Here is a 115,343-nt window from a genome sequence, read left to right on the forward strand (position 1 = left end):
AGGTCGTTCCCGAACCGCTCACCACGTTGATCTTCAGCACGTTGTACCGGCTGGTGTCCGTGAGCCACGCGGAGGCCGGGACGCTGTACGTGAACGTGTGGTTGTTGCCCCGGTAGGACCCGTTGGTCAGGGACCGGGTGCTCGGCTGGGTAGGCGGGGAGGGTATCGCCGAGGTCCAGGTGTCGTTCACGACGACCTGCGGCCGGCCGTTGGCGTAGGCCGTCGTCACACCGATGCGCAGGGTGTGCGCGGCGGCGGCCTGGGCCGCGGTGAGCCTGAAGTACACGAGCAGACCGCTGTTGACGTCCTTCCAGATGTAGCAGGGGAACGCCGAGGTCTCGCTGCCGCTGCCGATCACCACGTTCCCGGTCCAGGCGGCGGCCCGCACGTCCGACGGGTGCGCGTACGTCATCAGCTCGGCGTTCTTGAAGCCGCTCGGCGTGCCGGTCCAGTCGTTGATCCGCCAGATCGCGCTCGCGTTGCCCGAGTCGTTCGAGGACGGGATCGCGATCGAGTTGAGGGTGGTCGTCCCGCCCGCGGAGACGGTCACCTGGGTGCTGTACACGGCCAGTTCGCTCTTGTGGACGGTGAGGGTGTACGTCCCCGGGAGGACCCCCGTGACCGAGAAGTAGCCGTCGGACGACCGTGCCGAACCCCAGTACTGCGCGGCCGCGTTGGCCAGTGCGACCGTGTACGGGTACGCCGAGTCGCGTCCCGTGATGCCGACCCCGGCGACCCGGCCCCGGCCGCTCGCCGCGACGTAACCGGAGATGCCGAGCGAGTCGGCCCAGGACGTGGTCAGGGTGCCCGGGAACAGGGACGAGGAGGGCGCGCCGCCGTCGGTGAACGCGATGACATAGGGGCCCTGGAGACCGAAGCGCTGCTCCTCGGTCTGGTTCTGGCCGTAGTAGAGGATCTCGTACAGGCCGCCGCCGTCGGCGCTCTGGTGGCGCAGAAGGGAGCGGTAGAAGGGGCCGCCCGACGCCTTCTCGTGATTGCTGCGCACCATCCAGAGGCCGACGCCGCCGGTCGTCCAGCCGATGCAGTCGTAGTCGATGACGCGCAGCTTGGAGTAGTGCTTGGAGCGGGTCTGGCCGTCGGACTTCGCGAAGACGTCGGAGGCCTCGACGGTGCTGGTCGTGTACGTGTAGGAGTCGGGCTCGTCGTTGAGGAACAGGCCCGCCTTGACGCGCACGATGTACCGCGTGGCCGAAACGGACGTGTCGGCCTTGTTGGTCCACAGGTAGACGTTGCTCGCCGCTGCGGGCCGCGTAGTAGTGCTTGAGCGTGCCGTGCGTGACCGAGATCAGGATCGTCGAGCCGGACTGAGCGATCGTCACGGTGGAGCTGCCGAGGCCGGACTCGATGTGCGAGTTCATGCCGCCGTAGCCCTGGTACTCGGTTCCCCGGTAGACCAGCGAGGTCAGGTCGCCGGTGGATTTGCTGACCTTGAAGACCAGGTCGGCGCCGGTGGCGACGACGTAGGCGGAGCCGTCGTCGGTGTAGCCGAAGGCGGCCGCGGCGGACGGTGCGGCGAGTGGTCCGGCCAGCGCGGCCGAGCCTGCCGTGGCCGCGGTGCCGAGGACGAAGGTGCGGCGTCGGATCGGCCGGTGGTTCTCGGATCCGGACATGGGGGTGCCTCCTTCGGGAGGTGTGGGGGTGCGGGTGCCTGAGAGAGTGACAGTTGAATCGATTTCGCGAAAGGGCTTTCACGCGGTGGAGGTCGGCAATCTCGCGAAATTGGCCTCAGGTCTAGAAAGCGCTTGCCGGAGACGGTACGGTCCAGCCGCCAACCCCTGTTGCCGCGACGGAGGAGCCGTAAGTGAGACGTTTCAACATCGCCGTGCTGGCGGCGCTGACCCTGGCCGCCGGCCTGACGGCGGTACCCGCCGCTCAGGCGCACGGCGGCCGGGCACCCCTCGGCATCGACAACTGCACCGCGACCGCCTGTCACTTCGACGTCCCGCCCGGTACCTACGACGTCGAGGTCGTCCTCGGCGGCGACGCGGAGTCGCGCACCGGCATCAGCGCGGAGACCCGGCGCGCCCTGCTTCCCGAGACCGCCGTCGCCGCCGGCGAACAGGTCGTCCGCAGCTTCACGGTGGACGTCCGTACTCCTGAGGGCGAGCCGACGGGGGCGGCCGGGACCGCGGGCCTTGACCTGGTGGTGGACGGCTCGGCGCCTGCCCTGGCCGACATCAGGGTCTCCCGGGCCCGGCACGCACGGCAGATCTTCCTCGTCGGCGACTCCACGGTCTGCGACCAGGCGGCGGACCCGTACACCGGGTGGGGCCAGCAGTTGCCGCAGTACCTGCGCAAGGGCGTCTCGGTCGCCAACTACGCCGATTCCGGGGAGAGTACGGTCACCTATCTCGGGAACCCGCTGCTGTGGGCGACGGTCCGGCCGCTGATCCGCCCCGGTGACCTCGTCCTCGTCCAGCTCGCCCACAACGACAAGACGACCGACGAGGCGACCTACCGGGCGAATCTCGAGACGCTGGTGGCGGGAGTGAGGGAGAAGGGCGGCCGGCCGGTCCTGGTGACCCCCGTCGTGCGCCGCTGGTTCAACGCCGACGGCACGCTGAACAACGGAACGGCCCTGCTGGTCAACGGACTCGGGGTCGACCACCCGGCGGTGATCCGCTCGGTCGCCGCCGCCGAGGAGGTCGCGCTGATCGATCTCACCGCCAGGACGAAGGCGCTGGTGGAGTCCCTGGGCGTCGAGGGCTCGAAGGAGCTGTACCTCTACAACGAGAAGCGCGACAACACGCACACCTCCGTGTACGGAGCAACGGTCTACGCGGGCCTGGTCCGCGACGAACTCGTCGCCCGCCGTCTGGTGCCGAGGGGCTCCGTGCGGGTGGGATGAACGCCTGGGGGCGCCCCGACCGGAACCGGGACGCCCCCAGGTCCTGGCCCCCACCAGGCTCCGCACCGGCAGCGAAGGAAAGAAGCAGCAGATGCTTTTGCCCCAGCCCGATCTCGTCCGCAGCCCCCGCACCGGCTACACCCGCGCCCACTGGGAGACCGCCGCCGACGCGCTGCTCACCGCGGTGGAGCCGTACGCCACCGAGGACCGCGCCCTCTACCACTTCCCCGGCGCCCGGCAGAGCTGGTCGGGCCGCCTCTCCGACGGCCTGGAGGGGTACGCCCGTACGCTGCTGCTGGCGGCCTTCCGTCGTGACGAGACGGCGCTGGAGCGGTACGCGAGCGGTCTCGCGGCCGGTGCCGGCGGAGTCTGGCCCCGTATCGAGGACCGCGGTCAACCCCTCGTCGAGGCCGCGTCGATCGCGCTCGCGCTGCGCCTGACCCGCCCCCTGCTCTGGGACCGTCTCGACGACGGGGTCCGACAGCGCGCCGCGGCCTGGCTCTCGGACGCGCTGACCGCCGAAGCCTGGCCCTGCAACTGGGAGTTGTTCCCGGTGACGGTGGGCGGCTTCCTGGAGTCCGTCGGCCATCGGCCGGAGGCCTCGCGCAAGGCGATCGACCGCGGGCTGGAACGCATCGAGCAGTGGTACGCCGCCGACGGCTGGTACAGCGACGGCGCCGGCCGGGCCTTCGACTACTACAACGGCTGGGCGATGCACCTCTACCCCGTCCTGCACGCCTGGCTGGCCGACGACCCCGACCTGCTCGCCCGCTACGGCGGCCGCCTCAGGTCCCATCTCGACGACTACGCCCGCCTGTTCGGCGGCGACGGCGCACCCCTGCACCAGGGCCGTTCCCTCACCTACCGCTTCGCCACCACCGCCCCCCTGTGGCTGGGCGCCCTCACCGGCCACACCCCGCTCCCCGCCGGCGAGACCCGGCGCCTGGCCTCGGGCGCGCTGAAGTACTTCCTGGAACGCGGTGCGGTCGACGAACGGGGTCTGCTGACCCTCGGCTGGCACGGCCCCGACGAGTCGGTCCTCCAGGGCTACTCGGGACCCGCCTCCCCGTACTGGGCGAGCAAGGGTTTCCTCGGCCTGCTCATCCCGCCCGAGCACGAGGTGTGGACGGCGACGGAGGAGGCGGGCCCGGTGGAACGGGAGAACGCGGTCACCCCCATCGCCGCACCCAACTGGCTGCTTCAGTCGACGAGTTCGGACGGAGTGGTCCGCCTGCACAACCACGGCAGTGAGGACGCCCGTTACGACCCGCACTACACGAGGTTCGCCTACTCCACGGTCACACGGCCGCTCGAAGCCCCGGCGGACAATGTCGTCACGGTCGGCGGGGACCCGCGACGCGAGGGCATCGTCCCGCTCGGCGTGGGAGAGAACTGGGCGGCCTCCCGGCACGTCCTGAGCTCAGGGGCCCGAGTCACCAGTCTGGTGGTGGCGCAGGACGCGGTGGAGGTGCGGGCCCACCTGGTGGCCGGCGCCGAGCCGGGCACGGAGGTGCGCCTCACGGGGTGGGCCCCGGTGGCGGGCGGGGACGAGCGGGCGGAGCTGGTGCCCGTGCACGGGCTGGCGGGCACGTCCACCCTGTCGGGCGTGCAGGGAGAAGGCCCGGCGACGCTCTTCGTCGCGCTGGCGCGTCTCACCGCCGACCCGGACCCCCTGCCCCTGCCGGAACTGGTGTCCGTGGAGGTGCGGAGGGTGGAGGCCGACACCGCGCACGGCGCCTACGACCTGAGCGTCCGGCTGCCGTCGGGTGCGGAACGCCATTTCCGCTTCACCGCTTCGGACGGGCCGTCCGCGAGGTCGTCGTGGTCGGTGGAGCCCCGTGCCGGTGCGGGTGATTCTCCGTTGCCCTGAGGGAAGCGAGTACAGAAGAATCCGCGCATGACTTCTGCCATCCGTCACGTCACGATCGACAGCTCCGATGCCTACGCCCTCGGCACCTTCTGGTCCGAGGTGCTCGGCCAGCCGCTCCACGAGGACGACAAGCCGGGCGACGAGGAAGCGCTGATCGAGGGCGCGGGCATGCTCTTCGTCACCGTCCCGGAGGCCAAGACCCGGAAGAACCGCATACATTTCGACCTCCAGCCGCAGGACCGCACCCGCGACGAGGAGGTCGAGCGTCTGCTCGCGCTCGGCGCCACCCTCTTCGACGACCGCCGCAGGCCCGACGGCACGGGGTGGGTGGTCCTCGCCGATCCGGAGGGCAACGAGTTCTGCGTGGAGCGCAGCGCGGGGGAGCGGGCCGCGGGCTGAGGCGGCGGGGCGACTCGCCGGGAGCAGTGCGGCGGGAGCAGTGCGGCGGGAACAGTTCGGCGGAGGCCGAAAGGACGCGCCCCTAGCGTGGACGATATGCACGCACGCAGGGCGACCTCGCATCCCTTCGCCGTTCTCCACCACGCCGATACCCCTCTGCTCCTGCCGAACGCCTGGGACCGTGCCAGCGCGACGGCCATGGCGCGGATGGGTTTCCGGGCGATCGGCACGACGAGCCTCGCGGTGGCGGCAGGGGTGGGGCTGCCGGACGGCGCGTCGGTCACCCGGGACGAGACCCTGCGGCTCGCGCTGCTGCTGGGCTCGCGACCGTTCCTGCTGTCCGTCGACGCGGAGGACGGCTTCAGCGAAGATCCCGACGAGGTGGGGGAGTTCGCCCGTCAGCTCGCGGCGGTGGGCGCGGTCGGCATCAACCTGGAGGACGGGCTCGGACCGGTCGACCGGCATGCCGCGAAGATCGCCGCGGTCAAGGCCGCCGCGCCCGGCCTCTTCGTCAACGCCCGCACGGACACCTACTGGCTCGGCGGGCAGGGCGCACGCGGTGAACGTGCCACACGCGGTCGAGGCGAGACGCTTTCCCGTCTCGACGCGTACCGACAGGCGGGCGCGGACGGGGTCTTCGTCCCGGGGCTGACCGATGCCCGCGAGATCGCCGCGCTCGTCGCCCGCCTGGACGTGCCCCTCAACGTCCTCCACTCGCCGACCGGCCCCACGGTGGCCCAGCTCGGCGAGCTGGGGGTGAGCCGTGTCAGCCTCGGCTCGTTCCTCTACCGGCGAGCGATGGGCGCCGCGCTCGAAGCGCTGGGCGACATCCGTGCGGGACGGGAACCGGGTGGTCCCACGCCGACGTACGAGGAGCTGCAAGAGGCGGGCGACGGCGCAGCACGCCGTGTCTGACAGCGTCAGGCGTCGACGTCGTCGGCGACGGTCTCGCGCGGCCAGTGGGTCAGGGCCGTGTGCAGCGCGTCGATCGCCTTGTCCCACGATCGCTGCACGTCCCGGGGCGCGCCGAAGCCGCCGCCGGCCTCCAGCGTGCAGTACCCGTGAAAGGTGCTGCGCAGCAGGCGGACGGCGTCGGTGAGATCGGGTTCGTCGAGGCCGTAGGCGCGGAGCATCCCGTAGGTGATCTCGGCGGTCCGGCGCGGAACGGGGGACGCGGCGGCCAGTTCCCGGTCGAGCTCCTCGTCGATCCGGATCTGGGTGGCGGCGTACCGGCCGGGGTGCCGGAGCGCGTACTCCCGGTAGGCCCCGGCGAAGGCGACCAGCGCCTCCTTCCCGGCGAGCCCCACGACGGCCACCGCGATCCGGTCGATCATCTCGCCGCCGACCAGCAGGGCGAGCCTCGTCCGCAGTTCCCGGAGGTTTCTGACGTGCGAGTACAAGCTCGCGTCCTTGACTCCGAACCGTCGCGCCAGCGCCGAGATGCTGACCTTGTCGAAGCCGACCTCGTCGGCCAGTTCCGCCGCGGCTTCGACCAGGCGGTCGGTGGTCAGGCCGACTCGTGGCATGGGGACCGCCTTGTGTGCGCTCGGACCTGGGGGTGTCAGGCAGGATCCTAAGGGTTCCGCAGGTCGGGCAGTGGCCAGCGGGCGCGGGCCGTCGGGGCGGCGGACGGCGGCAGGTGGAGACTCCACCCCGGGGCCGAGCCAGAGGCGGTGAACGACGGGCACCGAACGGCCTGCGCCGAGATCACGAGCGGCACATCGCCTCTCCCCGAGCGAGCGTCGACGACCTCGAAGCCGCCGTGCCGCGCCCCGCGGCCCCGGGAGCGGCCGGTCAGCCGATCGGTGCGTACAGCACGCCCAGCTTGTCCACCTCGTCGCCCGCGCGGCCGGTGAACCCTACGATCTGCCAGCCGGACGGGGCCGTGAAGGTGGTGGCGTCGGTCGTCGCCGTGCCGGAGGACAGCGCGCGGCCCTTGTCCGTCGTGAACGCCGCCGAGAAGATCCTGGTGCGGCCGTCCCTCTGTCCCTGGGTCAGCTTCAGCGAGGTGAGGTGTTCGCCCGTCGCGAGCGTCAGTGAGGCCGCCGTGCCGCCCGTGCCGCCGTGGGTGAGCGTCGTACCGCCGTCGAGGGTCAGCGCCAGCGCGTCGAGGCGGGCGCCGCCCCGCAGGATCAGCGTGCGCGGGGACGGGGTGGCCGGAAGGTCGGCCGCGTCGTTGAACGCGGTACCGTGCGGGCCGCCGAAGAAGTCACTGGCCCGCAGCCTCGGGTTGAGGGTGTAGGAGAAGTCGACCGTGTGCGGGAAGTGGTCCGACAGGTTGCCGCCGGCGGAGTCCAGGAACGACGCCCACTCGTTGTGGTAGCGGGTCGCGTCGAGGCTGAGTAGCTTGCTGCCCCGGTAGAAGACCTTGTCCACGACCTCACAGTCGTTCGTCGGCGCGGTGGTCGGGCACAGCAGGGCGTCGGCGCCCTGGGCCGGCCGCGTGCCGCCCTTCACCCGCTGCACCCACGCGTCCGTCAGGCCGTTCTCGTCGGCGAGAGTGCGGATGTTGTCTCCGGCACGGGTGTAGCGCGTGTTGGTGTCGCCCATCACGAGCACCGCGTTGCCGGACGAGTTCGCCTGGATGAAGTCCGACAGCTGCTCGATGTTGGCGCGGCGGGCGGCCAGCGCGTCGTCCGAGTCGTCCGCGTTGGTGTGCACGTTGTAGAGGTCCACGAAGACACCGTCGGCCAACCGGACCCGGGACAGCGTGAACCCCTTGGGTGTCAGGCAGTTGGTCCCGGTGCAGTCGTTCCAGCGCACCCGCTCGAAGTCCTCGAACGCATGGTCCGAGAGGGTGTTGAGGCCGTCGCCGATGCCCGCGCCGCCGCTGGTCGCGGTGCGGTACGGGTGGTTGTCGCCCGCGTAGAGCGCCGCGTGGTAGTTGAAGTCCTCCTGGACGTTGACGATGTCGTACGCCGCCAACCGCGGTGAGATCAGCGGGGTGTTGGTGGCCGGGTGGCCGGAGCTGAGGCCCTCGGGAAGTCCCGCGACGTTGTACGTGAGGACGTTGAAGGTGCCGGACGCCGCGGGGGCCGCCTGAGCGGGGGACGCGGCGGTCGCGGTCAGGCCGGTGAGGGCCAGGACGCCGGCCGCCAGGGTGCCGATGAGTCGTCTCATGTGGGGGTGTCTCCGGTGGGGGAAGAACGGCGAAGAGCTGAACAAAGCTCAGATTGGGGCCGCCCGGAGGGACGCACAAGGGCTGTTGAGGAAACAGTGAGTACGGAGGAGAAAACGCTTACCCCTCCGGGTGCGGCTTGCCCGCGTTGCCCCCATCGCCTCCGTTGCCCCCGTTGCTCCCAACGTTCCGGTTGTTCTGGTTGTTCGGGTTGTTCTCGCCCTTCCGCCGGCGCAGCTTGCGGCGCTCCGCCCGCGAGCGGTACGGCTCCGCCAGTCCTCCGACCGGTGCCTGCACGTGTCCCGGCCCGCCCTCGTCGCCTCCGCCCGCGCACCGCCACACGGCCTGCCCGTCCTCCACCCCCGCGTGCATCCCCAGCCGGTGCTCGGGGCAGACGGGCCACACCTGCCACAGGCACCCCAGCACCGTCTCCTGCGCGGCCTCGGCGACGTCGGCGAGCGCGAAGGCGGGCACGGCTCGGCCCTCGGGGGGCAGGTCGTTGCCGTGCCAGCGGCCGTCGGGCAGGGCTACGTACACGTGCTCGGTCACCTGCTCGTCGTCGGCTCCCTCCTCGGGCCAGGCGGGCATCGCCACCAGACGCAGCGGGCCCCGGTCCGGGAGATGGGCGACGAGATCGTGGTCGACGAGGGCCAGCGCCTCGCCCCACACCGGGTACTCGCCCGGCTCGACCGTGCGGGCGTGAGGCGTGTCGAAGGAGTCGTGCATGAGGGACATCGTCCATCAGACGCCGCCTCGACGGCACCTCGATTGCGCGAGCGGCGCCGCTCGGCGGATCGAAGACCTTCAGGTGGTCGACGGTCGGGTGGTCGACGGTCGGGTGGTCATCGGTCGGGTGGTCATCGGGCTCCCGGGTCAGCCCTTGATGCCGGTCTGCGCGATCCCCTGGACCAGCCAGCGCTGGAGGAAGAGGAAGACGAACACCAGGGGCAGGATGGAAAAGGCGGTGGCCATGAAGATCAGATGGAAGACGACGGTCTGGTTGGTCATGTAGTTGGAGAGCGCGACCTGGACGGTCCACGACCCCGGGTCCTGGCCGATCACCAGCGGCCACAGGAAGGAGTTCCAGCCGTTGATGAAGGTGATGGTCGCCATCGCCGCGAAGAAGTTCAGCGAGTTGGGCACCACGATGCGCCAGTACGCGCCCCAGTAGCCCAGTCCGTCCACCCGCGCCGCCTCCTCCAGTTCCTTGGGGAACCCCAGGAAGTACTGCCGGAACAGGAAACAGGTGAACCCGCTGAACAGCCCCGGAATGATGAGACCCCGGTAGGTGTCCACCCAGCCGAGCGAGGACACCAGCACGAAGCTCGGGACGAAGGTGACCGCCGTCGGGACCATCAGGGTGCCCAGGACGGCGTAGAAGACCTTGGTGGCGTGCCGGTAGGGGATGCGGGCGAGGCCGTACCCGGCGAGCGAGCACACCAGCAGCACGCCGGCGGTGTGCAGGGTGGCCACGACCGCGGAGTTCCACAGGGACCGGCCGAACGGCACCGTCCCGTCGGTGAACAGCTCGCTGATGTTGCCCCACTGGATGTCGGTGGGGAAGAACTTCCAGTTCTCTCCGGTGATCTCGGCGTCGGTGGACAGGGCGTTGCGGAGCAGCAGGTAGAACGGGACCAGGAAGAGGAAGCCCGCCACACCGGTGGCGACGTAGAGGCCGGTGGAGCTCATTACGCCGCCGCCGCGGCCGCCGCGGCGAGGCCTGTCCGGCGCGGGCGCGGGTTCCCGTGCTTCGGGCGTCGTGGTGGTCACTTGGACTCCTCACCCCTTCCGAAACCCAGGAACCTGCCCTGGAGCAGGGTCACGGCGCAGATCAGCACGGTCAGGATGACCGCGCCCGCGCTGCCGGCGCCGTAGTCCTGGCTCTCGCCCAGGGCCTTGTAGTACAGCTCGACGAGGGGCGGGCGACCCCAGGTGGTCTTCGACAGGAGGTTGTAGAACTCGTCGAAGGCCTGATACGCGGCGATGAGCAGCAGGAGGATCACCGCGGTGGACGTGGCGCGCAGTTGGGGCAGGGTGATGTACCGGAAGGTCTGCCAGCCAGGCTCGGCGCCGTCGATGGCGGCGGCCTCGTACAGCTCGCCCGGGATGTTCTGGAGCGCCGCGATGAACAGGATCATGTAGAAGCCGGCCTGGAGCCACAGCCGTGCGCTGACGATGACCAGCCAGTACCAGGGCGGATCGGGGTCGACCAGCCAGGCGATGTTCTCGATCCCGAACCAGCCGAGGACCGTGTTCATCAGGCCGAACCGGACCCCGCTGAAGATGGACATCTTCCAGATCAGCGAGGCGGCCACGTAACTGCACGCCGTCGGCAGGAAGAAGACCGACCGGAAGAAGGCCCGCATGAAGCGCAGCCGGTTCACCAGCAGGGCGAGGCTCAGGGAGAGCGCCCAGGTGGTGGGCACGATGAACGCGGCGAAGGCGGTGAAGGTGCCGAGCGAGCCGACGAAGTCGTCGTTCGTCAGCATGTACGTGTAGTTGTCGAAGCCGACGAACGTGTCGGGCGTGACGGTGAAGCGGGCCTCGAAGAAGCTGAGCCACAGGCTCCAGAGGATCGGCGCGTAGACGAAGATCGCCAGACCGGTCAGGAACGGTCCGGTGAAGAGCCAGAAGTTGAAGGTGGGACTGCCCCGCAGCCCCCGCCGCGGCCCGGCCGGTGCGGCCTTCACCGGGGCGGGGCGCGCGAGACCGCGCGTGCTGGTCGTCGACATGTCGTGATCCGTCCCGCGGCCTATCCGAACAGCTTCTTGAGCTCGCGGTCGACGGCCGTGTCGGCCTTGTCGAGCGCGGCCTCCGGGTCCATGTCCTTGCGGACGCTGTTGGCGAAGACGTCCTCGAGGGAGGTGCGCATGGCCTGGGTCCAGGCGATGTTGTCGAAGTGCCCGAACTCGTTGAAGAGCCGGACGCCCTCAGCGGCGTTGCCCGACTTGAGCTTGGTGGCGGTCCGGGCGATCGAGGTGCGCGGCGGAATGTGGAAGCCGAAGGACGTGGCCCACTCCTCCTGGTACTTCTTCTCGTCGATCCACAGCCACTTGACGTACTCCTTGGCAGCCTCGACGTTCTTGCCCTTGGCGTTGACGAACATCGACCAACCGCCGTTGTAGACCGACTGCTTGCCGGAGTCGATGGTCTTCGGGAAGGGGAAGACGCCCCAGTCGTCGCCGAGCGCGGTCTGGATCGCCGGCATCGCCCACATGCCGCAGAACTGGATGGCGCACAGGCCCTGGTTGAGGGACGAGGGGTCCCAGGACGCGGTCGGCGCGCCGAGGAGTAGGTGGCCGCTGGTGAAGAGCTCGCGCATCTTCTTGATGCCCTCGATGACGCCGGGGGTGTGATAGGCGATCTCGTTCTTCTCGGTGAGGTGGTCCGCGCCCGCCGACCAGATCATCGTGTCGATGACGCTGTGCAGGTCGTCGCCCATGTACAGGCCCTTGACCTTGCCGGTGGTCAGCCTGGCGGCGGCCTCCGCCAGTTCGTCGAGGGTGGTCGGCACGTCGACCTTCGCCTTCTCCAGCAACGACCTGCGGTAGAAGAAGAACTGCGGGTCGTCGATCATGCGGACGCCGTAGATCTTGCCGTCCACCGTGTGCGAGGTGATGTCGGCCGGGTTGAAGTCGTCCTTGACCGGCGCGATGACGTCGGTCAGGTCCGCCACCTGACCGCTCTTGATCAGCTGGATCTGCGGGTGGAACTCGAACAGGTCGGGCGCGTTGTCGGTGAGCAGGGTCGCGAAGAGCTTGCTCTCGAAGTCGGCGCTGGTGATCCACTGCGTGGTCACGGCGGCCTTGTCGTAGGCCTTCGCGTACTTCTTGACGGCCTGCTCGGTGCCCTGTTCGCCGTACGCGTGGAAGTACTGCGTGAGGGCGACACCCGAACCGGAGCCGCCACCGCGGCCGTTGTTGCCGCCGCAGGCGGCGAGCGAGCCGGCGGCCGCCATGCCGGCGGCGGCTCGGAAGAGGGACCTGCGGGACCAGTTGCTGTTGCTCATTGCCGACATGGCGACGTCCTTGTCTCGAAATGCGGCTACGGCTCCGCGACGCGGCGCAGGTGGCTCAACTCCTGTCGCGGAGCGGGACGTTAACCTTCGGCTAAGCCTTCGGCAAGGGGTCGGACGAAGCCTGTTCGAAGCGTTGTGATCGGTTCGGGATCGCGAACATGAGGGGCCGGGGCGAGGGGCGCGGAGGGGTGTGGGTCAGCGGCGCCTGGGTAACGTGGGCGCGCGGAGGGGAGTTGAGGGCCCGCCGGGGTCAGGGGCGGGCGCCCCTCGGTCGGTGAGGTGGTCCCGTGGCGGTCACGGCGGCGCCGCGTTTCGGTGCTCGCGCGGGACCACCGACACCGACGCGGGTGCGGGTGCTGGTGCTGGTGCCGACGGTCGCGTCAGAGGGCAGCGGGTCGCGGGTCGCGGGTCGCGGGGATGGTTCCGTCGTCGCGAAGGTGATGCGGTTCCGCATGGATCACGCGGAGGGTGCGGTGCGGCTCCTCGCCTGGGCGAAAGCGGCGCGCTTGGCGCTTCGCTGACCGACCGACCGCAGCGCCCCTTCGAGCGCGAACGTCGCCGCGCCCAGACAGGCGGGGTCGGTGGGGATTGTCGACAGGACGATCCGGCTGGCGGCCAGCGGCCGCTTCAGCGCGTGCCGGGCGACGGCCTCCCGCACCTCGTCGAGGAGCGGTTCGCCGAGCCGGGCGGCGACCCAGCTGCTCAGCACGACCACCTCGGGGTTGAGCACGTTGACCAGGTTGGCGATGCTCGCGCCGAGGTAGCGGGCGGTGTCGCGGACGACCTTGACGGCGACCGGGTCGCCCGCGGCGACCCCGGCGGCCAGCGCGTCGATGGTCGCGGTCTGGTCGTCGGGATGCAACAGCGGGCTCCGCGGGCTGAGTTCACGCAGGTTCTGCATGATGCCCGGCGCGCCGACGTACGTCTCCACACAGCCGTGGTTGCCGCAGCGGCACAGCCGCCCGTCGAGCACGAGGGTGGTGTGCCCCCATTCGCCGGCGCTGTTGCTGACGCCCCGGTGCAGCCCGCCGCCGAGGACCAGGCCGGCCCCGACTCCCGTACCCAGGTTGACCACCACGGCGTCCCCGTGTCCGCGCGCCGCCCCGAACCACAGCTCGGCGACCGCGCCCGCGCGCAGCGGGTTGTCCAAGTAGAGCGGATACGCGATGTGTTCGGAGAGGAGGTCGAGCAACGGCACGTCGTGCCAGTCCCAGTTGGGCGCGTACTCGGAGATGCCGGTGGCGCGGTCCACCTGCCCCGGCACGCTCACCCCGACGCCGAGCACCCGGGCGGCCTCGACCCCGGCCTGCGTGACCACCGAACCGGCCGCCGCGGCCACATGGGCGACCACCTGCTCCGGACGGCTCTCGCCGGGCCGCATGTTCTCCTCCGCGCGGGCCAGCACGTTCAGCGCGAGGTCGAAGAGCTCGACATGGACGTAGGTCTCCGCGATGTCCACACCGATCAACGCGCCCCCCGACGCGTTGACGGCCACGAGGCCCCGTGGGCGGCCGCCCGCCGAGTCCTCGAACCCGACCTCGGTGATCATGCGGAGGTCCAGCAGTTCGCCGACCAGCGTGGCGACGGTGGCGAGCGAGAGACCGGTGGCGGCCGCGAGCTGCTGCCGGGAGGTGGGCGAGGCGGCGATGATCTGGCGCAGCACCTCGTAGCGGTTCGCGGTGCGGATGTCCCGTGATGTGCCGCGCTTCATGGAGCGTGCCCCCTCATCCCTTCCGTGCCCTGCCGCGCCGGGCGGGCCCGCACTGCGGCGGCGCCGGCGCCGCGCCAGGCTATGGGGCCCCCGTACGGTTCGACAAGGGGTTAGGAAAGGGGCTTTATAAAGTCGCCGGGCCCCGCGCGCTCAGCCCGCCAACACGTCCCGTACGAAGGCGTTGGTGAACTTCCCGGCCGGATCGAGCACCCGCGCCAGGGCCGTGAAGTCGTCGATGCGGGGGTACCGCCCGCGCACCACGCCGGCCGGCACCTCGAACACCTTGCCCCAGTGCGGCCGCGGCGCGAAGGGCTCCAGCGCGGCCTCCACCGCCCGCACCGCGGGGAGCACCGCGGCCGTGTCCTCGACCCAGGTGAAGTGCAGCGCCACGGTGTCGCGCCCGTAGGAGGGGCTCATCCACTGATCGTCGGCGGCGACCGTGCGCACCTCGCAGACCTGGAGCACGGGGGCGACCGTCCCCCGGACGGCGTCGACCGCGTGCAGTGCCTCGGTGGCATGCCGGCGGTCCAGCAGGTACTCGCTCTGGAGCTCGTTCCCGCTGCTCGGGGTGAACTCCGCCCGGAAGTGCGGCAGCCGCTCGTGCCATGGCCCCGGCACCCCGAACTGCTCGGTGCAGTTGACGGCCGGCATCCCCGGTACCGGATGCAGTGCCTCCACGGCCGGCGTGGCCCACGGGAAGTCGGCGAGGGGCTCGTCCGTGCGCCGCTTCAGCCACACCTGCCGGAAGCCGGGCCGCCCCCAGTCGGTGAACAGGCTCACGCTGTAGGCGGCCGCCGCGACCGTCTCGAAGTCCAGCCCGTCCAGGGGCAGTTCGGTGAACAGGTGCTGCTCGACCTCGTAGCCGGGCCGGAGGTCGAGGACGAGTGCGGTGACCACGCCGAGAGCGCCCAGCGAGGTGACGGCTCCGCCGAACCGCCGGTCTCCGCGCCCGATGACGACGGTCGAGCCGTCGGCGGTGACGATCTCCACCTCCCGCACGGCCGAGGCGAGCGAGCCGTTGCCGACCCCCGACCCGTGGGTACCGGTCGCCACCGAACCGGCGACCGAGATGTGCGGCAGGGAGGCCATGTTCGGCAGCGCGAGTCCGTGCTCGTGCACCCGGCGTGCCAGCTCGGCGTAGCGCACCCCGCCGCCGACCCGTACCGTCGCGGCCGCCGTGTCGACGTCGACCTCACCCGCCAGCGCGCCCAGCGACAGCAGTACGCCGTCGCCGCCGGGCTCGGCGATCTCGTTGAACGAGTGTCCACTGCCCAGCACCCGCACCCGCCCGCTCCCCGCCACGAGCGAGCGGAGCGCGTCGAGGGAGCGCGGACGGTGCAGCTCGGCGGCGAAGGTGATGTTGCCGGCCCAGTTGGTCACGGTTTCGGTCATGCGGCTGCGCGCCCCTTCCGAGGAGATCGAGAACGCGGAATTCCCAGGTGGAACCTACCTTGCTCGCAACACGAGGGCCCCGCCCCCACCTCCGCGCCGCCGGGGGCATACCGTGAGGAGTCGTACGCGTGAACCGGGAGGAGAGAGGGATGGGCAGCCGTACCGCGCTGGTCGAGGATCTGATGGAGCGGTTTCCGCATGTTCCGCGGGAGGCCGTCTTCAAGGAGGACCTGCTGCGCGGGGGTGTGGCCTTCGATCCCTCCGCGCTGAGCGACAACGAATCGGGCGAGGTCAAACCGAAGTCCTACTTCATCTTCTCCTTCGACCACGGCACCCTGCCCGAGCTGGGCGAGGCCGCGCTGAGGCGCCCGCCGGAGGAGATCATCCTCACGGGAGGCCCGTACGACCTGCGGCGCACGGTGGTGTCGGTCCGGGTGAATCCGTCCTCCCCGTACCGTGTCGCGGCGGACGACGAAGGCCTGCTCGGGCTCTATCTCGACGGGAAGCGCATCGCCGACGTCGGCGTGCCGCCGATGCCGGAGTACTACCGGCACAAGCTCTCCAACGGGAAGTCCGTCATGGAGGTCGCCCCGACCATCCAGTGGGGCTACCTGATCTATCTGACCGTCTTCCGGGTGTGCCAGTACTTCGGCGCCAAGGAGGAGTGCCAGTACTGCGACATCAACCACAACTGGCGCCAGCACAAGGCGGCCGGCCGCCCGTACACGGGAGTCAAGGACGTCGAGGAGGTCCTCGAGGCCCTGGAGATCATCGACCGGTACGACACCGCGAAGACCTCCACCGCCTACACCCTCACCGGCGGCGCGATCACCAAGACGGTCGCCGGCCGTGACGAGGCCGACTTCTACGGTCACTACGCCAAGGCCATCGAGGAGCGCTTCCCGGGCCGCTGGATCGGCAAGGTCGTCGCCCAGGCGCTGCCGAAGGACGACGTGCAGCGCTTCAAGGACTACGGCGTGCAGATCTACCACCCCAACTACGAGGTGTGGGACGAGTATCTGTTCAAGCTGCACTGCCCGGGCAAGGAGCGGTACGTCGGCCGCGACGAGTGGCACAAGCGCATCCTCGACTCCGCGGAGATCTTCGGCGCGCGCAACGTGATCCCGAACTTCGTCGCGGGTGTGGAGATGGCCGAGCCGTTCGGTTTCACCACCGTCGACGAGGCCATCGCCTCCACCACGGAGGGCCTGCGCTTCTTCATGTCGCAGGGCATCACGCCCCGCTTCACCACCTGGTGCCCGGAGCCCACCACCCCGCTGGGCAAGGCCAACCCGCAGGGCGCGCCGCTGGAGTACCACATCCGGCTGCTGGAGGCCTACCGCGCCACCATGGACGAGTTCGGCCTCTCCTCGCCCCCCGGCTACGGACTGCCCGGACCCGGCCGCGCGGTGTTCTCGGTGAGTTCCTTCATGGACAGTCTTCCGGCGGAGGACCCGACGACCGTATAGTCCGCGCGGAAACGCGGTGACGCGGAAACGCGGCGCCGATGGTGAGCACAGGGCGGCTCGCGTCCGTACTGAAGAACGGGTACCGGGCGCGGCCGCCTTCCCGCCGCTCGGTCGGCTGTCTGTCCTGCTGTCCTGACATGACATCTGAACACGGCGCTTGTCAGTTGTGTTGGAAACGTGAAAAGCTCTGCCCCTGCCGCGAGGTTCCCCCCAACTCCATTGCCGTCATGGTGAGTTGACCTCGCTTGTGGATGCAGGAGACTCATGCCCGACCTGCCGACCCCGAAGGACGCCGCCGAGGCCGCGCTGTTCTCCGAGTGCTGGGACGCCGTCCTGTCGTACGCCGACCTGTGCACGTCCGGCTCGACCGCGGCGAACCAACTGGCCCGCGAGGCGTTCGCGCTCGGCATACGCGAGGCCCGCGCCGCCGAGGACGGCCTCGCGCGAGGCGCCGGCCGCCGCGCCTCCCGGCTGCCCCGGATCCCGCTGCTGCTGACCGCCGTACGCACCACGGCCGCCGCCTGGGAGGCCCGCGGACAGGGCCACAAACTCGACCCCGATCTGCGCCTGTGGCTGAACTCCGACAAGGCGGCACGGTACGTCGGTCCGCCCCTGAGCCGTCCGATCGCGCTGCGCGGACTGCGCGACATGCAGGAACCGGACGCCGCTCTGCTGTGGCTGGCGGAGGTGGAGGCACTCCCGCTGCACGCCGTGGTCCGCAGACAGGGCCTCGACCCGACCGCGGCGGTGGAGGAGCTGAACCAGGTCCGCGGACTCTTCCGGGACCGCTGCCACCGCAACCACCTCGACACGCCGATGGACGCGGAGTGCCGCAGCTACGTCCGGCTCCTGGACGCCGTCACCCGCTCGCCCGCCGCCGACACGCCCCCCGACCTCTCCCGCCACCTCGCCACCTGCGTGGAGTGCGCGGAAGCCGCCGCCTGTCTGCGGCTGCACGGGGGCGGGCTGCCCGCCGCCCTCGCCCAGGGCGTCATCGGCTGGGGCGGACTCGCCTACCTGGAGCGCCGCCGCCGGGCCGCCGAGGTGCGCCTCGGCCCCGGACGCCCGGACGACGACGAGGGCACGGCGGCACGCGCCGCCGGGAACAGGGCGCGTGTGCTGCGCGGCGGAATGCTCGCCGGCGCCGTCCTGGTCTCCGTTGTGGCCCTCGCCGTGTCGATGATGCCCGGCGACACCGGCGGTGGCGGCGGTGAGAACGTCGCCCAGGGCAACCCCGCCGACAGCACCCCGGTGGCCGGCCCCGGCTCCGTCCTGCCGTCCGCGCCACCCGCCACCTCCGCCGCTCCGTCCTCGTCCGCGCCGTCCGCCTCCCCGAGCGGCACGCCCTCGGCCACCGGCGGCGCCGCCGCCGGGAAGCCCGACCCCGAACCCCAGGGCACCTCCTCGGCCACCGCCGGCGCCGGCGGGAGCGAGGACACGGCGGCCTGCGAGGTCACCTACGACCTCGTCAACCAGTGGCCCGACGGCTTCCAGGCCACCGTCACCGTCACCACCGCCGTGACGCTCGACACCTGGCGCGTGGCCTGGTCCTTCCGCGACGGCCAGAAGGTCGACCAGATGTGGGACGCGAGCGTCGCCCAGAACGGCTCGCGCGTCACCGCGACCGCCGCCGACTACAACCGGTCCGTCTCCGCGAACGGCACGCTCACCTTCGGTTTCCTCGCCTCCTGGCAGAACAAGAACAGCGCGCCGTACGCGTTCACCCTCAACGGGCAGACGTGCACCGGCTCTTGACGTACGGCGGCGGAACCGGGGCGCCGGCACGATGTGCTCCTGGGCGCGGCGGCGGGGCAGTTGGCAATCGAGTGGCAACCGCCCGCCCGGGCCCCTATCCTGAGTGAGCTTCGAGCGGGGCCGACGGCCGCGCCGGGGCCGTGTGAGAAGCCTTCGCGCGAGGAACGTGCACGCGAGAAGCAGCCGTGCGGGAAACATGGGAAACGGGAGGTGTGACCGATGACTGTCGCCGAGATGGGTGCTGTTCGCAGCGACCAGACGTTCGTCCACTCCACCCCCGCGGTCTCCGGCTGACCACTTCCTCCGCCTCGCCCACGCGAGCGCTGCCGGGGCCGCCCCCCGAAGGGTCTCCCTTGCATTCCTCCTCCGGCTCCTCCACCCCCTCCACCTCCACCTCCACCCCGTTCACCCCCGTCTCCACTTCCGGCTCTTCGGCTTCGCCGTCGCCTCTCGCCGCGTACGGCTGGGACGCGGAGCGGGAAGCCGAGTTCGTCCCCCACGCCGAGCGCGGGCTGCTGCCCGGCCGGGTCGTGCGGGTCGACCGCGGGCTGTGCGACGTCGTCACCGCGGCGGGCGTCGTGCGCGCCGACACCGAGTTCGTCGTTCCCCGTGACCCGCTGAAGGTCGTGTGCACGGGCGACTGGGTCGCCGTCGACCCCGAGGACGCGGACCCGCGGTACGTACGCACCCTTCTGACGCGCCGTACGGCCTTCGTGCGTTCCACCTCCTCCAAGCGGTCCGAGGGGCAGATCCTCGCCGCCAACGTCGACCACGCCGTCGTCGCGATGTCGCTGGCCGTCGAACTCGACCTCGGCCGCGTCGAGCGGTTCCTGGCGCTGGCCTGGGAGTCCGGCGCCCAGCCCGTCGTCGTGCTCACCAAGGCCGACCTGGTGCCCGACCCGGTCGCCCTGTCGTACCTCGTCGAGGACGTCGGTGCGAGCGCGCCCGGCGTACCCGTGCTCACCGTCAGCGCGCGCGAGGGCGACGGCGTCGGGGAGCTGGCCGCACTGCTCGGCCGGGGCACCTCCGTGCTGCTCGGGGCGTCCGGCGCGGGCAAGTCGACGCTCGCGAACGCGCTCGCCGGCGAGGACGTGATGGCCGTCCAGGCCACCCGCGACATGGACGGCAAGGGGCGGCACACCACCACCACCCGCAACCTGCTGCCGCTGCCCGGCGGGGGCGTCCTCATCGACACACCCGGACTGCGCGGCGTCGGCCTCTGGGACGCCGGTACCGGGGTCGGACAGGTCTTCTCGGAGATCGAGGAATTCGCCCGGAACTGCCGCTTCCAGGACTGCGCGCACGAGGCCGAACCGGGCTGCGCGGTCCGGGCGGCCGTCGAGGACGGGGAACTGCCGCCGCGCCGCCTGGAGAGCTACCACAAGCTCGTCCGGGAGAACCAGTGGATCGTCGCCAAGTCCGATGCCCGTATGCGCGCCGACATCCGCCAGGACTGGAAGCGCAAGCAGGCCGCGGGCCGGGCCGCGGGGCAGGCGAAGCGGGGGCGCGGGCCGTGGCGCCCCGCTCCTCCGAGGTGACCCGTACCCTCGCCTGATCCGATTCCGGGCTCAGCGTGACGTCCGATTTCCGCCAGCGCGGTTGCCTCCGGGCGCGAAGACTGGAGTGCATGACGGACCAGGACACGCGGTACGAGGCGGTCCGCAGCAGGGACGCCCGGTTCGACGGTGAGTTCTTCTTCGCCGTCGAGACCACCGGCATCTACTGCCGGCCCAGCTGCCCCGCCGTGACACCGAAACGCCGCAACGTGCGCTTCTTCGCGACGGCCGCCGCCGCGCAGGGCTCGGGTTTCCGGGCCTGCCGGCGGTGCCGCCCGGACGCCGTGCCCGGATCGGCCGACTGGAACGCGCGTGCCGACGTCGTCGGCCGGGCCATGCGCCTGATCGGCGACGGCGTGGTCGACCGGGAGGGCGTCGCCGGGCTCGCCGTACGGCTCGGCTACAGCGCCCGCCAGGTGCAGCGGCAGCTCACCGCCGAGCTCGGCGCGGGGCCGGTCGCCCTCGCCCGGGCGCAGCGCGCGCACACCGCGCGGGTCCTGCTCCAGACGACGGGCCTGCCGGTCACGGAGATCGCCTTCGCGTCCGGGTTCGCCAGCGTGCGCCAGTTCAACGACACCGTCCGGACCGTGTACGCGACGACCCCGACCGAACTGCGGGCCGCGGTCCGCGCGGCCCGCCGCACGGCCACCCCGGCCGCCGGGATCCCGCTGCGGCTCGCCCACCGGGGCCCGTACCACGCGGGCGCCGTGTTCGACCTGCTGCGACGGGAGGCCGTGGCCGGGGTGGAGGAGGTGAACGGGCCGCCCGGGGGCCGCACCTACCGGCGGACGCTGCGGCTGCCGTACGGCACCGGGATCGTCGCCGTGGACGAGCGGGCGGGTGATCCCGGCCGGGCCTCGGCCGTCCACCCCGGCGGCTGGCTCGACGCCCGCCTGCATCTCACCGACCCGCGAGACCTCACCACCGCCGTCCAGCGGCTGCGCAGGCTGTTCGACCTCGACTCCGACCCGTACGCCGTCGACGAGCGGCTCGGCGCCGATCCGCGGCTCGCCCCGCTGGTCGCCGCCCGGCCCGGACTGCGCGCGCCGGGGGCCGCCGATCCGGAGGAGTACGCGGTGCGGGCGGTCGTGGGGCGGGCGGCGGCCGAACGGCTCGTCCGCGCCCACGGCAAGGCCCTCGACGCCCCCTGCGGGACCCTCACCCATCTCTTCCCCGAGCCGGCCGTCCTGGCGCAGGCGGAGTCCGGGGCCGGGACCGAGGGGCCGCTGGGCGTCCTCGCGGCCGCCCTCGCCGACGGCACCGTACGGCTGGACCCGGGCGTCGACCGGGACGACGCGGCCCGGGCGCTGCGCGCACTGCCCGGGCTGGACGCCCGTACCATCGCGGAGATCCGGGCCCGTGCCCTCGGCGATCCCGACGTCGTGCCGCCCGGCCCGGACGTCCCCGACACCTGGCGCCCCTGGCGCACCTACGCCCTGCACCACCTGCGCGCCGCGGAGGAACGATGACCGACCCCACGTACTGGACCAGCGTGCCGAGCCCGCTCGGCCCGCTGCTGCTCACCGCCGACGCCGACGCCGCGCTGACCTCGCTCTCCGTGCCCGGACAGAAGGGCGGGCGGACCGTCCAGGAGGGCTGGCGGCACGACCCCGGGCCCTTCCGCTCGGCGGCCGAGCAGCTCGATGCCTACTTCGCCGCCGAGCTGAAGGAGTTCCGGCTGCCGCTGCGCAGCGACGGCACCGAGTTCCGCGAGCGCGTGTGGGCCGCCCTCGGCTCCGTGCCCTACGGCGCGACCACGACCTACGGCGAGATCGCCGCCCGCGTCGGCGCCTCACGGATGGCCGTGCGGGCCGTGGGAGGGGCGGTCGGGGCCAATCCGCTGCTGATCGTGCGCCCCTGCCACCGGGTGATCGGCGCCGACGGCTCGCTGACGGGATACGCGGGCGGCCTGGAGCGCAAGGTGCGGCTGCTCACGCTGGAGGGCTCGCTCCAGGAGCCGTCCGGGACCGTCGTCCGATCGAGCGGCCGCCGCCGGCCGCGTCGCGTCATCCCCACAGAACCGCCCCCAGCCACGCACCCATGATCAACAGGCAGGTGAACAGCTCCACCAGGACGCTGGAGCCGCCCGAGCGCATCGCCGTCCGCAGGGCCGCCCGGGCCTCGCCGTGGCGGCCCAGACGGAGACGTTCGGAGAGGTAGACGCCGCCCATGAAGCCGGGGATCGCCCCGATCACGGGCAGCAGGAAGAAGCCGAGGAACGAGCCGAGCCCCGCGTACACCGCCATCCGGGGGGTCGCGCCGCTCTCCTGGAGCCGACGGGGCGGCAGCGTCCAGCGCACCACCTGGGACAGGAACAGCGTCACCGTGGCACCGACCAGCACGAGCCAGGCGACCGGCTGCGGATCCTCCAGCGCCCACCACAGGACGGCGGCCCAGACCAGCCACGACCCGGGCACGCCGGGCACCAGCACTCCGCACAGGCCGAGCAGAATGACCAGTCCGACCAGCAGGAGTTGACCCACTCCCATCTGCCCAGGGTGCCCGAGCCACGGAGAACGCGCAGGTCAAGGCGCACGACGTCGGGTCTCGTGGCGATGCCCGCGCGAGGTCAGTGCTCGCGGGCCACCCAGCCCCGCTCGTACGCGTGCCAGCCCAGCTGTAGCCGGGTCGTCACCCCCGTCAGCTCCATGAGCCCCTTCACCCGGCGCTGCACGGTCCGCAGCCCGAGGTCGAGCTGCTTGGCCGCGCTCGCGTCGGTCATCCCGGCCAGCAGCAGGGAAAGGATCTCCAGGTCGGTGGCGTCGGGGCCGTCCCGGGTCTGCTCGACCACACCGGCCGCGCCGAGGCGCAGCGGCAGCGCCTCCCGCCACACCGACTCGAACAGGCCCGACAGCAGCTCCAGCAGCCCGCTGGCGTGCACCACCAGCGCGGCGGGCTCCGCCGAGCGGCCGGTAAGCGGCACCAGGGCGAGCGAGCGGTCGGCGACGACCAGCTTCGTCGGCACCCGGTCCACCACCCGCACCTGTTCGTCCCGGTTCAGCGCGGCGCTCAGCTCCGCCATGCCGTCCGGCTGGTCGAGCACGGCCCGCTCCAGTACGACGCGGTAGCGCACCCCTCGGGCGGTCGCCCGCTCCTCGGCGTCGTTCTCACCGCCGGTCACGGCCACCGGGGTGCCGGTGACCAGCGCGCACACCTCCTCGCTCGCCCCGAGCTGTATCTGGAGGAAGCGCTGGGCGACGGCGGCGGCGCCCGTCACCACCTCGACCAGGTCGTGCACCGCCGGTTCGGCGGCGGCCGCCCGGTACTCCTCGGCGAGCAGGGCCGCCGCCAGCTCCGCCTTCTCCAGCTCGTGCCGCTGCTGGGTGAGCAGCGCGCCCAGGGCGACCCCGGGAGGCGCGGCGACCCAGCGACCGGGACGGCCCGAGGACTGAGCGGCGAGACCGTGCCGTTCCAGCCGGCGCAACGCCCGTTCGGTGTCGCGCTCGCCGAGGGCCAGCCGACGCGCCAGGTCGGGCACGTCGGCGGCGCCCACGGACACCAGCGCCCGGTACGCCGACTCGTGTGTCCCGTCCAGGCCTATCGCTCCGAGCATCGAGGGTCTTCCTCCTTCTGACATCCCGTGAGTGGCGGGAAACAGCCACGGCGTAAACCCGCCGCCGCACATCATCGCCGTACCGCCGGTCACTCTGCCAAGGTGTGGCCACGGCGCAAACACGTGATCATCCACTGGCCGTCCACAGCGGAGATCCACGAGGGCCGCACGGACTCGGGCCGGTCGGCCACGCCGCGGCCCGGAAGTCTTTCGAAACGTGATTCGAGCTCATGACGCGCAGGGGCGCATAGGGGATGTGAGCCCGGGTCACCGCATGCCGCCGGGCGGTTCTCCCGTGGGGGGTGGAACCGCCCGGCGGCCCTGGCCGCACCATGCCGCGCACTGCCGTTCAGGACATCACTCGACTCTCTGTTCGACACACGTGCGGTGGCGCATTTTCCGGATGCCCCGTTTTCATCGGGCCCGTGCGGTGGACAATCGGGAGCATGAGCCAGCAGGGGGGTAGGCCCACCGGTCACGAGGACGACTGGTGGGGGCAGTTGTACGACGACGCCACCGAGGACACGGGGCCCGCGCGCACCGCGGACTCCCTGGACGACCGATTCGCCTCGGCCTCCGGGGCGTTGCACTCCGCCGGTACGGCGGACGACAGGGATGCGCCGGACGGTGTCGGCGGCCCCGGAGACACGGCGGCCCCACGGCACCCGGACGCCCCGGACGACGCGGGCCGCCACGCGGGCGACACGGGCGCCGCCGGCACGGTGCCGCCACCCCGCGCCGAGCGGCCCGGTTCCGCCGGGCGGCCGCAACCCGACTGGTGGAACGCGTCGGCCGACCCGGCGGCGGGGGCGCCACCGCCCTCGCGCCCATCGTCCTCGCCCCCGCCGCGCCCGGAGGCCGCGGTGCCGCCGCCCCGGAGCCGATCCGCCGCCGTACCGCCCCCGCGACGCGACACCGAGTGGGACACCCCCTGGGCCACCGGACCGGGTCCCGAACAGCCTGGTGCTGGTGCTGGTGCTGGTGCTGGTGCTGGTCGCGGTGCCGGACGTGACGACGGCGAGCGCGATCCTCGGAGCGACGTCCGGCACGGCACCGGACCGGACTCCGCGCTCGGCACCGGACCGGACCCCCGTCGCGCTGCCGGGCGGGAGGTCCTGCGGCCCGGTGCGGAAGGCGATGCCGACGAGCTGGGCCCCGGCGTCGGCACGGATGCCGTGGAGACGGAGCGGGACACCCGCACGCCGGGGCGGCACCGCGCTCCCTGGGAGCCGCCGTCGGCCACGCCCACCGATCCCACGAGCTTCCCGGCCGGCCCCCTGCCACCGGGATTCGCCGAGCGCGCGCCCCACGACCCGGCCTCCTCCGCGGACGTCCCAGGGCCGACGGAGGCACCCCGCGAGGCCCCAACGCCTCCGGCGACGCCCGCCTCGCCTCCGGCGACGCCCGCCTCGCCCCCCGCGACGCCCGCCTCGCCCCCGGCGACGCCCGCCTCGCCCCCGGCGACGCCCGCCTCGCCCCCCGCGACGCCCGTCCCGCCGTCCGCCCCGCCGACGACCTCACCCGCCGGATCGGCCACCGGGATCCGACCGGGTGAGGGCGCCAGGTCCGGCCCACCCGCCGAGCCGCCCCCACCCCCCGTGACGGCACCGCCCGCGATGCCCCCCGTCCCGGCCCACGCGCCGCCGCCCCCACAGGCCCCCACCACCTCCGTCGACGGCTCGGCGGCACCCCTCCCCGCGGTGGACCCGGCGCCCGCCCCCGAAGGCGAGCCGGGTCCGGGCCGCACAGGCCGTCCCGCCACCGTCCCCAGCCTTCCCCACCCGCCCGTCCTGGCGCCCCTGTCGGGCGTCAAGGACTCCGTCGACTACGTCGGTTCGGGGCCGCCCACCTACGACGCCGAACCCACCGCCCTGCCGCCCGCCGACCCGGACGACCTGGACGACCTGGTCGCCGACACCGTCCTGGACGGCGCGCGGTACGGAGCCTGGGCGCTGCGGGCCGCCTCGGTCCGGGGGGACTCCGCGCGGTACCGGGGGGAGCCGCGTCGCGACTCCCTCCTCACCGCCCGCTTCGGCACGGGGGACCAGGCGCTGATCCTCGTCGCCATGGCGACCGGTGCCCGGGCGACCCCGGGAGCGCACCGGGCGGCCGCCGAGGTGTGCCAGTGGATCGGGCGGGCCGTGGGGCGCAGTCACGTCCGGCTCGCGGACGACATCAGGGCGGCCCGGCGCGGAGACCTGAAGTCGGGTCTGCACCGGCTCACCGACCGCAGCCTCGGCCGGCTCCGTGCCAGCGCCGCCGAACAGGGCCTCGGTCCGGAGGAGTACGCGGCCACCCTGCGGTGTCTGCTGCTGCCCGCCGACCCGGCCTGCCGCACCCGCGTCTTCTTCGGCGTCGGCGCCGGCGGACTGTTCCGGCTGCGCGGCGGTGTGTGGCGGGACATCGAACCGCAGGTGGGGGAGGTGGCGGGCGAACCGGTCGTCGGGTTCGGCTCGCTGCCGGCCGAGACGCCCGAGGGCGACCGGCTCACCATGGACCTGGGCATCACCACACCCCCGAACCCCTACGACCCGGACCCGGAACCGCCCCGCGAGCCCTTCCGTTTCCGGGCCTCCGTAGCCCGCCCGGGTGACACGCTCCTGATGTGCACCGACGGCCTGGCCGAACCCCTGCGCGGCGAGCCGGACCTGTCCGCGCACCTGACGGGACGCTGGTCGGGCCCCACCCCGCCCGGTCTCGCCGCCTTCCTCGCCGACACCCAGGTGAGAGTGAAGGGCTACGCCGACGACCGGACGGCGGCGGCCGTCTGGGAGGCGTAACCGGGTCGCCGCGGCCACTGTGGAGGGAGGGACCCGAGGAGACCGAAGGGGTGCGTCGATCCATGGCCAAGCAGAACGTCGCGGAACAGTTCGTGGACATCCTCGCCCGCGCGGGAGTGCGCCGCCTCTACGGTGTCGTGGGGGACAGCCTCAACCCCGTCGTGGACGCGGTGCGGCGCAACCCCGGCATCGACTGGATCCACGTCCGGCACGAGGAGACGGCCGCCTTCGCCGCCGGTGCGGAGGCGCAGATCACCGGGAAGCTCGCGGCCTGCGCGGGATCCTGCGGGCCCGGCAACCTCCACCTCATCAACGGCCTCTACGACGCCCATCGCTCCATGGCCCCCGTCCTCGCCCTCGCCTCGCACATCCCGTCCAGCGAGATCGGTCTCGGCTTCTTCCAGGAAACCCGTCCCGACCAGTTGTTCCGTGAGTGCAGCCACTACTGCGAGCTGATCTCCAGCCCGAAACAGATGCCCCGGCTGCTGCACACCGCCATCCAGAACGCCGTCGGACGCGGTGGCGTCAGCGTCGTCTCGATGCCCGGTGACATCGCCGACCTGACCGCCCCCGAGAAGGCCGTCGAAACCGCTCTGGTCACCGCCCGGCCCACCGTCCGCCCCGGCGACGCCGAGATCGACGCGCTCGTCGCGATGATCGACGCCGCCGACAAGGTCACCCTGTTCTGCGGCAGCGGCACGGCCGGTGCGCACGCCGAGGTCATGGAGTTCGCCGGGAAGATCAAGTCCCCGGTGGGCCACGCGCTGCGCGGCAAGGAACACATCCAGTACGACAACCCGTACGACGTCGGGATGAGCGGTCTCCTCGGCTACGGCGCCGCGTACGAGGCCACCCACGAGTGCGACCTGCTGATTCTGCTCGGAACCGATTTCCCGTACAGCGCCTTCCTCCCCGACGACGTGAAGATCGTCCAGGTCGACGTACGGCCCGAACGCCTCGGGCGTCGCTCGAAGCTGGACCTCGCCGTGTGGGGCGACGTACGGGAGACCCTGCGCTGTCTCATCCCGCGGGTCCGGGCCAAGGAGAACCGGCGCTTCCTCGACCGGATGCTGAAGAAGCACGCCGCCGCGCTGGAGGGGGTGGTCAAGGCGTACACGCGGAAGGTGGACAAGCACGTCCCCGTCCATCCCGAGTATGTCGCCGCCGTCCTCGACGAACTCGCCGACGACGACGCCGTGTTCACCGTCGACACCGGTATGTGCAATGTCTGGGCCGCCCGCTATCTCACGCCCAACGGCCGTCGCCGTGTCATCGGTTCCTTCTCCCACGGCTCCATGGCGAACGCGCTGCCCATGGCGATCGGCGCGCAGTTCACCGACCCTCGCCGTCAGGTCGTGTCGATGTCCGGCGACGGCGGTTTCGCCATGCTGATGGGCGACTTCCTGACGCTGGTGCAGTACGACCTGCCGGTGAAGGTCGTCCTCTTCAACAACTCGTCACTGGGCATGGTGGAGTTGGAGATGCTGGTCGCCGGTCTGCCCTCGTACGGCACGACCAACAAGAACCCCGACTTCGCCGCCGTGGCCCGCGCCTGCGGTGCCTGGGGCGTGCGCGTCGAGAAGCCCAAGCAGCTGGCCGGTGCCCTGAAGGACGCCTTCCGGCACAAGGGTCCGGCCCTCGTCGACATCGTCACCGACCCCAACGCGCTGTCCATCCCGCCGAAGATCAGCGCCGAGATGGTGACCGGCTTCGCGCTCTCCGCCTCGAAGATCGTGCTCGACGGCGGGGTCGGCCGGATGCTTCAGATGGCCCGTTCCAACCTGCGCAACATGCCCCGTCCGTAGACCGCCGACGACCTGCGACGTCCGTCGACGACCGGCGCCGACCGGCGACGACCACCGACGGCCCGCGACAACCGGTGGCGGCCGGTGGCGGCCCGCGAGGGCCGGTCAGCGGGTCAGTCGCCGGTCGGGACCCACTGGCGTCGGCCGTTCTCCGTGCCGTACCAGTAGCGAGGCAGTCCCTTGACGCCGCTCGTGCGGAACGGGCGGCCGCGGTCGTCGATCCGGACCGTTCCGGCACGGCCCTGGGACGACCAGTCCAGTTCGAGGTACCAGTCGCAGGCACAGGTCTCGGTCCGCGCCGTGACCAGCAGCACCTCGGGGTCGGTGCTGGACACGCGGTAGGGCAGGCTCACCGCCGGGATCGGCGTCCCCGCGTCGTTGCCGGCGACCGAGTGCGCCACCGGACGGTCCTTGTCCAGGTCGACCGCGAAGTAGCGCCTGCTCAGGGAACCGCCGCAGCCCTGGTCCATGGCGTAGGCGGTGCCCGGCACCGCAGCGGTGCGACCGACGACCCGCACGCGCAGCCCCGTCAGCACGACGGCGGTGGAGCTGCGGCCCTGCACCGAGATCTCCACATTGGTCTCCCGCCCGTGCACCGCGCCCTGCGCGGTCGCCCAAGGGCCGGCGTCCTGTTCCGCCGGGGGCGGCGGAACCTGCGTCGGCGGCTTGTCGATGACGTAGTCGTGACTGCAACCGAGCGCCCAGACCTGCGAGTCGACGGTCCAGGCCAGCGGCACACCCGACGCGGGTACCGAGGACGCGCCGCCGGCCGGGGAGGGCTCGGGGGAGGGGGATGCCTTCGGCGGGAGGGCGGAGGCGGAGGCGGTACCGGGTGCCGGGGAGGTGGTCGAGCCCGCGCCGAGCGACCGGGAGGGGGACGCGGCCGTCGTCCGGGGCGTGGCCGTGGCGGAAGCTGTTCTGGGCGCCACCTCGTCGGAGGCCGAGGGACGGCCGCCGCCGGGCAGCGCGGACAGTGTTCCCAGGGTGGCGAGCAGCGCGCAGACGACACCGACGGCGACCGTGGTGCGCCGATGCCGGTACCAACGGACAGGCGGAACCCGTTCCCCGTCCGGTCTCGGGGCTTGCGGGCCCGCGATGAGCGGGCTTTCCGTGTCCGCCGGTGTTCCGGAGAGCTTCCCGGTCTCCGAGGTCTCCGACGTCTTCGATGCCTTCGAGGACTCTGAGGACCCCGATGTCTCCGAGGTGGTCGCGATGACCGGCGCCACCGGCACTCCGGGTGTCTCCGGCGTCTCCGGCGTCTCCGGTGGTTCAGGAGTCGTCGTGGTCCGGGCCCGCTGGCGGGCCGCGACCGCCCGCAGCCACCGCCGGTGCAGTTCGAGGCGTTCCTCCGGTGACGCCCCGCAGAACTCGGCGAGCCGTTCGACGGGGGCGAAGTCCTGCGGAACCGCTTCCCCCGCGCAGTACCGGTGCAGCGTCGAGGTGTTCATGCCCAGCCGACGGGCGAGGGAGCCGTAGCTGCGCCCGGTGCGCCCCTTCAGCTCCGTCAGCAGCGCCGCGAACTCCGTCACTTCGGCCACACCGTCGTCGGTCGACACCGTTCTCCCTGTGTTCGTCCGGCCCGGCGGTCATCCCAGGCACTCATATACCTGCACGTCAGATGGGATGGGATGGTTCCACCTCGGCCGATCGGGCGCTGAGCGTTGCACTCGGCCGCCCGGACCGCCGATGCTCTTGGTGTCGCACCGACCAGGGCCGGACCGACCGACCCGGTCCCAGGGTGACGACCTCCACCACGCAGTCACTCACGGGGGACACCCATGTCCAAGCGCACTCGAGCGGGCACGCTCACCGGGCTCACCGCCCTCACCGCGGCAGGCCTCGCCCTCGGCACCGTACTCGCCGTACCGGCGGATGCCGCCACCCCGCGACCGCCCGGTTTCCTCTCGGCCGCGGACCTTCCGCCGCACCCCGGCTCGTCCTGGACGGCCGGCAGGGTCACCGCCGGCGCGTCACCGGAGGTGGAGCTGGACCTTTGTCTCAGCATGGCGCTGGGCGGCGGCCGGAACTCCTGGTACCGGGACTTCCGGACCGACCTCGACCCGAGCGCCCGTCAGGTGAGTGTCGAGCTGTCGAGCGTCAGCGCGGCCAAGGGCCGGATGTCACGGGTCGAGAAGGACATCAAGTCCTGTCCCGCGCGGATCGAGCGGGCCGACCCGGAGGTCGAGGCCACGCTCAGGGACTACGGGAAGCTGAACGTGGAGGAGGGCGCCCACGTCTACGGCCTGCACACGGAGACCTCCTGGGGCGCGACCGACATCCGCCTGCTCTCCGTCGGCCGCGACGGCAGGACGGTGACGGTCGTCGACTGGGGCCGGCTCGGCGACTTCGGCGACGCCCCGGTGAAGGCCTTCAAGAAGACGACCGTCACGGCCGTCAACAAGCTCCACTGACCCACGACCACCGAGGAAGAGCCGGGGCCGCCGCCCTCCCGCCACGGGGGTCGGGAGGGCGGAGGCCCCGCACGACCGCACAACCACAGTCGGGCCGGACCGGCCGCAGACATGAGACATACGGGGAACACGCACATGACCGGCGACAACAGCACGACCGGCGACAACAGCACGACCGGCGACAACGGCAGGACCGGTGACGGCACGACCCGTTTCCGTACCGCGCGCCGCCGGACGGCCCTGGCCGCGGGCCTCGCCCTGGCCCTCGGTCTCGGCGTGACGGCACAGGCGTCCGCCGGCAGCCCGCGCAGCGTGAGCGGCAAGCCGTCCGACAACATCACGCGCATCGCCGACTTCTACGGCGCCTACATCGACGCGATGACCGACGAGGGCGGCGGCGAGCTCGCGGAGGAACTCCGCGAGCACTACCTCACCCCCGCCTTCCAGAAGGAGCTGGCGGCCTGGGAGGACAAGAACCACGCCGACGGCGTCCTCCAGGCCCAGAACGTCCCGCTCGCGTGGAAGGTCACCGACAACGGCACGGCGAACCACACGGAGGCCGTCGTCACCCTCACCTGGGGCAGCGGTACCACGAAGCTCGTCGTCGACATGACCCGTACCACCCACAAGATCTTCCACATCGGCACGAAGTAGGTCGAGGCGGGCCGAGGCCCCACCGCCCACCGCCCACCGGGCGGCGAGGCGCAGCGATCGTCCGGAGGCGGGCACCCGTACGCACACGCGTCTCCGGGGGCTCGCCTTCTCGGGTGCGGCCACGGCCGACGGGAAGCCGACAGCTCGATCACCGGCGGCCCACTCCTTTTCCCCGCGAAGGCCGTTCGCGCACCGGCGGATTCCGGCCAACCTCATCGGCCGCACGAGGAAGCGCTCGGCGCGGCGGGACCGTCGAGGGCGACGGCCGGGGAGGTGAGGGCGGTACCCGCCGCCCCACCTCCCTTTCGCGTACGGCCAGTTCGGCAGGGGCGACTCGGCTGACGGGCCGATCCCCGGCGGTCGGCGGGCCACCTGGGCGCGTAGGAGCGGAGACGGGCGGGACGGCCGGAGCGGCGGCCGTATCGCACCGCGGACGCGCCGGCTCACTCACCCTCGTGAGGGTGGTGAAGGTCAAGTGCCATTGCGCGGGTGCACGCCCCCCGAACGGACGTCGGCGCCGTCGTACGGCCGGCCCGTCGCCCTCCTCGCGGGGCGGATCGCCGTCTCCGCCCGCTGGTCCGACCCTTGCTCCGGTGTCCCGAGCCCACCGGAGCCGGCCCGCCCACCAGGGCTTTCCCCGGCGGTCGCCGGCCGTCGCGGCAGCTCGGGCGGTGGGCCGGGCCCGGCCCACCGGCGCCGGCTCACCCGGCCGGTGCCGTGCCGACCTCACCGGCGGCCCAGGAGCCCCGTGCCACGCGGGACGCACGAACCGTCGCAGCGCTCGCTCCGGACGCGTACGAGCGCGGGGCGGACGCGCCGTGCGCGGCCTCCTCCCCGGCGGCCCGAACAGCACTGTCGGGCGGTGTCCCCCCTTCCGGGAGCGCCCTGGCGGCCCGCCCGGGCACGGCCCCCGAACATGGCCGAACACCCGGGCGTCGATGATTCGACATGACTGGCGCGGTGCCGTCCGGGCAAGGATCCCCGTGAACGTGTTCGAGCAGGAGGGGAACCCACATCGACACGCGGGCGGGGGTCATGGAGAGGCAGGTACGGGGAAGCGGTCCGACGGCGATCGCGGACACCTCGGCGACGGGACAGGCGGGGGAGGACAGGGCCGAGGGCGTGACGGACCAGGACCGGGCGTGGCAGCTCAGGCGCCGACTCGGGCGGGCGGACCTGCGGGCGGTGCCCGAGACGCGCCGGGCGCTGAGGGAGCTGTTGCGGGACTGGGGGAGGCCGGGGCGTTCGGAGACGGCGGAACTGCTCACCAGTGAGCTCGTCACCAACGCGCTGGTGCACACCGACGACGACGCGGTCCTGACGGCCACCCTCTCACCGTCCGGCCTGCGGGTGGAGGTGCGGGATTCGGCGGCCCACCGTCCGCGGCCGAGGGTGCCGAGTGCCGACGAGGCCACGCACGGCCGGGGTCTGGTCCTGGTCGAGTCCCTCGCGGACACATGGGGGGTTAGGGCGCAGGGCGGCGGCAAGGTCGTCTGGTTCGAGCTGGGTGCCGGAGCCGCTTGAACGCCGGCCGACGGGCCGACGGATCGTCCGGCCACGACGGCCGCACGGGTCGCGGGAGTGCTCGCCGGGCGACGGGCGACGGGCGACGGGTGACGGGTCACGGGCAACGGGAAGGGGGCGCGACCTGTGCGGTCGCGCCCCCTTCCCGTGACGTCCGATCGTCTGTCAGCCGAACTGCTGCTCCAGGTCCTTGAGCTTGCGCTCCAGGGAGTCGAGGCGCGGCAGGGCCATGGTGTCGTCCTCCGCGGTGAGGTCGACGGTGATCGAGGAGTCGGCTCCGTGGCGTACGGGCTGGAGCGAGTGCCGTGAGCGCACGGGCAGCTGCTCCGCCGAGTTCGCTATGGCAGGCTCCGCGGAGACCCGCTCGGCCGTGGCCGGCTCCAGGGCGGCCGGGGCCTCCACCGGACGGCCACCGCCGCCACCGCGACCGGGGAAGCGGGGGCCGTGGCCCCGGCTGATCGCCTTCAGCTGAGCCCGCTCGACGCGGTGCTGCTCACGGCGGCGCAGCTTCGTCTCTTCCTTGCGGGCCTTGTCCTCACGCACCTCGTCCACGGCCTCGTCCAGGCTGCGCACGTTCTCGAGGAGCATGAGCGACCAGGCCTTGTACGTCTCGCGGGGGGCACGGGCCCAGCGCACGACGCGGATCTGCGGCAGCGGACGGGGCACGAGACCCTGCTCGCGCAGCGCGGCCCGGCGGGTCTGCTTCAGGGCCCGGTCGAAGAGCACGGCCGCCGAGAGGGACATGCCGGAGAAGAACTGCGGCGCGCCGTCGTGACCGAGGCCCCTGGGCGCGTGCACCCAGTTGAACCAGGCCGCCGCGCCCGCGAAGGTCCACACGAGTATCCGGGAGCCGAGAGCGGCGTCACCGTGACTGGCCTCGCGCACCGCGAGCACGGAGCAGAACATGGCCGCGCCGTCGAGGCCGAAGGGGACGAGGTACTCCCAGCCGTTGGTGAGGCCGAGGTTCTGCTGGCCGAAGCCGACCAGGCCGTGGAAGGAGAGCGCGGCGGCGACGGCCGCGCAGCAGAACAGAAGGACATAGGAGGCGGTGCCGTATATGGCCTCCTTGCGCCTGCGGCGCTCCTCGGTACGCTCCCACGAATCGTCCGCGCTCGCGTTTGCCCCGGAGGAGCGCTTGCCGCGCGCGAGCACCGCCACCGCCGCCAGCATGCCCAGGAGCAGTACGGCGCCGGGAAGCAGCCAGTTCAGCGATATGTCGGTCAATCTCATCAGGGGTCCCTTGCATTGGGATAGGGCGTAACGCCCGCCATAGTGGCGCAATCCCGCCGTCCCTCAGGGGGTTTCGGGGCAAGAGGCCGCCAAGGAAGTGCAAGGGGATGCCCAGGGCGACGTTCTGCTCGAACTGCCGCTTGAGGGGCGGGAGTTGAGTTCGAATAAGACTACCCGTACGGGTGGTTCCGCGGAAAGTTCCCGGGGCAAGTGAGGAAATTGTGAATTGCCTGTAACCCCGGGAGGAGTCACGTCCGGGTGATCTTACGGGACGTCCGGCGGCGTCAGGCCCCGGGGGTGCGCCTGAGGCCCCCTCAACTGGCGGCCACCGCAGTGAGCTTGCCGACGCGGTCCGCGTCGCAGGTGCGCGGGCAGGTGGCGCAGGTGTCGTCGGGGTCCAGCGTGTAGAACATGCAGCAGCTCGCCCGGTCCCGGGTGGGCAGGGTCTCGCCCTGCGGCCCGGTCAGCTCGCGGAAGGACGCCGAGCCGACGTAGGGCCGGGTGGCGCCGGGCAGGAGCAGCTCCAGTTCCCGTCGCGCCCGGTCCTTCTCGCCCTCGCCGAGCAGTCCGGCGACGTACCAGAGGCCTTCGACGATCTCGTCGGTCACCATGCCCCACAGGGCCCGGCCGCGGCGTCGCGCGGCCGGTCCGAACCCGGCGAGCACCGGCTCGTGGTGCTCGGCCACCGCGGCCCGTACTTCCGCCCGCAGCGCCTCCTCGTCCGGGACCACCCGGGCGCCGGGCAGCAGCGCCGCCGGATCGCCCGGCAGGCAGGCGAAGGAGGTGGGCGGCCGGACGGCCATCCGCATGCCGTCGCCGGTGCGGTCGTACGAGACGTGCGTCACGGGGAGGCGGGGCACCCGGCGGTGCAGGAACCATGGCACGGTGATCAGCAGACAGGCGGGCCAGGAGTAACGGTGCAGTCCGAAGCTCGCCACGACGTCCGGACGCGCTGCCCGGCCGTAGTCGCGCAGGACCTGGGCGTCGTCCCAGGCGAGGAAGGACTCCAGGGCGGCTCCGCCGGCCGCGAGGTCGGCGGCCGTGACCCAGCCGCCGCCCTGCGGAAACGGTTCATCGGGTCCCAGCTCCGTGACGGTCAGGTCCGGGAACACCTCGGCGAGGCGGGCGTAGGCCTGCGCTGTGGCCGAGGCCGTGGCCGACGGGGCTGTGAGCATGCCGGGACCGCCGTTTCGGGAGAGTTTAAAGGTAAGCCTAACCTTACTCAGTATCGTCGGGATTTGAACTGGCGGCCAGTACGCCTAAGGTGCTTGACGGACGAGTAACAACCCGCCGTAATGACCCCAAGTACCGACAAGGCCGGAGGAGGCCCCGTGGAGCAGCGTGCGCAGGGCTCCACCGGTACCGGGACCCCGGCCGTGCCGGGCGCCGAGGGCCGGACAAGGGTGCCGCCGCAGTCACGCGGGTCCGCCGGGTACGGCGAAAGCGCGGACCGGGAGAGATGCGGTCCGGCGGGTGCGGCGCGCGGTGAACACACGCACAGCGAGGCCCCTGTCCCACGCCCCCGGCCGGTGGTGCAGCGCGCCTCGGTGCGCGGCCAGATCCTCGACGCCCTGCGCACCGCGCTCGTCGCCGGGGAACTGCTGCCGGGCGAGGTGTACTCGGCGCCGGTCCTCGCGGAACGCTTCGGGGTGTCCGCGACGCCGGTCCGCGAGGCGATGCAGCAGCTCGCGCTGGAAGGCGCCGTGGAGGTCGTCCCCAACCGGGGCTTCCGGGTGATCGTGCGGGGTGCGCGCGAGCTGGCCGAGCTGGCCGAGGTGCGCGCGCTGATCGAGGTTCCCGTCATGCTGCGGCTCGCCCGCACGGTGCCCGCCGAGCGCTGGGCCGAGCTGCGGCCGGTCGGCGAGGCGAGCGTGCGCGCGGCGGCCTCCGGCTGCCCGGCCACGTACGCGGAGGCCGACCGCCTCTTCCACCGGGCGGTGCTCATCCTGTCCGGCAACGAGCAGCTGGTCGCCGTCGCCGAGGATCTGCACCGGCGCGCGCAGTGGCCGCCGGCCGGCGGGTCGGTGCGGCGCGGGCGCGCGGACCTCATGGCCGACGCGGCGGAGCACATCGCGCTGCTGGAGGCCCTGACGGCGGGCGAGCCGGAGCGGGCGCAATCGCTGGTACGCGGACACTTCGCCGGCACACGCGGCTAGGCCTGTCCGGCCGATCGGGCCGGAGAAGGCGCCGACGCAGTTGTCGGCGCGCGTGGGCGTGCCGGGCCCGCGTCTGCGGGATGACCCGCCGGAGCGGCCCGCTACTGCGGGAACCGCGCCACTGTCGGGTCCGCGGTGCTGCCACATCCGCGCCACTGTCGGGTCCGCGGTGCTGCCACATCCGCGCCACTGTCGGGTCCGCGGTGCTGTCAGCTCCCGCGCCCGGCCGACATCGACGGGGCCGCGCCTCACGCCGTCCGGCACGGGCGATCGCGCACGATGCGCGCGGGCCGGCGGTCGTCGGCGCGGGACCCGAAGAGGCCCTGTCCGCCCAGGCCTTGTGGACGCGCTCGCGTGGCCGGGCCGCCTCGTTCTCAGACTCCGGACGGGCTCGGTGTCGGCGGTGGCGCCAACTGCCGTGCCAGCCAGGTCGGTACGCCGCCCAGCAGCCGGAACAGCCGTCGGGCCTCCTCCCGCAGCCGGGAGGCCTCCGGGTCGACCTCCGCGTCGGCCAGCGAGGCGAGCGCCGGGGCGGTGCCCACCAGGTAGCCCAACTCCTCCCGGATCCGCAGGGATTCGGCGAAGCCGTGCCGGGCCTCCGCCACCTCGCCGTCGCGCAGGGCGAGTCCGGCGAGGTGGCGCCAGGTGAAGGACAGCAGCAGCGCGTCGGAGTGGGCCGCGGCCGCCGTGTGGGCGCGCCGGTACGCGGCCCTCGCGGCCTGCGGGGAACGCGAGATGTTCTCCGCGAGCAGGCCCCGGCGGAAGTCCAGCAGGGCCCGTCCCGGCGCGTCCGGCGGGATCAGCGCCGCCGCCCGGCCGAGCGCCGCCCGCGCCTCGTCCACCCGGTCGCGCACCCCGTGCAGCGTGGCCGCGTAGGCGAGTTGGCCCCGTTCACAGGCGGCGGCGCCGCGTTCCTCGTCGTCGTGGGCCAGCGCCTCCGCCGTGCGCAGCGCGTCCTCGGCGTCCTGCCAGCCCTGTTCGGTGTACAGGCACCGTTCCACGAGGAGCGCCGCCCGCTGGATCGCGCCCGCCGCGCTGTCCGGCGGGAGCAGGGCCGCCGCGTCCGCCCAGCAGGCGCGCGAGCGCAGCCGCCATACCGCGGTCTGGAGGGGATCGTCACCTGAGGTCGTTCCGGTACCAGACATGGCGGTGTACGCCACGTTGCCCTCCCCGAGCGCGCCGTCGAGCTTTGAGTGGTGGCCGCATCTCAGCACGGATCACGCGGCCGGGCCAAGGGGGCGGGTGAAGGATTTCACAAAGTCGTGGGACTCCGCGCCCGAAAGGCCTCGACGGCTCGTGACCCGGGGGTGGAACCGGTGTCGTGCGCCGTCAGCTCATCCGCAGCGCGAGGAAGAAATCCAGCTTGTCCTCGAGGCGCGAGAGGTCACGGCTCGTCAACTGCTCGATCCGCCCGACCCGGTAGCGCAGTGTGTTGACGTGCAGGTGCAGCCGGGCCGCGCACCGCGTCCACGAACCGTCACAGTCCAAGAACGCCTCCAGCGTCGGGATCAGCTCCGCGCGGTGCCGTCGGTCGTAGTCGCGCAGCGGGTCCAGGAGACGGGCCGTGAACGCCTTCCGCACGTCGTCCGGGACGAACGGGAGCAGCAGCACGTGCGAGGCCAGTTCCTGGTGGCCCGCGGCGCAGACCCGGCCGGGGCGCGCGGCGGCCACCCGCCGGGCGTGCCGTGCCTCCTCCAGGGCCCCGCGCAGCCCCTCCGCCGAGTGCACGGCCGCGCTGACGCCCAGCGTGAGCCGTCCGTCGCCGTCGAGACCGGACGACAGCGGTTCCCGGACGGCGGCCAGCAGCGCGTCGGCGAGGACGTCGGTCTCGGAGCCGTCGTGTTCGCTCGACACCGACGGCAGTGGGACCAGGGCGATGGCCTCGTCGCCGGTGTGGGCCACGGCGATACGGTCGGAGGGCTCGGGTCCGGTGGCGAGCGGGTCGACCAGGATCTCCTCCAGCAGCGACTGGGCGACCGGGCCCGCCGCGGGCCCGCCGTCGTCCCACTCGACCCGGGCCACCACTACCTGCCAGTGCGGGGCCGCGCCCAGCCCCGGCAGCAGCACCGGCGCGGCCACCCGCAGCCGGGCCGCGATCTCGGCCGGTGCGGCGCCCGTCTGGACCAGCTCCAGCACCTCCTGCGCGAGCCGCCTGCGCACCGTGCGCGCGGCGTCCCGGCGGTCCCGTTCGACGGCGATCAGCTGGGTGACGCCCTGGAGCAGGTCGAGACGCTCGTCCGCCCAGTCCCCGGCGTCCGCCTCGACGGCCAGCAGCCAGTCCGACAGGACGCTCTCGCGCACGTCCCGCGTGGCCTGGGCGGCCTGCGGGGTACGCGGGACCTGCGGGGCGCGGCCGGCGCTGCGGATCGGGAACAGGGAGTAGGTCGTCTGGCCCATGATCACCCGGTGCGGGCCGCGCCGACCGGTGCGGACGGCCGCCAGGTGCTCCGCCGCCAGCTTCGCGCACGCGTCGGGCGCCAGCCCCGGCCCCGCCGGCTTCGGGCCGGCGATGAGCCGTCCGGTGGGGGACAGGACCCAGGCCCGCAGGTCCAGGTCGGAGCCGAGCAGGTCCAGGACCACGTCCGGGCCGCCGCCCGCCGGGCCCGAGGTCATCATCCGGCGGTGCCGGTCCACGACGGCCGCGAGATCTCCGGCGCGCTCGCCGGACACCTGCCGTACGACGTGCTCGGTGATCGTCGCGAAGGCCACCGACTCGTGCACCGCGAACAGCGGGAGCCGGTGCCGGGCGCAGGCCACGGCCAGGTCCTCCGGAACGTCGCCCAGCTCCGCCTCACCCGCCGCGAGCGCGGCCACCCCGGCCTGCACCAGGATCCGCACGAACGGCTCGGAGTCCGCCGCGTCCCGGCGCCAGGCCAGGCCCGTCAGCACCAGCTCGCCCCCGGAGAGGTAGCGGCTGGGGTCCCGCAGGTCGGTGGTCATGACACCCCGTACCGTGCGGTTCAGCTCGTCCTCGCCGCCGAGGAGCCTGAGGCCCAGCGCATCGGTGTCCAGCAGTGCGCGCAGCCGCATCTCGTCGCCGCCGTTCTTTGTCTCGAAAACTACGATGAATCCTGAAGGACGTGGTGCGAGAGCACCCGTCGGCCGTCCCGCGCCCCGGGGGGCCGACCGGTGCGGCGGACCGCCACGAACCGCATTCTTCGGTGGCCAGGTCGTTTCCTACGTTTCCACAGGAAAACCAGGAGGTTACCGAGGACCTCCGTTCATACGAATCTACAAGATGCCCGGGCCGACCAGCCAACTCCTTCATGGTTTCCGTGACTGACCCGGTCGGAGCAAGGCGCTGTGTACTGGCCTCACTCCGCGTGAACATCACATGAACGAGCCGGGCCCGCCGCACCCGATTCTGGCTCGATACGACTCACGAGACTCAAGAGACGAAGAAGAGAGCCGGTCATGGACTTCCTTCGCCCCGCCAGCTGGGAGGAGGCGCTCGCCGCCAAGGCCGAGCACCCCACCGCTGTGCCGATTGCGGGTGGCACCGACGTGATGGTCGAGATCAACTTCGACCACCGCAGGCCCGAGTACCTGCTCGACCTCAACCGCGTGGGTGACCTCTACGAATGGGAGGTCGGCGAGGAGAGCGTGCGGCTCGGCGCCTCCGTCCCCTACACCCGGATCATGGAGAACCTGCGCGCCGAGCTGCCGGGCCTGGCCCTCGCCTCGCACACCGTGGCCTCCCCGCAGATCCGCAACCGGGGCGGTGTGGGCGGCAACCTCGGTACCGCCTCCCCGGCCGGCGACGCCCACCCCGCCCTGCTGGCGGCCGGCGCCGAGGTCGAGGCGGAGTCGGTTCGCGGCACCCGCCGGATCCCGATCGACGACTTCTACACCGGCGTGAAGCGCAACGCGCTCGCCCCCGACGAGCTGATCCGCGCCGTCCACATCAAGAAGGCCGACGGCCCGCAGCAGTACTCCAAGGTGGGCACCCGCAACGCCATGGTGATCGCCGTCTGCGCCTTCGGTCTCGCGCTGCACCCGCGGACCCGGACCGTGCGCACCGGCATCGGCTCGGCCGCGCCCACCCCCGTCCGGGCGAAGACCGCCGAGGAGTTCCTCAACGCCGCGCTCGAGGAAGGCGGGTTCTGGGACAACGGGAAGATCATCGCCCCGTCGGTCGCCAAGCAGTTCGCGGACCTGTGCGCCGCCGCCAGCAGTCCCATCGACGACGTCCGGGGGACGGCGAGTTACCGACGGCACGCGGTGGGCGTCATGGCCCGCCGCACGCTGACCTGGACGTGGGAGTCGTACCGCGGCGCCCGCCGCACCGCGAAGGGAGCCGCGTGATGCGCGTCAACTTCACCGTCAACGGACGCCCGCAGGAAGCCGACGACGTCTGGGAGGGCGAGAGCCTGCTCTACGTGCTGCGCGAGCGGCTCGGGCTGCCGGGTTCGAAGAACGCCTGCGAGCAGGGCGAGTGCGGCTCGTGCACGGTCCGGCTGGACGGCGTCCCGGTGTGCTCCTGCCTGGTGGCCGCCGGACAGGCCGAGGGCCGAGACGTCGTGACCGTCGAGGGCCTCGCGGAGTACGCCAGGCAGCGCGCCGAGCACGGCGGCTGCTCAACCGGCTCCTGCGGCACACCGGGCCTTCCGGGCCTGGAGGGCACACCGGCAGCGGGGACGGCGGGCGCGTCGCCCTCCCTCGGCGGGGCCGACGGCCGGCCGACCGGGGGCGCCGACTCCCACACCGGCGAGGGGACCGAACTCGCCCCGATCCAGCAGGCGTTCATCGACGCCGGCGCCGTCCAGTGCGGTTTCTGCACCCCCGGCCTGCTGGTCGCGGCCGACGAGATGCTGGAACGCAACCCGAACCCGACCGACGCGGACATCCGCGAGGCGCTCTCCGGCAACCTCTGCCGCTGCACCGGCTACGAGAAGATCATGGACGCGGTCCGCCTGGCGGCCGCACGGCAGGGAGAGGCGGTCTGATCCCCATGCCCAGCAACGGCATTCCCCTCGGTACCCCCACCAAGGTCACCCAGGGCTCCCGCACCAAGGGCGGCATCGGCGAGTCCACGCTCCGTCCCGACGGCACCCTCAAGGTCACCGGTGAGTTCGCGTACTCGTCCGACATGTGGCACGAGGACATGCTCTGGGGCCAGATCCTGCGCTCCACGGTCGCCCACGCCGAGATCGTGTCCATCGACACGTCCGAGGCACTCGCCCTGCCCGGCGTCTACGCCGTCATGACGTACGACGACCTGCCCACCGACGTGAAGAACTACGGGCTGGAGATCCAGGACACCCCGGTCCTGGCCCACGGCAAGGTCCGCCACCACGGCGAGCCCGTCGCGATCGTCGCCGCCGACCACCCGGAGACCGCCCGCCGCGCCGCGGCGAAGATCAAGGTCGAGTACCGCGAACTGCCCGTCATCACCGACGAGGCCTCGGCGACCGCCCCGGACGCGATCCTGATCCACGAGGGCCGCGACGACCACCACATCGGTCACGTCCCGCACCCCAACATCGTCCACCGCCAGCCGATCGTCCGCGGCGACGCGGCAGCGGCCGCCGCCCGGGCCGACGTCGTCGTCCGGGGCGAGTACACCTTCGGCATGCAGGACCAGGCCTTCCTCGGCCCCGAGTCCGGTCTGGCCGTACCCGAGGAGGACGGCGGCGTCCACCTCTACATCGCCACCCAGTGGCTCCACTCCGACCTGCGCCAGATCGCGCCCGTCCTCGGCCTGCCCGAGAGCAAGGTGCGCATGACACTGGCCGGCGTCGGCGGCGCGTTCGGCGGCCGCGAGGACCTGTCGATGCAGATCCACGCCTGTCTGCTGGCCCTGCGCACCGGAAAACCCGTCAAAATCGTCTACAACCGTTTCGAGTCCTTCTTCGGTCATGTCCACCGCCACCCGGCGAAGCTCACCTACGAGCACGGCGCGACCCGCGACGGCAAGCTCACCCACGTCAAGTGCCGGATCGTCCTCGACGGCGGCGCCTACGCCTCGGCCAGCCCGGCCGTCGTCGGAAACGCCTCCTCGCTCGGCGTCGGCCCCTACGTCGTCGACGACGTCGACATCGAGGCCATCGCCCTTTACACCAACAACCCGCCCTGCGGCGCGATGCGCGGCTTCGGCGCGGTCCAGGCGTGCTTCGCCTACGAGGCGCAGATGGACAAGGTCGCGGCCGAACTCGGCCTGGACCCCGTAGAGTTCCGCCGGCTCAACGCGATGGAGCAGGGGACCCTCCTGCCGACCGGGCAGCCCGTCGACTCCCCGGCGCCGGTCGCCGAGATCCTGCGCCGCGTCAAGGCGATGCCGCTGCCCCCGGAGCGCCAGTGGGAGAGCAGCGAGGGCGCCGACGTACGCCAGCTGCCCGGCGGTCTGTCCAACACCACGCACGGCGAGGGCGTCGTGCGGGGGATCGGTTACGCGGTCGGCATCAAGAACGTCGGCTTCTCCGAGGGCTTCGACGACTACTCGACCGCCCGGGTCCGCATGGAGGTCATCGCCGGCGAGCCCGTCGCGACCGTCCACACGGCGATGGCGGAGGTCGGCCAGGGCGGCGTCACCGTCCACGCGCAGATCGCCCGCACCGAGCTGGGCGTCTCGCAGGTGACCATCCACCCCGCGAACACACAGGTGGGCAGCGCCGGTTCGACCTCGGCCTCCCGGCAGACCTACGTCACCGGCGGCGCCGTCAAGAACTCCTGCGAGCTCGTCCGGGAGAAGGTCCTGGAGATCGGCCGCCGCAGGTTCGGCTCCTACCACCCGGCCTGGGCCACCGCCGAACTGCTCCTGGAGGGCGGCAAGGTCGTCACCGACGGCGGTGAGGTCCTCGCCGACCTGGTCGACGTGCTCGAGGACGAGAGCGTCGAGGTCGAGGCGGAGTGGCGGCACCGGCCCACCGAGCCGTTCGACCTGCGCACCGGACAGGGCTTCGGACACGTCCAGTACTCGTTCGCGGCGCACCGCGCCGTCGTCGAGGTCGACACCGAGCTCGGCCTGGTGAAGGTCATCGAGCTGGCCTGCGCGCAGGACGTCGGCAAGGCGCTGAATCCGCTTTCCGTGATCGGTCAGATCCAGGGCGGCACGACCCAGGGTCTGGGCGTGGCGGTCATGGAGGAGATCATCGTCGACCCCAGCACGGCCAAGGTCAGGAATCCGTCGTTCACGGACTACCTGATCCCCACGATCCTCGACACGCCGACCATCCCGGTCGACGTGCTCGAACTCGCCGACGAGCACGCCCCCTACGGGCTCCGTGGCATCGGCGAGGCACCCACCCTGTCGTCCACCCCGGCGGTCCTCGCGGCCATCCGGAACGCGACCGGGCTGGAGCTCAACCGCACACCGGTACGTCCGGAGCACCTCACCGGAACGTGACCCCCCGGGGTCGGATCAGGTGTCGTCCGGGGGTGCCGCACCCCCGGACCCGCCCGACGACCACCCCGACCCCCCCTTGTTCGTCTCGGGCCGTCCCCCGGGTCGTCCATTCCCAAATCCCGCGACCAGCCGAAGGCACCACGCGGGTGTCCCTTTGAACCTTGGGAGATGGCCCATGACCCAGCAGTCACTGGAGCCCAGGACCACAGCCGACGACGCGGGCGAAGGCACCCGCGTCCCGGCCGGCCGGTCCTGGCTCGATCGGTACTTCCACATATCCAAGCGGGGATCCACGGTCGCCCGCGAAGTGCGCGGCGGCGTCACCACCTTCATGGCGATGGCGTACATCCTGCTGCTCAACCCCCTGATCCTGTCCGGCAAGGACGCGGCCGGGGGCACCCTCGGCCAGCAGGCCCTGATCACCGCGACGGCTTTCGCAGCGGCTTTCACCACGCTGCTGATGGGCTTCTTCGGCAAGGTGCCGCTCGCGCTCGCCGCCGGGCTCTCCGTCTCCGGCGTCCTGTCCTCCCAGGTCGCTCCGGAGATGACCTGGCCGCAGGCGATGGGCATGTGCGTGCTGTACGGCGTCGTGATCATGCTGCTGGTCGTCACCGGCCTGCGCGAGATGATCATGAACGCGATCCCGCTCGCGCTCAAGCACGGCATCACCATGGGCATCGGGCTGTTCATCGCCCTCATCGGCTTCTACAAGTCCGGCTTCGTGCACCAGGGCGAGGCGACCCCGGTCACCCTCGGCCCGGCGGGCGAACTCGCCGGCTGGCCCGTCCTGCTGTTCGCCGGCACGCTGCTGCTGATCTTCATGCTCCAGGCCCGGAACATCCCCGGCGCCATCCTCATCGGCATCGTCGTCGGCACGGTCGTCGCCGCGATCCTCAACGCCACCGGGGTCGTCGACCCGAAGCAGTGGGCGGGCGGAGCTCCCGAACTGCACGGCAGCGCGGTGTCGATGCCCGACTTCTCGCTCTTCGGGGACGTGGAGTTCGGCGGCTGGGGCGAGGTCGGCGCGATGACCGTCGGCATGATCGTCTTCACACTCGTCCTCGCCGGGTTCTTCGACGCGATGGCCACCATCATCGGCGTCGGCACCGAGGCCGGGCTCGCCGACGACAAGGGCCGGATGCCGGGCCTGTCCAAGGCGCTGTTCATCGACGGCGCCGGCGGAGCGATCGGCGGCGTGGCGGGCGGCTCCGGGCAGACCGTGTTCATCGAGTCGGCGACCGGCGTGGGCGAGGGAGCCCGTACGGGTCTCGCCTCGGTCGTCACCGGCGCCTTCTTCGCGGCCTGTCTGTTCTTCACCCCGCTCACCGCGATCGTCCCGCAGGAGGTCGCCTCCGCCGCCCTGGTCGTCATCGGCGCGATGATGCTGATGAACGCCCGGCACGTCGACTGGGCCGACCGGGCGACCGCTGTCCCGGTGTTCCTGACCGTCGTCCTGATGCCGTTCACGTACACCATCACCACCGGTGTCGCCGCGGGCGTCATCTCCTACGTCGCGATCAAGGCGGCACAGGGCAGGGCACGGGAGATCGGGGCCTTCATGTGGGTCCTGACGGCGGTCTTCGTCGTGTACTTCGCCCTCAACCCGATCGAGAGCTGGCTGGGCGTGCACTAGGGCCCGCCCTCCGGGCACCCGCCCTCCGCACGACGCCCCCTGTACCGACGCCCTTCGCGCAATCGCCTTCGAGGAGACCGAGAGATGCTGGACATCGCCGAGGAGCTCAACCGGTGGGTCGAGCAGGGCCGTGACTTCGCCGTGGCCACCGTGGTGGCCGTCGGCGGCAGCGCGCCCCGCATGCCCGGCGCCGCCCTGGCGGTGGACGCCGACGGCACGGCGATCGGCTCGGTCTCCGGTGGTTGCGTGGAGGGCGCGGTGTACGAGCTGTGCCGGCAGGCGCTGGAGGACGGGGAATCCGTCCTGGAACGCTTCGGGTACAGCGACGACGACGCCTTCGCCGTGGGGCTCACCTGCGGCGGGGTCATCGACATCCTCGTCACGCCGGTGCGGGTCGGCGACCGGGTCCGCCCGGTGATCGCGGCCGCTCTGGCGGCGGCCGCCGCAGGCGGGACCACGGCACTGGCGCGGATCGTGACCGGCCCGGCCGAACTCGTCGGCCGGGCACTGGTCGTCCGCCGCCGGGGGAGCGACGCGAACGGCTCCGGTACGAGCACGCCTCACGACAGCGGTTCCCGCGGCGGCGGCTCTCGCGACACCGGCTCGCGCGGGAACAGCTCTCGCGACACCGGTTCGCGCGGCGGCCCCGCTCACGGCGGCGACCACCACGATGGGGGCTTCGGCGCTCACCCCGAGCTGGACCGCACGGTCGCGGCCGAGGCCGGCGCCTTTCTCGACGCCGGTCGCACCGGCACCCTGGAGATCGGTGAGCGGGGCTCGCGCTGCGGGGCGCCGCTCACGGTCCTGGTCGAGTCGTCCGTCCCGCCGCCCCGGATGATCGTGTTCGGCGCGATCGACTTCGCGTCGGCGCTGGTGCGGGTCGGCAAGTTCCTGAACTACCGCGTGACGGTGTGCGACGCGCGTCCCGTCTTCGCGACCGCGGCCCGCTTCCCGGAGGCCGACGAGATCGTCGTCGAGTGGCCGCACCGGTACCTGGAGCGTACGGAGGTCGACGCGCGGACCGTGCTGTGCGTGCTCACCCACGACGCCAAGTTCGACGTCCCCCTGCTCCAGCGGGCGTTGCGGCTCCCGGTCGCCTACGTCGGGGCGATGGGCTCCCGCCGCACCCACCTCGACCGCAACGCCCGGCTGCGGGAAGTGGGCGTGACCGAGCTGGAGTTGGCGCGCCTGCGGTCTCCCATCGGCCTGGATCTGGGCGCCCGTACGCCGGAGGAGACGGCGCTGTCGATCGCCGCCGAGATCGTGGCCGAGCGGCGCGGCGGCAGCGGGGTCTCACTCACCGGCGCGCACACGCCCATCCATCACGACCGGCACGACCCCCACGACACGGCCTCGACGCCCGCGCGCCGGATCGGCTCCGTGGCCTGACTCGCCGCGTCCGCACGGCCGATCGGTCCGGCCGGGTGAGCCCGCCCGCCGTCACGTCCACGGCTGACCCGGCCGACCCGATCCCCGGCCTGCGGACGCGGCTCTCGTCCGGTCCTCGCCCGCGTCTCGCCCGGTCATCGGCCGCGGAGGAGCCGGTTGGCCGCGCGACCGAACACCGAGCGGGCCGAGGCGGCGAGGAGCGGGTCGAACGCGGAGGGGAGGAGACGCACCCGCAGCTCCTCCCGCCAGAGCACCCGGGCCCGGCCGCCCGGTCCCGGCCGTACCTCGATCTCGGCCCAGCCCAGGACGACCCGGCCGCGTTTCTCCAGTCGGCACCGGCCCGGCCCCTCGTCGGACGGCGGCTGCCATACGGTCACCTCCATCCGGTCGCCGAAGGCGAACGGGCCGAGACCCGAACGCGCCACGAAGACCGTGCCCTCCCGGTTCGGCCCGGGAGTGAGCACGTCGACGCGGGTGAGCGGTACCACGTCGCCGTGCCGGGACCACTCCGTCAGGCGGCGCCAGGCTTCGTCGAGGGAGAGCGGCACCGTGCGTTCGAGCTGGAAGAAGGCCACGCGTCGATCGTAAGGAGTCGGGGCCGTCCGACGGCGGACGACCCTCCGTCTCACAGGTCCGGACGCGCCTTCGCGAGGCGGTGGCCCGGTCAGCGGTAGACGTGCCCGGGCTGCGCGGTGCCCGGCGCGAGCAGTTGGGGGACCTTCACGAACACGTAGCCGCGCTCCTTCAGCGCGTCGATGATCCCCGGTACGGCCGGCACGGTCCCGTCGTAGATGTCGTGCAGCAGGATGATGCCGTCCCGTTCGGCCTGGGCGAGGACGCGGCGTCGGATGAGTGCGGGGTCGGTCGTCGTGTAGTCCTTGGCGGTCACCGTCCACAGCACCTCGGCCAGGCCCAGTTCGCGGCAGATCTCGTGCACCGTCTCGTCGGTGCGGCCCTGCGGCGGCCGCATCAGGGTGGGGCGCCGGCCGGTAAGGCGCTCTATCTCGTCGTTGGGGCGCCGGAGTTCCTCGCGTATCTCCTCCGGGGTGATCCGGGTGAGGATCTTGTGGTCCCAGGTGTGACTGGCCACCTCGTGTCCCTCGGCGGCCATGCGTCGGACGAGGTCCGGGTACTTCTCGATGTGCCGCTCGCCCAGCAGGAAGAAGGTCGCCGGGACCTGTCTCTCCTCGAGGATGTCGAGCAGACGGGCCGAGTTCTCGCTCGGGCCTGCGTCGAAGGTGAGGGCGATGCACTTCGCCTCGCGGCAGTCGACGGGGCCGAAGCGGGCGGCCTGGGTGGTGGCGGCGGGCCGGCCGCGGGCGGTGCTCGGGTGGGTGATGTCGGAGCCGCCGCAGCCGGTCAGGGTGACCGCCAGGCAGGCGGCCGCCGCCGAGAGGGCGACGGCCCGCAACCTGGCCCCCGTTTTCTTCGTCTTCCTGGTCGGAGAAGGCATGCCGCGACTATACATAGAGCGTATACACGCTATGTATAGTCTAGGCCGTCATGTGCTCCTCGGACCTGACCGGGTCTCAACGGCCCGGAGCGGGCCTCATCGGGCGTAGAACGTCGCGTCTCCCTTGTCCGTGGCCGTGCTCAACGTCTGCACGTACAGCACGTAGTTGTAGTGGCGGACATAACGTCCGGCGTAGTTGTACGACTCGTACGAGACGCCCGCGGAGTCGGCGAGACCGGCCCGCTGGTGGAAACTCGCGTCGGAGGCGAACGCCGCCGAGCCGTCGCTCTTCTCCAGCCACACCTCGAAGTTCTTGTGCCGCAGGTAGTAGCCCGGGAAGTCGGCCGACTCCAGCGAGACCGTGCCGTTGCCCGCGAGACCGGTGACCACCCGGAACTGCGAGTCGGCGAGCGGGCTCACCCCGGCATCGACGCGGGCGCGGTACTCCCAGTGCCGGATGAACCGGTCCGCGTAGTTGTAGGAGGAGAAGCGCTTCGGGGTGACCCCGTCGGCCACCGGGATGCCGAAGTCGGGGGTGCCGTCGGCCTTCCAGTACACCTTCTGGACGCGGGTGCGGCGGTTGGGGTCGTTCAGCGGGTCGCCGGTGATGTCCTTGTAGCCGCGGTCGTGGTAGACGAGGATGTCGGACTTGCCGTCCTCGGAGACCGTGAACGAGTTGTGGCCCGGGCCGTACTGCGAGGTCGAGGCGTTCGAGGCGAAGACGGGCTGCGTCCCCTTCGTCCAGGACGCCGGGTCGGTCAGGTCCGCCGTCGCGGAGGCGGTCAGCATGCCCAGGCAGTAGTTGGCGTCGGTCGCGCTCGCCGAGTAGGTCATGAAGACCTTGCCGCCGTGCTGGATCAGCGCGGGACCCTCGTTGACCTTGTAGCCGACGGTCTCCCAGGAGAGCGTCGGCTGCGAGATCTCCGCCGGGGTCCCCGAGATCGTCCAGGGATTGGCCATCCTGGCGATGAACAGGCTGGTGTTGTTGTTCTCGGACGGGTTGCGCTGCGCCCAGGCGAGATAGCGGACGCCGTTCACGACGAAGGTCGTGGAGTCGAGCGAGAAGCTCTCCCAGGTGGTCTTGATCTGGCCCTTCTCGGCCCAGGCCGCGGTGAGCGGGTTGGCGCCGGTGCCTTCGAGGACGTACATCCGGATCGCCCAGACGTCACTGGTGGACCCGGCCGCGAAGTACACGTACCACCTGCCGTCGATGAAGTGGATCTCCGGCGCCCAGATGTGGGCGCCCATGACCCCGCTGCTGTGCTTGGTCCAGATGGTGACCTCCTGGGCCGTCGAAAGCCCTTGGAGGGTCGTCGCCCGGCGCAGCACGATGCGGTCGTACTCGGGGACCGTGGCGGTGAAGTAGTAGTAGCCGTCGGTGTGCTTGTGGATGTGCGGATCGGCGCGCTGCGCCGCGATCGGGTTGGTGTACGTCACCGCGGGGGAGTCGGGCACGGCGGCCCGGGCGGGCGCGCCCAGGCCGGCGAGGACGGCCGCGAGGGCGACGAGGCCGGCCAGGACCAGCCGAACGGCGTTGCTTCTCAAAGGACTTCTCCAGACGGGGGGAGCGAGGAGGGAAGCGGGGAGGAGCTAGAAGCCGGCGCGCAGACGAGCAGGGGTCTGCGGCGGTCGTTCCGGGGCATACGGGACCGTCCCTTGTCCGTGAACTGCCTGTCCGGTATTTCGAACGTAGTTCGTAACTTCGGCCAGAAGATAGGGGGCCTGCATGTCCTCGTCAATGGTTTCGGCAGCCCCGGCAGCCCCGGCAGCCCCGGGAGCCCGGCGCCGCAACAGCCGTCACGGCGCGGCCGGTTCACGGTCGGCCGGGGGCCTGTTCGCGGCGGGGAGCGCGCCGGGGAACGCGCAGAGGCGCCCCGCCCGGTCGCTGTGGGACCGGGCGGGGCGCCCTGGACGTGCTGCTGTCGTGCCGTCCGCGGTCTCTCCTGACGGAGAGTCCGGGATCAGACCAGGTCGAACCGGTCGAGGTTCGAGACCTTGACCCACGCGGCGACGAAGTCGTTCACGAACTTCGCCTTCGCGTCGTCGCTCGCGTAGACCTCGGCGAGCGCGCGCAGCTCGGAGTTGGACCCGAAGACCAGGTCGGCGCGGGTGCCGGTCCACTTGACCTCGCCCGTGGCGGCGTCGCGGCCCTCGAACAGGGTCTGGTCCGAGGACGTGGACGACCAGGTCGTGCCCAGGTCGAGCAGGTTGACGAAGAAGTCGTTCGTCAGCGTGCCCGGGGTGTCGGTGAAGACACCGTGCGAGGACTGGCCGTGGTTGGCGCCCAGCACACGCAGGCCGCCGACCAGGACGGTCAGCTCGGGGGCGCTCAGGGTCAGCAGGTTCGCCCGGTCGAGCAGCAGGAACTCGGCCGGCAGGCGGTTGCCCTTGCCGAGGTAGTTGCGGAACCCGTCGGCGGTCGGCTCGAGCGCGGCGAACGACTCGACGTCCGTCTGCTCCTGGGTGGCGTCCACGCGGCCCGGCGTGAAGGGGACCTCCACGGCGTGACCGGCGTCCTTGGCGGCCTTCTCCACGGCGGCGGCGCCACCGAGGACGATCAGGTCGGCGAGGGAGACCTTCTTCGCGCCGGAGTTGAACTCCTGCTGGATGCCCTCGAGGACGCGCAGCACCTGGGCCAGCTCGTCCGGGTTGTTGACCTCCCAGCCGCGCTGCGGCTCGAGGCGGATGCGGGCACCGTTGGCGCCGCCGCGCTTGTCGCTGCCGCGGTGGGTGGAGGCCGACGCCCAGGCGGTGGACACCAGCTGCGAGACGCTCAGCCCCGAGTCGAGGACCTTGGCCTTGAGAGCCGCGATGTCCTCGGCGCCGATGACCTCGCCCTCGGCCTGCGGCAGCGGGTCCTGCCACAGCAGGGTCTCGGCCGGGACCTCCGGGCCGAGGTACAGGGACTTCGGGCCCAGGTCGCGGTGGGTCAGCTTGTACCAGGCGCGGGCGAAGGCGTCCGCGAACTCGGCCGGGTTCTCGTGGAAGCGGCGCGAGATCTCACCGTAGATCGGGTCGAAGCGCAGCGACAGGTCGGTGGTGAGCATCGTCGGGAGCTTCTTCCTCGACGCGTCGTGCGCGTCGGGGATGATCGCCTCGGCGTCCTTGGCCACCCACTGCTTGGCGCCGGCGGGGGACTCCGTCAGCTCCCACTCGTGGCCGAAGAGGATGTCGAAGAAGTCGTTGCTCCACTGGGTGGGCTTGGAGGTCCAGGTGACCTCCAGACCGCTGGTGATGGCGTCGCCGCCCTTGCCGGTGCCGTAGGAGGACTTCCAGCCCAGGCCCTGCTGCTCGAGCGCGGCGGCCTCGGGGTCGTCGCCGACGTTGTCCGCCGGACCGGCGCCGTGGGTCTTGCCGAAGGTGTGACCACCCGCGATCAGGGCGACGGTCTCCTCGTCGTTCATCGCCATGCGGCGGAACGTCTCGCGGATGTCGCGGGCCGCGGCCAGCGGGTCCGGGTTGCCGTTGGGGCCCTCGGGGTTGACGTAGATGAGGCCCATCTGGACCGCGCCGAGCGGGTTCTCCAGCTCACGGTCGCCGGTGTAGCGCTGGTCGTCGAGCCAGGTGGTCTCGGGACCCCAGTACACGTCCTCGTCGGCCTCCCAGACGTCCGCGCGGCCGCCGCCGAAGCCGAAGGTCTCGAAGCCCATCGTCTCCAGCGCCACGTTGCCCGTGAGGATCATGAGGTCGGCCCAGGAGATCGACTGACCGTACTTCTTCTTGACCGGCCACAGCAGACGGCGGGCCTTGTCGAGGTTGGCGTTGTCCGGCCAGCTGTTCAGCGGCGCGAAGCGCTGCTGTCCGCGGCCACCGCCGCCACGGCCGTCACTGATGCGGTAGGTGCCGGCGCTGTGCCAGGCCATGCGGATCATCAGCGGGCCGTAGTTGCCGAAGTCGGCGGGCCACCAGTCCTGCGAGGTGGTCAGCACCTCGGCGATGTCCTGCTTCACGGCCGCCAGGTCGAGGGCCTCGAACGCCGCGGCGTAGTCGAAGTCGGCGCCGAGCGGGTTCGCCACGACCGGGTCCTTGGCGAGGATCTTCAGGTTGAGGCGCTCCGGCCACCACTGGCGGTTGCCGCCGCCCTGGGTGGGGTGCGCCGCGCGGCCGCCGTGCGCGACCGGGCAGCCACCCGCCTCCGCCGCCTTCGAGTCGGTCACGATCGCATCATGGTTCTCGGTCATGGGGGAATCCTTCTGGACTGGTCGGATCACATGCTCACGTACCGCAGGCGTCGGGTCCTGCGGGCGCTCAGGTGCTGCGGGCGGTGGAACAGTCGGGGCACAGGCCCCAGTAGATGACCTCGGCCTCGTCTATGGCGAAGCCGCGGTCGTCGGAGGCGGTCAGACAGGGGGCGTGGCCGACGGCGCAGTCGACGTCGACGACCGCGCCGCAGGACCGGCAGACGAGGTGGTGGTGGTTGTCCCCCACGCGTCCCTCGAACCGGGCGGGGCTGCCCGGGGGCTCGATGCGGCGCACCAGTCCCGCGGTGGTCAGCGCGTGCAGGGCCTCGTACACGGCCTGGAGCGAGATGTGGCCCACCCGGCCGCGTACCCCGGTGGCGATCGCCTCGACCCCGAGGTGGTCGCCCTCCCGGACGGTCTCCAGCAGCGCGACTCGGGCTGCCGTCACCCGCAGGCCGACACCGCGCAGCTCTTCGGCGGTGGTCGGTGTACGGGGTGCTGTCATGCCGTCGAACCTACTTCATAAACACGAACGATTCAAGAAAACGAACTGTGCAAGTCTGAGCGACGCTCCGGGAAACGGCGCACGTCAGAGAAACGAGGCGAGGCCTTCGAGGAGCCTGTCGACGTCCTCGGTGTCGTTGTAGGGCGCGAGTCCCACCCGTAGCGCGGGATCGTCGAGCTTCAGCGCGGTGAAGGCCTCGTACGCGTAGAACGAGCCGGCCGGGGCCACGACACCCCGGGCCGCGAGATGCGCCTGCGCGGCACGGGCGTCCCGGCCCTCGAAACTCATCAGGACGGTCGGCGTGCGCTCCTTCGCCCGTGAGTGGACGGTGACGGCGTCGCCCAGTGCCCGCAGCCCCTCCTCCACCCGGGCGCGCACCGCGTTCTCGTGCTCGTGCAGGGACCGCAGCGACCGCGCCAACCGCTCCCGGCGGGACACCGCCGCCCCCGGCGCGTCCCCGGGCACCCCCGGCCCGGCAGGACCGGCAGGACCGGCAGGACCGGCAGGACCGGCAGGACCGGCAGGCCCGGCAGGCCCGGCGGGACCGGCGGGACCGGCCGGATCGAGCGCGGCCAGGAAGTCCACGGCCGCGGTGGCACCCGCCAGGATCTCGTAGGGCAGGGTCCCGAACTCGAAGCGCTCCGGGACGGTGTCCGGCGACGGCAGCAGCTTGTCCGGTACGAGCGCCCCGAGGACGTCGGGCAGGCCGGCGAGCACCCCGCAGTGCGGACCGAGGAACTTGTACGGCGAGCAGACGAACAGGTCGGCGCCCAGCGCGGGCACGTCCACCAGGTGATGGGCGGCGTAGTGCACCCCGTCCACGAACACCAGGGCGCCCGCCTCGTGGGCCCGGTCGGCGATCCGGCGCACCGGCGGCCTGGTGCCCAGCACGTTCGAGGCCGCCGTCACCGCGACCAGCCGGGTCCGGGACGACAGCGCCCGCTCGTAGGAACCGAGGTCGAGTTCCGTGCTCGCGCCGTCGATCTCGATCCAGCGGACGACGGCCCCGGCCCGCTCGGCGGCCTGGACCCAGGGCCGCACATTGGCGTCGTGGTCGAGCCGGCTGAGGACGATCTCGTCGCCGGGCCGCCACTCCCTGGCCAGGGTCCGGGAGAAGTCGTACGTGAGCTGGGTGGCGCTGCGCCCGTGCACCACGCCCGTCTCCGGCACGCCCAGCAGGTCGGCGTAGGCGGCCCGGAAGCCGGCGACGGCCGCTTCGGCGTTGCGTTCGGACGCGCTGACCAGCCCCCGGTTGGACAGCGGACCGGTCATCGTCCTGGTGACGGCCTCGGCGACGGGGGTGGGGGTCTGTGTCCCGCCCGGCCCGTCGAAGAAGGCGAGACCGTGGCTGAGGGACGGGAAGTGGGCCCGGAGGGCGGCGACATCGATGGCCATGGCCCCGACTCTGGCACCCGGGGCCGGGTCCCACCAGGGAGCCACGAGGTCCGCGGCCCGTTCGGTCCGCCGTGTCGGGAGGGGCTCGGTACCGAGGTCGGCCCTTCGGTGCCGGGACATCGTGCCCGACGCGACGAATTACGCGACGAATGCCGGACAGAGGACTACGACTGACCTGACCTGACCTGACCTGACCTGACCTGACCTGACCTGACCTGACCTGACCTGACCTTCCTGACCTGTGCCGCCGAGAGGTCCTCGCATGCAATCCGTACTCGACCGCGCGCTCGACTGTGTCGTCGGCGCGCTCGGGAAGACCACCGACCCGACCGGAGTCACCCTGCACCGTTCCCCGGACTCCGGACGTGCGCGGCTGGCCGACCGGGCGTTCGACTTCACCAGCGCCGTGCCGTCCGGCGTGCGGCTGGAGATGCTCACGGACGCCACCGAGCTGGAGCTCGACGCCCGGCTCACCGTGGTCCAGCCGCTGGGCCTGCCGTCCCCCGGCAGCGTCTTCGACCTGGTGGTCGACGGCGAACTGCGCGAGCCGGTGGTGACGACGCAGGAGAGCCCGGTCTTCGTCGACCTCGCCACCGGCTCCCTGGAGACCGGACCGGACGCGCCCGCGACCGTGCGCTTCCGCCTCGGTCCGCGCGCCGTGGAACGACGCGTGGAGATCTGGCTGCCCGTGACCCCGGCCCTCACGCTGATCGACGTGCGCGTCCCGGACGGGGCGTCGGTGCGGCCCGCTCCGGCGAGCGGCCCGCTGTGGGTGCACTACGGCAGCTCCATCAGCCAGTGCTCGGACGCGGAGCGCCCCACCTCCACCTGGCCCGCCGCCGTGGCCCGCTCGGCTGGCCGGTCGCTGGTCAACCTGGGCCTCGGCGGGCAGTGCCAGCTCGACCCGTTCATGGCCCGCGCCGTCCGAGACCTGCCCGCGAGCGCGATCAGCCTCGAACTGGGCATCAACGTCCACAACGCCGACAGCATGCGGGAACGCGCCTTCGTCCCGGCCCTCCACGGTTTCCTCGACACGATCCGCGACGGGCACCCGCGCACACCGGTGCTGATCATCAGCCCCATCGTCTGTCCGGCCGCCGAACAGCGGCCCGGTCCCACGCTGGTGGGCTCCGACGGCATGGTCCACACCGTCGAGCGCCCCGCCGGGCTCGCCCTCGGCGCGCTCACCCTCACCCGCATCCGCGAGTTGCTGGCACGGCATGTCGAACAGCGCCGCGAAGAAGGCGACGACCGGCTCCATCTCGTCGACGGGACCACGCTGTTCGGGCCCGACGACGTGGCCGACCTGCCCGACGGCCTCCACCCGAACGCGGCCGGCTACGCCCGCATGGCCGAGCGCTTCCTGCCCCTCTCCTTCGGCGGCGCGGGCGCGTTCGCGTGACCGGGCGACGGCGGGATCGTCGACGCAGGAGCGCCGACACCCCTGCGTGATCGCGGCCTTCACGGTGAGCGAGGGGCGCCGGCCGGCTACCGCACGCCGCTTCCCTCGCGGTCCGGTCGTCCGGGTCGTTCCGGGCGTGGCCCAGGGGCCGGCGCCGCGCCGCGGACGACGTCGAGCACCTGCCCGGCCCGGGTGCCGTCCGCGCCCCGCCACCCGATGTGCTGGTCGGGCCGGATCAGCAGCATCGGTGCGCCGTAGCGTTCGGGCGGGACCAGGCCCGTCACGTCGACGACGGTGAGGGGCACGCCCCGCGCCGCGGCCTCCCGCGCGAAGGCGGCACGGTCGGACTCCCGGTCACCGTCCAGGAGGAGCAGCGTCAGGCCGTCGCCGAGCACGTCGTACAGGGAACGGCCGTCGGGGAGCCAGCCGTGCGGCAGCCGGGCGCCCGGGAAGGACAGACCGTGATAGCTGCGCGGCACGAGCGGCGGGATCGCGGAGCCGTCGTCGACGACGACGGGGGACGAGGCGTAGTGCTGGCCGAGGACGAGGCCCTCGCTGTGGAACTCGCCCGCCTTGGCCTGAAGGGCCACCGCGGTCCGCGCCCGGCGGCGACCGGCCTCGGGAGTGTCCCCGACGAGCTCGGGGTCGGCGAAGGACGGGGCGAGCAGCCGGTCCTGGGCGGCCCCGCCGGCGATGATCCGCTGCGCCACCGGGCGCCGCTCGCACTGGTAGCTGTTCAGCAGCTCCGGGCCGCCCCAGCCCTGGAGGACCGCGGCGAGCTTCCAGCCGATGTCCACCGCGTCGCCGACACAGGTGTTGAAACCGTGCCCGCCCCACGGGGGGTTCAGATGGGCGGCGTCGCCCACCAGGAAGACCCGGCCGCGGCGGTAGCGGTCGGCCAGGAGCATGCGGGCGGTCCAGGGATCGGTGCCGAGCACCTCCACCGGCCCGGCGTGGTCACCGCCGACGAGCGCGCGGACCAGCGCCTCGGGTTCGACCGGGCGGTCGGGGTCGGTCCGCTGGACGATGGCCCACCACCGGTCGTCCAGGTCGAGCCGGCCCATCAGACCGGACGCCTCCGGGCTCACCACCCAGTACTGCACCGCCCGGTCCAGACCGACGGCCTCGCCCAGGCCCGGAGCCCGGAAGACGACGCTGAGGTTGGGCCGCTCACCGGACGATCCGGCGTACTCGGCCCCGATGGCCTGCCGGCTGACCCCGCCGCCTCCGTCGCAGCCCAGCAGGTAGTCGGCCGTGAGGACGCGGACCGAGCCGTCGGCGGCGGTGACCGTGGCGCGCACGGCCCGTTCGTCCTGCTCGACGCCGGTGACCCGGTGGCCGGTCAGACAGGTGACGGAGGGCAGCTCGGCCACCGCCGCCCGCAGGATCCGCTCGACGACCGGCTGCGGGACCTGCTGCCCCGGCTCCGCCCAGCGTTCGTCGCGACCGTCGTACAGGCCGAACACATTGCGGAAACGGGTCAGTTCGGTGCCGAGGAGCGCGGTGCAGAAGATGACCTCCTGCGACCAGGCCACGGGCAGCGGGGCGGCCGCGCGCAGACGGTCGGCGAGACCCCAGCGGCGGAAGTGCTCCATGGTGCGGATGCTCGTGGTCTTGGCCCGCGGCCGGTCGTCGTCGACCGTGGTGCGCGGCTCGACGAGCACGGCGGTCACGCCCCGGCGGCCGAGTTCGACCGCCGCGGCGAGACCGGACGGCCCACCGCCGGCGATCAGTACCTGGACGGCCGTCCCGGTCACGCCCCGGACCTCGCGGACGCGTCGGCGACGGGCGTGCGCAGCGAGCCGAGCCGGTCGACCTCCACCTCGACGACGTCACCGGAGCGCAGCAGACGGGGCGGCGTACGGACGTAGCCGACGCCCTCCGGGGTGCCGGTGGCGATGACGTCGCCCGGATGCAGGGTCAGGGTGGCGCTGATCCGCGACAGGAGCTCGGGCACCCCGAAGATCATGTCGCGGGTGTTCCCGTCCTGCATGACCTCGCCGTTGACGCGGGTGACCAGGCGCAGTCCGTCCGAGAGGCGGCCCGCCTCGTCGGCGGTGACGAGCGGCCCGATCGGGCCGCTGCGGTCCGCGTTCTTGCCCAGCGTCCACTGGGCGGTGAGCTTCTGCGCGGTACGGGCGGTGAGGTCGTTGAAGACGGCGTAGCCGAGGACGGCGGCCTCGGCCTCCCGCTCGTCGGCGTCGCACAACCGGGCGCCGACGACGGCCGCGACCTCGCCCTCCCAGTCCAGGCCCGGTTCGTTGGCGGGCACCGGCACCGGGACACCGCTCACCGACAGGGAGGCCGTCCAGCGGCCGAACACGGTGGGGTGTTCCGGCGCCTCGAAGCCCCCCTCGGCCGCGTGCGCACGGTAGTTGAGACCCACGCACAGCACCCGCGCCGCCGCCGGTACCGGCGGGACCAGGGACACCTCGCCGAGCGGGACCGTGCCGTGCCGGACCGCGCGGGCCCGCTCCAGCCAGTGCGGGAGGTCCCCGTAGAAGTCGTCCACGTCCGTGAGGGGGGTGACCCTGCCGTCCACGGCGACGCCGATCATGACCTGCCTGCGGCCGGATCCCCGGTCCGGATCCACCATGCCGACGAGCTTCATGCGGGTGTGCCTCCGGTTTCCTCCGCGGGTGCCGCGGCCAGACGGATGTCGAACTCGGCCGCCAGGAACGGCCCGGTCATGCCGAACCGACGCCCGGTGTCCTCGTCGCCCGGGGCGAACGGCGCGATCAGCGCGTCCTTGACGGCGAACGCCGCGTCGGAGCCGAGATAGGGGTCCCCGGCGGCGAACACATGGGTGGTGAGCGACCGATGGCCGGCGGCCTCCACCATGAGGTGGACATGGGCGGGACGCATGGGGTGCCGGCCGAGCGCCCGCAGCAGTTCGCCCACCGGGCCGTCGGTCGGCACCGGATAGCTGGCGGGCTTGACCGTTCGGAACCAGTAGGCGCCGTCGGGACCCGTGGTGAACAGCCCGCGCAGGTTGCCGTCGGGCTGCTCGTCGTCCTGGCTGTCGTACAGACCGGTGTCGTTCGCCTGCCAGACGTCCAGGACGGCGCCGGCCAGCGGCCTGCCGTCGCAGTCGGTGATCCGGCCGTGCACCACGGCCTGTTCACCGCGCCGCAGTTCGGGCCCCTCGGCGATCCAGGCGCCCATCGGGCGGGGCGGCGCGGGCGAGTGGAAGGGCCCCTCGACCGAGCTGGGGGTCATGGTGGGCGGGCCCGTGTGGTTGACGTCGTCCACGGCGGAGGTGAGGCCCAGCATGTCGGAGAGCAGGATGAACTCGTTGCGGCGTTCGGTGCAGGCCCGGCCCGTGCGGACCAGGAAGTCCACCGCGCGCAGCCACTCGTCCTCGGTGGGCCGGGTCTCCCGCACGAAGGCGTGCAGATGACGCACGAGGCCGCCGACCAGCTCCCGCAGCCGCTCCTCGTCGCCCCGGACGGTGGCGAGGACCTGCCGCACCAGGGCGTCCGGCCCGGGGTCGTGGGCGGAGCCGGGCGTCACCGGCCCTCCCGCCGGGGCGTGCCGAGCCGTTCCGGTGGTGTCGGTCATGGGGTCGCTCCCGCGGGAGTCAGGGCCGCGTCCGGTGCCGCGCAGCCGTAGGTGTGGGTGCCGGGCCCGGCGTGGTGCCGGGCGCCGTCGGGGAGGACGACGTGCGCGGTGGTGCCGGGCGGCACGGTGACGCGGAGGTGGAAGCGGCCGTCCTCGACACGCCAGGACGAGCGGATCGGCCCGTACGGCGAGTGGTGTTCGGCCCGGGCCCGGGTCAGGCCCCCGCCGGGGCGGGGTGCCACGGTGAAACGACGGTAGCCCGGAGCGTCCTCGTCGGGCCTGATCCCGGCCGTGTGGCGGTGCAGGAAGGAGACGACCGCGCCCTTCGAGTAGTGGTTGAGCGAGTCGTGCGGGGTGCCGTCCGCGCCGACGCCGTCCCAGTGCTCCCAGACGGTCGTCGCGCCCCGGTCGATCATGTGGAGCCAGGACGGGGCGGTGTCCTGGAGCAGCAGCTCGTACGCGACGTCCGCGTGTCCGGAGTCGGCGAGCACGGGCAGCAGGTCAGGGGTGGCCAGGAAGCCGGTGCCGAGATGCGTGTCCGCCGCGCGGACGAGTTCCACCAGCCGGGTCGCGGTCCGCGCCCGCAGCTCCTCGGGTACCAGGTCGAAGGCGAGCGCCCGCACATGGTGGGCCTGGGTGTCCGGGTGCAGCGAGCCGTCGGCCGCGATGAACTCCGTCCGCCAGGCCGCGCGCACCCGCTCGCTCAGTTCCCGGTAGCGGTCGGCGTCCTCGTCGCGGCCGAGGACGCGGGCGATGCGCGCCGCCAGCCGGGTGGAGTGGGCGTAGTAGGCGGTGGCGACGTCCGCCTTGTCGAGGGCCGCGTATCCCGCCAGGTCGTGGACCTGTTCACCGGGCACGAGCCATTCGCCCCAGTGGAAGCCGGTGTCCCACAGGTACCGCTCGTGCGCCGCCGGGCGGGGCGAGCGCCGGATCCGGTCCGGGTGACGCTCCTCGCGGGCGGCCCGTTCGACCCGCCCGAGCCAGGCGGTCATGGCCGGCCACAACTCCTCCAGGATTCCGGCGTCGCCGTAGGCCAGGTACAGCTGCCAGGGCACGATGACCACCGCGTCGCCCCAGCCGGCGGAGCCGTTGAGATGGGCCACCGGGCCCTTGGGTCCCTCGGTGCGGCAGGCGGGGGAGATGTTGGCGACGGTGCCGTCCGGCCACTGGTCGGCGACGACGTCGCGCAGCCACTTCGCCGAGAAGCCCGACACGTCGTAGAGGAAGGCGGCGGTCGGCACGAACAGCTGCCAGTCGCCGGTCCAGCCGGCCCGTTCGCGGGTGGGGCAGTCCGTGGGGATGTCGCAGACGTTGCCGCGCAGCCCCCACCGGGCGGCCTCGTGCAGCCGGTCGATCCGCTCGTCGTCGCAGTCGAACCAGCCGGTCCGCCGCAGGTCGGAGTGGACGACGACGCCGCGCAGGTCGTCGGCGGTCAGCTCGCCGGGATGGCCCTCGACGCGGACGTAGCGGAAGCCGTGCGTGGTGTGCCGCGGTTCGAAGGCCTCACCCGGGCGGCCGGCCGAGACGACCCGGTCGACCTGGCCGGCCGGGAGCGGCTCGGGCAGGAACGGCATGTTCACCCGGAGGTGGTCCGTCGTCACATCGCCGTCCGGGCCGAGGGCCTCGCCGTGCGTGAGGGTGAGGTCGGTGCCCGCCGGACCGAGGTCGGTCAGCCGCACCCAGCCGTTGATGTTCTGGCCGAGGTCGAAGACCTGCCGGTCGGGGTGCGGCCGGGTCACGGAGACCGGCGTGAGCTCCTCGACGCGCCGCACGGGCGGGGCGGGTGAGGCGACCAGTCCGGCGTGTCCGTGGTCGGCGACCTCCACCGGCTCCCACGCCGAGTCGTCGTACCCCGGCAGGTCCCAGCCGACGGGGGTGCGGCGCAGGTCGGTGAACTGCCCCGCGATCAGGTCGGCGGCCAGGATCGGCCCGTGGGCCCAGCGCCAGTGGCGGTCGGTGGACACGACGGACGTGGTCCCGTCGGCGTGCTCGAGGTGCAGCTGCGCCAGGAACGAGACCCGCTCGCCCCACTGGTCGTGGGCCCGGGTGACCCCGACCTGCCCCCGGAACCAGCCGTCGGAGAGCACCGCGCCCAGCGCGTTCTCGCCCTCCCGCAGCAACGCGGTGACGTCGTACGCCTGCACCTGGAGGTGGACGTCGTACTGAGTGAAACCCGGGGTCAGCTCGGCGTCCCCGACCCGCTCACCGTTGAGGAAGACCTCGTACAGCCCCTGGGCCGTGGCGTAGAGACGGGCCCGACGGACCGGGGTGCTCGCGGAGAACACGGTCCGCAACAGCGAGGCGGGCCGCTGCCCCGGGGGAGGCCCGCCGGGGGCGGCGGGCCTGCCGGGGGCCGTGGACGCGCCGGATACGGCTGACGCCCCGGGTACGGCGGACTCGCCCGGTACGGCGGGCACGCCAACTGCGGCAGACGTGGCAGACGTGGAAGGCGCATCAGGCGCATCAGGCGCGGAAGGCGCGGCATCCGCGGAAGGCGTGGCAGTCGCGGCGGCCGAGCCAGGTGTCACGGGCTCGATCCACCGTGCCTGCCAGTCGGCGGGATCCAGCAGGCCGGTCTCGAACCAGGCCTCGCGCGACCACCCGCTCTCGCCGAGGTCGGTCCAGACCTTGACCCGCCAGGTGATCCGCTCCCCGGAGCCGGGCGGCGGCCCGCCGTACGGCACGTGCGTGCTGTCGGCGGAGTCGACACGGCCGGAGTCCCAGCCCGTGCTCGTGCCGACGCGGTACGCGAACTGCTCGCGCGCGCCGGGCGGCAGCCACCAGGACAGCCGGGGGCGGCGGTTGCCGAGGCCCAGCGGCTGTTCCAGTTCGTCGGCACGCAGACAGGTGGGAACGGCGTTCATACGGGTGACCAAACGTTCGAGGAGGAGTCAGGCCTGGACGGGAAGCCCGACGGGACCGCAGACCTGGGTGGCGAACTCCAGGGCTTCGCCGAACACGCTCTCCGGATCGGGCAGCCCGGCCCAGAGGTGATCCGCGTGCTCGACCAGGCGCAGGCTCACCCGGCACCCGTGCGCGCGCAGGGCCGCGGCGAGCTGTTCGCTCTGCCCGCAGGGGACGAACCGGTCGGCGGTGCCGTGGGCGAGCAGGAAGGGAGGGGCGGCGGCGGACACATGGCTCACCGGGCTCGCCGCGGCGGCACGTTCCGGTGCCGTCGGTACGGGCGCGCCGAGGAGCAGCGCCTCCCGCGAGTCCGCGGCGTCCGGCGCGCTCACCGCGTCGGGCCGGGACTGGCGCTGCATGGTGCGCAGGTCCGCGGGCCCGTACCAGTCGACGACCCCGACGACGCTCACGCCGGGACCGGGCTCCCCGACGTCGCCCTCCCACTCGGGGCTGCCGTCGGTCAGCGCGAGCAGGGCCGCGAGATGACCGCCCGCCGACTCGCCCCACAGCACGACCCGTCCGGCGTCGAGCCCCAGTTCCCCGGCGTGGGCGCGCAGCCAGCGCAGCGCGGCCTTGCCGTCGTGCAGCTGGGCCGGGAAGACGGCCTCGCCGCTGAGCCGGTAGTCGAGGGAGGCGACCGCGAAGCCCGCCCGGACGAGACGGTCGAAGGGCCCGACCTGCCACCCGGCGAAGGCGGGGCCGAACTGGTCGCGCCGTCCGACCCGCCAGCCGCCGCCGTGCAGGAAGACGACGAGGGGGGCGGGCCGCTCCGGGGCGTGGGCGGGCCGGTACAGGTCGAGCAGCAGCGGCCGGAAGCCGGACGGTGAGGCGTACTCGACCCCACGGAGCACCCGGGTGCCCGCGGCCGTGTTCTGCTCCGCCGGGAGGGCGGCAGACCGCACCGTCATGTCAGCCGTCCAGCGGACGGAGGTCGAACCGGAACGACTGGCGGTGATCGCGGGCGACCCGGGCCAGCTGCTCCTGCGAGGGGATGTAGGGCGGGTGGGGGAGGTCCGGCGAGTCGGTCCGGGTGCCGGCCTCGCCGAAGAACCGCTCGAAGCCGCCGCTGGACGCGCCCATGATCTTCGTGTCGTCGGCCTCGACCCGGAAGGTGTGCAGGCAGCCGGCCGGCACGAAGCCGAAGTCGCCGGGCTTCAGGAGCTTCTCGTACGTCTCGCCGTCGCCGTCCTGGATCCACACCCTGGCGCGGCCGGACAGCAGATAGAAGGTTTCGTGCACATCGGCGTGGCTGTGGGTGGGGATCGCGTCGCCCTTGGGGGCCGCGTAGGTGAAGAGGCCGAACTGGCCGGCGGTCTCGTCCTTGCTGAGCAGCACGGTGATGAGGGCGTCGAACAGGTGGGACCGCTCCCCCTCCCCGGCTTCCAGGAAGTAGGGCACCGGCTTCCCCGGCAGGGGGAGGCGCTTCGCACCGCCGCTCTGGGCGAATTCCGCAGTCATGGGGGTCTCCTCGGAAATCTGATCGGCTCTGCCCGAGGCGGGCAACCTGTCGCGGTGCCGTGGGGACGGCTGCCGTGAAGACGGGTGCGGTAAGAATGGCGTCCGCCGCCACCGTCCCACCAGGCGGAATTCCATTGAATGGCATGCGATCGAAACATGGACGACATGTGTTCTCCGGCCGCGCGGTGGGTCACACTGCGAGGGTGACGAACCACGCGGGCACCTCCCGTGCCGCCCGGGGACGACGGCCGCCGCAGGGCGAACCGGTGATCGACCGTGCGTTCGCGCTGCTCACGGCCTTCTCCGAGGACCGGCGCTCGCTGACCCTCGCCGAACTCAGCCGCGTCACGGACACCCCGCCGAGTACGACGCTACGCCTGGCCCGGCGGCTGGTGCACTGGGGCGCCCTGGAGCGGGACGCCGACGGCCGCTACGTCGTCGGCCTGCGGCTGTGGGAGGTGGCCTCGCTGGCGCCGCGCGCGCACGGCCTGCGCAGGGTGGCGCTGCCGTACATGGAGGATCTGTACGAGGCGACCCACCAGCACGTCCTGCTCGCCGTTCGGGACGGCGCGGACGCCTTGCTGGTCGAGCGGCTGTCGGCGCACGCCGCCATCGACGTGCTGTACCGGGTGGGCGGCCGGCTTCCGCTGCACTCCACGGGCGTCGGTCTGGTGCTGCTGGCCCACGCCGAGCCCGACTTCCAGGACGAGATCCTCGGGCAGGCCCTGACGCACGAGCCGGAGGGCGTACCGCTGTCCTCCGCGGCGCTGCGGCGTTCCCTCGCCGAGATCCGCAGCACCGGGGTGGCCGTCGTCAACCGGGCCGAGCCGGTACCGCTGCTGGCCGTGGCGGCGCCCGTGCGCGGGGCCGACGCCGAGGTCGTCGCGGCGCTGTCGGTCGTCGTGCCGGCCGGCCACGCGGAACCCCGTGTGCTCGCACCGGCGCTGCGGGCCACTGCCCGGGCCCTGTCGCGCAGCCTCGGCGCGGTCACGGGCCCGCCGACCCCGGCACCGGGCAGCCTCCGCCGACGGCAGTGAGGCCGGGCGAGCCGTGCGAGCACCGACGGACGACGTCGTCGCCCCCGGCCGTGGAACACGGCCGGGGGCGACGACGAGGGAGCGACGGTGGGGGCGCCACAGTGGTGGTGGCGGTGGTGGCGGTGTGCGGCGGGTGACCGTGCGGCCGGTCAGGTGGCGAGGACCGCGTCGCTCTCCCGCGGATCGCGCGGTGCCGGGGGCGAGTCGCTCTCCGCCGGGTCGCGCAGGGCCGGGATGAACAGGGACACCGCCAGCGCGGCCAGCAGGATCAGGGCTCCGGTCCAGAACACCCAGGTGTAGCCCGCGTCCAGATAGAAGGCGGTGCCCTTCAGCACCGTGCTGTGGGCGGCGAGGACCGCGAAGCACACGGCGGGGACGACCGTGCCGAAGAAGTTGAAGAGCATCTGCATCAGGCCGCTGCCCTGCCCCTGCTCCTCCACCGAGACCACGCCCAGGACCAGCACGGGGGCGATGGAGACGATCAGGCCGGTGCCGAGGTTGGCCAGACACGCCGTCAGGACCAGCTCGGTGGCGTCGGCGTGGAAGAGGCCCATCAGCCCGTATCCGGCCGCGCCCAGCCCCAGCCCGACCGCCCACAGCAGGCGGGCGTCGGCCTTGCGCAGCAGACGGCCGGCGAGGAATCCGGTGCCGAGCATGACCAGGTTCCAGGTCAGACCGATCCGCGCGTTGTGCGTGCTGGTCCAGCCCAGCCCGTCGGAGACCCCGGGAATCCGGGGGTAGAGGGCCAGCAGGATGCCCATGGAGGCCATCGCCAGCGCGGTGGCCTGGCCCACGGCCGCGGCACCGACCGTCAGCGCGACCGGACGCCGGCCGAGCACCCGCAGATCGAGGATCGGATGGGCGCTGCTCCGCTGGACGAGCACGAAGACGACGAGCGCCACCAGTCCGCCGGCCGTCCAGCCGAGGGTCGCGCCGCTCGTCCAGCCCCAGCTGCCGCCCTGGCCGACCGCGTAGACCACGGCCGACAGACCACCGCCGAGCAGGATCCCGCCCAGCCAGTCGAAGCCGTTCTGGAAGTCGTGCCGCGGGGTCTCCGGCACCAGCACCGCCACCAGCGCGAACGCCACCGCGGTCGCGCCGGCGACGAACCACAGCGCGGCCCGGTACCCCCCGGCGTCGATCAGCCACCCGGCGAGCAACGGCCCCACGACCCCGACGAGACCCATGCTGCCGCCGAGGATCGCGCTGGCCTGCTTCACCATCCGGGCGGGGAACAGATCACGCACGGCGGGGAAGGACAGCGCGGCGAACGGGGCGTAGCAGGCGGCGATGCCCCGGCCGACCAGCAGCAGCCAGAAACTGCCCGCCATGGCCGCGACGATGTCGCCGACGACCCCGAGGCCGATCATGGCGAGCATGATCCGCCGTCTGCCGTACCGGTCACCCGCCTTGATGACGAACGGGATGAGCAGGGTCGAGACCATGGTGACGATCAGCGAGAACCAGGCGACCTGGGTGGTGTGGAAGCGCTGCGCGATGTCGGCCGTCGTGTTGGCCGTGACGATGCCGGCGACGGCCAGCAGCTGCGTCGGCCAGATCAGGGCCACCAGCAGGGCCACCAGACGCGGGGTCCAGCGGTCGGGGGTCCGGGCGGACGATGCCGTGAGCGAGGGGCCTGGAGACGTCGATGTCACGCAGCCGCTCCTTTCGCGAGCCGGGCGGTAGGGGCAGAACGAACGCCCGGGAGCGGCACGACCGGCACCTGGCGGCCGGGCCCCACGAGGCGTGCGGCAAGAATGAGCGCCCGCCGCCCTGGCCACCAGGCAGATTTCCATTGAATGGCACACGACCGAAACGTCCCGTACACGCACCGGAACCGAGTGGCCCGGGAAGTCAGCCAAGGAAGAGGATCAACAGACTGTCGGCGGTGGCGAGCACCCCGTAGCAGAACAGCATCGGCCGGGACAGCAGGACCGGCAGCCAGGGCGCTTCACCGCCGTGGCGGCGGGTGTCCATCGTGAAAAGCGGTGGAGCGGCTTCCCCGCCCCTGACAACCTCTTCGTAGAGGCCGCGGAACAGGCGTTCCTGACGCAGGTAGTAGCCGTCGAGCAGCCAGAAACCGATCGCCACGGTCACCGCCACCGGAACGGTTCTCCAGTCCGGACGACCGTGCGCCATGGCGATGAGCACGCTGTTGAGCGTGATGCACCAGCCCTTCACGAGGAAGGAGTTGTTGCTGAGCCGGGAGATCACGCTCTGCAACAGCTCCAGGTGCTTGAGTTCCTGCTCGCCGAGGTGCGGTCGCCGGGTCATCCTTCCGGCACCGACGCCCCGGGCGGGGACACGGGACCGTCCGTGAGCAGGAACTGGAGGCGCAGCTCGTGGACGACGCCGTCCAGCAGGTGTTCCAGCAGGTCCGGGGAGTACCAGCTCAACAGGTCGGCGTAGTGGTCCAGAACCTCCAGACGCAACCGGGGAGTGGCGCTTCCTCCGCGGCCGTCCAGGACGGGGAGAGCGTATTCCCGCAGGGGCAGCTCCAGGAGGCCCGCTACCCCGGTGTCGGCCCGCTCGTCGACGATCGCGGCGCAGGCGTCGTCCACCACACGGCGTGCGTCGGCCGCGGTCTGCTCCACCGCGGCGAACAGCCGGTGCCAGGACGCGCCGTGCGTCGTGATGCTCTCGCGCGCCGCCGGCACCAGTTTCCTCATCTGGGCCTCGGCGCCGGACAGGGACTCCTTCGCCTCCTTGTGGCTCTCCGTGTACGGATTGTGCGCGAGGACCGTGGTGGTCAGGGTGGCGAGGCTGAGCGCGATGAGAACGAAGACCGCCATGAGGTAGCCGTGCTCTCCGAATGTGGCGGTGACCTGGTGACTCTGCTTGGCACGGCTGTGAGCGGTCGCCGCGAGCAGGCCGATGAGCAGCGCGTTGCTGAGCACCGGCAGGGTCAGTCCGGGCCAGGGGAGGTCGTGGGGCTGCCGTGCCTCCACGGCCGGCCCGTCCAGCCGCCACAGGTGCCGCCAGGCCGCCCGCGGGCTGCGGCGCGCACGTTCGGTGTGGCGCCCCTGGCGCACCCGTAGCCGGAAGAGCGACCGGGCGAGCGCGGAGGCCAGGGCGAACTGGAGGCAGGACACCCCGATCGCAGCCAGGTAGGCGAACAGATGGACCGCGGTGGACCAGAGGCCGTCCGGGTCCGGCACGTCGAGGAGACGCACCACCGCCTCCCCGACGAACGGCAGCTCGAACAGCGCGCTGAACACGAGCATGACCCACTGGAGCCACACCCACGGACTGCGTCCATGGCGCAAGCTCTCCGGTCCGTCCGCGCTGTGCCGGTCCCGTACCTTCCTGACGTCGTCCCGTGCCCGGCCCGCCGAGTGCTGGGCCGTGAACAGGCTCACTGACTCGATCGCCTCGCGCGCGGACTGGAACGTCGTGTGGAGTGCAGAGCCCATCTCGCCGAGGGTGGGCTGGGCCTCGGCCAGCCCGGAGTTGCCACGAGTGAAGGCGCGCGTGAGCGTCGCGCACTCCTGGCTGTCCACCGGGTCCACAGGACGCCCGGCCGAGCGGTGCCCGTTTTCTCCGACGAGGGGGAGGAGCGGCCTGGTGCAGGGTACGGGCGCGTCGAGGGGATCCGTCCGTCCGGAACCGTTGCTGCCGTTTACGTTCATGGTGTGATGTCCGACCTCACTTCCAGAAGACGCGGACGTCCACACGGCGGTCGCACTGCAACCGCTCCTTCGCGGACATGTCCTCGGTGGATCTGACGGCGGAGCATCCCGGGGACACACCCCGGCCGTAGGCCGAGACGTGCGACTCGGGCACCCCGTGCGCGACGAGCACCTCGGCCACGGCGTCCGCGCGGCTCTGCGAGAGCGACCGGTCATTGCCTGATCCGCCGCGCGGGTCCACGTAGCCGTCGACCTCGACTCGGTCCAGCCCCGGTGTGGTGCGGGCCCGGACCGCTATGCCGGTGAGCGGCGCCGTGGCCGCCGGACGCAGCCGTGCCGAGTCGGTGTCGAACAACGCGGCGCCCGGCAGGGGGTACGTGCGGGAGCGGCCGTCTCGGTACGGCACCACCGGGTCGGCCGGGACCTGACCGGTCGAGTCGGGTGCGTGCGCCGAGCCGACCGGGGTGTCGCTGGTGGTACACGTCGTCCCGGTGCCGCCCGCACGTTCGCAGAGCGTCTTCCAGAGGCGGGCCAGCCAGGCGCGCTGGGCCTGGTTCGCCGACGGCTGCTCCCCGGCCGAGTGACCCAGACCCACGAACGTGACGTCGACGCCGCCGAGGTCGGGCAGTTCGGCGAACTCGCCCTGGGTGGCGCACACCGACACGATGGCCTCTATCTCCGGCTCGGAGCCGAAAACGGCCGGGCGAAGATCGGCACACCCGGCGGTCGAGAGCCCGTCGCTCAGCACCACGAGCCGCCGTGGACCCTCGACATCGTGGAACAGGCCGGCGCCGGTCCCCAGCGCGGCCAGGACATCGGTGCCCCCGTTCGCGGGGACCGCACGCTGGGCGGTGGTGACGTCGTCGGTGAGGCAGCCGATCGCGCCGTCCCGGTTGCTCTCCCGGTTGCCGGAGCTGCGCGCGCTCCGCTTCCAGTCGGCGGACCTGTTCCGGTAGACCCAGTCGACGTCGCCGGGGGTGCCCGCGAAGGTTCCGACGGAGAAGGTGTCGCCCGCTTGGACCCGTTCCTTCAGCAGGGCATCGATCGCCGGGGCGTAGTCGAGGCCCCCGGCGTCGGACGCGCTGCCGCGTACGGACGCCGAACCGTCGACGAGAATCACGGTGCCGCCCGCATCGGAGGCGGGCGCCTGGTCCTTCATCCAGTCGCAGCCGGCCTTCGGGTCGTCCGTGCCGCAGCCGGCCAGCAGACCGGCGAGCAGGACGACGGGTGCCAGGGATCCGGCCGCGCGGGCGACCAAGGAGGTCCTCACAGGTCCGATCCCTCCGCCATGACGACGCCTCCGCCCCAGGAACCCGGGTTGAGGCCCATCTCCATACGAAATGCGTAGATCGCCGTGTCGTATGCGGCCGCGAACTCATACATGCCGGAACGCTGATGTGCGCTGCTCGCGCCCTCGAGTGCCTGGAGCAGCGCCTGGACGCTGGTGAGCCGGTCCTTGTGCAGGGCCGACATCACCATGTGGAAGTCCGCGTCGGCGAAAGTGGCGGCGAACGGCACGAGCAGGCGCCGCTTGTGCGCGTCGAGTTCGCCGAGCAGTTCCAGGTCCTTGATCACTTCGAGCCAGGCCTCGGTGAGCTCCCGCGCCCGCTTCGCCCTGAACTCGCCGACCCGAAGCGTCTCCTTCAGCGTCAGCTCCTCCAGGTGGTACTTCAGCACGTGGTCACGTACGGCCGGATCCACCCGCACCCGGACCGACGGCGTGCAGCGGACAAGACCCTGCGTGTCGTCGAAGCACCAGTTGCCGTCCGTCGCGAGCTTGGCGTTGATCGCCCGCTCGGCGGCTACCGGGTCGTCCGGAGCACAGTCGCGCGCGGTGGTCCAGGCGACCCGGAGCAGTTCCTCCCGCGCCGTCGCCTCGTGCTGGCGGACCCGCGTCCTCAGCGTGTCCCGGGACATCTCCCTGCTGCTCCACCGGAATGTGGGGAACACCTGGAAGGAGAACACGTCGCCGTGGGCCGCCATGGCGAGAGGGCTCTCCTGAGGTGACGACTGCACGGAGACCTTCTTGCGGGGTACCGGTCCGTCGGTCTCGTCGTCCGACCAGGTGTCTTCCGTCTGCGTCTCGCCGTTGTCGTCATACATCGAGCGCCACCACTTGCGCACCGCTTCGCGTACCGTGGCGAACAGACCTTTGGGTCGTCGTCGCATGAATGATCCTCCTGTGACTGGTTCGGCGGGGACATGGGGCGTGGGTGTGTAGGGGACCGGTCCTCAGGGCCGCTGACGCCGATGGATCGCGCGCAGGACGCGCCGTACGCAGGTGGAGGCCGGGTGTTGCCGGGCCATGCGGGCGACATGGAAGTCGGCCCGGCGGAGGAGCTCGGCAGAGGAGAAATCCGGTACGAACCCCTCCAGGAACAGGCACAGTTCCCCGTCCCTGTCGCCGGCCAGCAGCCACTGCTCCAGCAAGGCCCACGCCAGCCCCGAGTAGGCCGGGTCGACCAGCGCGTGCTGCCACAACAGCAGCAGGGACGCGGCCCGTTCGGGGTCGGCCATGGCCTGGCCGACGAGCGCCGGCCGGGACGGCAGCTCCGGCCCGACGGCGTACGGGCCGAGCACGATCAGGGTCCCGACCGCGTGCCGGAGCGGGGACGCGTCGTTGTCCGGATGCCGGACCCACCGGCCGAGTGCCTCGGCCACCGGCTCGGCGCCGTCGGGCGTCAGAAACAGCGCGGCGGTCGCGTAGGCGACGGAGGCGTAGCGGACGGGTGTGCGCCGGCCGCCGAGTTCCTCCAGCGCCCGCAGTGTGCCCCGAACGTCCCGGGTGCCCACCACGGTGCCGTAGGTGCGGGCGGCGCTGTCCTGGAGTTGTGGTGAGGGGCTGCGGGCCCAGTCGGCGACCTGCCGATCGATCCGCGCCGTCAGCCACGGGTCCTCGGCCCCGACGGCCACCGCGAGGGCCAGGGCGGCGTACTGCCGGTCCCGCGCCGACTTGCTGCGGGCCCAGAGCTGCACCAGATCCCGGTAGACGCTGTCGAAGTCGTGGCGCAGCAGGAGGCCGGCGATGACCGAGGCCCGTGACCGGACTCGTTCCAGCCGGTCTTCGGTCAGCTTTTGCAGCCACCGCAACAGCGGTGCCCGCAGCCACCCCGGTCCGTGCCAGACGACCTCGATCAAGCTCGCCATCAGCTCCGGCTCCGCCAGCCGGACACGGCGCGGATTGTCGGTCCCGGGGTCCGGCGACGCGGCGACGCCCGCGCCGGACTCGGCCAACCGGTCCAGAGCAAGGTCGAAGACCCGGCGCTCAGGGGCGGCTTCCCGGGTCTCGGCCCGCCGCACCTCGTCACAGAGCAGTGTTCCCACGCGGATGAAGTCGGACAGCGGCAGGCCGTCACAGAGGACGTAGGCGATGCGCAACGGCTGTTCATGAGGGTCGAGAACGTTCGCGGAGGCGGTCAGGCCGAGCAGGTTCCGGGCCAGGGTGCGCAGCCGGTTGCGCCAGGCGCCGAACGCCTGGCCGAGTTCCTCCGGGGGGCGGTGCAGGAAGGTGGCCAGCGTGCCGGCCAGCGACACGGCCTCACGGACCGGCAGGTTCGCACCGAGTTCGTCGTTCACGCGCGGGTCCCGAAGGACGTCGCGCAGGAACTCGCGCAGAGCGTGCTGCGGGCAGTGGTCCCCCGTGTGCTCCTCGGCACGGTGCCGCTGAAGCGCGGACTCCAGATGCGCCTCGAGCACCTGCTTGAGCTCGGGGCCGGTGTGCCGGAACGCATACGGTGACAACGTGTCGATCTCGGCTCCGGCGCCTTCCGCGATGAGTACCACGGATGCCCCGATCGAGCCGGCTCGCAGCGCCAGCAACTCAAGCGTGGCCGGTGTGGGGAGCTCGGTGCCCAGGTCCAGCACGACGCCGTACCCCCGGGTGAGATGCAGGTCGGCCTGCTCGGCCAGCGCCTGTGCCAGCCCCGTACCCCCGCTGTACAGCACGGCGACGCGGTCGCCGGCGCAGGCGTCGGCCAACAGGACCCGGGCCGTGGTGTCCCGTCCGCTCCCCTTCGGCCCGATCAGGAGGACGAGGTGGCTCCTCTTCAGGCAGTCGGCCATCATCGGGTGATCGGGGACCGGTCGGTGCAATCGGTGGCGCTGCTGGATGTCGTCGGAGGCCAGCGGCGTCTGCTGGAACTCGACGGGCTGAGGGCCGTTCAGGTTCAGGGAGAACGCCGTGTTGTTGTGGCCGCCGTGGACATTCGCGTTGCCGGTGGCATGGCGGATGATGAAGGAGAAGTTCTCGGGGGAGATCTGCTCGTCCGTGTCGCCCTCGTCCCGGGCGGCCCGCGGTGACCGAAGCCCGGGCAGCTGTGTGCCGGAGGAGCGCGAGGCGCCCCCGGCCTCCTGGCGGTCGTCCCTGACGCCACCGTCGTCGCGATGTCTCGCGGGTTCGCGTTCGTCGGAGGACGCTTCCGCGCCGCCGCCTTGTCGCGGGTCGTGCGGGACAGGGCCCGGCTCACCGGCGCCGTCGTACTGGTGCGGGAGTTCCGCGACGGGCAGGTCCGGTTCGGAGGCGGCGGGGCCGGTCTCGCTCCCGACGCCCTCCGCCGGGAGTTCTGGACTCGTGCTCACGGGCGCCCCTGGTCGTCGTCCTCGGGGACGGATGCGGGGGTCCTGGCGGCGGAGCCGTGGTTGTTGATCGTGTTGCGCGAGCCACCGTAGATGTGGCTGCCGCCGCTGATCCGGTCGATGTTGAAGGTGGTTGCGCCGTCTGCCCCTGTGCCTTCGCTCTCGCGGTTGCTCCGCGCGTGACGTAGATCGGGGATCGTCCTGCGGATCGCGGCGATGAGGGGCGGGAGGTCGATGTGTTCCTGGTGCGGCCGGAAGTAGCACGCCTGATGGTGCGTCAAGGCCTGTAGTTCGGAGGGGAGTTCACTGGTGTCGGGGAGTCGCGCGTTGTCGATCAGGACGGGAATGACGGGCGTCTCGTAGGCGAGGGCGAGAGCGATCTCCTTGCGGACCCAGTCGTTTGCGTCGTCGATGTAACGCCGGCCGGCGTTGTCCTGCACGGATGCCCAGCGGGATCCCATGACCGCGAGCAGGAGGTCGCACTTCCTGACGGCTCGTTCGAGTTGCTTCCGGTAGTCGAGGCCGTGGAGGAGGCTGCGCTGGTCCCGGAACACTGCCTCCGCGCCGAACTCGTTCCGGAGTGCGCTGTCGAGTTGCGGGCCGACACAATCCGTGTCCGCGCGACGGAAGTTGATGAAGATGTTGGGGGCCATGCTGCTCCTCGTTCTGTGCGGGAGGGGATGCGGCGGCTCGCCCGCGGCGGCATCGGGCATGCGCGAGGCCGCCGCGTGGCTGAGCAAGGTGGGTGAACCTGACGTTTTCAGCCGTCTGGAGGGCGGTCAACGGTGTTGCCTGGGGACACTTCCGTCGGCAACAGGACACAGGCGGCCGCGGGGACACGCGTGGGGGCGGGAGGTGACGGGGGAGCCCGGCCGCACGGGAGATCTCGCGAGGCCCGTGTCCGACCGGCCCGCAGCGGGAGTGCCGCGCGGGCAGGTCAGACCCCGGAGCCTCCGTGCGGGTGCGGTACAAGGTTGCCGCTCAGGCTGGCGGCGATGACGGGAAGGACATCACGGGCCGCGGCGTGTCTGTTCCGGCTGGTCAGCGCCGACCGGAGTTGTCTCACGTCGGTCCGTACGGTGGCCGAGTCGGTCGTCACGACGTCGCGGGCCACGGACTCGGCCACCACGCAGGCGCGCTCGATCTCGCCAGCGTCCACCAGGGCCAGGGCCAGCCGCGCTCCGTGGCGGGCCCTGGCGCGCGCGGCGTGCGGCGCGATGGCGTGCTGGCCGGTGTCGAGCAGGGTGACCGCGGCCTCCGGTCGGCCGAGCTCCCTCATGCACCAGGCTGTGACGAAGGCGGTGAGGTCGGGAAGATGCGTGCCGCCCAGGGCCGGATCGCCGTCCCCGTGCGGCCACGGCTCGTTCATGAGGTCGGCGCCCCGGTCCAGGGCCCGGCGGCAGGCGTCCTCGTCGCCGAGAAGCGCGTGTCCCTGAGCCTCGCGCTGCGCGGCCAGTGCCCGGATACGGCGGCCCCCGGCTCGCGTCTCCGCAGCCCTGGCAAGTGCGACGGTGGCGTGCGAATCATCCTGATACAGGGCGAGTTCGGCCCGCCGCAGCAAGGTGTACGCCACGAGCTCCTGGTCGCCGACGGCCTCGGCGAGTTCGGCCGACTGGTCGGTCCAGCACCGTGCTGCCCGATCGTCACCGGCCTCCTGCCACATCCAGCCCGTGTACTCGGCGAAACGTGCGGCGAGCCGCAGGACGGCGCCCCGGTGCGCGAGCGGAGTGCTGCGCCCCAAGCCGCGGAGAGTGGCCGTAGCCGCCGTGCTCAGGGGGAGTACCACCGCCGGGCCGGAGAACTGGCCGAGCCGGCGGTATTCACGGAACAGGTTCTGGAACACCGGCAGTGCCGCTTCCACCGTCGCGGCCTCGTGCCCGCCGAGAGTGATGGCGGTGTGCGCCACGACCGCGGGCGCCCTGCCCGTCGGCGAGGTGACCGGGCCGAGGGATGTGAAGTCGCTTTCTCCGTCGTCGTGCAGATGGAACGACCAGGAGACGGCGTCCATCGGTGCGGACGAGAGGAAGTCCCCGTTCCGGCTTTCGGACGGTCCCGGTGCCAGCAGCGCGGCGAGTTCTCCCTTCGCGCGAAGCTTGGCGTCGAGCGCTCGGGCGATCCTGCCCGTGGGTGTGGCGAGTCCGCGCTCGATCTTGCTCAGGTACGACTTCGAGATGTAGACGTCAGCGGCCAGTTGGGCCAGCGACATCGCGGACTCGTGCCTTTTCCGGCGCAGTTCTGGGCCGAAGTCCGACCGGGCTGGTGACATGGTGACTCCCCGCCTTGCTCCGTTGCTGGACGGAGTTTGCCACACCTCGAAAGAAGATCATCCATTAAATTAATATATGCGAAAGCTAGTCCGAATAATGCCGCTCTTTCCGATAGTCAGTTCGCGTGTGGGTGACGTCCACACGACTCCGGTATCCACCACGGGCCCGACCGCGCCGACGCGAGCGCATTGCGGACCGAAGGTGTCCGCGACCCCCGCTACGTTGCCGTACATGACGAAGACGACGTACCCCGCGGGTCCCGTGCTCGGCGCTCGTGCTCTCAACCGTGCCACCCTCGAACGGCAGTTGCTGCTGCGGCCGTCGTCGATGTCCGCGGGGGCCGCCGTGGAGCATCTGCTGGGGCTCCAGGCGCAGAACGTCAAGCCGCCGTACTACGCGCTGGCCGCGCGTCTCGACGGGTTCGCCCCGGAGGAACTGTCGACGCTGATGGCCGACCGGGACGCGGTCCGTATCGTCAGCATGCGGTCCACCATCCACACCCACACCGCCGACGACTGCCTGTCGCTGCGGCCGTTCGTCCAGCCCGCGCGCGACCGGGAGCTGACCTACTTCCGCAAGGGCCTCGCCGGAGTCGACCTGGACCGGCTCGCCTCCCTCGCCCGCGACCTCGTCGAGACCGAGCCGCGCACCATGAAGCAGCTGCGCGAGGCGCTCGCCGCCGAGTGGCCGGACGCCGACCCCTCCTCCCTCGCCGTCGCCGCCCGCTGCCGGCTGCCGCTCGTCCAGGTCACCCCGCGCGGACTGTGGGGCAGGAGCGGGCAGGTCACGCTCACCACCGCCGAGCACTGGCTGGGTCGGCCCGCCGAGCCCGCCCCGACGGCGGACTCCGTCGTCCTGCGCTATCTGGCCGCCTTCGGTCCGGCCTCCGTCAAGGACATGCAGACCTGGGCCGGCCTGACCCGGCTGCGCGATGCCTTCGAACGCCTGCGCCCGCGCCTGCTCACCTTCCGCGACGAGCAGGGCGTCGAACTCTTCGACCTCCCCGACGCGCCGCGCCCCGATCCGCGCACCCCGGCCCCGCCCCGCTTCCTCCCGGAGTTCGACAACCTCCTCCTGTCCCACGCCGACCGCACCCGGGTCGTCCCGGCCGAGTACTGGGGCCGCTCCTGGCAGGGCAACCAGGCGTACTGCACCCTCCTCGTCGACGGCTTCCTGGCGGGCCTGTGGAAACGGGAGCAGGACACCCTGGTCGTCGAGCCCTTCGGCACCCTGACCGCGGCCCAGCGGCGGGAGGTCACCGCCGAGGGCGAGCGGATGCTGGCCGTCATGCACCCGGGGCAGCCCGGTGACATCCGCTTCGGGACCGTCGTACGGCCGTGACCGCGCGCTCCGCCGGCGGACGACGAGAAGCCCCCACCGGAGGCCGGTGAGGGCTTGGAGAGGGGGCGCTGCGGGCCGCTCGTGGAGGCTCGCAGCGCCCCCCGGTCTTTCCCTGAGGGGTGCTCAGGAGTTCTCGGAGACTGCTAGGCGGTGACGGGCTACGAGTTGACCTGCGTCGTCACCAGGCTGGAGAAGGTGGTCAGCCGGGTGTAGACACCCGGGTAACCGGCCTCCGCGCAGCCCTCGCCCCAAGAAGTGATCCCTGCCAGGACGCCCCCGATGAGCAGGGGACCGCCGCTGTCGCCCTGGCAGGTGTCTACGCCGCCGGATGTGTATCCGGCGCAAACCATGTCGGTCGCGACGAAGTCGGAACCGTAGGAGCTCTTGCAGCTGGTGTCGGACACGATCGGGACGGTCGCGGTCCGCAGCTGGTTGGAGGAGCTGCCGTTCTCCGAGGTGGTGCCCCAGCCGATGATGCGGGCGGTGGCGCCGGTCGCGTACACCCCGGTCTGGGAGGAGGAGACGTACGACGCCGTGGTGTACGGCATCGACGTCGACAGGGTCAGGACGGCCACGTCGTCACCGTTGGTGGCGTCCGTGTAGTCCGGGTTGATCCAGATCTTGCTGACCCGGCTGACCGTGCCGTTGGTGCCGTTGAGGTAGGTGCGCCCACCGACGACGCGCACGCTGCTCGTGGTCTCGCCGACCATGCAGTGGGCGGCTGTGACCACCTTGGTCGCCGAGACGAGGGTGCCGCCGCAGAACTGGTTCTGCGAGGCGTCCGTGATCTGCATCATGAACGGGTACGTCGTGGTCGTGGTCGTGGTGCCGCCGACGATCGGCTGGGGCGCTGCGACAGCGGTGGGGGCGCTGAGCAGTGCGGTCGCCGCCGCCGCGGCGGTCGCCGCGAGGACGGCGGCGGGTTTCTTGAACCGGTTGAGCCCGAACATGGATCTCCTCGGTGGGGGTTGCCGGTGGGGGGTCGCGCGGGCGTGGGGGGTGACACGGGGGTCGCGGGACCGACCCCCGTATGCCCGGGCGAGCGGCACGTCCCTTAAACTAGGACCCGGCACCCGTTCCCCCCAATGAGGGAACCCCCTAAGGGAGTTGGGGCAGGGAAAACCCTCGGTCGGCTCAGGAAAGCCCCAGCCGCCGCCGAAGGGTCCCTCAGCGAACCCGGCGCGCGGGGCCCCGCACCCGCTACGGGCGGGGAGCCCCTGAGGGGCAGTTAACCCGCGGATTCCTCACTTCGCGTGACGCCCCGCCGCCAGTCGGACGATGTCCACCCGCGAACGGATCCCCAGCTTGCGGTAGACCCGGGTCAGGGTCGCCTCGACCGTCTTGACGCTGATGAACAGCCGCGCGGCGATCTCCCGGTTGGTCGCCCCCTCCATGACGAGCGCGGCGACCTGACGCTCCATCGAGGCGAGCCCCTCCAGCGCGTCGGACGGGGGAGCCGTCTGCCGGGGCACGGCGGCCGTCCCGGGGGCGGCCGCCGCGGCCGCCGCCTCCACCTGGCGCAGCCAGGGCAGCGCCCGGCAGCGCCGGAACAACCGTGCCGCCTCGTCGTACGACGTCGGCCCCGGCCGCCCGGTGCGCAGCACGGCCACCGCGAACGCCGCCCGCGCCTCCTCCAGGCCGTACCCCAGCTTGGCCAGCCGGTCCTGAACGGACGTCAGCCGGGACAGCGCCGCCTCGTGGTCGCCGAGCGCCGCCCGCACCATGGCCTCCGCCCGGTCCAGCACGGCCAGCACGCTCTCCCGGCCCAGCCGGAGCGCGTGCTCGCGGGTCACGTCGATGACGTCCTGTGCCTCGCCCGGCTCGCCGACCCGGACCAGCGCCTCGGCGAGGTCGCCCTGCCAGCGGCCCCGGGCGGGGTCGGTGATGCCGAGCCCGAGCTCCAGCTCCCGCACCCGCCGCAGCGAGCCGACGGCGCCCGCCGCGTCCCCGGCCACCAACTGGGCGTGGCCCAGCGCGGCCAGCGCGCGGGAGACGTACATCTGGTCGCCGTCCTCCTCGGCCTTGCCCGCAGCCTCACGGGCCAGCGCCAGGGCCCGGTCGACCTCACCCCCGGAGGCCTCGGCGAGTGAGGCGAGCATCGCGGAGGCACCCAGCCCGATGCCGGAGTCCCGGGCCAGCCGGAGGCTCTCGCGGGCCAGGTCGAGGGCGCGCCCGCAGTGCCCGGAGCGCAGTTCGGTCTCGGCGAGGAAGCGCTGGAAGTGCACCTCGCTCTCGACCATGCCCCGCCGGCGCACCTCGCGCAGCAGCGCGGTGATGGTCGCCCGGGCCTCGGGCAGCTGATCGCTCATCATCAGCCAGCGGAACCGGGCGGCCCCGACGCCGTTGTGATGGCACGCCACGTAGGGGTCCTGGGGTTCCCTCAGGGCCCGCTTGATGGTGGCGGGGGCGTTCGGGTGGCCCATCAGGGTCTCGGTCGAGGCCTGGAAGGAGAGCGCCATCAGCTCGGTGCGCCGGTCGCCGCCGCGGGCCGCCAGGTCGGCCGTGTGGGCGGCCTCCTCGCGGGCCTCGGCGAAGTCGCCCTCCACGATCAGCTTGCGCCAGGCCAGCCGGTAGTGGACCAGGGCGAGCAGCCGCGGGTCGTCTCCGGCGTCGGCGAGGGCCTGCGGGAAGACGGCGTCGACCTCGCCCAGCGACTGCCCGGCGGCCTCGATCACCACCTCCCAGGCGCGGATCCGTTCGGCGGGCACGGTCGCCCGGGTCAGCACCTCGCGCGCGATGTCCCGGGCGAGGTCCACCTCGCCCGCGGTGATGGCGTCCTCGGCGGCCTGGAGCCGCCGGTCGTCCGGGGCCGGAGTGCCGTCCGGCGGGGTGTGCCGGGCGGCGAGCAGCCCGAGGGAGGCGGCGACCGAGGGGGCGCCCCGGTCGCGGGCGAGCGCGGCGGCCTCGGCGAGCCGGGCGGCGACCTCGGGGTCGGTGCCGGTGGTGGCCAGGGCGAGGTTGCGGGCCCGTTCGATCGGATCGGAGGCGGCGGTGGACAGCGCGGCGTGCGCGGCCCGGCGCTCCTGGGCGGGCGCCTCCGCGTACAGCGCGGCCGAGATCAGCGGATGCGCGAACCGTACGGCGGGACCCTCGGGTTCCGTCGCCAGCAGCCCGAGGGCCGCCGCCCGCGCGGTCTCGGCCTCGGCGTTCTCACGGCCGGCCGCGTGCAGCAGGGCCAGCGTGGGGCGGGCGCCGGCGCTGGCCACGAGCAGGGTACGGCGGGCGTCGTCGGACAGCATGTCGAGGCGGCTGAGGACCAGGGCGCGCAGCGAGGTCGGCACCGGGAGGGGCTCGCCGGGCCGGGGCGGCGTCGGGCTCTCGCCGAGGGCGCGGCCCAACTCCAGGGCGAAGAGCGGGTTGCCGCCGCTGGTGCGGTGGATCTCCCGCATCGTCGAGCGGGGCAGGTCGCAGTAGCCGCGGTGGTCGAGCAGCGCGGAGACCTGGGCGCGGGAGAGCGGGTTGAGCCGGACGGCGAGGGTGTCCGGCGGGGACGCGCGTAGATGACGGTCGTACTCCTGGTCCTCGGTCCGCACCGCGCACAGCAGCTGGACGGGGGTGTCACCGAGGCGGCGGGCGGCGAAGCCGAGGAGTTCGGCGCTGGCCGAGTCGAGCCACTGGAGGTCGTCGGCGACGAGCAGGACCGGGCCCGCGGCGGCGAGGGCGCGCAGGGCCGACAGCACGGCCAGCCGCAGGGCGAGCCCGTCGCGCTGGAGGGTCGATTCGCCCCGGCCGGTGAGCGCCGACTCCAGGGCCGTGCGCTGGGCGACGGGCAGCTTGTCCGAGATCTCGTCCAGCACCAGGCCGAAGAGGTCGGCCAGAGCCAGGAAGGGGAGATGGGATTCGGACTCGGTCGCCGAGCAGCGCAGGACGGTGTGGGCCGCCTCGCCGTAATCCGCGGCCAATGCCCGCAGCACGGTCGACTTTCCTATTCCGGCCGGGCCGTGCAGCAGCACACTGCCACCGCGCGTCAGCTGGTCACGGGCGGCCGTGAACAGTTCGTCCCTGCCGATGACCAGGTCGGGGCGGCATCTGGCAGGCTCCTTGAAGTCCCGTCGCACGGTCACCGCTCCCCTCCGAGTGTCGTGTCCGGGCCAAATTCTAGGCAACGTCTCTTTGAAATTCGGAGACGCGGCGTGGTGAGGCATATAACAACGTGACGCATAGGGAAATTCATGGAGACAGCGAATGAATGGTCACATGTCGTGTGGGGCCTCCCTGGCTCGATGTGATCGCCGCTCCCGGGCATCCTGCACCGCCCGCGCTACGGGCGTGTTGCGCACCCCCGCGTTCAGGGCAGCAGGCCCGCCCGCCGGGCCGCGACCACCGCCTCTCCCCGGGTGCGCGCGCCCAGCCTGCGCATCGCCGACCTCAGATAACCCTTGACCGTCTCCGGACGCAGCCCCAGCCGCTCGGCCACCCCCGCGTTCGTCGCCCCCGCCGCCACCCACGCCAGCACGTCCAGCTCACGCGGGGCCAGGACGACCGGCTGCCCCGCCGGCCGTTGTGCCGGGCCGGCCGCGAGCAGCCCGCAGACCTCGAGGAGTTCCGCGCGCAGGACCGGGTCGGTGATCCGCGGGGCCAGGGCGCGCAACGCCGTGTGCGCCTCGCGGACCTGCTCCCGGCCGGCCCCCGCGCCCGCCTCCGCCCCCGGGCCCGCGCCCGGGGCGGCCGGCCGGGCCGCCGTCAGCAGGTCGCGCGCCTCGTCACCGACCACCAGCGCCTGCTCGACGTCCCGAGCCGCCTGCACGGCCGCGGTCAGCGTGCGGTCGCCGAGCGGCTCGGCCCTGCGCAGGGCGCCGTACAGCACCCCGCGCACCCGGCGCCGCACGATCACCGGGATCGCCAGCACCGAGCGCAGGCCCTCCTCGGCGACCGCCGCGTCGTACTCGTGGCTGATCTGCCGGGACAGGGAGTAGTCGGTCACCGCGCACGGGCGGGCCAGCGCCACCGCCTTGCCACCGAGACCGTTTCCCGAGGTCACCGCCAGGCCGCGCAGCGCGAGGCCGGCCGCACCGCTGAACTCGCTGATCCGCATCCGCTGCCGCCCCGGCTCCAGCAGACCGCCGAAGGCGACCGGCAGCCCCGTCGTCCGCCGCAGCCGCGCCAGCGCACCGCGAATCTCCACCGTTCCGGCCGCGTCTGCCGCCACGTTCTCGCCCTTTCCGCGCGGCGTGGTGCCGCACACCCCCGTCCGGGGGTAGTGAGACCTGCATCACGGATTACACGATGGCAGAGAGCCGCCCGGCAATGGTCCGGCACCACGGAGTGAGCCGCACGCGCCGACAGCACCCCCGAAGGCGCGGGCACGCAGGACCGAGCAAGCCAAGAAAGCACGGAGGACAGATGACGACGGCGACGGCGACGGAGCGTTTCCGCAGAGCCCGCGACTTCCTGCTCGAACACCGCGAGGACTACCCGACCGCCTACGAGGGCTTCGAGTGGCCCCGCCCGGAGCACTTCAACTGGGCCCTCGACTGGTTCGACGTCATCGCCGACGGCAACGGACGCACCGCGCTGCACATCGTGGAAGAAGACGGTTCCGAGACCCGGCTCAGCTTCGCCGAACTGTCCGAGCGCTCCGACCGGGTCGCCAACTGGCTGCGCGAGCGCGGCGTCGGCGCCGAGGACCGGATCCTCGTCATGCTCGGCAACCAGGCCGAACTCTGGGAGACCGCGCTCGCCGCGATGAAGCTGCGCGCCGTCGTCATCCCGGCCACCCCGTTGCTCGGCCCCGCCGACCTCACCGACCGCGTCGAACGCGGCCGGGTCCGGCACGTCCTCGTCCGCAGCACCGACACCGCCAAGTTCGACGAGGTCCCCGGCGACTACCGGCGCATCGCGGTCGGCGGCGCCCCCGAGGGCTGGCAGCGGTACGAGGACGCCTACACCGCCCCGGCCGGCTTCACGCCCGACGGCCCCACCCTGGCCGACGACCCGCTGATGCTCTACTTCACCTCCGGCACCACCGCCCGCCCCAAGCTGGTGGAGCACACCCACACCTCGTACCCGATCGGGCATCTGCCGACGATGTACTGGATCGGGCTCCGGCCCGGCGACGTGCACCTCAACATCTCCTCGCCCGGCTGGGCCAAGCACGCCTGGTCCAACCTCTTCGCCCCCTGGAACGCCGAAGCGACCGTCTTCATCCACAACTACACCCGCTTCGACCCGGCCCGGCTGATGAGCGAGATGGACCGGGCCGGGGTCACGACGTTCTGCGCCCCGCCCACCGTCTGGCGCATGCTCATCCAGGCCGACCTCAGCCAGCTGCGCGTCCCGCCCCGCGAGGCGGTGGCCGCGGGCGAGCCGCTCAATCCCGAGGTCGTCGAGCAGGTGCGGCGCGCCTGGGGGGTGACCGTCCGGGACGGCTTCGGGCAGACCGAGACGGCCGTGCAGATCGCCAACAGTCCCGGACAGGAACTGAAGACCGGCTCGATGGGCCGCCCGAGTCCCGGCTACCGGGTGGAACTCCTCGACCCGGTGTCGGGCGAGCCGGGCGCGGCGGAGGGCGAGATCGCGCTGGACCTGGCGGACCGGCCGGTCGGCGTGATGACCGGCTACCACGGCGACGCCGACCGCACCGCGGAGGCGATGGCCGGCGGCTACTACCGCACCGGCGACATCGGCAGCCGGGACGAGAACGGCTACCTGACCTACGTGGGCAGGGCAGACGACGTCTTCAAGGCCTCCGACTACAAGATCAGCCCGTTCGAGCTGGAGAGCGCGCTGCTGGAGCACGAGGCCGTCGCCGAGGCGGCCGTCGTCCCCGCCCCGGACGCGCTGCGGCTCGCCGTGCCCAAGGCGTACGTCGTGCTCGCCGAAGGCTGGGAGCCGGGCCCCGACACCGCGAAGGTGCTGTTCGAGCACTCCCGCGAGGTCCTCGCCCCCTACAAGCGCGTCCGCCGTCTGGAGTTCGCCCCGCTGCCCAAGACGGTGAGCGGCAAGATCCGCCGGATCGAGCTGCGGGAGGCGACCGAGGCGGGTTCGCCGGACGAGTACCGCGAGGAGGACTTCCGGTGAGCGAGGAGTCGTACGCCCGGGGCGAGGCCGTCTCGTACGCGCACGGGACGAGCGCCACCGCGCTGCTCGGGGACACCATCGGCGACAACCTGGACCGGACGGCGCGGCGCTGGCCGGACCGCGAGGCGCTGGTCGACGTGGTGTCCGGACGGCGCTGGACGTACCGGCGGTTCGTCGAGGACGTGGACCGGCTGGCGTACGCGCTGCTCGCGAGCGGGGTCGCCAAGGGCGACCGGGTGGGCATCTGGGCGGTCAACTGCGCGGAGTGGGTGCTCGTCCAGTACGCCACCGCCCGCATCGGCGCGATCATGGTGAACATCAACCCGGCGTACCGCACGCACGAGGTCGAGTACGTCCTGCGACAGGCCGGGATCTCCTTGCTGTTCGCCTCGCTCAGCCATCGGACGAGCGACTACCGCGCGATGGTCGAGGAGGTGCACGGCAACTGCCCGCGACTGCGGGAGACCGTGTACTTCGGGGATCCGAGCTGGGACGCGTTGCTGCGACGCGGGACGTCCGACCTGTACGAGGCTTTTCATACTCGGGTGAACGAGTTGTCCTGCGACGACCCGGTCAACATCCAGTACACCTCGGGCACCACGGGTTTCCCCAAGGGCGCCACCCTCTCCCACCACAACATTCTCAACAACGGCTACTTCGTGGGCGAGTCGATCGCCTACAGCGAGCAGGACCGGATCTGCGTCCCGGTGCCCTTCTACCACTGCTTCGGCATGGTCATGGGAAACCTGGCGGCCACCTCGCACGGCGCCTGCATCGTCGTCCCCGCCCCGTCCTTCGACCCGAAGGCCACGCTGGAAGCCGTCCAGCGGGAGCGGTGCACCTCCCTGTACGGCGTCCCGACCATGTTCATCGCGGAGTTGAACCTGCCCGACTTCGCGGCCTACGACCTCTCCTCCCTGCGCACCGGCATCATGGCGGGCTCGCCCTGCCCGGTCGAGGTGATGAAAAGGGTGGTCGCCGAGATGAACATGGCGGAGGTGTCGATCTGTTACGGCATGACAGAGACCTCACCCGTGTCCACCCAGACCCGCCGTGAGGACGACCTGGAGCACCGCACCGGCACCGTGGGCAGGGTCCTGCCGCACATCGAGGTGAAGGTCGTGGACCCGGTGGACGGCGTGACCCGGCCGCGCGGTGTCGCGGGCGAGCTGTGCACCCGCGGCTACAGCGTGATGCTCGGCTACTGGAACGAGCCCGAGAAGACCGCCGAGTCGATCGACGCGGGCCGCTGGATGCACACCGGGGACCTGGCGGTGATGCGTGAGGACGGGTACGTCGAGATCGTCGGCCGGATCAAGGACATGATCATCCGGGGCGGGGAGAACATCTACCCGCGCGAGATCGAGGAGTTCCTCTACGGCCACCCGGGGATCCGGGACGTCCAGGTCGTCGGCGTCCCGCACGAGCGGTACGGCGAGGAGGTCCTCGCCTGTGTGATCCCGGCCGACGCGGCGGCGCCTCCTTCGCTGGAGGAACTGCGCGCCTACTGCGAGGGCCGGCTGGCGCACTACAAGATCCCGAGCAGGCTGCGGATCATGGAGGCCTTCCCGATGACCGTCTCGGGGAAGGTGCGCAAGATCGAGCTGCGTGAGGGGTACGCGCGGTAGCGGGGTTTCGGTGCTCCGGGTTCCCCGGTTCCCTCCGGTTCCCTCCGGGTTCTTCATGTTCCGCGGGTTCCGCGCGTTCTCCGGGGCCGGGGCAATCCGGGGTTCCGCGTGGCGGTGGCCGTCGTCTCAGGCGCCTTCGGCGTCGAGGGCGTCGGCCGTCGCGTTGACCGGCTGCGGGGTACCCGTCAGGTCCAGGACGAAGAGCGGTACGCGCAGCAGGTCGGCCCGGGCGCGGGCGTCCTCGGCGTACCCGGCGAGGGAGAAGTAGACGCAGTCCGCGGACGCCGTCATGGCCGTCAGCCACAGACACTCCACGTCCCGCAGTGAGGCCGGCCGCACGCTGGGGTCGACCTGGGCCACGAGCCCGCGGGCGGCGAGACCGATCCCGGACGTGGGCCGCTGATCGGCCCGCCGGATGTCGTCGTGGCCCAGCCAGTTCAGGTAGAGCGCGGCGGCGGTGACCGCGTCACGAGCGGTACGGATGGCGACGGGCCGGAAGGCCCGCCGTCGCGCTGCACCAGCACCGGCACCTCCACTGGCACGATCACTGGCACGATCACCACCACCAGCACCAGCGCTGTCACCGGCACCGGCACCGGCCGATCCCGTCTCCGGCCCTGCCTCGGGCTCGGCCTGTGGCGCGGGCTCGGATCCGGGCGTGGAGGTCGGGTCGGTCACCGGGATGCGTATCACCGCTCCGCAGGCGCAGCCCAGTTCGGGGTGGGGCCACTGGTGCCGACGGTGACAGGCGGGACACCGCAGGGCGATCCACTCGTCGTCCCACGCCCGGTGGGCGACGGTGGTCGGCGCCGTCCGCCGGTCGTACACCGGCGTGACGGGAGCACCGCACACACACGGGTAGCACGGTGCGGTGTAGAGGCGCTCGCGCCGACAGGCCGGGCAGCGCACCGGCACGCTCTCGGACATGGCCCCCATGGTCCTCCTCCGGCCCCCGCTTGTCCGTCTCTTGACGACCTTCGCGCGCCCACTTACATTGTTTCCAGATAGTAGAAAGTATTTTCCGCATTACGGAAGTGTGCGGATTGCTGAAAACCGATGGAAGGGCTCACCGCGGGGCGCGACGGGAGAGCGAATCCGACAGCTGAAGCAGCTGAAGCAGTCGAAGCAGGAGTAGCCCATGGCTCGTATGACCGCTGCCCGCGCGGCAGTCGAGATCCTCAAGCGCGAAGGCGTCACCAACGCGTTCGGTGTGCCTGGCGCGGCGATCAACCCCTTCTACGCGGCGCTCGAGGCATCCGGCGGCATCCACCACACCCTCGCCCGTCATGTCGAGGGCGCGTCGCACATGGCGGAGGGCTACACCCGCACCCGCCCGGGCGCCATCGGTGTGTGTGTCGGCACCTCGGGGCCGGCCGGCACCGACATGATCACCGGGCTGTACTCCGCCATCGGGGACTCCATACCGATCCTGTGCATCACGGGTCAGGCCCCGACCGCCGTGATCCACAAGGAGGATTTCCAGGCCGTCGACATCGCCTCCATCGCCAAGCCGGTGACCAAGATGGCGGTCACCGTCCTGGAGGCGGCGCAGGTCCCCGGCGTCTTCCAGCAGGCCTTCCATCTCATGCGCTCCGGCCGGCCGGGGCCGGTCCTGATCGACCTGCCGGTCGACGTCCAGCAGACGGAGATCGAGTTCGACGTGGAGACGTACGAGCCGCTGCCCGTCTACAAGCCGGCCGCGACCCGTGCGCAGATCGCCAAGGCGCTCTCGATGCTGAACGCGTCCGAGCGGCCGCTGATCGTCGCGGGCGGCGGTGTGATCACGGCCGACGCCGCCGAACTGCTCGTTGAATTCGCCGAGTTGACGGGTACTCCGGTCATCCCGACGCTGATGGGCTGGGGTGCGATCCCCGACGACCACGAGCTGAACGCCGGCATGGTCGGCCTCCAGACCTCGCACCGCTACGGCAACGCGACGTTCCTTGAGTCCGACTTCGTCCTCGGTATCGGCAACCGCTGGGCCAACCGCCACACCGGCCGCGTCGACGTCTACACGGCCGGCCGCACCTTCGTCCACGTCGACGTCGAGCCCACCCAGATCGGCAAGATCTTCGCTCCGGACTACGGGATCGCCTCGGACGCGAAGGCCGCTCTGGAGCTGTTCGTCGAGGCGGCGAGGGAGGCGAGGACCGCGGGCACCCTTCCCGACCGTTCCGCCTGGGCGGCCGCCGCGCAGGAGAAGAAGGCGACCCTCCAGCGCCGTACGCACTTCGACGACATCCCGATCAAGCCGCAGCGCGTCTACGAGGAGATGAACAAGGCGTTCGGTCCGGAGACCCGGTACGTCACCACCATCGGGCTCTCGCAGATAGCGGGCGCCCAGATGCTGCACGTCTACCGGCCGCGCCACTGGATCAACTGCGGGCAGGCGGGGCCCCTGGGCTGGACCGTCCCGGCGGCGCTGGGCGTGGCGAAGGCCGACCCGGAGGCGCAGGTCGTCGCCCTCTCCGGGGACTACGACTTCCAGTTCATGATCGAGGAGCTGGCGGTCGGCGCGCAGCACAAGATCCCTTACGTCCACGTCCTCGTCAACAACTCCTACCTGGGGCTGATCCGGCAGGCGCAGCGGGCGTTCGACATCGACTTCCAGGTCAACCTGGAGTTCGAGAACATCAATTCGCCCGAGCTGGGTGTGTACGGCGTCGATCACGTCAAGGTCGCCGAAGGCCTCGGATGCAGGGCGATCCGGGTGACGGACCCCGCCGAGCTGGGAGCCGCCTTCGAGCAGGCCAAGAAGCTGGCGGCCGAGTTCCGGGTGCCGGTCGTCGTGGAGGCGATCCTGGAGCGCGTCACCAACATCTCGATGAGCGGCACCAATGACATCGGCAACGTGGTGGAGTTCGAGGAACTCGCCACCGAGCCGGGGCATGCGCCGACGTCGATCAGGACGCTCAAGGTCTGAGCCGTCGCGGCTCGTTGTCGCAGAGGGCGGCCCATCCACTGGATGGGCCGCCCTCTGCGTACGCGTTTTCCGCGACCGTTTCGCGCGCTCAGTCCGAGCCGCCGCCGCCCCCGCCGTCCCCTCCGCCACAGGAGTACGTCATCGTCCCGCCCGTGCCGCCGCCGCGCGGTGCGCGCCGGTGGAATCCCGTGTCCGCCACCTCGGCCCGGGCGATCAGACCCGCCCGCAGAGCGAAGCGCGCCGCCAGGACACTCAGCGCCGGTTCGCCGTACAGGGCCACCGCCATCAGGACGTCGTCCGTCGACAGCCCCTTCCGGCCGGCGGGGAGCGGATGCCCGTCCCGCAGGGCGCGCAGGGCGCGTCGGGCGGCGCGGGTCCGGCGCGGCGGAAGCGAGCGCAGCATCCGTGCCGCCACCAGCTCGGCCCGCAGTGCGGACAGCGCCTCCCGCACACCGGGCCGGGCCTCCAGCTCCGCGATGCTCGCGGGCCGCGGAAGTGCCGCGTACACCGCCTGAGGCAGGGGCGGCAGGGCCGGCTGGGCCGCCGAGGCGGTCCCCGTCACCGCCGTCGCCCGGATCCGGCACGGTCTCCCCGCGTCGGCCAGGCCGCTCAGCCGGAGGGCGAGCACGGCCACCGTCACCGCCGCCCGCGGACCGCCGCGCAGCAGCGCGACCTCGTACGGCTCGAGTCGGACCGACGTACCACCGCTCATGTCCCCACCCCCGGAGCGAGGCCCGCCGCCCCCGTGTCGGCGGGCCCCGCGTGACCACAATGTGCCCTTCCCCAGGGGTGGTTGAAGCCTGCCGACCCGAGTTCAGAGGTTGATTTGAGGTTGGCGTGCCCGGCTACTCCTCGTGGGTGTGCCCGTGCTCCTCCGACAGTCCCGGCCAGTCGTCGGGGCCGCCGCCCTGCCACTCGATGAGGTCGCTCTCCTCCACCTCGATCCGGTCCAGGTCGGCCAGGCGGAGGATCTCGACGACGTCGTCGAGGTGCGAGGCGACTCCGAGGACGGTGTCTCCCGAGGTGACCCGCCGGGACCCGTCCAGCGCCGGAGGGTGGACCACGATGTGCGGATACGGGGTCGTATTGTCCATGTTCATAACTGTATTTATATCTATATCCACGTCCTGGTCGACGCCCTTTCCGCAGGGCAACGCGCAGCGCTCCCTCGTCGGTCCTGCTGACGGGGGAGCGCTGGGGCATGGATGGCCGTCCGACGGCGCGAGGCTGGGCGCGACAGGACGTTCGCGCCGCCGGACGGAGCTTTGTCGGGCCTCGCCGGGGGCGAGGTCGGGGCAGGGACCGCGGCGGGTCGCGACGGAGCCGGGGCGGGCTTCCCTCAGGTCGAGAAGCGGGCCCCGTTCCTTCACCACCGCACTGGCTCGCTCGCCGCCGCGGTCCTCGCCCTGCCCGCGCCGGTGTCCGGCGACCACCCCTCATCCGGGTCGCACGGCACGGCCGCGGGCCGCGTGCACCTCACCATGACGTTGCGTCAGGTTCCGTGCACGAGTCTGGTGTTCGTCGTCGCCGGGACGGTGTGTGCCGGGCGTCGACAGGTTGCTCGGGAACGGTTTCCGGGCGGCGTCGCCGCCTGGGCGCGACAGGACAGATGTCAGCGACGGCGCCGCCCGGAAGTCTCAGACGCGGGCGCCCGAGAGGCGCTCCACGGCCCGCAGCAGGGCGGAGTGGTCCAGGCCGCCGTCCCCCTGTGCGCGCAGGCTCGCGACCAGCTGGGCGACCACCGCGCCGACGGGCAGGGCCGCGCCGACGTTGCGGGCGGCGTCCGTGACGATGCCCATGTCCTTGTGGTGCAGGTCGATCCGGAAGCCCGGCTTGAAGTCGCGGGTGAGGAAGTTGTCCTTCTTGCGGGCCAGCACGGTCGAGCCGGCGAGCCCGCCGCCCAGCACGTCCAGCGCCGCCTTCAGGTCCACGCCCGACTTCTCCAGGAAGACGACGGCCTCGGCGCACGCCTGGATGTTCACGGCCACGATCAGCTGGTTGGCGGCCTTCACGGTCTGGCCCGAGCCGTGCGGACCGCACAGCACGATGGTCCTGCCGAGCGCCTCGAAGAGGGGTTCCGCCTCGTCGAAGTCGCTCTGCTCGCCGCCCACCATGATGGACAGCACGGCCTCGACGGCGCCGGCCTCGCCGCCGGACACGGGGGCGTCGAGCACCCGGATGCCCTTGTCCCTCGCCGCGCGGGCCAGGTCGACCGAGGTCTGCGGGGTGATCGAGGACATGTCGATCAGCAGCGCCCCGGACCGGGCGTTCTCCAGGATGCCCTCGGGTCCGTAGGCGATGGCCTCGACCTGCGGGGAGGCGGGCACCATGGTGATCACGACGTCGGCGTCGCGGACCGCCTCGGCGACGGACCCGGCGGCCCTGCCGCCTGCGGCGGTCAGCCGGTCCAGCTTGTCCTGTTCCAGGGTGAAGCCGGTGACGTCATAACCCGCCTTGAGCAGGTTCTCGGACATGGGCGAGCCCATGATGCCGAGGCCGATCCAGGCGATCTTGGGAAGTGCGGAATCCGCGGGAAGTGCGTTGCTCATCAAGGGTGCCTCTCGGTACGGGGGGTCAGCGGGGCAGCCAGTCGAAGGCCTCGGCGCTCGGACGGTCGCCCGGCTTGTACTCGAGGCCGACCCAGCCGTCGTATCCGGCCTTCCGCAGCCGGTCGAGGAGGTCCTCGAGAGGCAGCGAGCCGGTGCCCGGCGCGCCACGGCCCGGGTTGTCGGCGATCTGTACGTGGCCGGTCCTCGACGCGTAGCGCTCGATCACCGACGGCAGGTCCTCGCCGTTCATCGACAGGTGGTACAGGTCCATCAGGAACTTCGCGTTGCCGAGTCCCGTGGCGTCGTTGACCTTGTCGACGACGCCGATCGCGGCCGGCGCGCTGACCAGCGGGTAGCGGGGGGACTCGGGCCGGTTGAGCGCCTCGACGAGGAGGATCGCGCCGATCCGGTGCGCGGCCCGGGCCGCGAGGACCAGGTTCTCCAGCGCGAGGGCGTCCTGCTCGGCCGGGTCCACGCCGTCGACGCGGTTGCCGTACAGAGCGTTGAGCGCGCCGCAGCCCAGGGACTGCGCGAAGCCGGCGGCCACGTCGATGTTGGCGCGGAACCGTTCCGACTCCTCGCCGGGCAGTGACAGGGCGCCGCGGTCGGGGCCCGGGAGCTGTCCGGCGTAGAAGTTGAGGCCCGTGAGCCGGACGCCCGCGTCCTCGATCGCCTTCTTCAGGGCATCCAGCTCGGACGGCTCGGGGGTGGGGGAGTCGATCCAGGGCCACCACAGCTCGACCGCGGTGAAGCCGGCCGCGGCGGCGGCCGCGGGGCGCTCCAGGAGCGGGAGTTCCGTGAAGAGGATCGACAGGTTGACGTTGAAGCGCTGGTCTTCGAATCCCATGGGGTTCCGCGCTCCCTTCCGTGTCGATTATTTCCGTATTGCGGAAGTTAGTTTCTGCTTATTGGAAGATTGCCGTTCGGTCGGGCGGCTTGTCAAGAGGAGGAGGGGTCGTGCCCGGGCCTGGCCGGAGTGGAACCCCGACTCCCGGGTGATCGTCGGCCCGGTCCGTTAAGGTCGGGGTCCGGGCGCCGACGTTCCGGTCCCGTTCAGAGAGGTGTGGGGCGCGATGCGACTGAAAGTGGAGTTCACCACCGAGCCCTTCGACCTCGACGAGGCACCCGCGCACGCGCTGGTCGCCCGAGAGGTGATCGAGGCCGCCGACCTCGACACGGTGGACGTCGGGCCCTTCGGCAACACCGTGGAGGGTGCCGCGGACGCGGTGCTCGCGGCCGTGGACGCCCTGCTGCGCGAGTCCCTCGGCGCGGGAGCCACCCGTATCTCGCTCCAGGTCAACGTCATCGGGGGCGCGGACCGGGACGCGGCCGGGGACGTCGTCGGGGAGGGCGCGTGAGCACCTCCGGCGACGAGGCCTTCATCGCGGCCGTGAAGCCGCTGGTCGACGCCATGGGCGGGGAGATGCTCCCGCCGGACGAGGCCGGGGTCGACGATGTCGTCCTGGCCTGGGAGGGGGTCGACACCGTGGCCGTACGCCTGCCCCAGCTCGCCGACTCCCTCGACCACATCCTCGCCGCCATGGAGCGCAGGAAGGGCAGACCGCTCGCCGACCTGGACCGCAAGGCCAAGCAGGAGGTCGTACGGATACTCGAGGCGCGTGGCGCCTTCTCCGTGCGGCACGGCGTGGAGACCGTGGCGAGCGCGCTCGGGGTGAGCCGCTTCACGGTCTACAACTATCTCAACCGGGAGAAAGAGGCCTGAGCGGCCCCTCGCGGGACGAACGGCGGCCCGCCGGTGGGCCGATGGGGGACGCCGGGTTTCGTTACCCGGAATTTTCAACAAAGTGTTGACGTGGTGTCGGGGTCAGGCGTTAGCTGGCCGCAGTCCGCTCAAGCACGAAGGCCGCTCGCGGCCCCGGAGGCTCCCGTGACTTCGACTTCCCCACCGCCGGGCCTGGCCCGGTTCAACGGCCTCGAGGAGTCCGCGGCCCGCGCCGCGCTCCACGAGGCGTGTGCCTCCACGGCATGGGCCGCCCGACTGCTCGCGGCCCGCCCCTACGCCACCGTCGCCGACCTGTACGGCGCCAGCGACGCCGCGACGGCCGGCCTCACCGCCACGGACCTGGCGGAGGCGATGGCCGGGCACCCGCCGATCGGCCGCCCGAAGCCCGGCGACCCGACCTCGGCCCGCGAACAGCGCGGCATGGCCGGGGCGTCGGAGGAGCTCAAGGCCGAGATGCTCGAACTGAACCTGGCCTACCAGGAGAGGTTCGGCCATGTCTTCCTGATCTGCGCCACCGGTCGCACCGGCGAGCAGATGCGCGACGCGGTCAAGGAGCGGATCGGCAACGCGCCGGAGCGGGAACGGGAGATCGTCCGCGTCGAACTGGGCAAGATCAACCGTATCCGCCTCGCCCGACTCGTCGAAGAGGACTGACACACCCCATGAGCACCAGCAGCACCGCCGCATCCGTCTCCACCGCCTCGGTGTCCACCCACATCCTCGACACCTCCGTCGGCCGGCCCGCCGCGGGAGTCGCCGTCCGTCTCTCCGCCCGCCGGGGCCGGGGCGCCCGGCACGGGCAGGAGGGGGAGTGGCAGGCGCTCGGCGGATCCGCGACCGACGCGGACGGCCGGTGCAAGGACCTGCCGGCGCTGCCGGAGGGGACCACCCATGTACGGCTCGACTTCGCCGTGGAGGCGTATTTCGAGCGATCCGAGAAGAAGAAAGCCGATGCGCAGCAGGACGCCCCCGCGAATCGGGACAGCGGTGCCCCCGGAGTGTTCTTCCCGGAGGTGACGATCACCTTCGCCGTCGTGCCCGGCGAGCACTACCACGTACCGCTGCTGCTCAACCCGTTCGGCTACTCCGTTTACCGAGGGAGCTAGCTAGATGACCGCACATTCCCACCCGGCCCGCCCCGTGTTCCTGGGACAGAACCAGTACGGCAAGGCCGAGAACCGAGTCGTCAAGATCACGCGGGACGGTGCCACCCACCACATCAAGGACCTCAACGTGTCCGTGGCGCTGAGCGGCGACATGGACGAGGTCCACTACTCCGGCTCCAACGCCAACGTCCTGCCGACGGACACCACCAAGAACACGGTGTACGCCTTCGCCAAGGAGCACGGCATAGAGTCCGCCGAGCAGTTCGGCATCCACCTGGCCCGCCACTTCGTCACCTCGCAGGAGCCGATCGGTACCGCGCGGATCCGGATCGAGGAGTACGCCTGGGAGCGGATCGAGACGCCCGGCGAGGACGAGCACTCCTTCGTCCGCAAGGGCCAGGAGACCCGCGTCTCCCAGATCACGTACGACGGCTCCTCCTGGGAGGTCGTCTCCGGGCTCAAGGACCTGGTCGTCATGAACTCGACGAACTCGGAGTTCTGGGGCTACGTCAAGGACAAGTACACGACGCTGCCCGAGGCGCACGACCGGATCCTGGCGACCGAGGTGTCCAGCCGCTGGCGCTTCAACTGGTCCGACGACGCCCAGCAGGCGCCCGACTGGGAGGAGTCGTACGCCAGGGTCAAGGAGCACATGCTGCTGGCCTTCGCGGAGACCTACTCCCTCTCCCTCCAGCAGACCCTGTACGCCATGGGCGCGCGGATCATCGACCACCGCGACGAGATCGACGAGGTCCGCTTCTCCCTCCCGAACAAGCACCACTTCCTGGTGGACCTGAAGCCGTTCGGACTGAAGAACGAACACGAGGTCTACTACGCCGCAGACCGCCCCTACGGGCTGATCGAGGCCACCGTCCTGCGGGACGGCTGCGAGCCGAAGATCCCGGTGGACCTCACCACCCTCTGAACCGCCCCACCCTTCTCGGCACCCGTGGCCGGCGAGCCCCGCGCCCCACCGGCCACGGCACTCAAACTCCCAGGGTCCTGCCGTGCCCTCCCCACCAGAGTCCAAGAGTGAAAAGGACGACATCATGGCAGCAGACCGGCGCACCGTCATCGAGAACTGTTCGATCGCGACCGTCGACGCCCGGGACACCGAGTACGCGAACGGTCACGTCGTCCTCGCCGGCAACCGGATCGAGTCGCTCGGCGCGGGCAGGGCCCCGGACGGCCTGGAGAACGTCGAGCGCCGCATCGACGCCACCGGGCACCTGGTCACCCCGGGCCTGGTCAACACCCACCACCACTTCTACCAGTGGATCACCCGCGGACTGGCCACCGACCACAACCTCTTCGACTGGCTCGTCGCCCTCTACCCCACCTGGGCGCGCATCGACGAACAGATGGTCCGCGCGGCCGCCCAGGGCTCCCTGGCGATGATGGCCCGCGGTGGTGTCACCACCGCGATGGACCACCACTACGTCTTCCCGAAGGGCTCCGGCGACCTGTCCGGCGCGATCATCGGCGCCGCCCGCGACATGGGCGTCCGGTTCACCCTCGCCCGGGGTTCCATGGACCGCAGCGAGAAGGACGGCGGCCTCCCCCCGGACTTCGCCGTCGAGACCCTGGAAGGCGCCCTCGCCGCCACCGAGGAGACCGTACGACAGCACCACGACCCCTCCTTCGACGCGATGACCCAGGTCGCCGTCGCCCCCTGCTCCCCCTTCTCCGTCTCCACCGAACTCATGCGCCAGGGCGCCGAGTCGGCCCGCCGGCTCGGGGTGCGCCTGCACACCCACGGCTCGGAGACGGTCGAGGAGGAGAAGTTCTGCCACGAGCTGTTCGGCATGGGCCCGACCGACTACTTCGAGTCCACCGGCTGGCTCGGCGAGGACGTGTGGATGGCGCACTGCGTCCACATGAACGACTCCGACATCGACGCCTTCGCCCGGACGGGGACGGGCGTCGCCCACTGCCCCTCCTCCAACGCCCGGCTGGCGGCCGGTATCGCCCGGGTCCCCGACATGCTCAAGGCCGGTGTCCCGGTCGGCCTCGGGGTCGACGGCACGGCCTCCAACGAGTCGGGCGAACTCCACACCGAGCTGCGCAACGCCCTGCTGATCAACCGCCTCGGCGCCCACCGCGAGGCCGCCCTCAACGCCCGTCAGGCGCTGCGCCTCGGCACCCACGGCGGAGCCCGGGTCCTCGGCCGCGGTGCGCAGATCGGCTCCCTGGAGCCGGGCAAGCTGGCCGACCTGGTGCTGTGGAAGCTGGACACCCTCGCCCACGCCTCCATCGCCGACCCCGTGACCGCCCTGGTCTTCGGCGCGGCGGCACCCGTCACCGCCTCCTTCGTGAACGGCCGTCAGATCGTCGAGAACGGACGCCTGTTGCACGCCGACGAGGACGCCATCGCCCGCTCGACGCGGGAAGAGGCGCAGCGGCTGGCGCGCATCGCCGCGCGGGGCTGAACACGTCCGTCCCGTAAGGGACCCGGTCCCCGCGGACACTGAACTCCGGTCGAGGGGGACGGCCCTCGACCGGCAGCCGTGGCCGGGGCGCGCGCGTCCGCGCGTGCCCCGGAACGGCACCAGGGCGACACCCTGTCTCCCGCTGTACCCGTCTTCCGCTGTACCTTCTCCCGCTGTGCCCTGTCTCCTGGTGCCGCCCGTTTCCGGGCATCTCCGGCTCCAGGCGCCTGCCTCACCGCCGCACCACCTCCCTGACACCCGCGTCAGAGCCGACGTGTACCCGACCGGAGGAGAGCCGCCGTGTCCTCGCATGCAGTCGACCACCCCGTCGACGAGAAACTCCCCGCCCTGAGAATGACGACGAGCGGCCTCCAGCACGTGGCCGCCATGTACGCGGGAGTCGTCGCCCCGCCCCTGATCGTCGGCGCCGCCGCGGGCCTCACCGGCACCGAACTCACCTTCCTCACCGGCGCGTGTCTGTTCACGGCCGGCCTCGCCACCCTCCTCCAGACACTGGGCGTCTGGAAGATCGGCGCCCGCCTTCCCTTCGTCAACGGGGTCACCTTCGCCGGGGTCGCCCCCATGACGGCGATCGTGGCCTCCACCGACGACAAGCGGGACGCGCTGCCCGTCATCTTCGGCGCGGTGATCGTCGCCGGTCTGCTGGGCTTCCTCGCGGCGCCCGTCTTCTGCAAGGCGGTCCGCTTCTTCCCGCCGGTCGTCACCGGGACGGTCATCACGCTGATAGGCGTCTCCCTGCTCCCCGTCGCCTTCGGCTGGGCGCAGGGACCCGACCCCGCTGCGCACGAGTACGGCTCGACGACGAACCTCGGCCTGGCCGCGGCGACCCTGCTGATCGTGCTGCTCCTGCGCCGCTTCACGCGCGGCTTCGTCAAGCAGATCGCCGTCCTGCTGGGGCTGCTCGTCGGCACGCTCGTCGCGATCCCCTTCGGCGTCACGGACTTCGGCCCGGTGGCCGACGCCGGTGTCGTCGGCTTCCCCACGCCCTTCCACTTCGGCGCCCCGCGGTTCCAGCTCGCGGCGATCCTGTCGATGTGCGTGGTGATGGTGGTCTCGATGACCGAATCCACCGCGGACATGCTGGCGTTGGGCGAGATCGTCGAACGCCCGGCGGACGAGCGGACCATCGCGGCCGGCCTGCGCGCCGACACCCTCGGCTCGGCACTCAGCCCCGTCTTCAACGGCTTCATGTGCAGCGCCTTCGCCCAGAACATCGGGCTGGTCGCGATGACCAGGATCCGCAGCCGCTATGTCGTCGCCACCGGCGGCGGCTTCCTCGTCCTGATGGGCCTGTGCCCGATGGCCGCCTCGCTCATCGCCGTCGTACCCCGCCCGGTCCTCGGCGGCGCCGGGGTGGTCCTGTTCGGGTCGGTCGCCGCCAGCGGCATCCAGACCCTGGTCCGGGCCGGTCTGGAGAAGGACAACAACGTCCTGATCGTCGCCGTCTCACTGGCGGTCGGCATCATCCCGATCACCGCGCCGGAGTTCTACCACGCCTTCCCGGAGACGGCGAAGATCGTCCTGGACTCGGGCATCTCCACCGGCTGCCTGGCCGCCGTCCTGCTCAACCTGGTCTTCAACCACGGCCGGGGGCGCGACGCGGCGGACGTGACCCACCCGATGGAGGCGGGGGAGGAACTCACCGGGGCGCGCCGGGCCCCGGCCACACCATGAGGTTGGCGAACAGCTCCACCTGCTCGACGGCGTCGTCCAGCGCATGGTGCGTGTGCGGGCGCTTCGACAGGAGGTGCGACGGCATCGTCCGCTTCCCCACCGCCCGCAGCGGCAACCCCGCCTTGGTGGCGTACAGCGTCTTCATGTCGAGGCAGCCGGAGTGCCCGAAGGGGCTCTCCCCGGTGAAGCGGATCAAGTACCAGTACAGGAACGTCCAGTCGTACGACGCCGGGTAGCCGCACATCACCGGCTGGGCGTCACCGCTCACCTCGCGCACCCAGCGGGTGAACTGGGCCAGTGCCAGGGAGGGTTCGAGTCCCTTCTCGGCCAGGAGCTTGCGGTCGAGCCCGCTCACGGCCAGCGCCTCGGGGACGAACTCCTCGCTGATCGGCCGCAGTTCGCGGTAGAAGGTCTGCCGGGCGGGGTCGGCCGCGGTGAACCCGTCGGCGTCCTGCCGCCCCGCGACCGCCGCGCCCAGGCTCAGCAACGAGTACGGTCCGGGGATCGGGCCGTCCGCCTCGATGTCGACGGAGATGTAGAGGCTGGGCTTCACGCGTCGTACGGACATGGAACCGGAGCATCGCAGGTCCGCGGGGGTCTTCGCATCCGGATTCAGTTCCCGGGCCCGTCGGCCCCGGCCCCTTCTGTCCCGGCCCTGTGCGCCTCGGGCCCGTCGACCCCGGCCGTGTCCGTCCCGACCCCGTCGGCCTCGGGCCTGGCGGCCTCGGTCTCGTCGGCCCCGGCCCCGGCCCCGTCGGCGCCCGGTCCTCCCGTCCGGAGGGTCGTCGCGGCAAGGGCCAGGGCCGTGGCGGCGATCACTGTGGCCACCCGGAACGCCAGCCGGTAGCCCTCCGCGGTGGCCGGCAGCGGTGGTGTGCCCCCGTCGAGCAGGTCGCCGGTGTGGCTCGCCGCCAGGGTCGACAGGACCGCCAGGCCGAGCGAACCACCCACCACCTGCGTGGTGTTGAAGAGCCCGGACGCGAGGCCGCCGTCCTCCTCCCGGGCCCCCGACATGGCCAGGCCGGTCAGCGCGGGCATCGCGGCGGCGAAACCGGCGGCCATCAGCAGCATCGGCGGCAGGAAGTCGGCCGCGTAGGAGCCGTCGGCCGGGGCGCGGCCGAGCAGCGCCGTCCCGGCGGTGATCAGCACCAGACCGGCCAGCAGGACACGGTACGGGCCGAAGCGGCCGATGGTCCGCGCGGACAGCAGCAGCATCAGCAGGCCGATCGCGACCGGCGCGGGCAGGAACGCCGTACCGGTCGCCAACTCGCTGTAGCCGAGGACGCGTTGTACGTACAGCGCGCCGATGAACTGGAAGCCGAACATCGTCGCGATCATCAGTACCTGGACGGCGTTCGCCCCGCTGAGCAGCCGGGAGCCGAACATGCGCAGTCGCAGCAGCGGGCGCGCGGCCCGCGCCTGGCGCAGGACGAACCCCGTGAACAGGGCCGCGGCCAGCAGGGCGAGCAGCGCCGTGGCGGTGCCGTCGCGGCCGTCGGCCCCGACGATGACGTACACGGTCAGCATGAGCGCGCTCGTGACCAGGGCCGCGCCCGGACAGTCGGCTCCCTTGCCGAACCCGGCACCGCGCTCGGGCGCGAGGACGCGGACGGCCGCGAGCCAGGCCACGACGCCGATCGGCAGGTTGATCAGGAAGATCCAGTGCCAGCCGACGAGTTGGGTGAGGGCCCCGCCCAGGAACGTGCCCAGCGCGCCGCCCGCCGCACCGACCGCGCTGAACACCGCGATGGCGCGCGCCTGTTCGCGCGGCCCGGGGAAGAGGGTCACGAGCATGCCCAGGACCACCGCCGAGGTCATCGCCCCGCCGACACCCTGGAGGGCGCGCGCCGCGACGAGCATCCCCCGGCTGCCGGCGACCCCGCACAGCACGGACGCCGCGGTGAACACCGCGAGGCCCGCCGTGAACATCCGCTTGCGTCCCACCAGGTCGCCGAGCCGGCCGATCAGCAGCAGCAGACCGCCGAAGGGGATGAGGTAGGCGTTGACGACCCAGGCCAGACCCGGGCCGCTGAACCCGAGGTCGCTCTGGATGGCGGGCATCGCCACGGTGACGATGTTGCCGTCCAGGATCGTCATCAGGGTCCCCGCGCACAGGACGACGAGGGACGCCCGGCGGGAGTACGTGCGTTTCGATGCCGACAGGGGGGTCGGTGTGCCCGACGGTGTCGGGGACTCTGCGATGGCCGTCATGGCGGCTTGACCTCCACATTCTCCGGGGGAACCCTTGGTGCACGACTTGTAACGGGGACCATCGTGGATAACCATGGAGGACGGCATAAGGAGGCACTTCGATGTCCCAGGGGAACACCGGTGTTACCGCGCAGGTCGTGAACGCGCACGCCTGCCCGGTGCGAGAGGTTCTTGACAGGGTCTCGGGGAAGTGGAGCGTGCAGATCCTGGTCGCGGCGGCGCACGGCCCGATCCGTTTCACGGAGCTGGAGCGCAGCATCGAGGGCATCAGCCGCCGGATGCTGACCCTCACCCTGCGCAACCTGGAGCGCGACGGGCTCGTCACCCGCACGGTGCATCCGACGGTGCCGCCCAAGGTCGAGTACGAACTGACGGCCGTGGCACAGGAGTTGCACGAGACGCTCCAGCGCCTGACGAACTGGGCCGAGCGCAACAGGGTCTATATCGCCGAGGCGCGGGCGGCCTACGACGCGGAGCGGGAGACCGAGCCGGTGTGACCCGGTGGTCAGCTCACTGGAAACCGAACAGGCCGGGGTCCGAAGCCAGTTCCTTGAAGTAGGCCGTCGGATCGGCGACCAGCCGACGGGCCTCGAGATCCAGCAGGCCGCCGACCGAGGTGAGCTCGGCGGACACCGTGCCGTCCGTCTTGCGGATGGTCTGCTGGATCCGGAAGGTCTTGCCGCCGCCCCACTCGAAGACGCAGGTCACGTCGACCTCGTCGCCCGCCAGCAGTTCGCGCCGGTAGCGGATGGTCGTCTCCAGGGCGACCGGTCCCACCCCCTTGGCGAGCAGCCCCGCCTGGGTGATGCCCGCGGCCCGCAGGAGGGACCAGCGAGCGTGCTCCGCGTAGTTGATGTACACGCTCTGGTTGAGGTGCCCCTGTACGTCGGTCTCGTATCCGCGCACGGTGATCCGGACGGAGAACGGCTCGCTCACGGTGTCCCCTTCTCGCTTTCTCGACGGCGGTGCCCTGTCCGTCGATCTTGGCATGCCCCCTCAGGCCCGGCGGGGGGAAGCCAGCAGATAGCGCGCTCTCGTGCGGGGCTCGGTGTGCTCGCCGGCCTGCCAGCCCGCCTTCTCCAGCGTCGCCGCGCAGGCTGCCAGCGCGGCGACGTCCGGCGCGTGCACGGCGACCGCCTCCGGCTGCGGGGTCGCCCGCACCCGGTAGCCGTCGGTGCCGCGCGGCCCGGCGGGACGGTGACCGGCGGCCTCCAGGGCGAGGGCGGCGGCCCGCACGAGGTGGGTGCGTTCCCAGCCGCACGGCCGGTCGGTGTTCCCGTCCCGGTTGGTCATCCGGCGCAGTTCGAGCAGGCCCTGCCAGGCGCTGTGCACCTCGCGGACCCGGTCGGGCGCGGGAGTGGGCCCGGGGTGCTCCTCGCCGCCGACCCGGGCGGCGAAGACACCGGTCTCCGCCGTGGCGGGTTCGGCAGCGGCCCGCGCAGCGGTTGCGGCTGCCGGAGCGGCCCCCCGAGGCACCGGTGACGCGGACGCGGACACGGGCTCGGGATCGGGCGGCGGGCCCTCCTCCCGGGTCCGATGCCCCGCCGGGGTCAGGAAGTGATCGTGCGGCGGGCGCGGGTGCCGGAAGGCGAGCCCCTGCCGGACCAGCGCGGCCAGCTGGGACTCCGTGCCCCGCAGTCGCCCGGTCACCGGTTCGGCGGCGTCGATCACACGCCGCTGGGCGGCGGTCGGCGGTCGTGCCACGGCGTGCTCCCCTCGTACGACGCCCCCGGTGGGGCCTCATCGAAGGCTACGACCCGGGTCTGACATTCCAGGCGGCGATCACCGGCCGTCCGTGTTCCGTGCCCAGTCGGCACAGTGTCCCCGTCGCGAGCTGGAACAGCGCTCCGGCCGACGCGGGCAGTCCGAGCCGGCGGGCGGTGAGGACCCGCAGGAAGTGCCCGTGCGCCACCAGCACCACCCCGTCCCCGGTGTCGGCCGCCTCCACCCGGGCCAGCACCCGGTCGGCCCGCTCGCCGACCTGCTCCGGCGTCTCCCCGGGACGGTCCGGCGGCCCGGGCGCGACCCCGTCCGTGAACAGGAACCATCCCGGTCGCGTGCGCTGGATCTCGGCCGTGGTGACGCCCTCGTAGCCGCCGTAGTCCCACTCGCGCAGATCGGCGTCCACCCGGACCTCGTGCAGCCCGATCAGCTCCGCCGTCTCCCGCGCCCGCTGGGCCGGGCTGACGAACGCCGCCCCGAGCCGGTGGGAGCGGATCAGCGGCGCCAGCCCCCGTGCCTCGTCCCGGCCGTGCTCGGTGAGCGGGACGTCCGTCGATCCGGTGTGCCGGCCCGAGCGCGACCACGCGGTCTCCCCGTGCCGGACGAGAAACAGGTCACCCACGCGCGCGTGCCCCTTCCTGCCGTGCCTGTGAGCACCGTGACACAGGACCTGGGCGTGCGCACGTCAGCGACCGGGCCGCCTACTGCCGGTACCCGCTGAGGAAGCGCCCGATCCGGCCGATCGCCGCCTCCAGGTCGTCCGCGTACGGCAGGGTCAGGATGCGGAAGTGGTCGGGGGTCGGCCAGTTGAAGCCGGTGCCCTGGACGACCTGGATCTTCTCCCGCAGCAGCAGGTCCAGGACGAACTTCTCGTCGTCGTGGATCTTGTGCACCTTGGGATCCAGGCGCGGGAACGCGTACAGCGAGCCCTTGGGCTTCACACACGACACGCCGGGGATCTCGTTGAGCTTCTCCCAGGCCACGGTGCGCTGCTCGTGCAGCCGTCCGCCCGGGGCGGTCAGCTCGTGGATGGACTGACGGCCGCCGAGCGCGGCCTGGATGGCGTACTGCGCGGGCGCGTTGGCGCACAGCCGCATGGAGGCCAGCATGGTCAGGCCCTCCAGGTAGTTCCTCGCGTGCTGCTTCGGGCCGGTGACCACCAGCCAGCCTGAGCGGAACCCGGCCACCCGGTACGTCTTGGACAGGCCGCAGAAGGTCAGGACCACCAGGTCGGGCGCGAGCGCGGCGACCGAGTGGTGGACGGCGTCGTCGTAGAGGATCTGGTCGTAGATCTCGTCGGCGAAGACCATCAGCCCGTGCCGGCGGGCCAGGTCGAGGATGCCCTCGAGGATCTCCTTCGGGTAGACGGCGCCGGTGGGGTTGTTCGGATTGATGATCACGACGGCCTTCGTGCGGTCGGTGATCTTCGAGGCCATGTCGTCCAGGTCCGGGTACCAGTCGGCCTGTTCGTCGCAGAGGTAGTGGACCGCCTTGCCGCCCGCCAGGGTGGTGACCGCCGTCCACAGCGGGAAGTCGGGGGCCGGGATCAGGATCTCGTCGCCGTCCTCGACCAGCGCCTGGACGGCCATCGAGATCAGCTCGGAGATGCCGTTGCCGAGGAAGACGTCGTCGACGCCGACCTCCAGTCCCAGGGTCTGGTAGCGCCCCGCGACGGCCCGGCGGGCGGAGAGGACGCCGCGCGAGTCCGTGTAGCCGTGCGCCTGGGGGAGCATCCGGATCATGTCCTGGAGGATCTCCTCCGGCGCCTCGAAGCCGAAGGCCGCGGGGTTGCCGGTGTTCAGGCGCAGGACGCTGTGGCCCGCCGCCTCCAGCGCGTCGGCGTGCTCGATCACCGGGCCGCGGATCTCGTAGCAGACCTCGCTCAGCTTGTTCGACTGCCGGAACTCCATGCGCGCTCGCCCTCCGGTTCGTTGTGTTGCTTGGTTTTACCAAGTTCCAGCTTGGAAAGTCCAACGACATGTCTAGACTGCGTGCCATGTCACCTCGCCGAAGCTACGACCAGTACTGTTCCGCCGCCCGTGCGCTCGACACCGTCGGCGACCGCTGGACCTTGCTGATCGTCCGGGAGTTGCTCGCCGGCCCGCGCCGTTACACGGACCTGCACGCCGATCTGCCGGGTGTGAGCACGGACGTGCTCGCCTCACGGCTGAAGGACATGGAACGCGACGGGCTGGCCACCCGCCGTCGGCTGCCTCCGCCCGGCGCGGCTTATGTGTATGAACTCACCGCACGAGGAAGGGAGTTGCTGCCCGTCCTCCAGGCGCTGGGGAAGTGGGGCGAGGGCGAACTCGGTGCCCGGCGGCCCACCGACGCCCTGCGCGCCCACTGGTTCGCGCTGCCGCTGTTGCGCGGGCTCGACGACGCGGCGGCCGGGGACGCGGGGCTCGTCGAAGTCCGGCTCGACGAAGGGGTCTTCCACCTGTACGTCGGCGCGGAGGACGGGCCGGTGTACGGCGACGGTCCCGCGCCGGGGGATCCCGACGCGCGACTGGTCCTGGACACGGACACCTGCACGGCGGTCGCCCAGGGCGAGTTGGGCGTGCGCGGCGCGGTGCGGGCCGGGCGGATCGAGGTCGGTGGTGACGGCACGCTGGCCAAGGCACTGCGGGAGGCGTGAGGGCGGACGCGGGGCGGCCGTCGGCGGTACGCCGCGGAGGTGGTGCGCCGGAGGGCGGTGGTGCGGCGTACGGCGGAAGGCCCGCCGCTGGTGTCGCGGCGGGCCTTCCGGCGGGCGGTTCGTGCGGGACGGTCAGGCGCCCGGCGGCACGTGCCGCGGACGTCCCGTCCCCCGTGTCAGCGTGTATCCGCCGATCCCGGCGAGGGCGGCCAGCACCGCGCCGATCCCGGTCCACACCCAGCGGTCGGACCACCAGCCGGACGCCCAGCCGTCGTCCGGCTCGATGCTCGACAGCACGGCCGTGGCCGACGAGTCGTCGTCCTCGTCCTCGTCCTTCGGGGACGTGACGGCTATGCCCGGGACCAGCGGCTTCGCCAGCGAGCCGTCGACGGCCGCGGCGCCCCCGATGTCCTTGGAGTCCACCCGCAGTTCGGTGCTGACCGGCAGGCCCAGGTCGGCGGCCTTCAGGTCGAGGACCGTCAGCCGGACGTAGTACGTGCCCGGCAGCGGGTCGTCTGCCCATGGTTCCGACCAGGCCCGGACCGTGCGCAGCACACAGGCCAGCTCCACCGAGGCGGTGCCCTGGCCGGCGGTGCGGGTCTGGGCGCCGTACTGGCAGGCCTGACGGCGCCGCAGGCCGTCGTACACGTCGATCTGCCAGGTCTGCGTGGTGTGGGTCTCCGGCAGCTTCACCGTCGCCTCGACGGTGGGGCGTTGGCCGGAGTCGGCCGGGAACGACCAGTAGAGGTAGTCGCCCGCGGACCCGCTCGCCGTCGCCGTCTGCCCCTGGTCGATCTCCGTGGCCGTACGGAACGACGTGCCCGCCTCGGTCGGCGTGGAGCTGTCGCCGGAGGGGCTCGCCGACGGGGTGGAGTCGGCGGCGGCCGGTACGGCCGCCGGCCCGAGCGCCAGCCCGAGGACCGGCCCCAGCGCCAGCAGGGCGCCGCTCAACACTCGTGTGATACGCATCAGTTGGTCCTCCAGACCGCGACCCGCCAGCGGGACACCCAGCCCCACAGCACACCCGCGAGGAAGCCGAACAGCACCAGGACGCCCAGCAGCCACCAGCCGCGCCCGAGGCCGAAGGAGGCCACGTCGCTCGCCGGCGACGGACCGTCGACCACGTCCACGGTCAGCTCGATCGGCATGCCCGGGGTGGTCTTCACGCCCGCGGCCGCCGAGTAGGAGTTCGTCACCTGTACGCACACCGTCTCGGCGGGCGCCTCGTCCTCGTCGCTCTCCGCCTTGGGGTAGCGCAGACCGGTCGAGATGACATCGGTACGGCCGTTGCCGGCCGCCTCGCCGCGCACGATCTCCCGGCCGTGCACCGTGACCGCCCGCAGCAGCACCCCGTAGTCGGGGTTCATCGCGCGGTCCGCCGACACGCTCACCGAGGCGCGCAGCTCCTGGCCCGGCTCGACGTCGACCTTGTACCAGCGCTCCTGGCCGAACTCCTCACGGTCGGTGTACAGACCGGACTTCAGGGCCGGGGCCGCGGCGCAGGAGGCCGCACCCTCGGTGGCGACCGGCGTCACCACGGGGTCGGCGGCCCGGTCGACCAACTGGTTGACCCGGTCGGTGAGCTCGTCGGTGTGCTCCACCGAGGTGTAGGTGCCGCCGGTCGCCTCGGCGATACAGCTGAGCTGCTGGCGCATCTTGACGTTGGGTACCAGGCCGAGGGTGTCGATCGTCAGGCCGATGCCCTTGGCCGCGATCTCGCGGGCCACCTCGCACGGGTCGAGCGGAGCGCAGGTGTCCTCGCCGTCGCTGATCAGCACGATGCGCTTGGAGCCGGTGCCGCCCTCGAGGTCGTCGGCCGCCTTCAGCAGGGCGGGACCGATCGGCGTCCAGCCGGTCGGCGACAGGGTCGCCACCGCGGTCTTGGCCTCGGTCCGGTCCAGCGGGCCGACCGGGTAGAGCTGCGCGGTGTCCTTGCAGCCCGTTTTCTGGTCGTCGCCCGGGTAGTTGGCGCCCAGGGTGCGGATGCCCAGGAGAACGTTCTCCGGGGTCGCGTCCAGCACCTCGTTGAACGCCTGCTTGGCCGCGGCCATCCGCGTCCCGCCGTCCATGTCCTTCGTCCGCATCGAACCGCTGACGTCGAGGACCAGGTCGACCTTGGGCGCGGTGGCGGTGGTCTCGTCGGCGACCGCCCCGGCCGGGAACGCGATCCCGGCCGTGAGCGCGGCGAGCAGGGCGCAGACGCCCGCCGCCAGCCGTTGTGTTCTGATCATCGGCGGATCCTATTGATCAGAGGTGTCCGGCCACAAAACGGCGGCGCAACCCGTTTCGACATCCGGGTCGGGCTCCGCCCCCGATCGGCGGACGTAACCGGTCAACACGCGTCCTGGGTCAGCGGGTTGGGCAACAGGGCCCATCGGTCCCCCGGTGCGGCCGCCGACAGCCGCATCAGGGTCAGCGCCTTGGCCGGGATCGGTTCCTCGCACAACGCCACGAGGTCCGGCGAACCGGGGAGATCCCGTACGGCACTCTCCAACGCCGCGCGCAGGGCCGGGCGGTCGCCCGCCGTCCCGGCCAGCGCGCCCGCGACCAGCGAGCCGAACAGCTTGCGCCGCAGCGCGGTCACGTCGTCCGTGCGGATCCGCTCGGGCAGTCGGTCCGGCAGCGCGATGCCGTGCCGCGCCAGCCGGGCCGGGCTCACCCGGATGTCGGCCAGGTCCCGGTAGACCAGCCGCAGCGGAGCGCCCGTCGCCGACAGCACCACCAGCAGGTTCTGGCCGTGCGCCTCCAGCGCCACGCCCAGCTCCAGCAGCCGCAGTCCGACGGTGAGCGCCAGCCGCGCGAAGTCCGCCAACCAGACGGGCGAGGAGGGAAGTCCGGTACCGGTGAGGGCGGCGACCGGGACGACATGCTCGCCCGGCGCCCCGAACACACGGGGCGACTCCCGGAACACGGCAGCAAGATCGGGGGAGTCGGCGGTGGCCGCACCCAGGGTGCGGGTCATGTGCAGCAGACCGTCCGTGTACGGGGTCAGGGTCTCCGCGAACGCCGAGAGGGCCGCGGAAGCGGCGATGGAGCCGACCGAGATGTCCCGTACCGAGGACGTCAACCGGGTGCTCAGCGCGGTCTTGACGTGCGGGCCGCCGGGGAGGGCCAGGGTGCGCAGCGACATCAGCGGATGCGCGGCGACCGCCTCCTCGCACGACACCCCCAGCACGTGCGCCGCCTGCCACGGATGCACCGGGATCACCAGCCGGTCACCGTCGCGCAGCTCGCGCGGCCACGCGCCGGACACCAGGCACTCCCCGGCCGGTACCGGCAGCAGCCCCAGCCGCACCGAGGGCCGGTGCTCCGGTCCGTACGCCAGCTGCTCGGCGACCGAGAAGCCGGGCCGGGAACGGCAGTTGGGATGGTACGGATGCCCGTCGACCACCCGCTGCTCCCACTCCCAGTCGTGCGCCGGCCACTCGCCCGGGTCCTTCAGCGTCGCGATGCCCCCGGGCTCCTGTCCCGCCCGGGACAGCGCCAACGACGTCGTGCTGTTCTCGAGTTCGTCGGCGAAGCCCGCCCCGTGCGGCACCGCGAGGTCGCGCATCAGCCGCGCCGGATCGTCGTACGCCACGCCGTCCAGCCGGACCTGCGTCACATAGGCGGCGGTCGCGTACGGATCCGCGCGCGGGCCGTGGAGACGGCGGCCGTCGCGCAGCCGCAGCAGGCTCTCCCCGGCGGACTCGGCGCGATGCGCGATCCACGGCAGGGGTTCGTGGACGAGCGCCCGCCACAGCCGGGTCAGCACGGCCGCCCTCGCCCCGGGCAGCTCGGCCGTGAACCGCGGGCCGAGAGATGGACGTACGGCGGCCAGTTCCGCGGCCGGCTCGGCCTCGGCGGTGGGGGGACGGTGCACGGGTGGGCTCCTGAGGGTGCGGGTACGACGTCACGGAGGGGCCGTGACGACAGCGATACTGATCGTCTCCGCCCGGAAGAACCGTAGGGAACCAGGGAACCAGTGGATCGCGTCGACCTCATCCCCCCGCCCGCAGGGGCAGCAGAGCCGCAGGCGGCGGCAGTGGCCGCCGAGGCGATGGCCTGCGCCGACGGCGTCGCCGAGCGTGCCGACGCCCTGGCGGCCGCGCCGCTGCTCAACTGTCTGCTGCGGGAGATCGCCGAACCGCTGCCCGGCCCGCCGGGCGGCGACGGCCGGTTCCTGTACCGGCTGCCCGGTGGGGCGCCCGGTGGCGGGCGGCTGCTGCGGGTGCGCGGCGCCCGGCGGCCCGCCGAGCCCGAGGTGTACACGGCGGGCGCCTGGCAGCGCCTCGATCACGCCGCACTCGTCGCACTGGTCGCCGAGGTGCTGCGCGGGCACACCGGGCTCGCCAACGACGAACTGCCCGCCGAGATGACCCACAGCCGGGACGTGGTCGCCGCGATGATCGTGGCACGCGCGCGTGCCACCCCGCCGCCCGGCCGCTACCTGCGCTCCGAGCAGTCGCTCCTCACCGGCCACCCCCACCATCCCGCTCCCAAGGCGCGCGGCGGCGGCCCACCGGCCGACTGGCTGCCGTACGCCCCCGAGGCCCACGCCCGCTTCCCGCTGGTCCTGCTGGGGCTGCGGGAGGACGCGGTCGTCGAGGAGGGCGACACCGCCGCGCTGGACGCGCTCGGTACGGCCCCGCCCGGCTACCGGCTGCTGCCCGCACACCCCTGGCAGCTCGAACTGGCCGGACGGCGGCTCGCCCCGTTCTTCGCCGACGGCCGCCTGGTCCGGATCGGCACGACCGCCTTCGAGACCTGGCCGACGGCCGCCGTGCGGACGGTCTACGCACCCGAGCGGGACCTGTGCCTGAAGTTCAGCCTCGACGTCCGCATCACCAACGACATCCGCCGGCTGTGGCGGCACGACCTGCTCAAACTGCGCCGCACCGACGAGGCGGCGGCCCGGGCCTTCGCGGCGATCGCCGACGCGGCGGGGGCGGCGGACGCGGCGGGCGCCACCGGCGCCACGGGAGCCCCCGCGGCGGGTGGCGGTCCGGGGGTCCGGCGCCCGGCCGTCTGGCTGAGCGACCGCGGCTACCGCACCGCCGACTTCGCCTTCGAGGAACTCGCCGTGCTGGTCCGCGACGGCCTGGACGGCGCGTCGGACCCCGGGGCGACCCCGCTGCTCGCGGCAGGCCTGGTGGAGGGCTTCGACGGCAGCCCCCTGGCCGCCGCGGCGGACCCGGCGGCCTGGTGGGAGGCCTATCTGGCCGTCGTCGTCCCGCCGGCGCTGTCGGCCTTCGCCGACCACGGTGTCGTCGTCGAGGCCCATCTCCAGAACACGCTCGTCGCCGTGGACGCCGACGGCACCCCCGTGCAGGCCCTGTTCCGGGACGCCGAGGGCGTGAAGCTGCTGTCGGACGTGGAGCGGGCGGCCGGCTGGGAGCGGCTGGTGTACTGCCTGGTCGTGAACCATCTGTGGGAGGTCGGGGCGGCGCTCGCCGAAGGGCACCCCGGCTTCGACCCCTGGCCCGCCGTACGGCTGGAGCTGGGCCGCCACGGCCTTCCCGAGGCCGCCGCCCTGCTGACCGCCCCCACCCTGCCCGGCAAGACGAACCTCCTGCTGCGCTGGACGGGCGCGGACGGTGCCGACGCACGCTATCTGCCGCTGCCCAACCCCCTGATCCGGTGCGGCCGATCGGGGGACGGAGGCGCGAGCACCAGATAAGGTAAGCCTAACTTTACTTGGCGGGCTCCGGTGTGTGGAGGAGGCCCGTCGCCGAGGGAGGCTCTCATGGCGGACCACGCGAGCGGCGCGCTGACGCTCGACCGGGTGCGGCTCGGCGCCGGCGGGCCGCTCGTCCGGCTGCGGATCGCGGACGGCAGGATCACCCGGGTCGTCGCGGCGACGGAGACCGGGGGACCGGCGGCGGAGACCGTCGGCGAGCGGGTCCTCGACCTCGACGGGCGCGTGCTGCTGCCGGGACTGTGGGACGCGCACGTCCACCTGGCGGAGTGGGCGAGCGCCCGGCACCGCCTGGACCTGGCCGGCACCGCCTCCGCGCGGGCGGTGGCCGACCTGGTGCGGGAACACGGGGGCGCGGCGCCCGACGGCACGGTGCTGTTCGGGTACGGATTCCGGGACGGGCTGTGGCCCGACGCCCCGCACAAGCGGCTCCTCGACGCGGTCCTGCCCGACCGGCCGGTCGCCCTGGTCAGCGCCGATCTGCACGCCGCGTGGCTGAACTCCGCCTGTCTCGCCCTCGTCGGCCGGGGCGACCATCCCACCGGCCTGGTCAGGGAGACCGAGTGCCACGAGGTCCTGTCCGCCCTGCCCGAGGCGCCGGCCGCGGTGGTCGACGGCTGGATCGCGGACGCCTGCGAGGCCGCCGCGGCCCGCGGGGTCACCGGCGTCATCGACTTCCAGTTCGGCGACACGGTCGCCGACTGGGAGCGGCGCTCGGCCGCCTTCCGGCCGGCCGTGCGGGTGGCGGCCGCGATCTACCCGAGCCGCCTGGACGCCGCCGTGGAGCGCGGACTGCGCACCGGCGACGAGGTCGGCGCGCCCGGCGGCCTGGTCCGGGTGGGACCGCTGAAGCTCTTCACCGACGGCTCGCTCAACACCCGTACCGCCCTGTGCCGCGAGCCGTATCCGGGGCTCGAGGGCACGGAGCACGCGCACGGCATCGAGGAGACGGCGCCGCACGAGCTGGTGCGGCTGATGCGGCATGCCGCCGCGCACGGTGTCGAACCCGCGGTGCACGCCATCGGCGACCACGCCAACACCCTGGCCCTGGACGCCTTCGAGGCGGTGCGCTGCCGGGGCCGGATCGAGCACGCGCAACTGCTGAGCCCCGAGGACCTCCCGAGGTTCGCGCGGCTGGGCGTCACGGCGGGAGTGCAGCCGCGGCACGCGACGGACGACCGTGACGTGGCCGACCGGCACTGGGCCGGTCGCACCGGGCGCGCCTTCGCCTACGCCGATCTGCTCGCCGCCGGGGCCCGTCTGGAGTTCGGCTCCGACGCCCCGGTCTCGGGCCTCGACCCGTGGCTCGCCATCGCGTCGGCCGTCAGCCGGACCGACGACGAACGCCCCGCCTGGCACCCGGAGCAGTGCCTGTCCGTCCAGGACGCGCTGGTCGCGGCGGCCCGCGGCCGCCGGCTGATCCGGGTCGGGGACCCGGCGGACCTGGTGGTCGTGGACGTGGACCCCTCGCAGGCCGGCCCGGACACCCTGCGCGCGATGCCCGTGCACGCCACGATGACGGCAGGCCGCTGGACCCACGGCCCGTACTGAGGCGGGCCGTGCCGAGCTGGCCGGTACGGAGGCGGGTCGTGGGAGCTGGCCCGCACGGGGGTGGCCTGTACGGAGGCGGACCATATCGAGCTGGCCGGTACCGAGGTGGCCCGTACGGAGGTGACCCGCACGGAGGCGGCTCGTGCCGAGGAGGCTTCTGCTGAGGCGGCGCCTACCGAGGCGGCGCCTACCGAGGTGGCCCCTGCCGAGGAGGGCGTCACCGAGGCGGGCCGCCTCGGGGTCGGTGGCCGGTGAGCGCGGTCTCTCCGTACCGGTGTTCGTTCTCGTGGGCGGCGGGCCCCGGGTCCGGAGGGGACCGTACCCTCCGGGCCCGGGGGGCTCGGGTGGGTCAGGCGGCCGGTCTTCCGGCCAGCACGGAGCGGTGGATCTCCTCCGCGCGGACGGCGACCGTGGACAGCAGGGTGCTGGTCAGCCCGTGGGTGTGCTCGGTCCCGCCCTGGAGATAGAGGCCGGCCGTCACCTCCGGCACGGTCTCCACCCGGTGGTCCCGGCCCACGCGGACCTCGTCCCCGTCGTCCCGGAGGCAGAGCTTGGCCGCCTCGCCGAGCAGCGACGCCAGCTCGCGGGGCCGGTAGCCGGTGGCGAGCACCAGCACGTCGGCGGCGAGCACCTGGCGCTCCCCGGTGGGCAGGAACTCCACGGCGACCTCGAGGCCGCCGTCCGGGCCGGGATCCACGGCGCGGATGCGCGAGACGTTGAGGAAGCGCAGCCGCTCCCTGCCCGCCACCTTCTCGCGGTACGAGGTGGCGTACAGGGCCTCGATCAACTCCATGTCGACCACGGAGTAGTTGGTCGACCGGTGGTAGTCGATCAGCGACTGCTTGACCTCGGAGGGTGCCGAGAAGTAGACGTCGACGGCCTCCGGGTCGAAGATGCGGTTCGCGAACGGGCTGTCGTCGGCCGGGGTGTAGCCGTACTTGGCGAAGACCGAGCACACCTCGGCCTCGGGGAAGGAGCGGTGCAGGTAGTCCACCGCCTCGGCGGCGCTCTGGCCGGCGCCGAGCACGACGGCCCGCCGTACCTGCTCGCCCGCCGCGCCCAGTCGTGTGACACGCGGGATCAACTCACTGTTGTGCCACACGCGTTCGGCGAGCTCGAGGCCCGGCGGCACGTGCGGCTCCAGCCCCATGGCGACGCTGACGTTGCGGGTGCGGCGGGTCACGGTGTCACCGGAACCCGCGAGGTCGCGGCAGGTGACGTCGAAGAAGGCCACCTCGCCGTCCTCGTCGCGCACCGGGTCGACGGAGACCACCTCGCTGCCGTAGGCGACCAGATGGGAGACCCGCGCGGCGGCCCACTCGAAGTACTCGTGGAACTCCACCCGCAGCGGGAAGAGCGTTTTCTGGTTCAGGAAGTCGATCAGTCTGCCCCGCTCGCGCAGGAAGCAGAGGAAGCTGAAGTCGCTGGTCGGGTTGCGCAGGGTGACGAGGTCCTTGAGGAAGGACACCTGCATCGTGGCGTCGTCGATGAGCATGCCCCGGTGCCAGCCGAAGCGCGGCTGCCGCTCCAGGAACAGGGCGTTGAGGCGGCGGTCTGCCGGAAGGCCTGTGTTGTGCTCCTCGACCGCTATGGACAGAGCGAGATTTGACGGACCGAATCCGATTCCGATCACGTCGTGGATGACGTCGGGACCCATGAGCGGTGACTTCACCTTGGCATCGCCTCCTCAGGCAGGCCCATGCTAGATAAGGTAAGGCTTACCTTGCAATGAGTCGTTGAAGGGAAGGACGCCATGCGGGTCGTCATGCTCGGCTACCAGACCTGGGGTCACCGCACGCTTCAGGCGCTGCTGGACTCCGACCACGAGGTCGTCCTCGTCGTCACCCATCCCAAGAGCGAGCACGCCTACGAGAAGATATGGGACGACAGCGTCGCCGAACTCGCGGAGAAGAACGACGTCCCCGTCCTGCTGCGCAACCGTCCCGACGACGCCGAACTCCTGGCCGCGGTGGCGGACGCCCGCCCGGACATCATCGTCGCCAACAACTGGCGTACCTGGCTGCCTCCGGAGCTGTTCGACCTGCCGCCGCACGGCACCCTCAACATCCACGACTCGCTGCTGCCGTCGTACGCGGGGTTCTCGCCGATCATCTGGGCGCTGCTCAACGGTGAGACGCGGGTCGGCGTGACCGCGCACCGCATGAACACCGAACTCGACGCCGGGGACGTCCTGGTGCAGCGTGCGGTGCCGGTGGGGCCGACCGACACGGCGACCGACCTCTTCCACCGGACCGTCGACCTCATCGCGCCCATCGTGCGGGAGTCGCTCGACCTGATCGCCTCCGGCCGGGACGCCGGGCAGTGGGTGCCGCAGGACCGCGCGCGGGCCAGCTTCTTCCACAAGCGGTCGGCGGAGGACAGCCGGATCGACTGGAGTTGGCCCGCGGAACGGCTGGAACGACTCGTGCGGGCCCAGTCGGACCCGTACCCGAACGCGTACGCCTTCCACCGGGGCGAGCGGCTGAGGATCGTCTCGGCGGCCGTGTCGCAGGGGTGCTACGGCGGCACTCCGGGCCGGATCTTCATCCGGGAGGGGGACGGTGTCGTCGTGGTGGCCGGAGCCGAGTCCTGGTCGGGCCGATGCCGGGGTCTCCTCGTGCGGCGGGTGCGCACCGACGACGGCACCGAGTACGCCGCCACCGACTGGTTCCGCACCATGGGCGGGTACCTGACGTCCCGTCCCTGAGGCCTTGAAACGGAGGCCTTGAACCTGAGGGCTTGCACCCGAGGGCTTGAAGCGGGCGGGCTCCCGGCCGCGCGCGCGGCCGGGAGCCCGCCCGCTTCAGTCGACGATCGCCGCGGGCCGCGCGTCCTGGGCCCGGGCGTCGCCGTCGTGGTGGTGCCGGCCCAGCGGGATGACCAGCGGAGTGCCGCTGACCGGGTCGGGGGTGATCCGGCAGCGCAGGTCGAAGACGTCCTCGACGGTGGCCTCGGTGACCACCTCGGCGGGCGCGCCCTCGGCGACGATCCGGCCCGCCTTCATGGCGATCACGTGATCGGCGTACCGGCACGCCTGGTTGAGGTCGTGCAGCACCATCACCACCGTGCGGCCCTCGCGCCGGTTGAGGTCCGTGATCAGGTCCAGCACGTCGATCTGGTGGGCGAGGTCGAGATAGGTCGTCGGCTCGTCCAGGAGCAGGACGGGGGTGCCCTGGGCGACGGCCATCGCGATCCACGCGCGCTGGCGCTGGCCGCCGGAGAGTTCGTCGACGGGGCGGTCGGCGAGGTCGGTGAGACCGGTCGCCGCCAGGGCCCCGTGCACGGCCTCCTCGTCCGCCTGGGACCACTGCCGCCACCAGGTCTGGTGCGGTGAACGGCCCCTGCCCACCAGGTCGAAGACCGTCAGTCCCTCCGGCGCCACCGGCGTCTGCGGCAGGATGCCGAGGGTGCGGGCCAGTTCGCGGGTCGGCACGGACCGCAGGGCGACACCGTCCAGCTCGACGACACCCTGCCGGGGCGTCAGCAGCCGGGCGAGCGCCCGCAACAGGGTGGACTTGCCGCAGGCGTTGGCCCCGACGATGGCGGTGATCCGGCCGGTCGGCACGCTGAGGTCCAGGTCCTCCACCACGGACCGTCCGTCGTAGGCGAGATGCAGGTCCCTGGCCCGCAACTCCGGTCCCGCGGACGGCGGACGGATCGCGCCCATAGCGACGGCGTCGGCGTCGGACGGACGCGGGACGCCGGCGCCGGGCTTCGGTCCGGACGGCCCGGACGGCCGGGAGGTGCGCGGGGCGCGCGGGTCGGTGGTCGACATGGGATCAGCCTCCAGAGCCCGCGCGGTTGGCGCGGATGAGCAGCCACAGCAGGACCGGCGCGCCGAGGGCGCCGGTGACGATCCCGACCGGCAGTTCCGTCCCGGGGATCGCCTCACGGGCGAGGAGATCCGAGCCGAGGACGACCAGCGCGCCGGTGAGACCGGAGACGATCGGCGGCGGTGACGCGGTGCCCGCCAGCCGCTGGGCGATCTGCGGACAGGCCAGGGCCACGAAGGCCACCGGACCGGCCGCCGCCGTGCCGAAGGCGACCAGTCCCACCCCGGCCAGCAGCAGCGCCAGCCGGACGGTCTGGACCGGGGTGCCGAGCC

93 protein-coding genes and 1 pseudogene (2 of these 94 cut by a window edge) are annotated in these 115,343 nt (G+C 72.3%); 38 read left to right on the plus strand and 56 right to left on the minus strand.

The features are described 5' to 3' along the window. A pseudogene (locus AOQ37_RS29965) lies at positions 1–1,631 on the minus strand (rhamnogalacturonan lyase B N-terminal domain-containing protein); it reaches 50 nt to the left of the window's first position. A 191-nt stretch (positions 1,632–1,822) separates the two neighbouring features. On the opposite strand from AOQ37_RS29965, the gene AOQ37_RS29970 reads away from it, so the two are divergent. From AOQ37_RS29970 to AOQ37_RS29985, 4 genes are all read left to right on the plus strand, one after another. Further along, complete coding sequence (locus tag AOQ37_RS29970) at positions 1,823–2,869, plus strand: rhamnogalacturonan acetylesterase (protein ID WP_062648840.1); 1,047 nt, start codon at positions 1,823–1,825, stop codon at positions 2,867–2,869. 91 nt (positions 2,870–2,960) lie between these two features. Next, on the plus strand, positions 2,961–4,739 hold the full coding sequence (locus AOQ37_RS29975; protein ID WP_062648842.1) for a DUF2264 domain-containing protein: 1,779 nt from the start codon (positions 2,961–2,963) through the stop codon (positions 4,737–4,739). Between the two features lie 27 nt (positions 4,740–4,766). After that, on the plus strand, positions 4,767–5,138 hold the full coding sequence (locus AOQ37_RS29980) for a VOC family protein (RefSeq protein ID WP_062648844.1): 372 nt from the start codon (positions 4,767–4,769) through the stop codon (positions 5,136–5,138). Between the two features lie 96 nt (positions 5,139–5,234). Next, a complete protein-coding gene (locus AOQ37_RS29985; protein WP_062648846.1) occupies positions 5,235–6,053 on the plus strand; it encodes an isocitrate lyase/PEP mutase family protein in 819 nt (272 codons plus the stop codon). A 5-nt stretch (positions 6,054–6,058) separates the two neighbouring features. Here AOQ37_RS29985 and AOQ37_RS29990 read toward each other — a convergent pair whose 3' ends face one another. The 8 genes from AOQ37_RS29990 to AOQ37_RS30025 form a co-directional block, all read right to left on the minus strand. Beyond that, positions 6,059–6,664: a TetR/AcrR family transcriptional regulator gene (locus AOQ37_RS29990; RefSeq protein WP_062648848.1), complete on the minus strand. Its 606-nt coding sequence runs from the start codon at positions 6,662–6,664 to the stop codon at positions 6,059–6,061. A 268-nt stretch (positions 6,665–6,932) separates the two neighbouring features. After that, complete coding sequence (locus AOQ37_RS29995; RefSeq protein ID WP_062648849.1) at positions 6,933–8,258, minus strand: jacalin-like lectin; 1,326 nt, start codon at positions 8,256–8,258, stop codon at positions 6,933–6,935. A 118-nt stretch (positions 8,259–8,376) separates the two neighbouring features. Then, the gene (locus AOQ37_RS30000) at positions 8,377–8,982 is read right to left on the minus strand and encodes a hypothetical protein (protein WP_234437042.1); all 606 of its coding nucleotides are present in this window, start codon (positions 8,980–8,982) and stop codon (positions 8,377–8,379) included. Between the two features lie 147 nt (positions 8,983–9,129). After that, positions 9,130–10,026, minus strand: a complete 897-nt coding sequence (locus tag AOQ37_RS30005) for a carbohydrate ABC transporter permease (protein ID WP_062648851.1) — start codon at positions 10,024–10,026, stop codon at positions 9,130–9,132. After that, positions 10,023–10,988, minus strand: a complete 966-nt coding sequence (locus tag AOQ37_RS30010) for a carbohydrate ABC transporter permease (RefSeq protein WP_062648853.1) — start codon at positions 10,986–10,988, stop codon at positions 10,023–10,025. The genes AOQ37_RS30005 and AOQ37_RS30010 overlap by 4 nt, the downstream gene beginning before the upstream one ends. Positions 10,989–11,008: 20 nt before the next feature. Further along, on the minus strand, positions 11,009–12,265 hold the full coding sequence (locus tag AOQ37_RS30015; protein ID WP_062648855.1) for an ABC transporter substrate-binding protein: 1,257 nt from the start codon (positions 12,263–12,265) through the stop codon (positions 11,009–11,011). A gap of 466 nt (positions 12,266–12,731) precedes the next feature. After that, entirely contained in the window at positions 12,732–13,985 is a 1,254-nt protein-coding gene (locus AOQ37_RS30020) for an ROK family protein (protein WP_062648857.1), read from the minus strand. Positions 13,986–14,135: 150 nt separating this feature from the next. Beyond that, positions 14,136–15,377: an FAD-binding protein gene (locus AOQ37_RS30025; RefSeq protein WP_062648859.1), complete on the minus strand. Its 1,242-nt coding sequence runs from the start codon at positions 15,375–15,377 to the stop codon at positions 14,136–14,138. A gap of 149 nt (positions 15,378–15,526) precedes the next feature. Here AOQ37_RS30025 and AOQ37_RS30030 point away from each other — a divergent pair, with 149 nt between their 5' ends. The 5 genes from AOQ37_RS30030 to AOQ37_RS30050 all read left to right on the plus strand — a co-directional run bounded on the left by AOQ37_RS30030 (position 15,527) and on the right by AOQ37_RS30050 (position 22,201). Next, complete coding sequence (locus tag AOQ37_RS30030) at positions 15,527–16,846, plus strand: radical SAM protein (protein WP_062648861.1); 1,320 nt, start codon at positions 15,527–15,529, stop codon at positions 16,844–16,846. A 264-nt stretch (positions 16,847–17,110) separates the two neighbouring features. After that, positions 17,111–18,601 carry a cellulose-binding domain-containing protein gene (locus AOQ37_RS30035; protein WP_062648863.1) on the plus strand — a complete coding sequence of 497 codons (1,491 nt, stop codon included), beginning with the start codon at positions 17,111–17,113 and terminating at the stop codon, positions 18,599–18,601. Between the two features lie 353 nt (positions 18,602–18,954). Next, complete coding sequence (gene rsgA, locus AOQ37_RS30040; RefSeq protein ID WP_062648864.1) at positions 18,955–20,139, plus strand: ribosome small subunit-dependent GTPase A; 1,185 nt, start codon at positions 18,955–18,957, stop codon at positions 20,137–20,139. Positions 20,140–20,228: 89 nt separating this feature from the next. Beyond that, positions 20,229–21,626 carry a bifunctional transcriptional activator/DNA repair enzyme AdaA gene (locus AOQ37_RS30045; RefSeq protein WP_062648866.1) on the plus strand — a complete coding sequence of 466 codons (1,398 nt, stop codon included), beginning with the start codon at positions 20,229–20,231 and terminating at the stop codon, positions 21,624–21,626. Then, on the plus strand, positions 21,623–22,201 hold the full coding sequence (locus AOQ37_RS30050) for a methylated-DNA--[protein]-cysteine S-methyltransferase (RefSeq protein WP_234437043.1): 579 nt from the start codon (positions 21,623–21,625) through the stop codon (positions 22,199–22,201). Before AOQ37_RS30045 ends, AOQ37_RS30050 begins: the two co-directional genes overlap by 4 nt. On the opposite strand, the gene AOQ37_RS30055 is transcribed toward AOQ37_RS30050, so the two are convergent. Together AOQ37_RS30055 and AOQ37_RS30060 are read right to left on the minus strand one after the other, a co-directional pair. Next, positions 22,164–22,646 (minus strand): DUF456 domain-containing protein, encoded by a 483-nt coding sequence (locus tag AOQ37_RS30055; RefSeq protein ID WP_062648868.1) that lies wholly within the window; start codon positions 22,644–22,646, stop codon positions 22,164–22,166. The two genes, AOQ37_RS30050 and AOQ37_RS30055, sit on opposite strands and share 38 nt — an antisense overlap. Before the next feature lie 80 nt (positions 22,647–22,726). Continuing rightward, positions 22,727–23,710, minus strand: coding sequence for a helix-turn-helix domain-containing protein (locus tag AOQ37_RS30060; RefSeq protein ID WP_062648870.1), 984 nt, complete (start codon positions 23,708–23,710; stop codon positions 22,727–22,729). 1,148 nt (positions 23,711–24,858) lie between these two features. Here AOQ37_RS30060 and AOQ37_RS39095 point away from each other — a divergent pair. Then, on the plus strand, positions 24,859–26,490 hold the full coding sequence (locus AOQ37_RS39095) for a PP2C family serine/threonine-protein phosphatase (protein WP_445407663.1): 1,632 nt from the start codon (positions 24,859–24,861) through the stop codon (positions 26,488–26,490). A 62-nt stretch (positions 26,491–26,552) separates the two neighbouring features. Next, on the plus strand, positions 26,553–28,295 hold the full coding sequence (locus tag AOQ37_RS30070) for a pyruvate dehydrogenase (protein ID WP_062648872.1): 1,743 nt from the start codon (positions 26,553–26,555) through the stop codon (positions 28,293–28,295). 113 nt (positions 28,296–28,408) lie between these two features. Here AOQ37_RS30070 and AOQ37_RS30075 read toward each other — a convergent pair whose 3' ends face one another. Then, positions 28,409–29,851, minus strand: a complete 1,443-nt coding sequence (locus tag AOQ37_RS30075) for a helix-turn-helix domain-containing protein (protein ID WP_062648874.1) — start codon at positions 29,849–29,851, stop codon at positions 28,409–28,411. Between the two features lie 222 nt (positions 29,852–30,073). Here AOQ37_RS30075 and AOQ37_RS30080 point away from each other — a divergent pair, with 222 nt between their 5' ends. From AOQ37_RS30080 to AOQ37_RS30090, 3 genes are all read left to right on the plus strand, one after another. Next, the gene (locus AOQ37_RS30080) at positions 30,074–30,706 is read left to right on the plus strand and encodes a hypothetical protein (RefSeq protein WP_062648876.1); all 633 of its coding nucleotides are present in this window, start codon (positions 30,074–30,076) and stop codon (positions 30,704–30,706) included. 135 nt (positions 30,707–30,841) lie between these two features. Next, positions 30,842–31,360, plus strand: coding sequence for a hypothetical protein (locus AOQ37_RS30085; RefSeq protein WP_234437044.1), 519 nt, complete (start codon positions 30,842–30,844; stop codon positions 31,358–31,360). A gap of 1,035 nt (positions 31,361–32,395) precedes the next feature. Continuing rightward, the gene (locus AOQ37_RS30090) at positions 32,396–32,884 is read left to right on the plus strand and encodes an ATP-binding protein (protein ID WP_078890420.1); all 489 of its coding nucleotides are present in this window, start codon (positions 32,396–32,398) and stop codon (positions 32,882–32,884) included. A gap of 165 nt (positions 32,885–33,049) precedes the next feature. Here AOQ37_RS30090 and AOQ37_RS30095 read toward each other — a convergent pair whose 3' ends face one another. Continuing rightward, positions 33,050–34,114, minus strand: coding sequence for a DUF2637 domain-containing protein (locus tag AOQ37_RS30095; RefSeq protein ID WP_062648878.1), 1,065 nt, complete (start codon positions 34,112–34,114; stop codon positions 33,050–33,052). Positions 34,115–34,428: 314 nt separating this feature from the next. Next, entirely contained in the window at positions 34,429–35,289 is an 861-nt protein-coding gene (locus AOQ37_RS30100; RefSeq protein ID WP_062648879.1) for a (2Fe-2S)-binding protein, read from the minus strand. Between the two features lie 156 nt (positions 35,290–35,445). Here AOQ37_RS30100 and AOQ37_RS30105 point away from each other — a divergent pair, with 156 nt between their 5' ends. Continuing rightward, on the plus strand, positions 35,446–36,270 hold the full coding sequence (locus AOQ37_RS30105) for a GntR family transcriptional regulator (RefSeq protein ID WP_062648881.1): 825 nt from the start codon (positions 35,446–35,448) through the stop codon (positions 36,268–36,270). A gap of 374 nt (positions 36,271–36,644) precedes the next feature. Here AOQ37_RS30105 and AOQ37_RS30110 read toward each other — a convergent pair whose 3' ends face one another. After that, on the minus strand, positions 36,645–37,430 hold the full coding sequence (locus AOQ37_RS30110) for a hypothetical protein (protein ID WP_062648883.1): 786 nt from the start codon (positions 37,428–37,430) through the stop codon (positions 36,645–36,647). 169 nt (positions 37,431–37,599) lie between these two features. Then, on the minus strand, positions 37,600–39,300 hold the full coding sequence (locus tag AOQ37_RS30115; RefSeq protein WP_062648885.1) for a PucR family transcriptional regulator: 1,701 nt from the start codon (positions 39,298–39,300) through the stop codon (positions 37,600–37,602). Positions 39,301–39,684: 384 nt separating this feature from the next. Here AOQ37_RS30115 and AOQ37_RS30120 point away from each other — a divergent pair, with 384 nt between their 5' ends. The 5 genes from AOQ37_RS30120 to AOQ37_RS30140 all read left to right on the plus strand — a co-directional run bounded on the left by AOQ37_RS30120 (position 39,685) and on the right by AOQ37_RS30140 (position 46,637). Then, positions 39,685–40,575, plus strand: a complete 891-nt coding sequence (locus AOQ37_RS30120; RefSeq protein WP_062648887.1) for an FAD binding domain-containing protein — start codon at positions 39,685–39,687, stop codon at positions 40,573–40,575. Continuing rightward, positions 40,575–41,216 (plus strand): (2Fe-2S)-binding protein, encoded by a 642-nt coding sequence (locus AOQ37_RS30125; protein WP_062648889.1) that lies wholly within the window; start codon positions 40,575–40,577, stop codon positions 41,214–41,216. The genes AOQ37_RS30120 and AOQ37_RS30125 overlap by 1 nt, the downstream gene beginning before the upstream one ends. A gap of 5 nt (positions 41,217–41,221) precedes the next feature. Beyond that, positions 41,222–43,615, plus strand: coding sequence for a xanthine dehydrogenase family protein molybdopterin-binding subunit (locus tag AOQ37_RS30130; protein WP_062648891.1), 2,394 nt, complete (start codon positions 41,222–41,224; stop codon positions 43,613–43,615). Positions 43,616–43,790: 175 nt separating this feature from the next. Then, positions 43,791–45,248 carry an NCS2 family permease gene (locus AOQ37_RS30135; protein ID WP_062648893.1) on the plus strand — a complete coding sequence of 486 codons (1,458 nt, stop codon included), beginning with the start codon at positions 43,791–43,793 and terminating at the stop codon, positions 45,246–45,248. A gap of 84 nt (positions 45,249–45,332) precedes the next feature. Next, positions 45,333–46,637, plus strand: a complete 1,305-nt coding sequence (locus AOQ37_RS30140) for an XdhC family protein (protein WP_062648895.1) — start codon at positions 45,333–45,335, stop codon at positions 46,635–46,637. 134 nt (positions 46,638–46,771) lie between these two features. Here the strand turns inward: AOQ37_RS30140 and AOQ37_RS30145 are convergent, their stop codons facing one another. The 6 genes from AOQ37_RS30145 to AOQ37_RS30170 form a co-directional block, all read right to left on the minus strand. Continuing rightward, positions 46,772–47,212: an Immediate-early protein 2 gene (locus AOQ37_RS30145; RefSeq protein ID WP_062648896.1), complete on the minus strand. Its 441-nt coding sequence runs from the start codon at positions 47,210–47,212 to the stop codon at positions 46,772–46,774. A gap of 89 nt (positions 47,213–47,301) precedes the next feature. Further along, positions 47,302–48,090: a polysaccharide deacetylase family protein gene (locus AOQ37_RS30150; RefSeq protein ID WP_234437045.1), complete on the minus strand. Its 789-nt coding sequence runs from the start codon at positions 48,088–48,090 to the stop codon at positions 47,302–47,304. 96 nt (positions 48,091–48,186) lie between these two features. Further along, on the minus strand, positions 48,187–49,635 hold the full coding sequence (locus AOQ37_RS30155; protein WP_062648900.1) for a family 43 glycosylhydrolase: 1,449 nt from the start codon (positions 49,633–49,635) through the stop codon (positions 48,187–48,189). A gap of 416 nt (positions 49,636–50,051) precedes the next feature. Then, positions 50,052–52,271, minus strand: coding sequence for a catalase/peroxidase HPI (gene katG / locus AOQ37_RS30160; protein WP_062648902.1), 2,220 nt, complete (start codon positions 52,269–52,271; stop codon positions 50,052–50,054). Between the two features lie 67 nt (positions 52,272–52,338). Continuing rightward, positions 52,339–52,776: a Fur family transcriptional regulator gene (locus tag AOQ37_RS30165; RefSeq protein ID WP_062648904.1), complete on the minus strand. Its 438-nt coding sequence runs from the start codon at positions 52,774–52,776 to the stop codon at positions 52,339–52,341. Positions 52,777–52,860: 84 nt separating this feature from the next. After that, positions 52,861–54,171, minus strand: a complete 1,311-nt coding sequence (locus AOQ37_RS30170; protein WP_062648906.1) for an aminotransferase class V-fold PLP-dependent enzyme — start codon at positions 54,169–54,171, stop codon at positions 52,861–52,863. A gap of 262 nt (positions 54,172–54,433) precedes the next feature. On the opposite strand from AOQ37_RS30170, the gene AOQ37_RS30175 reads away from it, so the two are divergent. Then, complete coding sequence (locus AOQ37_RS30175) at positions 54,434–55,573, plus strand: SGNH/GDSL hydrolase family protein (RefSeq protein WP_062648908.1); 1,140 nt, start codon at positions 54,434–54,436, stop codon at positions 55,571–55,573. Between the two features lie 86 nt (positions 55,574–55,659). On the opposite strand, the gene AOQ37_RS30180 is transcribed toward AOQ37_RS30175, so the two are convergent. From AOQ37_RS30180 to AOQ37_RS30205, 6 genes are read right to left on the minus strand one after another with little or no spacing between them, the layout of a single operon-like run. After that, entirely contained in the window at positions 55,660–57,330 is a 1,671-nt protein-coding gene (locus AOQ37_RS30180) for an FAD-dependent monooxygenase (protein WP_062648910.1), read from the minus strand. Beyond that, positions 57,327–58,184, minus strand: a complete 858-nt coding sequence (locus AOQ37_RS30185) for a fumarylacetoacetate hydrolase family protein (protein WP_062648912.1) — start codon at positions 58,182–58,184, stop codon at positions 57,327–57,329. The genes AOQ37_RS30180 and AOQ37_RS30185 overlap by 4 nt, the downstream gene beginning before the upstream one ends. Then, positions 58,181–59,134 (minus strand): dioxygenase family protein, encoded by a 954-nt coding sequence (locus tag AOQ37_RS30190; RefSeq protein ID WP_234437046.1) that lies wholly within the window; start codon positions 59,132–59,134, stop codon positions 58,181–58,183. The genes AOQ37_RS30185 and AOQ37_RS30190 overlap by 4 nt, the downstream gene beginning before the upstream one ends. Next, positions 59,131–61,998 carry a glycoside hydrolase family 78 protein gene (locus tag AOQ37_RS30195; RefSeq protein ID WP_062648913.1) on the minus strand — a complete coding sequence of 956 codons (2,868 nt, stop codon included), beginning with the start codon at positions 61,996–61,998 and terminating at the stop codon, positions 59,131–59,133. Before AOQ37_RS30195 ends, AOQ37_RS30190 begins: the two co-directional genes overlap by 4 nt. Positions 61,999–62,025: 27 nt before the next feature. Then, positions 62,026–62,946: an alpha/beta hydrolase gene (locus AOQ37_RS30200; protein ID WP_062648915.1), complete on the minus strand. Its 921-nt coding sequence runs from the start codon at positions 62,944–62,946 to the stop codon at positions 62,026–62,028. Between the two features lies 1 nt (position 62,947). After that, entirely contained in the window at positions 62,948–63,496 is a 549-nt protein-coding gene (locus AOQ37_RS30205) for a quercetin 2,3-dioxygenase (RefSeq protein WP_062648917.1), read from the minus strand. A gap of 203 nt (positions 63,497–63,699) precedes the next feature. Between AOQ37_RS30205 and AOQ37_RS30210 the strand changes: the two genes are divergently transcribed. After that, the gene (locus AOQ37_RS30210) at positions 63,700–64,533 is read left to right on the plus strand and encodes an IclR family transcriptional regulator (protein WP_306305223.1); all 834 of its coding nucleotides are present in this window, start codon (positions 63,700–63,702) and stop codon (positions 64,531–64,533) included. A gap of 149 nt (positions 64,534–64,682) precedes the next feature. On the opposite strand, the gene AOQ37_RS30215 is transcribed toward AOQ37_RS30210, so the two are convergent. The 8 genes from AOQ37_RS30215 to AOQ37_RS30250 form a co-directional block, all read right to left on the minus strand. Further along, the gene (locus AOQ37_RS30215) at positions 64,683–66,188 is read right to left on the minus strand and encodes an MFS transporter (protein ID WP_234437047.1); all 1,506 of its coding nucleotides are present in this window, start codon (positions 66,186–66,188) and stop codon (positions 64,683–64,685) included. A 199-nt stretch (positions 66,189–66,387) separates the two neighbouring features. Continuing rightward, positions 66,388–66,807 (minus strand): hypothetical protein, encoded by a 420-nt coding sequence (locus AOQ37_RS40060; protein ID WP_062648921.1) that lies wholly within the window; start codon positions 66,805–66,807, stop codon positions 66,388–66,390. After that, positions 66,804–68,033, minus strand: coding sequence for a hypothetical protein (locus AOQ37_RS30225; protein WP_159401383.1), 1,230 nt, complete (start codon positions 68,031–68,033; stop codon positions 66,804–66,806). The genes AOQ37_RS40060 and AOQ37_RS30225 overlap by 4 nt, the downstream gene beginning before the upstream one ends. Before the next feature lie 145 nt (positions 68,034–68,178). Continuing rightward, positions 68,179–69,432 carry an OmpA family protein gene (locus AOQ37_RS30230; protein WP_062648925.1) on the minus strand — a complete coding sequence of 418 codons (1,254 nt, stop codon included), beginning with the start codon at positions 69,430–69,432 and terminating at the stop codon, positions 68,179–68,181. Next, positions 69,429–70,331, minus strand: a complete 903-nt coding sequence (locus AOQ37_RS30235) for a hypothetical protein (protein ID WP_062648927.1) — start codon at positions 70,329–70,331, stop codon at positions 69,429–69,431. The genes AOQ37_RS30230 and AOQ37_RS30235 overlap by 4 nt, the downstream gene beginning before the upstream one ends. A 63-nt stretch (positions 70,332–70,394) precedes the next feature. Beyond that, the gene (locus AOQ37_RS30240) at positions 70,395–72,740 is read right to left on the minus strand and encodes a hypothetical protein (RefSeq protein WP_062648929.1); all 2,346 of its coding nucleotides are present in this window, start codon (positions 72,738–72,740) and stop codon (positions 70,395–70,397) included. Beyond that, the gene (locus AOQ37_RS30245; RefSeq protein WP_062648931.1) at positions 72,737–73,390 is read right to left on the minus strand and encodes a toll/interleukin-1 receptor domain-containing protein; all 654 of its coding nucleotides are present in this window, start codon (positions 73,388–73,390) and stop codon (positions 72,737–72,739) included. The genes AOQ37_RS30240 and AOQ37_RS30245 overlap by 4 nt, the downstream gene beginning before the upstream one ends. Before the next feature lie 284 nt (positions 73,391–73,674). Further along, positions 73,675–75,003 carry a helix-turn-helix domain-containing protein gene (locus tag AOQ37_RS30250; RefSeq protein WP_063781192.1) on the minus strand — a complete coding sequence of 443 codons (1,329 nt, stop codon included), beginning with the start codon at positions 75,001–75,003 and terminating at the stop codon, positions 73,675–73,677. A gap of 232 nt (positions 75,004–75,235) precedes the next feature. On the opposite strand from AOQ37_RS30250, the gene AOQ37_RS30255 reads away from it, so the two are divergent. Continuing rightward, entirely contained in the window at positions 75,236–76,345 is a 1,110-nt protein-coding gene (locus tag AOQ37_RS30255) for a winged helix DNA-binding domain-containing protein (RefSeq protein ID WP_062648935.1), read from the plus strand. Positions 76,346–76,503: 158 nt separating this feature from the next. Here the strand turns inward: AOQ37_RS30255 and AOQ37_RS30260 are convergent, their stop codons facing one another. From AOQ37_RS30260 to AOQ37_RS30270, 3 genes are all read right to left on the minus strand, one after another. Next, positions 76,504–77,295, minus strand: a complete 792-nt coding sequence (locus AOQ37_RS30260; protein ID WP_057605978.1) for a S1 family peptidase — start codon at positions 77,293–77,295, stop codon at positions 76,504–76,506. A gap of 294 nt (positions 77,296–77,589) precedes the next feature. Then, positions 77,590–80,409 (minus strand): helix-turn-helix transcriptional regulator, encoded by a 2,820-nt coding sequence (locus AOQ37_RS30265; protein WP_062648937.1) that lies wholly within the window; start codon positions 80,407–80,409, stop codon positions 77,590–77,592. A gap of 224 nt (positions 80,410–80,633) precedes the next feature. Continuing rightward, complete coding sequence (locus AOQ37_RS30270) at positions 80,634–81,494, minus strand: helix-turn-helix transcriptional regulator (protein ID WP_062649042.1); 861 nt, start codon at positions 81,492–81,494, stop codon at positions 80,634–80,636. A gap of 194 nt (positions 81,495–81,688) precedes the next feature. Here AOQ37_RS30270 and AOQ37_RS30275 point away from each other — a divergent pair, with 194 nt between their 5' ends. Continuing rightward, positions 81,689–83,365 carry an AMP-binding protein gene (locus AOQ37_RS30275; RefSeq protein WP_062648939.1) on the plus strand — a complete coding sequence of 559 codons (1,677 nt, stop codon included), beginning with the start codon at positions 81,689–81,691 and terminating at the stop codon, positions 83,363–83,365. Next, positions 83,362–84,993: an AMP-binding protein gene (locus tag AOQ37_RS30280; protein ID WP_062648941.1), complete on the plus strand. Its 1,632-nt coding sequence runs from the start codon at positions 83,362–83,364 to the stop codon at positions 84,991–84,993. The genes AOQ37_RS30275 and AOQ37_RS30280 overlap by 4 nt, the downstream gene beginning before the upstream one ends. 126 nt (positions 84,994–85,119) lie before the next feature. Here the strand turns inward: AOQ37_RS30280 and AOQ37_RS30285 are convergent, their stop codons facing one another. Then, positions 85,120–85,929 (minus strand): hypothetical protein, encoded by an 810-nt coding sequence (locus AOQ37_RS30285; RefSeq protein ID WP_062648943.1) that lies wholly within the window; start codon positions 85,927–85,929, stop codon positions 85,120–85,122. A 202-nt stretch (positions 85,930–86,131) separates the two neighbouring features. Between AOQ37_RS30285 and gcl the strand changes: the two genes are divergently transcribed. Then, positions 86,132–87,916 carry a glyoxylate carboligase gene (gene gcl / locus AOQ37_RS30290; RefSeq protein WP_062648945.1) on the plus strand — a complete coding sequence of 595 codons (1,785 nt, stop codon included), beginning with the start codon at positions 86,132–86,134 and terminating at the stop codon, positions 87,914–87,916. A gap of 88 nt (positions 87,917–88,004) precedes the next feature. On the opposite strand, the gene AOQ37_RS30295 is transcribed toward gcl, so the two are convergent. The 4 genes from AOQ37_RS30295 to AOQ37_RS30310 form a co-directional block, all read right to left on the minus strand. After that, on the minus strand, positions 88,005–88,688 hold the full coding sequence (locus tag AOQ37_RS30295) for a TIGR04222 domain-containing membrane protein (protein WP_267888023.1): 684 nt from the start codon (positions 88,686–88,688) through the stop codon (positions 88,005–88,007). Between the two features lie 73 nt (positions 88,689–88,761). Next, positions 88,762–89,010, minus strand: coding sequence for a hypothetical protein (locus AOQ37_RS30300; RefSeq protein ID WP_062649044.1), 249 nt, complete (start codon positions 89,008–89,010; stop codon positions 88,762–88,764). A gap of 543 nt (positions 89,011–89,553) precedes the next feature. Next, a complete protein-coding gene (locus AOQ37_RS30305; RefSeq protein WP_062648949.1) occupies positions 89,554–90,465 on the minus strand; it encodes a 2-hydroxy-3-oxopropionate reductase in 912 nt (303 codons plus the stop codon). Positions 90,466–90,490: 25 nt separating this feature from the next. Then, entirely contained in the window at positions 90,491–91,312 is an 822-nt protein-coding gene (locus tag AOQ37_RS30310; RefSeq protein ID WP_062648951.1) for a TIM barrel protein, read from the minus strand. A gap of 226 nt (positions 91,313–91,538) precedes the next feature. On the opposite strand from AOQ37_RS30310, the gene AOQ37_RS30315 reads away from it, so the two are divergent. The 7 genes from AOQ37_RS30315 (at position 91,539) to AOQ37_RS30345 (ending at position 97,439) form a co-directional block, all read left to right on the plus strand. Continuing rightward, on the plus strand, positions 91,539–91,823 hold the full coding sequence (locus AOQ37_RS30315) for a thiamine-binding protein (protein ID WP_062648953.1): 285 nt from the start codon (positions 91,539–91,541) through the stop codon (positions 91,821–91,823). Continuing rightward, complete coding sequence (locus AOQ37_RS30320) at positions 91,820–92,188, plus strand: helix-turn-helix domain-containing protein (protein WP_062648954.1); 369 nt, start codon at positions 91,820–91,822, stop codon at positions 92,186–92,188. Before AOQ37_RS30315 ends, AOQ37_RS30320 begins: the two co-directional genes overlap by 4 nt. A 165-nt stretch (positions 92,189–92,353) precedes the next feature. After that, on the plus strand, positions 92,354–92,863 hold the full coding sequence (gene uraD, locus AOQ37_RS30325) for a 2-oxo-4-hydroxy-4-carboxy-5-ureidoimidazoline decarboxylase (RefSeq protein WP_062648956.1): 510 nt from the start codon (positions 92,354–92,356) through the stop codon (positions 92,861–92,863). 8 nt (positions 92,864–92,871) lie between these two features. After that, positions 92,872–93,315, plus strand: a complete 444-nt coding sequence (gene uraH, locus AOQ37_RS30330) for a hydroxyisourate hydrolase (protein ID WP_062648957.1) — start codon at positions 92,872–92,874, stop codon at positions 93,313–93,315. Positions 93,316–93,319: 4 nt separating this feature from the next. Next, complete coding sequence (pucL, locus tag AOQ37_RS30335) at positions 93,320–94,240, plus strand: factor-independent urate hydroxylase (protein WP_062648959.1); 921 nt, start codon at positions 93,320–93,322, stop codon at positions 94,238–94,240. 124 nt (positions 94,241–94,364) lie between these two features. Continuing rightward, complete coding sequence (locus tag AOQ37_RS30340) at positions 94,365–95,744, plus strand: 8-oxoguanine deaminase (protein ID WP_062648961.1); 1,380 nt, start codon at positions 94,365–94,367, stop codon at positions 95,742–95,744. Positions 95,745–96,098: 354 nt separating this feature from the next. Beyond that, positions 96,099–97,439 (plus strand): nucleobase:cation symporter-2 family protein, encoded by a 1,341-nt coding sequence (locus tag AOQ37_RS30345; protein WP_062649046.1) that lies wholly within the window; start codon positions 96,099–96,101, stop codon positions 97,437–97,439. On the opposite strand, the gene AOQ37_RS30350 is transcribed toward AOQ37_RS30345, so the two are convergent. After that, positions 97,405–98,007, minus strand: coding sequence for a 3'-5' exonuclease family protein (locus AOQ37_RS30350; RefSeq protein ID WP_062648963.1), 603 nt, complete (start codon positions 98,005–98,007; stop codon positions 97,405–97,407). The two genes, AOQ37_RS30345 and AOQ37_RS30350, sit on opposite strands and share 35 nt — an antisense overlap. 44 nt (positions 98,008–98,051) lie before the next feature. Beyond that, a complete protein-coding gene (locus AOQ37_RS30355; protein ID WP_374701555.1) occupies positions 98,052–99,536 on the minus strand; it encodes an MFS transporter in 1,485 nt (494 codons plus the stop codon). Between the two features lie 215 nt (positions 99,537–99,751). Here AOQ37_RS30355 and AOQ37_RS30360 point away from each other — a divergent pair, with 215 nt between their 5' ends. Beyond that, a complete protein-coding gene (locus AOQ37_RS30360; RefSeq protein WP_062648965.1) occupies positions 99,752–100,147 on the plus strand; it encodes a winged helix-turn-helix transcriptional regulator in 396 nt (131 codons plus the stop codon). Between the two features lie 13 nt (positions 100,148–100,160). Here AOQ37_RS30360 and AOQ37_RS30365 read toward each other — a convergent pair whose 3' ends face one another. The 4 genes from AOQ37_RS30365 to AOQ37_RS30380 form a co-directional block, all read right to left on the minus strand. Then, positions 100,161–100,586, minus strand: coding sequence for an acyl-CoA thioesterase (locus AOQ37_RS30365; RefSeq protein WP_062648967.1), 426 nt, complete (start codon positions 100,584–100,586; stop codon positions 100,161–100,163). A 60-nt stretch (positions 100,587–100,646) separates the two neighbouring features. Next, positions 100,647–101,354, minus strand: a complete 708-nt coding sequence (locus AOQ37_RS30370) for a hypothetical protein (protein ID WP_062648968.1) — start codon at positions 101,352–101,354, stop codon at positions 100,647–100,649. Between the two features lie 46 nt (positions 101,355–101,400). Further along, positions 101,401–101,994 (minus strand): histidine phosphatase family protein, encoded by a 594-nt coding sequence (locus tag AOQ37_RS30375; protein WP_062648969.1) that lies wholly within the window; start codon positions 101,992–101,994, stop codon positions 101,401–101,403. Between the two features lie 79 nt (positions 101,995–102,073). After that, positions 102,074–103,282, minus strand: a complete 1,209-nt coding sequence (locus tag AOQ37_RS30380; RefSeq protein ID WP_062648971.1) for a pyridoxal phosphate-dependent aminotransferase — start codon at positions 103,280–103,282, stop codon at positions 102,074–102,076. A gap of 86 nt (positions 103,283–103,368) precedes the next feature. On the opposite strand from AOQ37_RS30380, the gene AOQ37_RS30385 reads away from it, so the two are divergent. Next, positions 103,369–104,010 (plus strand): winged helix-turn-helix transcriptional regulator, encoded by a 642-nt coding sequence (locus AOQ37_RS30385; RefSeq protein ID WP_062648973.1) that lies wholly within the window; start codon positions 103,369–103,371, stop codon positions 104,008–104,010. A gap of 132 nt (positions 104,011–104,142) precedes the next feature. Here AOQ37_RS30385 and AOQ37_RS30390 read toward each other — a convergent pair whose 3' ends face one another. From AOQ37_RS30390 to AOQ37_RS30400, 3 genes are all read right to left on the minus strand, one after another. Continuing rightward, positions 104,143–104,979, minus strand: coding sequence for a hypothetical protein (locus AOQ37_RS30390; RefSeq protein ID WP_062649048.1), 837 nt, complete (start codon positions 104,977–104,979; stop codon positions 104,143–104,145). Then, positions 104,979–106,241 (minus strand): VWA domain-containing protein, encoded by a 1,263-nt coding sequence (locus AOQ37_RS30395; protein ID WP_062648975.1) that lies wholly within the window; start codon positions 106,239–106,241, stop codon positions 104,979–104,981. Before AOQ37_RS30395 ends, AOQ37_RS30390 begins: the two co-directional genes overlap by 1 nt. Positions 106,242–106,342: 101 nt before the next feature. Further along, the gene (locus tag AOQ37_RS30400; RefSeq protein WP_062648976.1) at positions 106,343–107,872 is read right to left on the minus strand and encodes an IucA/IucC family protein; all 1,530 of its coding nucleotides are present in this window, start codon (positions 107,870–107,872) and stop codon (positions 106,343–106,345) included. 102 nt (positions 107,873–107,974) lie between these two features. Here AOQ37_RS30400 and AOQ37_RS30405 point away from each other — a divergent pair, with 102 nt between their 5' ends. Continuing rightward, positions 107,975–109,669: an IucA/IucC family protein gene (locus tag AOQ37_RS30405; protein ID WP_062648978.1), complete on the plus strand. Its 1,695-nt coding sequence runs from the start codon at positions 107,975–107,977 to the stop codon at positions 109,667–109,669. A gap of 66 nt (positions 109,670–109,735) precedes the next feature. Next, a complete protein-coding gene (locus AOQ37_RS30410) occupies positions 109,736–111,238 on the plus strand; it encodes an amidohydrolase (protein ID WP_062648980.1) in 1,503 nt (500 codons plus the stop codon). Between the two features lie 349 nt (positions 111,239–111,587). On the opposite strand, the gene AOQ37_RS30420 is transcribed toward AOQ37_RS30410, so the two are convergent. Continuing rightward, positions 111,588–112,895 carry a lysine N(6)-hydroxylase/L-ornithine N(5)-oxygenase family protein gene (locus tag AOQ37_RS30420; protein WP_374701556.1) on the minus strand — a complete coding sequence of 436 codons (1,308 nt, stop codon included), beginning with the start codon at positions 112,893–112,895 and terminating at the stop codon, positions 111,588–111,590. Positions 112,896–112,991: 96 nt separating this feature from the next. On the opposite strand from AOQ37_RS30420, the gene AOQ37_RS30425 reads away from it, so the two are divergent. Next, a complete protein-coding gene (locus AOQ37_RS30425; RefSeq protein ID WP_062648986.1) occupies positions 112,992–113,945 on the plus strand; it encodes a methionyl-tRNA formyltransferase in 954 nt (317 codons plus the stop codon). 96 nt (positions 113,946–114,041) lie between these two features. On the opposite strand, the gene AOQ37_RS30430 is transcribed toward AOQ37_RS30425, so the two are convergent. Continuing rightward, positions 114,042–115,013, minus strand: a complete 972-nt coding sequence (locus AOQ37_RS30430) for an ABC transporter ATP-binding protein (RefSeq protein ID WP_374701551.1) — start codon at positions 115,011–115,013, stop codon at positions 114,042–114,044. A gap of 4 nt (positions 115,014–115,017) precedes the next feature. Next, positions 115,018–115,343 carry the 3' end of a FecCD family ABC transporter permease gene (locus AOQ37_RS30435; RefSeq protein ID WP_234437051.1) on the minus strand. 670 nt of this gene lie beyond the right edge of the window, so only the last 326 of its 996 coding nucleotides appear in the window; the start codon falls outside the window, past its right edge; its stop codon occupies positions 115,018–115,020.

The sequence above is a fragment of the Streptomyces maremycinicus genome, from assembly GCF_001184025.1.
Taxonomy (GTDB): Bacteria; Actinomycetota; Actinomycetes; order Streptomycetales; family Streptomycetaceae; genus Streptomyces; species Streptomyces maremycinicus.

Excerpts from the sequence above, each read along its gene's own strand:
- AOQ37_RS29980 (WP_062648844.1), top strand. The coding sequence starts at position 4,767 with ATGACTTCTGCCATCCGTCACGTCACGATCGACAGCTCCGATGCCTAC.
- AOQ37_RS30205 (WP_062648917.1), bottom strand. The coding sequence starts at position 63,496 with ATGACTGCGGAATTCGCCCAGAGCGGCGGTGCGAAGCGCCTCCCCCTG.
- AOQ37_RS30285 (WP_062648943.1), bottom strand. The coding sequence starts at position 85,929 with ATGGGGGCCATGTCCGAGAGCGTGCCGGTGCGCTGCCCGGCCTGTCGG.
- AOQ37_RS30425 (WP_062648986.1), top strand. The coding sequence starts at position 112,992 with ATGCGGGTCGTCATGCTCGGCTACCAGACCTGGGGTCACCGCACGCTT.
- AOQ37_RS30090 (WP_078890420.1), top strand. The coding sequence starts at position 32,396 with ATGGAGAGGCAGGTACGGGGAAGCGGTCCGACGGCGATCGCGGACACC.
- AOQ37_RS30385 (WP_062648973.1), top strand. The coding sequence starts at position 103,369 with ATGTCACCTCGCCGAAGCTACGACCAGTACTGTTCCGCCGCCCGTGCG.
- AOQ37_RS29975 (WP_062648842.1), top strand. The coding sequence starts at position 2,961 with ATGCTTTTGCCCCAGCCCGATCTCGTCCGCAGCCCCCGCACCGGCTAC.
- AOQ37_RS30250 (WP_063781192.1), bottom strand. The coding sequence starts at position 75,003 with ATGTCACCAGCCCGGTCGGACTTCGGCCCAGAACTGCGCCGGAAAAGG.
- AOQ37_RS30395 (WP_062648975.1), bottom strand. The coding sequence starts at position 106,241 with ATGATCAGAACACAACGGCTGGCGGCGGGCGTCTGCGCCCTGCTCGCC.
- AOQ37_RS30125 (WP_062648889.1), top strand. The coding sequence starts at position 40,575 with ATGCGCGTCAACTTCACCGTCAACGGACGCCCGCAGGAAGCCGACGAC.
- AOQ37_RS29990 (WP_062648848.1), bottom strand. The coding sequence starts at position 6,664 with ATGCCACGAGTCGGCCTGACCACCGACCGCCTGGTCGAAGCCGCGGCG.
- AOQ37_RS30025 (WP_062648859.1), bottom strand. The coding sequence starts at position 15,377 with ATGACCGAAACCGTGACCAACTGGGCCGGCAACATCACCTTCGCCGCC.
- AOQ37_RS30115 (WP_062648885.1), bottom strand. The coding sequence starts at position 39,300 with ATGCGGCTGCGCGCACTGCTGGACACCGATGCGCTGGGCCTCAGGCTC.
- AOQ37_RS30140 (WP_062648895.1), top strand. The coding sequence starts at position 45,333 with ATGCTGGACATCGCCGAGGAGCTCAACCGGTGGGTCGAGCAGGGCCGT.
- AOQ37_RS30055 (WP_062648868.1), bottom strand. The coding sequence starts at position 22,646 with ATGGGAGTGGGTCAACTCCTGCTGGTCGGACTGGTCATTCTGCTCGGC.
- katG (WP_062648902.1), bottom strand. The coding sequence starts at position 52,271 with ATGACCGAGAACCATGATGCGATCGTGACCGACTCGAAGGCGGCGGAG.
- pucL (WP_062648959.1), top strand. The coding sequence starts at position 93,320 with ATGACCGCACATTCCCACCCGGCCCGCCCCGTGTTCCTGGGACAGAAC.
- AOQ37_RS30185 (WP_062648912.1), bottom strand. The coding sequence starts at position 58,184 with ATGAAGCTCGTCGGCATGGTGGATCCGGACCGGGGATCCGGCCGCAGG.
- AOQ37_RS30340 (WP_062648961.1), top strand. The coding sequence starts at position 94,365 with ATGGCAGCAGACCGGCGCACCGTCATCGAGAACTGTTCGATCGCGACC.
- AOQ37_RS29995 (WP_062648849.1), bottom strand. The coding sequence starts at position 8,258 with ATGAGACGACTCATCGGCACCCTGGCGGCCGGCGTCCTGGCCCTCACC.
- AOQ37_RS30135 (WP_062648893.1), top strand. The coding sequence starts at position 43,791 with ATGACCCAGCAGTCACTGGAGCCCAGGACCACAGCCGACGACGCGGGC.
- AOQ37_RS30015 (WP_062648855.1), bottom strand. The coding sequence starts at position 12,265 with ATGAGCAACAGCAACTGGTCCCGCAGGTCCCTCTTCCGAGCCGCCGCC.
- AOQ37_RS30170 (WP_062648906.1), bottom strand. The coding sequence starts at position 54,171 with ATGGCCATCGATGTCGCCGCCCTCCGGGCCCACTTCCCGTCCCTCAGC.
- AOQ37_RS30175 (WP_062648908.1), top strand. The coding sequence starts at position 54,434 with ATGCAATCCGTACTCGACCGCGCGCTCGACTGTGTCGTCGGCGCGCTC.
- AOQ37_RS30120 (WP_062648887.1), top strand. The coding sequence starts at position 39,685 with ATGGACTTCCTTCGCCCCGCCAGCTGGGAGGAGGCGCTCGCCGCCAAG.
- AOQ37_RS30300 (WP_062649044.1), bottom strand. The coding sequence starts at position 89,010 with ATGGACAATACGACCCCGTATCCGCACATCGTGGTCCACCCTCCGGCG.
- AOQ37_RS30315 (WP_062648953.1), top strand. The coding sequence starts at position 91,539 with ATGCGACTGAAAGTGGAGTTCACCACCGAGCCCTTCGACCTCGACGAG.
- AOQ37_RS30095 (WP_062648878.1), bottom strand. The coding sequence starts at position 34,114 with ATGAGATTGACCGACATATCGCTGAACTGGCTGCTTCCCGGCGCCGTA.
- AOQ37_RS30420 (WP_374701556.1), bottom strand. The coding sequence starts at position 112,895 with ATGGGTCCCGACGTCATCCACGACGTGATCGGAATCGGATTCGGTCCG.
- AOQ37_RS30245 (WP_062648931.1), bottom strand. The coding sequence starts at position 73,390 with ATGGCCCCCAACATCTTCATCAACTTCCGTCGCGCGGACACGGATTGT.
- AOQ37_RS30255 (WP_062648935.1), top strand. The coding sequence starts at position 75,236 with ATGACGAAGACGACGTACCCCGCGGGTCCCGTGCTCGGCGCTCGTGCT.
- AOQ37_RS30235 (WP_062648927.1), bottom strand. The coding sequence starts at position 70,331 with ATGCGACGACGACCCAAAGGTCTGTTCGCCACGGTACGCGAAGCGGTG.
- AOQ37_RS30200 (WP_062648915.1), bottom strand. The coding sequence starts at position 62,946 with ATGACGGTGCGGTCTGCCGCCCTCCCGGCGGAGCAGAACACGGCCGCG.
- AOQ37_RS30260 (WP_057605978.1), bottom strand. The coding sequence starts at position 77,295 with ATGTTCGGGCTCAACCGGTTCAAGAAACCCGCCGCCGTCCTCGCGGCG.
- AOQ37_RS30380 (WP_062648971.1), bottom strand. The coding sequence starts at position 103,282 with ATGGAGTTCCGGCAGTCGAACAAGCTGAGCGAGGTCTGCTACGAGATC.
- AOQ37_RS30190 (WP_234437046.1), bottom strand. The coding sequence starts at position 59,134 with ATGACCGACACCACCGGAACGGCTCGGCACGCCCCGGCGGGAGGGCCG.
- AOQ37_RS30000 (WP_234437042.1), bottom strand. The coding sequence starts at position 8,982 with ATGCACGACTCCTTCGACACGCCTCACGCCCGCACGGTCGAGCCGGGC.
- AOQ37_RS30080 (WP_062648876.1), top strand. The coding sequence starts at position 30,074 with ATGTCCAAGCGCACTCGAGCGGGCACGCTCACCGGGCTCACCGCCCTC.
- AOQ37_RS30355 (WP_374701555.1), bottom strand. The coding sequence starts at position 99,536 with ATGACGATCCTGGACGGCAACATCGTCACCGTGGCGATGCCCGCCATC.
- AOQ37_RS30060 (WP_062648870.1), bottom strand. The coding sequence starts at position 23,710 with ATGCTCGGAGCGATAGGCCTGGACGGGACACACGAGTCGGCGTACCGG.
- AOQ37_RS30275 (WP_062648939.1), top strand. The coding sequence starts at position 81,689 with ATGACGACGGCGACGGCGACGGAGCGTTTCCGCAGAGCCCGCGACTTC.
- AOQ37_RS30345 (WP_062649046.1), top strand. The coding sequence starts at position 96,099 with ATGACGACGAGCGGCCTCCAGCACGTGGCCGCCATGTACGCGGGAGTC.
- AOQ37_RS30050 (WP_234437043.1), top strand. The coding sequence starts at position 21,623 with ATGACCGACCCCACGTACTGGACCAGCGTGCCGAGCCCGCTCGGCCCG.
- AOQ37_RS30045 (WP_062648866.1), top strand. The coding sequence starts at position 20,229 with ATGACGGACCAGGACACGCGGTACGAGGCGGTCCGCAGCAGGGACGCC.
- AOQ37_RS30035 (WP_062648863.1), top strand. The coding sequence starts at position 17,111 with ATGCCCGACCTGCCGACCCCGAAGGACGCCGCCGAGGCCGCGCTGTTC.
- AOQ37_RS30070 (WP_062648872.1), top strand. The coding sequence starts at position 26,553 with ATGGCCAAGCAGAACGTCGCGGAACAGTTCGTGGACATCCTCGCCCGC.
- AOQ37_RS30010 (WP_062648853.1), bottom strand. The coding sequence starts at position 10,988 with ATGTCGACGACCAGCACGCGCGGTCTCGCGCGCCCCGCCCCGGTGAAG.
- AOQ37_RS30150 (WP_234437045.1), bottom strand. The coding sequence starts at position 48,090 with ATGCCTTCTCCGACCAGGAAGACGAAGAAAACGGGGGCCAGGTTGCGG.
- AOQ37_RS30020 (WP_062648857.1), bottom strand. The coding sequence starts at position 13,985 with ATGAAGCGCGGCACATCACGGGACATCCGCACCGCGAACCGCTACGAG.
- AOQ37_RS30360 (WP_062648965.1), top strand. The coding sequence starts at position 99,752 with ATGTCCCAGGGGAACACCGGTGTTACCGCGCAGGTCGTGAACGCGCAC.
- AOQ37_RS30305 (WP_062648949.1), bottom strand. The coding sequence starts at position 90,465 with ATGAGCAACGCACTTCCCGCGGATTCCGCACTTCCCAAGATCGCCTGG.
- AOQ37_RS30390 (WP_062649048.1), bottom strand. The coding sequence starts at position 104,979 with ATGCGTATCACACGAGTGTTGAGCGGCGCCCTGCTGGCGCTGGGGCCG.
- AOQ37_RS30430 (WP_374701551.1), bottom strand. The coding sequence starts at position 115,013 with ATGTCGACCACCGACCCGCGCGCCCCGCGCACCTCCCGGCCGTCCGGG.
- uraH (WP_062648957.1), top strand. The coding sequence starts at position 92,872 with ATGAGCACCAGCAGCACCGCCGCATCCGTCTCCACCGCCTCGGTGTCC.
- AOQ37_RS30085 (WP_234437044.1), top strand. The coding sequence starts at position 30,842 with ATGACCGGCGACAACAGCACGACCGGCGACAACAGCACGACCGGCGAC.
- gcl (WP_062648945.1), top strand. The coding sequence starts at position 86,132 with ATGGCTCGTATGACCGCTGCCCGCGCGGCAGTCGAGATCCTCAAGCGC.
- AOQ37_RS30100 (WP_062648879.1), bottom strand. The coding sequence starts at position 35,289 with ATGCTCACAGCCCCGTCGGCCACGGCCTCGGCCACAGCGCAGGCCTAC.
- AOQ37_RS30410 (WP_062648980.1), top strand. The coding sequence starts at position 109,736 with ATGGCGGACCACGCGAGCGGCGCGCTGACGCTCGACCGGGTGCGGCTC.
- AOQ37_RS30310 (WP_062648951.1), bottom strand. The coding sequence starts at position 91,312 with ATGGGATTCGAAGACCAGCGCTTCAACGTCAACCTGTCGATCCTCTTC.
- AOQ37_RS30350 (WP_062648963.1), bottom strand. The coding sequence starts at position 98,007 with ATGTCCGTACGACGCGTGAAGCCCAGCCTCTACATCTCCGTCGACATC.
- AOQ37_RS30165 (WP_062648904.1), bottom strand. The coding sequence starts at position 52,776 with ATGACAGCACCCCGTACACCGACCACCGCCGAAGAGCTGCGCGGTGTC.
- AOQ37_RS30195 (WP_062648913.1), bottom strand. The coding sequence starts at position 61,998 with ATGAACGCCGTTCCCACCTGTCTGCGTGCCGACGAACTGGAACAGCCG.
- AOQ37_RS30030 (WP_062648861.1), top strand. The coding sequence starts at position 15,527 with ATGGGCAGCCGTACCGCGCTGGTCGAGGATCTGATGGAGCGGTTTCCG.
- AOQ37_RS30130 (WP_062648891.1), top strand. The coding sequence starts at position 41,222 with ATGCCCAGCAACGGCATTCCCCTCGGTACCCCCACCAAGGTCACCCAG.
- AOQ37_RS29985 (WP_062648846.1), top strand. The coding sequence starts at position 5,235 with ATGCACGCACGCAGGGCGACCTCGCATCCCTTCGCCGTTCTCCACCAC.
- AOQ37_RS40060 (WP_062648921.1), bottom strand. The coding sequence starts at position 66,807 with ATGACCCGGCGACCGCACCTCGGCGAGCAGGAACTCAAGCACCTGGAG.